Raw genomic sequence first — 96,486 nt, 5'->3', positions numbered from 1 at the left:
GGCTGGGGGCGCAGCCCCCAGGAGCCGAACCCTCCCACCCCTTGCACGGGCGGGAGGGCGGGCAAACCCCCCGGGGTCTGGGGCGCAGCCCCAGGGGCCCAGCCCGTTCAACGCTGAGCAACGGGCGGGCGGGTGGGCAAACGCCCCCGGCCCCGCCCCGCCCCCGCCCAGCCCCGGAAAATCAGAGGACCCGCCAACCCACCCCCGCTACGGTGAACCCCATGTACTCGTACTACTTCTTCCGCTGACCCGCACCGCGCCCAAGCGGCCCGCAGGGGTGCAAAAGACAAGCCCCGCCGCGCCGCGACCCCGCGCTGCCCTCCGCCAGGAAGAAGCCCCGAGTACCCCCAGGGAACAACCATGCGCTCCCGCGCCCAAAACCCCTCTCAGCTCACCCTCGCCGCCGTCTCCAAGGCATACGGAGACCGCCCAGTCCTCGAAGACGTATCCCTCACCGTCCGCCCCGGCGAGAAGACCGCCGTCATCGGCGAGAACGGCTCCGGCAAGTCGACCCTGCTGCGGCTGCTCGCCGGAGTCGAGCGACCGGACTCCGGCGAGGTCACCGCCGTCTTCCCCGGCGGCAGGGCCCATCTCGCCCAGACCCTCGACCTCGCCCCCGACCGCACCGTCCAGGACGCGGTGGACCTCGCGCTGAAGGAACTGCGCACCCTCGAAGCGGCCATCAGAGCCGCCGAGACGCGCCTCGCGGACGCCGACGAAGCCGAACTCGCGGCCTACGGCGACCTGTTGACAACGTACGAAGAACGCGACGGCTACCGCGCGGAAGCCCGCACCGACGCCGCCCTGCACGCCCTCGGCCTCGCCCACGTGACCCGGGACCGCGAACTCGGCTCGCTCTCCGGCGGCGAGCAGTCCCGTCTGGCGCTGGCCTGCGTCCTGGCCGCCGCCCCCGAACTGCTGCTGCTCGACGAGCCGACGAATCACCTGGACCGTCAGGCCACCGATTGGCTGGCGGAGCAACTCCGCGCACACCGGGGCACGTTGGTGGTGGTCACCCACGACCGCGCGTTCCTCGAACGCGTCTCGACGACGATCCTTGAGGTGGACCGGGACCTGCGTACGGTCGTCCGGTACGGCGACGGCTGGGCCGGATACCGTACGGCCCGGGCCGCCGCACGGCGCCGCCGCGAGCTCGCGTACCAGGAGTGGCGGGAGGAGCTGAACCGTACCCGGGGGCTGGTCGAGGCCGCCGGGCAGCGGCTCGCCGCCAGCGGAAAGGACCCCCGCCAGGGCTTCGGCAAGCACCGCCGTTCCTCGGAGGACAAGCTGTCCGCGCAGGTCAGGGCGGCCAGGACGCGCCTGGACCAGTTGGAGCGCGAGCCCGTCGCGGCCCCGCCGCCGCCCCTGCGTTTCAACGCCCGCCTCACCACGGCGGCGGCCACCCCCGAGGGCCCGCTCGTCGAGCTGACCGGGGTGAAGGTCGGCAGCCGCCTCGACGTACCCGGCCTGACCGTGAAGCCGGGCCGCCGCCTCCTCGTCTCCGGCCCCAACGGCGCGGGCAAGACCACCCTGCTCCGCGTCCTCGCCGGCGACCTCGTCCCGGAGGAGGGAGAGGTGCGCCGGACGAGCCGTCATATCGGTTATCTGGCACAGGAGTTGGACCACAATCCGAGCCGCCTCCCCCTCCTCGGTGCGTACGCGGCCGGGCGGCCCGGCCTCCCCGAGGAGTACGCCGACGAGTTGCTCGCGCTCGGCCTGTTCCGGGAGGAGGACCTGGCCGTGCCGGTCGCGGCGCTCTCCGTCGGGCAGCGGCGGCGGCTCGAACTGGCCCGCCTGGTGACCCGCCCCGCCGACCTCCTCGTACTGGACGAGCCGACGAACCACGTGTCGCTCGCTCTGGTCGAGGAGGTGGAGCAGGCCCTGGCCGGCTACCCCGGCGCGGTCGTCGTGGTCTCCCACGACCGCCGCTTCCGCTCCTCCTTCACGGGCGACGAGTTGGAGCTCCACGCCGGAGCAGCGGTGGGCTGACCCACGCCCGCCGAGCCACGACGCCCGTACATCGGGACGGGACGCCGTGGCCCAGCTATCGGGAGCGGCGGCAGTACTCCCCCCCCCCGTTTACGGGGGGGGAGTGGCCGCCTTTCCTGCGTAGCGGGGCAGGGAGAGATGAATCGCCGTCAGGGCGATTCGTCGTCTCGTTCCACGGCGGTGAGTGCGACCTCAAGCAGGTGCACGATCTCTGAGTTGAGGGACCGTCGGTCGTTCTCGGCCTGGGCGGTGAGCCGTGCGTGTACGTCGTCGGGGAGGCGAAGAGTCAACTGAACCATGACACCATTATAGGCCCACCTTGGTATCGTGGTCGTCGTGAAGCTCAGGTACCAGTTCCGCGTGTATCCGAGCGCCCCGCAGAAGATCGAGCTGGTGAAGGCGTTCGGGTGCGCCCGTGTCGTGTGGAATGACGCGCTGCGCATCCGTCAGGACGCCTACATGCAGAACAAGCCGCTCCCCTCGATTGTGGAGCTGGCGAAGCTGGTGATCACCGAGGCGAAGAAGACCACCGAGCGCGAATGGCTCGGCGAGGTCTCGGCGGTCATACTTCAGTCGTCCCTTCGGGATCTCCAAACGGCGTACAGCAACTTCTTCGCCTCGAAGAGAGGCACCCGCAAGGGACCAAAGATCGGACCGCCCCGCTTCAAGAAGAAGGCCAGCCGCCAGGCGGTGCGGTTCACTAAGGCCGCCCGCTTCTCCATCACCGAGGACAGCAAGCTCCGCCTTCCGAAGATCGGTGACGTTGAGGTCCGCTGGTCACGAGAGCTTCCCTGCGAACCGTCGTCTGTGACGGTCATCAAGGACGCGGCTGGTCGGTACTTCGCCTCGTTCGTTGTGGAGGTCGAGGACATGCCACTGCCCGAGCTGGACTGGGAAGAGACCGACACCGGTATCGACTTGGGCCTGTCCTCCTACGCCGTGCTGCGGGGTCGGAAGATCGCCTCGCCGAAGTTCTTCCGCCGTCAGGAGAAGAAGCTCCGACGCGCTCAGCGCAAGCTGAGCAGGTGCGCCAAGGGCAGCAACAACCGGCGCAAAGCCAAGCTCGCCGTAGCCAGGATCCATGCGCGCATCGCCGACCAGCGACGTGACTTCATCGAGCAGGAAACCACCAGGATCACGCGTGAGAGCCAAGCCGTGTATCTGGAGGATCTTGCGATGAAGGGCATGGCCAAGAGCTTCGGCAAGTCCGTGCACGACCAGAGCCTGGGCATGTTCGCCCGCACGTTGGAAGCCAAGTGCGCGAGGTACGGGCGAACCTTCGTCAAGGTCAGCAGGTGGTTCCCCTCCACCCAGTTGTGTTCCGCGTGCGGTGCGCTCACCGGGCCGAAAGGGAAAGCCGGACTGCGGATACGCACCTGGACGTGCGACTGCGGCACCACTCACGACAGAGATCAGAACGCCGAGTCCAACCTTCGCCTTGAGGGGCGGAGCCTCGTGGCCGAGGGACGCCCGGACACGTAAAACGCCTCGTGGAGCCCGCGTAAGACCCGGCAAGCCGGGCGGTGGGTGATGAAGCAGGAACCACCTACGACCGTCGCCCAACAACGGCGGCCCGGTGGGAATCCCCCCACGGTTTACTACCGCGGGGGAGCGTCAAAAACGAACACATGACCCTGCACTGGAAACTCGTCGTCGACGCCGCCGACCCGCACGCCCAGGCCGACTTCTGGGCCTCCGCCCTCGGTTACGAGGTCGAGGACAACAGCCTGCTGATCAACCGGCTCCGCTCGGCCGGCGCGATCGGCCCGGACGTCACCCTGGAACACGGCGGCCGGATCGCCTTTCGCGATCTGGTCGCCGTCCGGCATCCGGACGATTCCTACGACCCCGAGAGCGGTACGGGCCTCGGCCGGCGCATCCTGTTCCAGCGGGTTCCCGAGCCGAAGACGGTGAAGAACCGGCTGCACATCGACGTCCACTCGGCACCCGGCACCCGGGAGGCCGAGGTCAGCCGCCTCACTGGGCTCGGAGCGGACGTGCAGCGCCAAGTGAGGGAAGCTGGCGGCGAGTTCACGGTGATGTCCGACCCCGAGGGCAACGAGTTCTGCGTCCACTAGAACCAATCGGAGCCGGCAGGCCAGGCGTCAGGCCTCGCCCGCCATCCCCCCGTTACCCTCCGTTCGGCGCCAGTCGGGCTCGCCTTCAATTCCCGTCCGGCGCATCGTCGACCCTCCTTCGGCGTCCGAAATCCGAACCCTGCTGGCCGATTTACGTTCTTGACGCCTCCTGTACCTCTCCTTGACCATCGGGCTCACGTTTCCGTCCCATCCCCCCACACACACGGAACACGGAGCCCCCCCATGCACAGCTCCCACTCCCGGCGCGCCCCGGTCGCGGGCGCGGCGCTCGCCGCCGCCACTCTCGCCGTCGGTCTGCTCGCGCCGACCGCCCACGCGGCCCCGGCGCCACCGGCAACCTCCATACCCTCGGCCGTCTCCGCGCCCGACATACCCGTCGCCAACGTCAAGGCGCACCTCGCCCAGCTCCAGCAGATAGCCAACGCCAACGGCGGCAACCGCGCCCACGGCCGCTCCGGCTACAAGGCCTCGCTCGACTATGTGAAGGGCAAGCTGGACGCCGCCGGATTCACCACCTCCGTCCAGCAGTTCAGCTCGTCCGGCGCCACCGGCTACAACCTGATCGCCGACTGGCCGGGCGGCGACACCTCTCGGACCGTCATGGCGGGCGCGCACCTCGACTCGGTCACCGAGGGTCCCGGCATCAACGACAACGGGTCCGGTTCGGCCGGCATCCTGGAGACCGCGCTCGCCGTCTCGCGGGCCCAGCTCAAGCCCGACAAGCACCTGCGGTTCGCCTGGTGGGGCGCCGAGGAGCTGGGCATGGTCGGGTCCCGGCACTACGTCGACTCGCTTGCCACCGGCGACCGTTCGAAGATCTCCGGGTATCTGAACTTCGACATGATCGGTTCGCCGAACCCGGGTTACTTCGTCTACGACGACGACCCCGCCCTGGAGAAGGTCTTCAAGGACTACTTCGCCACCCTCTCCATCCCGACCGAGATCGAGACGGAGGGCGACGGCCGCTCCGACCACGCCCCGTTCAAGAACGCGGGCATCCCCGTGGGCGGCCTCTTCTCGGGCGCCGACTACACGAAGACGGCGGCCCAGGCGCAGAAGTGGGGCGGCTCGGCGGGCAAGGCGTTCGACGCCTGCTACCACGCCTCCTGCGACACGAGCGGCAACCTCGACGACACGGCGCTCGACCACAACAGCGACGCCATCGCCTACGCACTGTGGCAGCTGGCCGCCGGGACCTCGCCGGGGCGGGTCGCGACCTCCTCCTAGTTCACCGCCTCCGGCAGACCCCATGAGATGCATGCGTGTGCATAGAATGCACACGCATGCTTTCTTGGGTTACGTACGGAGGGGACCATGGCCCGCGACTTCCTTTTCCTGCTCGGCAGCACCCGTAACGGCGGCAATACCGAGGCGCTCGCCCGACAGGCCGCCGAACAGCTTCCGGCCGGCGACACCGCCCGCTGGCTGCGCCTCGCCGAGCTCGACCTTCCCGAGTTCCGCGACCTGCGCCACACCGAGGACCGCGTCCAGGCCGCCCCCACCGGAGACGCGGCGACGCTTCTGGAGGCGACGCTGGCCGCCACCGATCTGGTGATCGCCTCGCCGCTGTACTGGTACAGCGTCTCCACCCCGGTCAAGCACTACCTCGACCACTGGGTGACCTGGCTCTACAACCCCGAACTCGACTTCAAGCAGCGCATGTCGGGCCGCACCCTGTGGGGCGTGACCGCGCTCGCCGGCAGCGACCACGCGTGGGCGGACCCACTGGTGGGCACCCTGCGGAACTCGGCCGCGTACATGAACATGAACTGGGGCGGGGTGCTGCTCGGCTCCGCCACCCGGCCCGGCGAGATCGAGGCCGACACGGACGCGGCGGCCCGCGCCAAGACCTTCTTCAGCTCGGCGCCGGAGCCTGCATCGCGCGCATGACATGAGCCACCAGCGTCTCGATCCGCTGCTCGTCGGGGAGCGGCCGCCCCAGCGCGTGGCGGTAGTAGAGCGGGCCGTACATCATCTCCACGGCCAGCGGAAGGTCGGCATCCGGGGGCAGTTGGCCCTGCTCCTGGGCGCCCCGCATGCGCTGGTAGACCAGGCCGACGCGCGGGATGACGAGCTCGTCGTTGACCGCCCTGGCGAGCCGCTCGTCGTGCAGCAGCTCGGAGAGGATGCCGGTGTACGCGGGCCCCACCACCGGCGAGGTGAACAGCCGCACCAGGCTCCCGATGTGGGTCCGCAGATCGGCTTCGATGTCACCGGTGTCGGGGAGCGGGGAAGCGCTGACCACCAGCTCGGTCACCGCGTCGAGCAGGATCGCGCCCTTCGTCGACCACCAGCGGTAGATCGTCTTCTTGCTCACCCCCGCACGAGCCGCGATGGCCTCGATGGTGACCTTTCCGTATCCGCTCTCCGTGCACAGTTCGAGCGCGGCCGTGAGCGTCGCGCGGCGTGATTTCTCGCTGCGGCGCGTGGGGTCCGGGGCGGACGCGGACGGGGTGATCATGCCTTCACTCTACGAGCACACCCGGAACCGGATTGACAGTCGGGCGGATCGCTCCAACAATGACGCAGGAAACGGAACGTGTCGTGTCGAGCCGTCACGGGGGTCGGCTCGCACGACCGGTCCGTTCCGGACACTTCACGCCCCGGTTCGGGCGCTGCACCCGCCGTTTCCCACCTGCCACCCGCCCCTTCCGGGGTGTCACGCCGTGATGTCCTTCGTCGTGAAGCGGGCCCAGGCCGCCGAACCGAAGACCGCGACATACAGGGCCTGGAGCTCGAAGTTCTTCACCAGCTGGTCCCAGTAGACGGGCTCGCGCAGGACGTCCGCGAAGGACAGCCAGTAGTGCGTGAAGAGGTACGGCGCGATCGCGTGCAGCTGCGGTATCTGGCCCAGGATCTGGACCGTGATCAGCAGCCCGACGGTCGAGGCCATCGCCGCGATCCCGCTGTTGGTCAGCGTCGAGACGAACAGGCCGAGCGCCGCCATCCCGGACAGTGAGGCCGCCACCACCCCGGCGACCGCCACGGCCCGCAGCAGCCCGTCCACGAAGGAGATCTGCGTACCGGAGATCGTCGTGACGTCGCCGAGCGGGAAGAGCAGCGCGCCGACCGCGAGCGCGGACGCCGCCACCGCGAGCGTGGCTATCAGGCAGAACGCGAGCACCGAGGCGTACTTGGCGAAGAGGAGCCTGGTACGGCCCGCCGGGGCGACGAGCAGATAGCGCAGGGTGCCCGAGTTGGCCTCGCCCGCCACCGCGTCGCCCGCCACCACCCCGACCGCCATCGGCAGGAACACCGGCAGGGTGGCCGCGAGGGCCGCGAAGACGAGGAAGAGGCCGTTGTTGGTGATCTGCGCGAAGAAGGCGGGGCCACCGTCTCCCCCACCGCCGCCCTGGCCTCCCCCGCCGCCGCCCCGCGAATCGACCTTCAACGCGATGCCGATCAGGACGGGCACGGCGGCCAGTACCCCGAGCAGCGCGAGCGTGCGCCAGCGGCGCAGCACCGTGACCAGCTCGGAGCGGAACAGCCCCAGGGACCACAGGAGGCTCGGCTTCCGCTCGGGAGCGGGCTCCGGGTTCTCGTGCGCCACGTCCATGACCTCAGCCCGCGACATCGAATCCCTCCCCGGTCAGCGCGACGAAGGCGTCCTCAAGGGAGGGCCGCTCGGCCGCGAAGCCCCGCACCCGCACCCCGGCCCGCACCAGCTCGGCGTTGAGGTCCGCCAACTCCACATCCCTGGGCGGAAGTTCGGCGGTCACCCGGTCCTCGCCCACCACCGCCACATCGGCGATCCCCCGCTCCTTGAGGAGGCGGGCCGCAGCCCCGGTGTCCGGGGTGGTCACCGCGAGCCGGCCCCGCGCGTTCGCGGCGAGCTCGGCCACCTCGCCCTGGACCACCAGGCGGCCCTGGTTCATCACGGCGGCGTGCGAGCAGACCTGCTCGATCTCGTCGAGGAGGTGCGAGGAGAGGAAGACAGTCGTCCCGCCCTCGGCCAACTCCCTTATCAAGGCCCGGATTTCGCGCATGCCCTGCGGGTCGAGCCCGTTGGTCGGCTCGTCCAGGACGAGCAGCTCCCGGCGCTGGAGCAGTGCCGCCGCGAGGCCCAGGCGCTGCTTCATGCCCAGCGAGTAAGCCCGCGCCTTCTTGCCCGCGGCGGCCGTGAGGCCCACCCGGTCCAGGGCGGTCGTCACCCGGGCGGTGCGGGTGCGCGGGTCCGCGGTGGGGTCGGCGGCGTCGTACCGCAGCAGGTTGTCGCGGCCGGACAGGAAGCCGTACAGGGCGGGGCCCTCGATCAGGGCGCCCACCCTGGGGAGCACGGTGCGGGCGGCTCCGGGCATGGGGCTGCCGAGGACACTCGCGGTGCCGGAGGTCGGCTCCATGAGGCCCATCAGCATGCGGATGGTCGTGGTCTTGCCGGAGCCATTGGGGCCGAGGAACCCGAAGACGCTGCCGCGGGGGACTGTGAGGTCGAGCCGGTTCACGGCCAGCTGGCCGCCGCGGTACCGCTTGGTCAGGCCGTGCGTCTCGATGACCGCCGATTCGTTCCCCACCCCGCCCCTTCCCGAACCGGGGCTCCGCCCCAGACCCCGCTCCTCAAACTCCCCCAAGGCCTTAAGGGCCAGGGGGGACCCCCAGGAGGGGCTGGCTTTGTCCCCGAGCAGCATGAATTGGTGCGCAGGGCTGGGAAGAGGGCGGCCAGCCCTCTTCCCAACCCCCTTACTACTTGGCCGAGTTGGCCGCGTCGACCAGCGCGTCCTTCGTCACCGCACCCACGTACACCTTCCCGTTGTCCGTGATCAGGGCGTTCACCAGACGGGTCTTGAAGACCGTGCCCGTGCCGAACTTGCCGGAGACCTTGTCGCCGAGGGAGTCCAGGAACTTCTGGGCGTCGCCGCCGCCCTTGGCGCTGTCCGCCTTCGGCATGCCCTTGCCGCCGGTGTCGAGCTCGGCGATGGCGGTCCAGCCCTTGCCGATCACCTTGGTGTTCTTGGCGTTCTTGGCATCGCCGAAGTTGCCGAGGCCGCCGGGCAGGCTCTGCTCGGGCAGAGACGTCTGCTTCTGCTTGCCGTCGTCCTCGGTGACCTTCGCGCCCTTGGGCGGGCTGAACTTGAAGGTGTCCGCCGACGGCTTCGAGAAGTCGACCTTGGTGAAGCCCGCGTCGACCACGGCCTTGCCGCCCCCGCTCGGCGAGAGCGTGAACTTCAGCGGCACACCGGTCTTGGCGTCCACCGCTATGCGGACCGAGCCGATCGTCGAGCCGGACTGCTTCGGCTTGATCAGGAGCTGGTACGCATCACGCCCGGCCACCTGGGACGTGCCGTCGACCGACACCGCGGTGGTGGGGTCGACGTTCTTCAGGAACTGGTCGGCCAGCGCCTTCGGCGTGGTCGGAAGGCCCGCGTCCGGAGTCTTCTTGCCGTGCTCCTCGGACCTGCCGTGCTCGTCGGCCTTACCGTGCTCCTCGGCCGCGGGCTTCTTGGAGTGGAACGCCTGGTTCGAGCCGCTGTCGTACGCCCAGACGTCGTTGCCGTTGTGGATCAGGCTGTACTCGGCCGCGTCCTCCAGGATCGACACCTTCTGGCGGTCCGGGCCGTCGGCCGCGACGCGCAGGGTGTGCGTGCCCGAGGCCAGCTCGGTCAGCTTCGCGTCCGGGGAGGCGGACTTGTCCGAGCCGCCGCCCTTGGGGGCGAACGAGCCGAGGCTGCCGAGCCCGGGCAGGCCCAGGTCGGTGGTGATCTTCATCGTGCCGGAGAGCTGCTGGGTGTCCGACGCGGCCATCTTCTCGATGAGCTGCTGCGCGCTGATCTTCGGCAGACTGGGGTCACCGGCAGCGGCGAGCGCCGGGACCAGTCCGATGGTCGCCGCCGCGACCCCCGCCACCCCGACCGGGACGAGATAGCGCGCCGCCTTCCGGCGGCCCGCACCGAGGTCCCTGGCCTCGTCGGTGGCCTGTGCGCTGTCGTTCGGTGCCATGTGTGCCCTACCTCCGTGGTCGGCGGCGTCCGTCCGTCGTGCTCAGTTCCACCCCGCGCCGCCATTCTCACCCGAATTGGTCAGGAGTGGTGCTTCCAATCTGACCAAAATGACCGCCCCGGCGCGTCAGTCCCCGGGAGCAACCTCACATACCTCTCTGGGATGACAGAACCCCGAGTCGGCTAGCCCGTCCAGTAGGGGTCGGCGGCGCGCCCCCCGCCCCGGTCGAGTGGTCCAGGTCACAAATCCGTGGCTCGAAGTGAGTGCGGAGCAGGCCGGATCCGTACCTCTGGGTGAGAGCACACGGCACCATCAAGCCCTACTAAGGGGGATCGCCATGCTCAGGACTCAGCGCATCGCGGTCGGCGCGACAGCCGGGGCCTTCGCCCTCGCACTCGCCGTCAGCGGATGCGGCAGCGGTTCCGGCTCCGGATCGGCCTCCACCACCAGCCCCGGCACGAGCAGCAGCTCAGGCAGCGGTGCGGCCGAGCCCGCCGCCGGCACCCTCTCCACGGCCAAGGTCGACAAGGTCGGCACGGTGGTCGTCGACGGCAAGGGATTCGTGCTCTACCGCTTCGACAAGGACACCGCGAAGCCGACGCCCAGGTCGAACTGCTACGGCACCTGCGCCGCCCAGTGGCCACCCGCCCCCGCGACCGGCAACGTCACGGTGAAGGGCATCGACAAGTCCCTGGTCGGCACGGTCACCCGGAACGACGGCACCAAGCAGCTCACCCTCGCGGGCTGGCCGCTCTACCGGTACGCCAAGGACGACGAGCCGCACGAGGCGTACGGCCAGGGCGTCGGCGGCATCTGGTTCGCGGCGACGCCGACCGGCGCCAAGGCCACGACGAGCGACACCGGCGGCAGCTCGGGCGGCGGCTCCGGCTACTGACCGGCCGTCACTGATTCGGCCGCCCAGACACAGGCTCGCCGCCCAGACACAGGCTCTCAGCCCGCGCGGTGCACGACCGCGTCGCAGAGCTCTTCGAGCGCGGACTTCGCGTACCCGGAGGGCAGCGGCGCGAGCGTGGCCCGTGCCTCCTCCGCGTACCGGACGGTGTCCCTGCGCGCCTGCTCAAGGGCCGGGTGGACGCGCAGCCGGCGCAGCGCCTCCGCGTGCCGGGCGTCGTCGCTGAGGTCGCCGTCGAGCAGCGCCACGAGCTCCAGATCGTCCGGGCGGCCGTGCTGCGCCGCCTGCGCCCGCAGGTGCAGGACCGGCAGCGTGGGGATGCCCTCGCGCAGGTCGGTGCCCGGGGTCTTGCCGGACTCGTGCGAGTCGCTGGCGATGTCCAGGACGTCGTCGGCGAGCTGGAAGGCGGTGCCCAGGCGCTCGCCGTACTGCGTGAGGATGTCGACGACCGTCTCGTCCGCGCCGGACATCATCGCGCCGAACCGGCCCGAGACCGCGACGAGGGAGCCCGTCTTGCCGGACAGCACGTCGAGGTAGTGGTCGACCGGGTCGCGCCCGTCGCGGGGGCCCGCGGTCTCCAGGATCTGGCCGGTAACCAGCCGTTCGAACGCCTCGGCCTGAATGCGTACGGCCTCGGGGCCGAGGTCCGCCAGTATGTGCGAGGCGCGCGCGAAGAGAAAATCACCCGTGAGGACCGCGACGGAGTTGCCCCAGCGGGCGTTGGCGCTGTCCACGCCGCGCCGCACATCGGCCTCGTCCATCACGTCGTCGTGGTACAGCGTCGCGAGGTGCGTGAGCTCGACGACCACGGCGGAGGGCACGACGCCCGGAGCGTACGGATCCCCGAACTGCGCGGCCAGCATCACGATCAGCGGGCGGAATCGCTTGCCACCTGCGCGGATGAGGTGCTGCGCGGCCTCCGTGATGAACGGAACCTCGCTCTTGGTGGCATCGAGCAGTCCCGCCTCGACAGCCGCCAATCCGGTCTGGACATCGGCTTCAAGTGCCTGGTCCCGCACGCTCAGCCCGAACGGCCCGACGACGGTCACGAGGGGTACTCCTGTCTGCTGACGATCACACGGATTGTCGATGTGTCGCTGCCTTCACTCAAGTCAGCGTATCGGGTCGCTGTTCGATCACCGTGGGCGGCTTCCCGTCACCTCCCGCGCGCGGCCCCTTGGACCCCGGTATGTTCTTGATCAGCTCATACGATCAGGAGTAGGCCTTTTGTCCGAAACGGTGACCGACACCCCCGACGATCCGGCCGCGGAGCAGCCCCCTCCGCAGGACGACCACGCCTTTTTCGGTCAGCCTCGCGGTCTGCTCACCCTCTCCGGCCTGGAGGTCTGGGAGCGCTTCTCGTTCCTCGGGATGCAGGCGATCCTCGTCCTGTACTTCGCGGACTCCGTCGCGAACGACGGCATGGGCATGGCCGCGGGCACCGCCGCCTCCGTCTCTGCCGCGTACGGCACTCTCGTCTACCTGGTGTCGGTGGCCGGCGGCTGGCTCGCCGACCGCATCCTCGGCTCGTACCGCGCGGTCCTGTACGGCGGCGTCCTCATCGCCTGCGGCCACTACGCGATGGCCGTGCCCACCGCCGCGATGACCTGGGTCGGGCTCGGTCTGATCAGCGCCGGCACGGGCCTGCTCAAGCCCAATGTGGCCTCCATGGTCGGCAAGCTGTACCGCACCGACGACGAGCGGCGCGACGCCGGATTCGCGCTCTACTACATGGGCATCAACGTCGGCGCCTTCGCGGGCCCGCTGATCACCGGCTGGCTGGGCGACCACAAGGGCTGGCACTGGGGCTTCTCGGCGGCCGCGGTCGGCATGACGTTCGGCCTGATCCAGTACGTCCTCGGCCGGCGCCACCTGGCCGGACGCAAGCACGCCGCCGAATTCGCCCTGCCGCCCGAGGGCATGCGCCGCGCGGTCCGCCTCATGGTGCTCGGCACCGTCCTGGTCGCCGCCCTTGCCGTGCTGCTCGCGCTGGGCGGCTGGCTCACGATGAGCCGCTTCGTCGACCTGCTGACCCTGATCTCGGTGATCGCGCCGGTCGTCTACTTCGCGGTGATGTTCGCCAGCCCGCGCGTGAGCGCCGAGGAACGCGGCCGCCTGAGACCGTACGTGGTCCTGTTCCTGGCCTCGGTGGCGTTCAACTTCATCCTGTTCCAGGCGTACTCGACGATGATGCTGCTCGCCTCCACCAACGCCGAGACGACCATCCTCGGCTTCCACTTCCCGGCCGGCTGGTACGCCTCCGCGCTGGGCGCGTTCGAGGTGGCGCTCGCGCCGGTGGTGGCCGCCGTGTGGGCCCGCATGGGCCGGCGCCAGCCGCACGCCTCCAACAAGATCGCCTTCGGCGTGATCCTGGGCGGGCTCTCGTTCCTGCTGATGGTCCTGCCGACCTCCGGGAACTCCGGCGACACGTACAGGATGGCGGCCTGGTGGATCGTCGGCTCGTACCTGCTGCTCGGGCTTGGCGACATCCTGCTCGAAACCTCCGGCATGTCGGCCACCACCAAACTCGCCCCGAAGGCCTTCGCCAGCCAGACGATGTCGCTCTGGTTCCTCTCCCTCGCGCTCGCCAACGGCATCCAGGCACAGACCGTGAAGGTGTACGGAAAGGTCTCCAACCCGGCCTACTTCGGCGTGAACGGCGCCATCGCGGTGGCCGTCGGCGTCGCCGTGATCCTCGCCGCCCCCTGGCTCAAGCGCACCATGCACCCCGTCCACTGAGGTTGCCGCCATGCACATCCGCACCGAGTTCCCGTACGAGACGCAGCGCGAGGATGTCCGGATCCCGCTGCCCGACGGCACGCTGCTGTACGCGCGCGTCTGGCGCCCGGTCACCGAGGAGCCCGTCCCGGCGCTGCTCGAATACCTCCCGTACCGGCTCACCGACTGGACGGCGCCGCGCGACTGGCAGCGCCATCCCTGGTACGCGGGGCACGGCTACGCCTCGGTACGCGTCGACGTGCGCGGGCACGGCTGCTCCGAGGGCCTGCCGGGCGACGAGTACGACGCGACGGAGCTGGCCGACGGCGTCGCGGTCGTCAACTGGCTTGCCCAGCAGCCCTGGTGCACCGGCAAGGTCGGCATGTTCGGCATCTCGTGGGGCGGCTTCAACAGCCTCCAGATCGCGGCCCTCGCGCCCGAACCGCTCAAGGCGATCGTCACCGTCTGCTCGACCGACGACCGCTACGACAACGACGTGCACTACATGGGCGGCTCGGTGCTCGCCGTGGACATGCACGCCTGGGCGGCGACGATGCTCGCCTTCGTCTCACGCCCCCCGGACCCCGCGTTCGTCGGGGAAAAATGGCGAGAAATGTGGCTTGAACGCCTCGAAGCGGTGCAGCCGTTCATCCACACCTGGCTCGCCCACCAGACCCGGGACGACTACTGGAAGCACGGCAGCGTCTGCGAGGACTACACGGCGATCGACGCGGCCGTCCTCGCGGTGGGCGGCTGGCACGACCCGTACCGCGACACGGTGCTGAGACTGGTGGAACATCTGCCCGCCGACCGCGTACGAGGGCTGATCGGCCCGTGGTCGCACCAGTACCCGGACCGAGGACTCCCGCCCGGGCCCGCGATCGGCTTCCTCCAGGAGACCCTGCGCTGGTGGGACCACCACCTCAAGGGCGAGGAGACGGGCGTGATGAAGGAGCCGCTCCTACGGTCCTGGATCAGCGAGTCGCACCCGCCGGCCACGGTGTACGCGGAGCTCCCGGGCCGCTGGGTGGGCGATCCGGCCTGGCCGTCGCCCCACATCACACCCGTCTCGTACGCGCTCCGGGGCGACCCGGTGCGGGTGCGCTCGCCGCAGCACACGGGCCTGGACGCGGGCCGCTTCTTCCCCTTCGGCAACGACGCCGACCTGCCCCCGGACCAGCGCGCCGAGGACGCCCACTCGGCGGCCTTCGACTTCCCGGTACCGGCGGACTCCGGCCCGCTGGAAATCCTGGGCCGCCCGCGGGTGACCCTCCGCCTGCGCATGGACGTCCCGTTCGGCCAGGCGATCGCGCGCCTCTGCGACGTGGCGCCGGACGGCTCGTCGACGCTGGTGACGCGGGGGGTGCTGAACCTGTCCGCGCGGCACGGCCGCGACCGGGCCGACGCCTGGCCGCTGGGCGCGACGGAGGACGTCGCCTTCGATCTGAACGGCATCGGACATGCCTTCTCCCCGGGGCATCACATCCGTCTGGCGGTGTCCTCGGCGTACTGGCCATGGATCTGGCCCCAGGCCGACTCGGTGGGCTTCACCCTCGACCCGGCGGGCTCCTCCCTCCAACTCCCGCTCAGGAAGCGCACGTTGGACGACACGATCGCCTTCGCGGACCCCGAGCAGTCGGAACCGCTGGGCGTCTCCTACCCGGCCCCACTGGACGAGCCGCGCCCCGAGCGCCTGGTCGTACGCGACGTGGCGAAGGGCGAGTGGCGCCTGGAGGTGGACCCGCGGTACGGAGGCACTCGGGTGTACCCGGACGGCCTCGAATTCACGGAGGACGCGGCGGAGACGTACACGATCGACGAGTCCGATCCGCTGTCCGCGCGGACCCGCTCGGACTGGCATCTGCGGTTGCACCGGCCGGAGTTGGCGTGGGACGTGACGATCGACACGCGGTCGGAGATCGCGTGCGATGCGGCGGATTTCATCACGTCTGACGAGGTGGTGTGCCGGGAGGGGGGCGAGGTGGTGTTCCACCGGACGTGGGAGCGCCGCGTCCCACGGGTGGCGGGCTGAGCTTTCCTCCACCCCGCCCCTGGACAGGCTCAAGACGCCGGCACTGGCCAGCAACAACCCTGCCAGGGGCGCGGGGAACTGCGCGACCAGCCAGAGACGGCCCGCAGCCGAACGAACTCCCCCGCCGGGGTCCTGGGCGAAGCCCCGGCGGCGTCGCGGAGGGGCAGGGTCAGGCCGCCGCCACCGAGGCCGCCAGCCGCGGCGACGCGTACTCCGTGCCGCACACGAACCGCATCACCGGCCCGAACGACGACGCCGCCGGAAGCCCCGTGAAGTACAGCCCCGGCACCGTCGACTGGTACCCCGCATCCAGCACCGGCGCCCCACGCGAAGTGGAGAGCTGGGTGCGCAGCCCGTGCCCGAGGAAGTCGAGCGCCGCGACGTCCATGCGGTAGCCCGTCGCCGCCATGACGTGGTCCGCCGACAGCTCCCGCCCCGCCCCGCCGCTCAGGGTGAGCACGGGCCGGCTCCCCTCGACCCGGGCTCGTACGATCCGTCGCCCGTCCGTCACCGCGACCTGCCCGGTGAAGCGGTCCCGCAGCCACCACGCGCCCAGCGGGCCCAGCACGTTGCGGACCAGATAGTGGCGGGCCGGCGCGGGCAGGTGGCGGAAGTGGGTCGCGTGGTACGAGAAGGCGTGCAGCGACCACGCCTTGCCGAAGGGCGAGTTGGGGGTGAAGCGGGGCTGCTGGTCGGGGGCCGCCCCGAACCGCACGGCCCCCGCCTCGCGCGCGACGACCCGTACGCGAGCCCCCGCCTCGGCCATCAACACCGCGTTCTCCAGGGCGGATTGACCGGCCCCGACCACGAGCACCTCGCGCCCCGCGAAGCCGGACAGGTCGCGGTGCTGGGCGGCGTGCGAGACGGGGCCCGTCGCCGAGGGGCCGTCGGGGACCGCCGCGGCCAGTTCGCGCGGCAGCCGGGCCAGGCCCGAGAGCCCGGTCGCGACCACGACCGCCCGAGCCTCGAAGCTCTCGCCGGAGTCCAGCTTCAGCGCGAAGTGCCCGCCGGGCACCCGGTCCACCGAGACCACCCTGACCTGCTCAAGGTCGGGGAAGAGCTTCTCGGCGAACCACTGCCCGTACGCCGCGAAGGACTCCACCGGGATCAGGTCCCAGTCCGATTCGAGGCGCCGCGTGCCCGTGTCGGCGCAGAAGTCGAGCAGTCCGTGCCCCGGCTGCGGTGCGTCGATGCTGGAGGCGACCGGCGTCGACTTGAGGATCATGCCCGCCGGCATGTGCTCCCGCCAGCTCACCATGAGCGAGCCGAAGACGCGGACCGGTATGCCCCGGGCGCGCAGATGCGCGGCGGCGGACAGGCCGAACGGCCCCGCTCCGATGACCGCCACCGGACGTGTCGCTGTGCTCACTCGCAGTCCCCTCCCAGGAATATGACTCACCCTCCATCCAGCATCAACAACCGTGCCGGACAAGGGAGTTGAGCGCTGGATCTACTTCGTCACCGCGCGGCGGGAACTCCGCCAGAGCCGGTACAGATGCTGTGCACCGGGACGCACAAAGCGGGCCATCATCGTGAAGAAGGGTCTGAGATCGTCCCCGGCGACCCACGCGAGTTCGGTGCCGGTCGGGCGCTCGGGCGCGTGGGGCGTGGTGTAGCCGCTGCGCCGGTAGGCGAGCAGCGCCGGCGGGTCGATGTTCTCGACGACGTAGCGGCGCCCGGCCCGCTGTTCGCCCTCCGGGACCCGGCGGCCGGTGAGGTGGAGGTGCTGGGCGCGAATGACGTCGACGCCCGCCTCGTTCTCGAACAGCCGGAACTGGGCGCCCATGCGCGGGTTGAAGTCCAGAAGCTTGTAGCGGCCGTCGCGGCGGTCGAAGCGCAGGTCGAGATCGACGATGCCGGTGAAGCCGATCCGTTTGACGAACTGCTCGGCCAGCGCGGCCAGTTCGGGGTTGTCGACGACGTACGCGTTCGACGTCATCCCCGCGTGCGGGGGCCAGGACCGCACCTTCACGCCGGTGAACAGCGCGAGCGGGGCCGAGTTCTCGTCGAAGTACGCGTGCACGATCCAGTCCTCGGCCTGCTCGCGCGGCAGGTACTCCTGGAGGATCACCCCGGGCTGATCGCCCCAGCCGCGGGCCAGCGCGAGCAGGTGCGCGCGGTCCTCGATCCGGGTCGTGCCCGGCACGGCCGGGCTGCGCCGCCGCACGAAGGCCTCCCGGTTCTTGGCCACCACCGGAAAGCGGGCGTGCCGCGCGAAGTCCTCGACGTCGGCGTACGTTTCGGGAAAGGCGGCCGCCGGCGACGGCACCCCGTGCTCCACGCACAGTTCGTGCAGCCCCTGTTTGCTGGCGAGCCGCCGGGGTAATTCCGGCGCCACCGGCGGGAACAGAAAGAGCTCGGCGAGTTCCTTCTGGTGCTCGGCGATCAGCACCGCGGCCTCTTCGTCGGTGGGGATCAGCACGGTGGGGCGGCCGATCCGGCGGCCGATCCCGAGCAGCCCGTCCACCAGCGCGTCCGGCTCCTCGGCGCCGGTCGTCGGCCAGGCGAACGCGTGCTTGAGGTAACGGGAGTGGGCCGCGGGAGTCCAGCGGTCCTCGGTGATCGCGTACATCGGCACGCCGAGTCTGCCGAGACTGCGGATGGCGCCGACTCCTCCGTGATGCAACGGATAGTTCCCGAACTTCACGATCAGTCCCGGTACGTCCCGGTCCGCCCTGAACAGCACGCTACTGCCCGCCACCAGTCCCCCCTCGGGACAGAGAACGCCCACAGCCCCGCGGGACGCGCGGCCCCCTCGCCTGGCGTGCCCCGGACAGAGACGCTAAGGGGGAATGACCGCTTCCGGAGGCGGAATTTCCGGACATTGCTAACTCTTTAGGCACTGCCGCCCCGCGCACCGCCGACGTAACGTGTGACCCACACCCGTGGAAAGCGAGGCAGGCACCGATGTCCGAGCAGAGCCCGCTCGAACTGGCCGAGGGCGACCCCTTCGGCCCGCACAATCTCCCGTACGGCGTCTTCACCACGCCGGACCGTCCGACCGACCGGAGGGTCGGCGTCCGCATCGGCGACCACGTCCTGGACGCGGGGGCGGCGGCGCACGCGCTGGGCTCCCCGTACGCGGCGCTCCTCGCCAAGCCGAGCCTCAACCCGCTGCTCGCGGCGGGGCGCACGGCCTGGCGCGATGTGCGCCGGGCGCTCACCGCCTGGGTGACCGTGCCCGCCCACCGCCCGGTCGTGGAGCCCCTCCTTCACCCGCTCTCCGACGTCGAGCTGCATCTGCCGTACGAGGTCGCCGACTACGTCGACTTCTACGCGAGCGAGCACCACGCGACGAACGTGGGCCAGATCTTCCGCCCCGACGGCGCGGCCCTGACCCCCAACTGGAAGCATCTGCCGATCGGTTACCACGGCCGCTCCGGCACGATCGTGGTCTCCGGCACGGAGGTGACCCGCCCCCAGGGCCAGCGCAAGGCCCCGTCGGACCCGGCCCCGGTCTTCGGCCCCTCGACCAAGCTGGACATCGAGGCGGAGGTCGGCTTCGTGGTCGGCACCCCGTCGCGGCTGGGCGAGCGGGTGGAACTGGGCGCGTTCGACGACCACGTCTTCGGCCTGTTCCTCCTGAACGACTGGTCGGCGCGGGACATCCAGGCCTGGGAGTACGTGCCGCTCGGCCCGTTCCTCGGCAAGTCCTTCGCGACGTCGGTGTCGGCGTGGGTGACCCCGCTGGAAGCCCTGACGGCAGCCCGCGTCGCCCCGCCCGCCCGCGACTTCCCCCTCCTCCCCTACCTGGACGACTCGGCCGAGGAGGTCCCCGGCGGGTTCAACCTCCGGATCACGGTGTCGATCAACGGCACCGTCGTCGCCGAGCCGCCGTTCGGCTCGATGTACTGGACGGCCGCGCAGCAGCTGGCCCACATGACGGTGAACGGCGCGTCGCTGCGGACGGGGGACGTGTACGGCTCCGGGACGGTCAGCGGCCCCGAGCGCGGGCAGCGCGGATCCCTCCTCGAACTCACCTGGAACGGCACCGAGCCGCTGGAACTGCCTTCCGGCAAGCGGACGTTCCTGGAGGACGGCGACGAGGTCACCCTGACGGCCTGGGCGCCCGGGCCGCACGGGGTGCGGGTGGGCCTCGGCGAGGTACGCGGCCGGATCACTCCGTCGGCGTGAGCGCTCCCCGCCCCGCCCTTTCCCGCCGAGTGCCGCAGGGGGAAGGGGCGGGGCGGGGCTAGGTCAGGGTTTCGAGGACGCCCAGCACGCCCTCGCCCCATGTCGCGAGCTTCTTCTCACCCACCCCGCCGATCGTGCCCAGCTCCTCCATCGATCCGGGCCGGACCGTCGCGATCTCCCGCAGGGTCGCATCGTGGAAGATGACGTACGCCGGAACGCCCGCCTCCTTCGCCTGGGCCCCACGCCACGCCCGCAGCGCCTCGAAGACCGGAAGCGCCTCCGGCGGCAGGTCCACCGCTGCGGCGGGCTTCTTCGAAGAGCTCCGCGGCGCCCGCACCGGCTTCTCCGGCTCCGTCCGCATCCGGACCTCGCGCCGGCCGCCGAGCACCTCCGCGCTCACCTCGGTCAGGACCAGCGTCCCGTACTCCCCCTCGACCGCGAGCAGCCCCTGGGCGAGCAACTGCCGCACCACGCCCCGCCATTGGGGCTCGGACAGCTCTTCCCCGATGCCGAAGACGGACAGCGCGTCATGGTCGAACTGGATGATCTTCGCGGTCCTGCGGCCGAGCAGAATGTCGATGATCTGGCCCGCGCCGAACTTCTGACCCCGCTCCCGCTGAAGGCGCACGACGGTGGAGAGCACCTTCTGCGCGGCCACCGTGCCGTCCCACGTCTGCGGCGGGGTCAGGCAGGTGTCGCAGTTCCCGCAGTTCTCGGACGAGGCTTCCTGGCCGAAGTAGCCGAGGAGTTGGGCCCGCCGACACGAGGCGGTCTCGCAGAGCGCCAGCATCGCGTCGAGGTGGGCGGCCGCCCGGCGCCGGAACGCCTCGTCACCCTCACCGCCCTGGATCAACTTCCGCTGCTGGACGACGTCTTGGAGCCCGTACGCCATCCAGGCGGTCGAGGCCAGCCCGTCGCGCCCGGCGCGGCCGGTCTCCTGGTAGTAGCCCTCGACCGACTTGGGCAGGTCGAGGTGGGCGACGAAGCGCACGTCCGGCTTGTCGATGCCCATGCCGAAGGCGATGGTCGCCACCACGACCAGGCCGTCCTCCCTCAGGAAGCGCGACTGGTTGAGCGCGCGCGTCCCGGAGTCGAGACCCGCGTGGTACGGGACGGCCTGCACCCCGTTGTCGCTCAGGTACTGCGCGGTCTTCTCCACGGAGGCACGCGAGAGGCAGTAGACGATGCCCGCGTCGCCGTCGTGCTCCTCCTTGAGGAAGGTGAGGAGCTGCTTCTTCGGCTCGCTCTTGGGCACGATGCGGTACTGGATGTTCGGCCGGTCGAAGCTCGCCACGAAGTGCCGGGCGTCCGGCATGCCGAGGCGCTGGGTGATCTCACGGTGGGTGGCGTCCGTGGCGGTCGCGGTGAGCGCGATGCGCGGCACGTCCGGCCAGCGCTCGCCCAGCAGGGACAGGGCGAGGTAGTCGGGGCGGAAGTCGTGGCCCCACTGGGCGACGCAGTGCGCCTCGTCGATCGCGAAGACGGAGATCTTGGCGCGGGAGAGCAGGTCGAGGGTGGCCTCCACGCGGAGCCGCTCGGGCGCCAGGTACAGCAGGTCGAGCTCGCCGGCGAGCAGCTCGGCCTCGACGGTGCGGCGCTCGTCGAAGTCCTGCGTGGAATTGATGAACCCGGCGCGCACGCCGAGCGCGCGCAGCGCGTCCACCTGGTCCTGCATCAGGGCGATGAGGGGGGAGATCACGACGCCCGTACCGGGCCTGACCAGGGCGGGGATCTGGTAGCAGAGCGACTTTCCGCCGCCGGTGGGCATGAGCACGACGGCGTCGCCGCCCGCCACGACGTGCTCGATCACCTCGCCCTGGGCTCCGCGGAAGGCCTCGTATCCGAAGACCCGGTGCAGTGTCTGCAGGGCTTCGGTCTCCGCGGTCACCGTCTGTGTCCCGCCCGTTCCGCTCATCGGTCTGTCCCCCGCGTTGGTCCGTCTGCTGCCTCACCGTTCACCCTCGCAACGATAGGCGCCCCGGCCGACACCCCCGTGAGTTATCCACAGCCCCGCCCGGATTCCGCGAGCCGCGCCGCGAGGCCCTCCGGGGGTGGGAAGGGGGGCCGGGGCTTCGCCCCGGCCCCCGGCGGGGGAATTCGTTCGACTGCGAGCCGTCTCTGGCTGGTCGCGCAGTTCCCCGCGCCCCTGGCAGGGTTGTGCTGGCCAGTACCGGCGGCGAACGGGGTCTGGGGCAGAGCCCCAGGAAACGGTCTCAGCTAGCCCCATCCCCCGGACGGTCTCGGGAAGGGGCGGGGTGGGGAAGCAAAAGGGCCCCGCCGCCACCCACCCGCGCCGAGGCCCCGCCCACCCCCACCTCCTACCGCACAAACACCCCCGCACTGTGCGCAAGGTCAAGGAAGTACTGCGGCGCCACACCCAGCACCAGCGTCACAGCCACCCCTACCGCAATCGCCGTCATCGTCAGCGGCGACGGCACCGCCACCGTCGGCCCATCCGCCTTCGGCTCGCTGAAGAACATCAGCACGATCACCCGGATGTAGAAGAACGCGGCGACCGCCGAGGACACCACACCGACCACGACCAGCGCCCCGGCACCCCCCTCCGCCGCCGCCTTGAACACGGCGAACTTTCCGGAGAAGCCGGAGGTCAGCGGGATGCCCGCGAAGGCGAGCAGGAAGACCGCGAAGACCGCGGCGACCAGCGGCGAGCGCCGGCCGAGCCCCGCCCACTTGGACAGGTGCGTCGCCTCGCCGCCCGCGTCCCGCACCAGCGTGACCACCGCGAACGCGCCGATCGTCACGAAGGAGTACGCCCCGAGGTAGAAGAGGACCGACGAGATGCCGTCCGCGTTGGTCGCGATGACACCGGCCAGGATGAACCCGGCGTGGGCGATCGAGGAGTACGCGAGCAGCCGCTTGATGTCGGTCTGGGTGATCGCGACGACCGCGCCGCCCAGCATCGTGATGATCGCGACGCCCCACATCACCGGCCGCCAGTCCCAGCTCATGCCGGGCAGCACCACGTACAGGAGGCGGAGCAGGGCGCCGAAGGCCGCGACCTTCGTGGCCGCCGCCATGAAGCCGGTGACCGGCGTCGGCGCGCCCTGGTAGACGTCCGGCGTCCACATGTGGAAGGGCACCGCCCCGACCTTGAACAGCAGGCCCATCAGGAGCATCGCGCCGCCGATGAGCAGCAGCGCGTCGTTGCCCATGGTGCCGGCGAGCGCCGGGTCCACGTTCTGCACCGAGCCGCTGACGACGTCGGCGATCGTGGCGTACGAGACGGAGCCCGCGTAGCCGTACAGGAGCGCGATGCCGAAGAGCAGGAAGGCCGAGGAGAACGCGCCGAGCAGGAAGTACTTGACCGCCGCTTCCTGCGACATGAGCCGCTTGCGGCGGGCAAGCGCGCACAGCAGGTAGAGCGGGAGGGAGAAGACCTCAAGGGCCACGAACAGGGTCAGCAGGTCGTTCGCCGCCGGGAAGACCAGCATGCCGGAGACCGCGAACAGGGCCAGCGGGAAGACCTCGGTCGTGGTGAACCCGGCCTTGACCGCGGCCTTTTCGCTGTCGCTGCCCGGCACGGAGGCCGCCTGCGCGGCGAAGGAGTCGACCTTGTTGCCGTGCGCCACCGGGTCCAGGCGCCGCTCGGCGAAGGTGAAGACCGCAACGATCGAGGCCAGGAGAATGGTGCCTTGCAGGAAGAGCGCCGGGCCGTCCACCGCGATCGCGCCCATGGCCGCGATGTGGGCCTTGGTCGTGCCGTAGCCGCCGGCCGCGAGGCCGACCACCGCGGCGAACGCGGCGGCGAGCGCGACCACCGACAGGAACACCTGCACGTAGTAGCGGCTGCGGCGTGGGACGAAGGCCTCCACGAGGATGCCGAGGACCGCCGCGCCCACCACGATCAGCGTGGGTGCGAGCTGGGCGTACTCGATGTGCGGCGCGGGGATCTTGTCCAGCTTTCCCTCGGCCGCCGTGGTCCACAGGCTGTGGACAGCTGATGAGCTCACTTGGCCGCCTCCACCACCGGGTTGGGGTCCTTCTTCTGTACGTCCGACATGGTCTGGCGGACCGCCGGGTTGACGATGTCCGTCAGCGGCTTCGGGTAGACGCCGAGGAAGATCAGCAGCGCGATCAGCGGGGCCACCACGAGCAGTTCACGGACCTTGAGGTCCGGCATGCCCTGGACCTCGGCCTTGACCGGGCCGGTCATCGTCCGCTGGTAGAGGACGAGGACGTAGAGCGCGGCAAGGACGATGCCGAGGGTCGCGACCACTCCGGCGACCGGGTAGCGGCTGAACGTGCCCACCAGGACCAGGAATTCACTCACGAAGGGAGCGAGACCCGGCAGGGAGAGCGTGGCCAGACCGCCGATCAGGAACGTGCCGGCGAGCACCGGGGCGACCTTCTGCACGCCGCCGTAGTCCGAGATGAGCCGGGAGCCGCGGCGCGAGATCAGGAAGCCGGCCACCAGCATCAGCGCGGCCGTCGAGATCCCGTGGTTGATCATGTAGAGCGTGGCGCCGGACTGGCCCTGGCTGGTCATCGCGAAGATGCCCATGATGATGAAGCCGAAGTGCGAGATCGACGCGTACGCCACCAGGCGCTTGATGTCGCGCTGGCCGACCGCGAGCAGCGCCCCGTAGATGATGCTGATCACGGCGAGCACCACGATCACCGGCGTCGCCCACTTGCTGGCCTCCGGGAAGAGCTGGAGGCAGAAGCGCAGCATCGCGAACGTGCCGACCTTGTCGACGACCGCGGTGATCAGCACGGCGACCGGGGCGGTCGCCTCGCCCATCGCGTTGGGCAGCCAGGTGTGCAGCGGCCACAGCGGGGCCTTCACCGCGAAGGCGAAGAAGAAGCCGAGGAACAGCAGGCGCTCGGTGTTGGTCGCCATGTCGAGCGAGCCGCTCGCGCGGGCCTCGGCGATCTCGCTGAGCGAGAACGAGCCCGCCACCACGTACAGGCCGATGACGGCGGCCAGCATGATCAGGCCGCCGACCAGGTTGTAGAGCAGGAACTTGACGGCCGCGTACGAGCGTTGGGTCGCCGCCGCCTCGTCGCCCTGCGCGTGCGCCCGGTCGCCGAAGCCTCCGATGAGGAAGTACATCGGGATGAGCATGGCTTCGAACAGGATGTAGAAGAGGAAGACGTCGGTGGCCTCGAAGGAGAGCACCACCATCGCCTCGACGGCGAGGATCAGGGCGAAGAAGCCCTGGGTGGGCCGCCAGCGGCTGCTGTTCGTCTCCAGGGGGTCGGCGTCGTGCCAGCCCGCCGCGATGATGAACGGGATGAGCAGCGCGGTGAGCCCGATGAGGGCGACCCCGATGCCGTCGACGCCCAGTTCGTAGCGGACTCCGAAGTCCTTGATCCAGGAGTGGGACTCGGTCAACTGGTAGCGGGCGCCGCCCGGTTCGAACCGTACGAGCTGGATCGCGGCCAGCGCCAGGGTGCCGACAGAGACCAGCAGGGCCAGCCACTTGGCGGCGGTCCGCCGGGCCGCCGGGACGGCCGCGGTGGCGACCGCACCGAGCGCCGGGAGGGCCGCCGTCGCGGTGAGGAGGGGGAAGGACATTGCGTTACACCGCCCTCATCAGCAGAGTCGCGGCGATGATCACCACAGCACCTCCGAACATCGAGACCGCGTAGCTGCGGGCGAAGCCGTTCTGCAGCTTGCGCAGCCGGCCGGAGAGCCCGCCGACCGAGGCGGCGGTTCCATTGACGACTCCGTCGACCAGGCTGTGGTCGAGGTAGACGAGCGAGCGGGTGAGGTGTTCGCCGCCGCGGACCAGGACCACATGGTTGAAGTCGTCCTGGAGCAGGTCGCGGCGGGCGGCCCGGGTGAGCAGCGAGCCGCGCGGGGCGACGACCGGAACGGGTCCCCGGCCGTACTGGGCGATGGCGAGGCCCACGCCGATCAGCAGGCAGACGATGGTGGCGGCGGTGACCGTCCACTCCCCCACCGGGGAGTCGCCGTGGCTGAAGGACGTGATCGGCTCCAGCCACTTCACGAACCGGTCGCCGATGCCGAAGATGCCGCCCGCGAAGACCGAGCCGAAGGCGAGCACGATCATGGGGATCGTCATGGACTTCGGGGACTCGTGCGGGTGCGGCGCGTCGTGGGCGCCGTGCGTCTCGGCGGCGGGCTCCACGCTCGGCTGGTCCGGCGGGGGGGTCTTCGCGTGCTTCCAGCGCTCCTCGCCGAAGAAGGTCAGGATCATCACGCGCGTCATGTAGTACGCGGTGATCGCGGCGCCGAGCAGGGTGACCGCGCCGAGGATCCAGCCCTCGGTGCCGCCCTTGGCGAACGCCGCCTCGATGATCTTGTCCTTGGAGAAGAAGCCGGACAGGCCCGGGAAGCCGATGATGGCGAGGTAGCCGAGGCCGAAGGTGACGAAGGTGACCGGCATGTACTTGCGCAGGCCGCCGTACTTGCGCATGTCGACCTCGTCGTTCATGCCGTGCATGACCGAGCCGGCACCGAGGAAGAGCCCGGCCTTGAAGAAGCCGTGCGTGACCAGGTGCATGATCGCGAAGGCGTAGCCGATCGGGCCGAGGCCGGTGGCCAGGATCATGTAGCCGATCTGCGACATCGTCGAGCCGGCCAGGGCCTTCTTGATGTCGTCCTTGGCGCAACCGACGATCGCACCGAACAGGAGCGTGACCGCGCCCACGACCACGACCGCCGTCTGCACGTCGGGCACCGCGTTGAAGACCGCGCCGGAGCGGGTGATCAGGTAGACGCCCGCGGTCACCATGGTCGCCGCGTGGATCAGGGCCGAGACCGGGGTCGGGCCCTCCATCGCGTCGCCGAGCCAGGACTGCAGCGGCACCTGCGCCGACTTGCCGCAGGCGGCGAGCAGCAGCATCAGGCCGATGGCGGTGTTGCGCCCCGAGCTCGCGCCGTCCGCGCCGCCGAGGACGGCGGGGAAGGCGAACGAGCCGAACGTCGTGAACATCACCATGATGGCGATGGACAGGCCCATGTCGCCGACCCGGTTGACCAGGAAGGCCTTCTTGGCGGCGGTCGCCGCGCTGGGCTTGTGCTGCCAGAAGCCGATGAGCAGGTAGGACGCGAGGCCCACGCCCTCCCAACCGACGTACAGCAGAAGGTAGTTGTCGGCGAGGACCAGGAGCAGCATCGCCGCGAGGAACAGGTTGAGGTAGCCGAAGAAGCGGCGGCGGTTCTCGTCGTGCTCCATGTAGCCGATCGAGTAGATGTGGATCAGCGTGCCCACACCGGTGATCAGCAGGACGAAGGTCATCGAGAGCTGGTCGAGGTGGAAGCCGACGTCGGCCTGGAAGCCCTCGACCGGAACCCAGCTGAACAGGTGCTTGGTCACCGTGCGGTGGCCGGCCGAGCGGTCCAGCATGTCGACGAAGAGCACCGCGCCGAGGACGAAGGACGCGCCGGCGAGCAGCGTGCCCAGCCAGTGGCCGATCCCGTCCAGTCTCCGGCCGCCGCACAGCAGTACGGCCGCTCCGAGCAGAGGCGCCGCGATGAGCAGCGCAATGAGGTTGTCCACGATTCAGCGACCCCTTACAGCTTCATCAGGCTGGCGTCGTCGACCGAGGCCGAGTGGCGGGAACGGAAGAGCGACACGATGATCGCGAGCCCGACGACGACCTCCGCGGCGGCGACGACCATCGTGAAGAACGCGATGACCTGGCCGTCGAGGTTGCCGTGCAGCCGGGAGAAGCAGACGAACGCGAGGTTGCAGGCGTTGAGCATCAGCTCGACGCACATGAAGACCACGATCGCGTTCCGCCTGATGAGCACTCCGGCGGCGCCGATGGTGAACAACAGGGCTGCCAGATAGAGGTAGTTGACCGGATTCACTTGACCGCCTCCTCGTCCCGGCCGAGCCGCTCCTCGGAGCGCTGCTCCAGCGCCTTGAGGTCGGCGAGCGCCTCGCTGGACACGTCACGGATCTGGCCGCGGCCGCGCAGTGTCTGGTTGACGGTGAGCTCCGAGGGCGTGCCGTCGGGGAGCAGCCCCGCGATGTCCACCGCGTTGTGCCGGGCGTAGACGCCGGGGGCGGGCAGCGGGGGCAGGTGCTTGCCGCGTACGCGCTCCTCGGACATCTCCCGCTGGGTCTTGGCGCGTTCGGTGCGCTCCCGGTGGGTGAGCACCATCGCGCCGACCGCCGAGGTGATGAGCAGGGCGCCGGTGATTTCGAAGGCGAAGACGTACTTGGTGAAGATCAGGGTGGCAAGACCCTCGACGTTTCCGTTGGCGTTGGCCTGGCCGAGCCCGTTGAAGCTCTTCAATGAGGCGTTGCCGATGCCGGCGACGAGGAGCACCCCGAAGCCGAGCCCACAGGCCGCGGCCCACCAGCGCTGCCCCTTGATGGTCTCCCTCAGCGAGTCCGCGGCCGTGACGCCGACCAGCATGACGACGAAGAGGAACAGCATCATGATCGCGCCGGTGTAGACGACGATCTGGACGACGCCCAGGAAGTACGCCCCGTTGGCGAGGTAGAAGACCGCGAGGATGATCATGGTTCCGGCCAGGCAGAGCGCGCTGTGCACGGCCTTCTTCATGAGGATCGTGCACAGGGCGCCGATCACGGCGACCGTGCCGAGCACCCAGAACTGGAAGGCCTCACCGGTCGAGGTGTGCGAGGCGGCCGCGGCAAGCAGCTCGGCGGGCGCGCTCATGCCCCCACCACCTTGCCGGACGCGGGCTCGTCCTCACCGAAGGTGGAGGCCGCCTCCTGGGGCCGCTCCCCCTTGCTGAGCGCCACTTGGCGGACGGTGCCGGGCGCGGCCTCGGTGACCAGGCCCCGGTAGTAGTCCTGCTCGTCCATGCCCGGGTAGATCGCGTGCGGGGTGTCGACCATGGTGGTGTCGTCGAGCCCGGCGAGCAGCTGCTCCTTGGTGTAGATCAGGTTCTCGCGGGAGGAGTCGGCCAGTTCGAACTCGTTGGTCATCGTCAGCGCCCTGGTCGGGCAGGCTTCGATGCACAGGCCGCACAGGATGCAGCGGGCATAGTTGATCTGGTAGACGCGGCCGTAGCGCTCGCCCGGCGAGTAGCGCTCCTCGTCCGTGTTGTCCGCGCCTTCCACATAGATGGCGTCGGCGGGACAGGCCCAGGCGCACAGCTCGCAGCCGACGCACTTCTCCAGGCCGTCCGGATGCCGGTTGAGCTGATGGCGGCCGTGGAAGCGCGGCGCGGTGATCTTCTGCTGTTCCGGATACTGCTCGGTCAGCCGCTTCTTGAACATGGCCTTGAAGGTCACGCCGAAGCCGGCCACGGGATTGAGGAACTTCTCCCCCGACTCCCCGGGCTTCCCTGACTCCCCGGGCATCCCCGGCTCTCCAGGCTTCCCCGACTTACCGGTCGATGACTCAGACACCGTCGTCCTCCCTTCCTTCTCGGTCACTCTCAGTATCGACCCCACCACTGACAATCAACTCGCGCTCTTGGCGCGGCCGTCGGCGGGGTACGGGCGGAAGGGTCTGGCCGGGCAGCGGGGGCACCGGGAATCCGCCGGCCATCGGGTCGAACGCCGCGGGCGGCGCCGTCGCCTGCGCCTCCTCCTTCTTGCCGCGGAAGATGTCCGCGACGAAGGAGAGCAGCAGCACCGCGATCACCGCGCCGCCGACGTACAGCACGATCTTCGAGAAGTCGTAGCCCTCGTTGCGCAGCGCCCGTACGGTCGCGACCAGCATCAGCCAGACCACGGAGACCGGGATGAGGACCTTCCACCCGAGCTTCATCAGCTGGTCGTAGCGGACCCGGGGCAGGGTGCCGCGCAGCCAGATGAAGAAGAAGAGCAGCAGCTGGACCTTGATGACGAACCAGAGCATCGGCCACCAGCCGTGGTTCGCGCCCGCCCAGAAGGTGCTGATGGGCCAGGGGGCGCGCCAGCCGCCGAGGAAGAGGGTGACCGAGACGGCCGAGACGGTGACCATGTTGACGTACTCGGCGAGCATGAACATCGCGAACTTGATGGACGAGTACTCGGTGTTGAAGCCGCCGACCAGGTCGCCCTCGGACTCCGGCATGTCGAACGGCGCCCGGTTGGTCTCGCCGACCATCGTGACGATGTAGATGATGAAGGAGACCGGAAGCAGCACGATGTACCAGCGGTCACCCTGCGCCTCTACGATCTTCGAGGTCGACATCGACCCCGAGTAGAGGAACACCGAGGCGAAGGCCGCGCCCATGGCGATCTCGTACGAGATCATCTGCGCGCACGAGCGAAGTCCGCCGAGCAGCGGGTACGTCGAGCCGGACGACCAGCCGGCGAGCACGATGCCGTAGATGCCGACCGAGGCCACGGCCAAGACGTACAGCATGGCGATCGGCAGGTCGGTGAGCTGCATCGTGGTGCGGTGACCGAAGATCGACACCTCGTTGCCCGAGGGCCCGAACGGGATCACGGCGATCGCCATGAACGCCGGGATCGCGGCGATGATCGGGGCGAGGACGTAGACGACCTTGTCGGCCCGCTTGACGATGACGTCTTCCTTCAGCATCAGCTTGATGCCGTCGGCGAGCGACTGGAGCATGCCCCAGGGGCCGTGCCGGTTGGGGCCGATGCGCAGCTGCATCCAGGCGACGACCTTGCGCTCCCACACGATGGAGAACAGCACGGTCACCATCAGGAACGCGAAGCAGAAGACGGCCTTGACGACGACGAGCCACCAGGGGTCGCGGCCGAACAGGGAGAGGTCCTCCGCAGCGAGCGTGATCACGCCTCCACCACCTCCGAGGGGGCTTCCGTAACGGCCGGGCCGATGCGGACGACCTGGCCGGGGACCGCGCCGGTGTCGGCGGTGACGCCGCCTCCGACGGAGTTCAGCGGCAGCCACACCACCCGGTCGGGCATCTCGCTGACCTGGAGCGGGAGTTGGACGTGGCCGGCCGGTCCGGTGACCTCAAGGAGGTCGCCGTCCTTGACGCCGGACTCGGCCGCCGTGGTCGCGGAGAGCCTGGCGACGGCCGCGTGTCGGGTGCCGGCCAGCGCCTCGTCGCCCTGCTGGAGGCTGCCTTGGTCGAGCAGCATCCGGTGACCGGCGAGGACCGCCTCGCCCAGGGCGGGCCTCGGCAGCGCCTGCGCCGACTCCAGGGGCTCGCTCGCGCGCGGCCCGTCCCAGGTGCCGAGCCGCGTCATCTCGCCGCGTACGGCACGGACATCGGGCAGGGCGAAATGGACATCCAAGGCGTCGGCCAGCATGTGGAGCACCCGCGCGTCCGTGGGCGCCGGGGTGCGGGTCAGCTGCTCCGGCTTCAGCGCGGCCTCGAACAGGCGCGCCCTGCCTTCCCAGTTGAGGAAGGTGCCGGACTTCTCGGCGACGGCCGCGACCGGCAGGACCACGTCCGCGTGGGCGGTGACCTCGGTGGGCCGCAGCTCCAGGCTGACCACGAAGGCCTCTGCGAGGGCCTCGCGGGCGCGCGCCGGGTCCGGCAGATCGGCCGGGTCGACGCCCGCGACGAGCAGCGCGCCCAGTTCGCCGGTGGCCGCGGCCTCGACGATCTGGCCGGTGTCGCGCCCGTAGCGGTGCGGGAGTTCGCGTACGCCCCAGGCCGAGGCGACCTCTTCGCGGGCGCGCGGGTCGGTGGCCGGGCGGCCGCCGGGCAGCAGCGACGGGATCGCGCCCGCCTCGACCGCGCCGCGCTCCCCGGCCCGGCGCGGGATCCACACCAGTTCGGCGCCGGTCGCCGAGGCCGTGCGTACGGCGGCGGTCAGCGCGCCGGGCACCGCCGCGAGCCGTTCACCGACGACGAGGACGGCGCCCGGGGAGCGCAGTGCCTCGGCCGCCTTGGCGCCGTCGGCGTCCAGGCCGACGCCGCCCGCGAGCGCGTCCAGCCACTCGGTCTCGGTGCCGGGTGCGGCGGGCAGCAGCGTGCCGCCCGCCTTGTGCAGGCCGCGCGTCATGTGGGTGGCGAGCGAGAAGGTGCGCTGGCCGTGCTTGCGCCAGGCCTTGCGGAGCCGCAGGAAGACGCCGGGCGCCTCCTCCTCGGATTCGAACCCGGCGAGCAGGACGGCCGGCGCCTTCTCCAGGGAGGTGTAGGTGGCGCCCCGCCCGTCGAGGTCCCGGCCGTGTCCGGCGACCCGGGCCGCCAGGAAGTCGGCCTCCTCGGCGGAGTGCACGCGGGCCCGGAAGTCGACGTCGTTGGTGTCGAGGGCGATCCGCGCGAACTTGGCGTAGGCGTACGCGTCCTCGACGGTCAGCCGACCGCCGGCGAGCACCCCGGCCCGGCCGCGCGCGGCGGCGAGTCCGGCGGCGGCCGCCTCAAGCGCCTCGGGCCAGCTGGCCGGTTCGAGTTCACCGGTCTCCGAGTCGCGCACCAGGGGCGTGGTCAGACGGTCCGCCTTCTGCGCGTACCGGAATCCAAACCTGCCCTTGTCGCAGATCCACTCCTCGTTGACCTCGGGGTCGTCGGCCGCCAGGCGCCGCATGACCTTGCCGCGCCGGTGGTCGGTGCGGGTCGCGCAGCCGCCCGCGCAGTGCTCGCACACCGACGGCGACGACACGAGGTCGAAGGGCCGGGAGCGGAAGCGGTACGCCGCCGAGGTCAGCGCGCCGACGGGGCAGATCTGGATGGTGTTTCCGGAGAAGTACGACTCGAACGGGTCGCCCTGCCCCGTGCCGACCTGCTGGAGCGCGCCCCGCTCGATCAGCTCGATCATGGGGTCGCCGGCGATCTGGTTGGAGAACCGGGTGCAGCGGGCGCACAGCACGCAGCGCTCGCGGTCCAGGAGCACTTGGGTGGAGATCGGGACCGGCTTCTCATAGGTGCGTTTCTTGCCTTCGAAACGTGAATCCGTGTCACCGACCTGCATCGCCTGGTTCTGCAGCGGGCACTCGCCGCCCTTGTCGCAGACCGGGCAGTCCAACGGGTGGTTGATCAGGAGGAGTTCCATCACTCCGCGCTGGGCCTTCTCGGCGACCGGCGAGGAGAGCTGGGACTTGACCACCATGCCGTCGGTGCAGGTGATGGTGCAGGACGCCATCGGCTTGCGCTGGCCCTCGACCTCGACGATGCACTGGCGGCAGGCGCCGGCCGGGTCGAGCAGCGGGTGGTCGCAGAACCGCGGGATCTCGATGCCGAGCTGTTCGGCGGCGCGGATCACCAGCGTGCCCTTGGGGACGCTGATGTCGATGCCGTCGATGGTCAGCGAGACGAGATCCTCCGGCGGCACGGCCGCCTCGCCGCCCCCGGAGGAAGCGCTACTCGTCGTCACAGTCATGCGTTCACCTCCGTGCTGTCGTCCGCCCAGGCGGTGGACCTGGCGGGGTCGAAGGGGCAGCCCTTGCCCGTGATGTGCTGCTCGTACTCCTCGCGGAAGTACTTCAGCGAGGAGAAGATCGGCGAGGCGGCGCCGTCGCCGAGGGCGCAGAACGACTTGCCGTTGATGTTGTCGGCGATGTCGTTCAGCTTGTCGAGGTCGTCCATCGAGCCCTTGCCGGCCTCGATGTCGCGGAGCAACTGGACCAGCCAGTACGTCCCTTCCCGGCACGGCGTGCACTTGCCGCAGGACTCGTGGGCGTAGAACTCGGTCCAGCGGGTGACCGCCCGCACCACGCAGGTGGTCTCGTCGAAGCACTGGAGCGCCTTGGTGCCGAGCATCGAACCGGCCGCGCCCACGCCCTCGTAGTCCAGTGGCACATCGAGGTGCTCGTCGGTGAACATCGGGGTCGAAGAGCCGCCCGGCGTCCAGAACTTGAGCCGGTGGCCCTTGCGCATCCCGCCGCTCATGTCGAGCAGCTGGCGCAGCGTGATGCCGAGCGGCGCCTCGTACTGGCCGGGGCTGGTGACGTGCCCGCTGAGCGAATACAGCGTGAAGCCGGGCGACTTCTCGCTCCCCATCGACTTGAACCAGTCCTTGCCCCGGTTCAGGATCGCGGGAACCGACGCGATGGATTCCACGTTGTTGACGACAGTGGGGCACGCGTACAGACCGGCCACAGCGGGGAAGGGAGGACGCAGCCGGGGCTGGCCGCGACGGCCTTCGAGGGAGTCCAGGAGTGCGGTCTCCTCGCCACAGATGTACGCGCCCGCGCCCGCGTGCACTGTGAGTTCGAGGTCCAGACCACTGCCGAGGATGTTCCTGCCGAGGTAGCCCGCCGCGTAGGCCTCCTTCACGGCCTCGTGCAACCGCCGCAGTACGGGGACGACTTCGCCCCGCAGATAGATGAAGGCATGCGACGAACGGATCGCGTAGCAGGCGATCACGATCCCCTCGATGAGGGAATGCGGGTTGGCGAACAGGAGCGGGATGTCCTTGCAGGTCCCGGGCTCCGACTCGTCGGCGTTGACAACCAGATAATGCGGCTTGCCATCTCCCTGGGGAATGAACTGCCACTTCATCCCGGTGGGGAAGCCCGCGCCGCCACGGCCGCGCAGGCCCGAGTCCTTGACGTACGCGATGAGGTCGTCCGGCGTCATGGCGAGCGCCTTGCGCAGACCCTTGTAGCCGTCGTGGCGCCGGTAGGTCTCCAGGGTCCAGGATTCCGGCTGGTCCCAGAAGGCGGAGAGGACCGGTGACAGGAGCTTCTCAGGGCTGCTCCCGTTCCCGTTTCCTTCGATCTCGGTTGCCAAGGTCATCACTCCCCCTCCTCTGTGACCGGGCCCGCCGGGTGCTCGGGGTCGGACGCGGAGGTCTGCTGTGGTGCGTCGTGCGAGCTCAAGTGGCGGGCGCCTGGCTGGGGTTCGTCGTGGGGTTCCTCGCCGCGGGGGTGCACCACGCGCGCGCCCGGGGTCTCGCCCCTGGCGAGCCTGAGGCCGGCCAGCGAGGCCGGTCCCGCGCCGCCGGTCGCCGCGACCGCGCCGGGCCGCTCGTCGGGGAAGCCGGCCAGGATGCGCGCGGTCTCCTTGTACGTGCACAGGGGCGCGCCCCGGGTGGGCTCCACCTGGCGGCCCGCGCGCAGGTCGTCGACCAGGCGCTTGGCACTCTCGGGCGTCTGGTTGTCGAAGAACTCCCAGTTGACCATCACGACGGGTGCGAAGTCGCAGGCGGCATTGCACTCGATGTGTTCGAGGGTGACCTTGCCGTCGTCGGTCGTCTCGTTGTTGCCGACGCCCAGGTGCCGCTTGAGCTCGTCGAAGATGGCGTCGCCGCCCATCACCGCGCACAGCGTGTTGGTGCAGACGCCGACCTGGTACTCGCCCGACGGCTTGCGCCGGTACATGGAGTAGAAGGTGGCCACGGCCGTGACCTCGGCCGTGGTCAGCTCCAGGAGGTCCGCGCAGAAGGCCATGCCGGTGCGCGAGACGAAGCCTTCCTCCGCCTGGACGAGGTGGAGGAGCGGCAGCAGCGCGGAGCGGCTGTCGGGGTAGCGGGCGACGATCTCCTTGCCGTCCGCTTCGAGCCGGGCGCGTACGTCGGCCGGGTAGCCGGGCGCGGGCAGTTGAGGCATGCCCAATTGGATGTCTGTCACCGGTCGACGCCTCCCATCACGGGGTCGATGGACGCGACGGCGACGATGACGTCGGCGACCTGGCCGCCCTCGCACATGGCCGCCATGGCCTGCAGGTTGGTGAAGGACGGGTCGCGGAAGTGGACCCGGTAGGGGCGGGTGCCGCCGTCGGAGACGACGTGCACGCCGAGTTCGCCCTTGGGCGACTCGACGGCCACGTAGGCCTGTCCGGCGGGAACCCGGAAGCCCTCGGTCACCAGCTTGAAGTGGTGGATCAGGGACTCCATCGAGGTGCCCATGATCTTCTTGATGTGGTCGAGGGAGTTGCCGAGTCCGTCCGGGCCGAGCGCGAGCTGCGCGGGCCAGGCGATCTTCTTGTCCTCGACCATGACCGGGCCCGGCTGGAGCCGGTCCAGGCACTGCTCGACGATCCTGAGCGACTGGCGCATCTCCTCCAGGCGGACCAGGAAGCGGCCGTAGGCGTCGCAGGTGTCGGCGGTCGGGATGTCGAACTCGTAGTTCTCGTAGCCGCAGTACGGGTCGGTCTTGCGCAGGTCGTGCGGCAGACCGGCCGAGCGCAGGATCGGCCCGGTGGCGCCGAGCGCCATGCAGCCGGTCAGGTCGAGGTATCCGACGTCCTGCATGCGGGCCTTGAAGATGGGGTTGCCCGTGGCGAGCTTGTCGTACTCGGGCAGGTTCTTCTTCATGGTCTTCACGAACTCGCGGATCTGGTCCACCGCGCCCGGGGGCAGATCCTGGGCGAGTCCGCCGGGGCGGATGAACGCGTGGTTCATCCGCAGGCCGGTGATCAACTCGTAGAGGTCGAGAATGAGTTCACGATCCCGGAAGCCGTAGATCATGATCGTGGTCGCGCCGAGCTCCATGCCGCCGGTCGCGATGCACACCAGGTGCGAGGAGAGCCGGTTGAGTTCCATGAGCAGGACCCGGATGACCGTGGCCCGGTCGGGGATCTGGTCGGTGATGCCGAGAAGCTTCTCGACGCCGAGGCAGTACGCCGTCTCGTTGAAGAACGACGTCAGGTAGTCCATGCGCGTGACGAAGGTGGTGCCCTGCGTCCAGGTCCGGAATTCGAGGTTCTTCTCGATGCCGGTGTGCAGATAACCGATTCCGCAGCGGGCCTCGGTGACGGTCTCGCCGTCGATCTCCAGGATCAGCCGGAGCACGCCGTGCGTGGAGGGGTGCTGGGGACCCATGTTGACGACGATGCGCTCGTCGTCGGCCTTGGCCGCGGACTGGACGACCTCGTCCCAGTCGCCGCCGGTGACTGTATATACAGTCCCCTCGGTGGTCTCACGGGCAGACGCGTGGGACGTTCCGTTCGATGTGGACATCAGCTGTACGACCTCCGCTGGTCCGGAGCCGGGATCTGGGCGCCCTTGTACTCGACCGCGATGCCGCCGAGGGGGTAGTCCTTGCGCTGCGGGAAGCCCTGCCAGTCGTCCGGCATCATGATCCGGGTGAGGGCGGGGTGGCCGTCGAAGACGATGCCGAAGAAGTCGTACGTCTCGCGCTCGTGCCAGTCGTTGGTCGGGTAGACCTCGACGAGCGAGGGGATGTGCGGATCGCTGTCGGGGGCGCTGACTTCGAGCCGGATCAGCCGGCCGTGGGTCAGGGACCGCAGGTGGTAGACGGCGTGCAGTTCACGCCCTCTGTCCCCGAGGAAGTGGACCCCGCTGACGCCCGTACAGAGCTCGAAGCGCAGGGCGGGGTCGTCGCGCAGGGTGCGGGCGACCCGCGGGAGGTGCTCGCGCGCGATGTGGAAGGTGAGCTCACCGCGGTCGACGACCGTCTTCTCGATGGCGTTCCCGGGGAGCAGGTCCTGCTCCTCCAGGGCGCCTTCGAGTTCGTCGGCCACCTCGTCGAAGTAGCCGCCGTACGGCCGCGAGGAGGCGCCCGGCAGCGTCACGGTGCGGACGAGACCGCCGTAGCCGCTGGTGTCGCCGCCGTTCGCGGCGCCGAACATGCCCTTGCGTACGCCGATGACCTCGCCGGTGTCGTCGCGCTGGGCGGGCACGCCGTTCTGTTGGGGGGTGTCCGGAGTATCGGGAGAGCTCACCGCAGCAGCCCCTTCATCTCAATGGTGGGGAGCGCCTTGAGGGCCGCCTCCTCCGCCTCGCGGGCCGCCTCCTCCTGATTGACCCCGAGCTTGGAGCCCTGGATCTTCTGGTGGAGCTTGAGGATGGCGTCGAGCAGCATCTCGGGCCGGGGTGGGCAACCGGGCAGGTAGATATCTACCGGGACAATATGGTCAACACCTTGAACAATTGCGTAATTGTTAAACATTCCGCCCGAAGATGCGCAAACCCCCATGGAAATCACCCACTTGGGGTTGGGCATCTGGTCGTAGACCTGCCGAAGGACCGGCGCCATCTTCTGGCTGACCCGGCCGGCCACGATCATCAGGTCGGCCTGGCGCGGGGAGCCACGGAAGACCTCCATGCCGAAGCGGGCCAGGTCGTAGCGGCCCGCGCCCGTCGTCATCATCTCGATGGCACAGCAGGCCAGGCCGAAGGTGGCGGGGAAGACGGACGCCTTGCGCACCCAGCCCGCGGCCTGCTCAACAGTGGTCAGTACGAAGCCGCTAGGCAGTTTCTCTTCGAGTCCCATAGGTGCCCCTCAGCCCCTCAGTCCCATTCCAGGCCGCCGCGCCGCCACACATACGCGTAGGCGACGAAGACGGTGAGCACGAAGAGCAGCATCTCCACGAGCCCGAAAAGCCCCAGGGCGTCGAAGGTGACCGCCCAGGGGTAGAGGAAGACGATCTCGATGTCGAAGACGATGAAGAGCATCGCCGTCAGGTAGTACTTGATGGGGAAGCGGCCGCCGCCGGCCGGCGTGGGAGTGGGTTCGATGCCGCACTCGTACGCCTCAAGTTTCGCCCGGTTGTACCTTTTTGGGCCGATTAGCGTGGCCATGACCACGGAAAAGATCGCAAACCCTGCCCCGAGGGCGCCGAGCACGAGGATGGGCGCGTAGGCATTCACGCTCCTCGCTCCTTCCAGTCGTCCTTGACCGTTGGACCGCACAGCGGGTCTCGCGAAAACCTCACCGCCTCGCCGTTCCGCACGAAGATCGCGTACATGTGAGGCAGTTCACAAGCCCGACTGCCCCGCATCCTATGCCCGGCGGTCTGTGATCTGCGACACGGGGTGCGACAACGCCTTTGTGATCTCCACCACCTGACGAAGGATCATGAAGTCGGATGAGCGGTGATCTTCATACCCGAAGCGCCTGAGTGATCACGAGACGTGACATCCCGAGGTGTTACCGCTGGTCGGCGGCCGTCTGGCTTTATCAAGCGATGTGCGCTACAGGCAAATTGGCGGTGGACGGGCGTCCGGTGATAAGCGGGCGCCCGTCACCCCCGAGAGGGACTTCAGCACCCAAAGGTGGACGTGTGCACCCATTCACGAGAGCCACCCCCTCCTCCTGAGGGTCCACCCCCGCCCCCCGAGGGGCTCACCTCCGCGCACAGAGGGCCCACCTCCTCCCCCCGGCCGGCTGGATCAACCCGCGATGTGACCTGCGTCACTCGTCAACGGTCGTGGAATCAACGGGGCTTGGCCATCGACGTGAGGGGATGGTAAGCGCCGGGCAATTCGGGCGTTTCATGGAAAACACATGATCACAGCCCTGATCGCGCATGCCAGGTTTGTCCGTTACGGCGTCAATAAGTGCTGGCAAGAAGCGGATTCGGCTCTTCCGCCACCAACTGTGGCGCAGCACACGTTTCTTGAAGGGAACCCTGAACCCCTGATAGCGGTTGTACCCATGTCCCACACCGCTCACATACCCAGCCACCGGAAGCCCCGCCGCAGCGCCTCGAAGGTCTCGCTTCGGGCCGGAGTTGCCGGTGGCGTACTCAGCACCATCGCGCTGGCAGGCGCGGCCGCCCCGGCCATCGCCTCCCAGCCGGTGAACGAGACCATCGAGATGCCCACGCTGACCGGCGACCTCGCGACCACCGCGGCCGCCACGGCGCAGGCCACCAAGACGGTCGCCGCCGACCTCCAGCTCCAGGCCGCCCAGGACGCCGCCGCGTCCAGCGCCGCCAAGGACGCCAAGAAGGCGAAGGACGACGCGGAGCAGAAGGCCGCCGAGGCCAAGGCGAAGGCCGAAGCCGAGGCGAAGGCCAAGGCCGACGCCGCCGCCGAGCGCGCCTCCCGCTCGTCCGAGCGCAAGACGCTCAGCGCCTCCTCGGACAGCGGCTCCACCTCCACCGGCACGTCGTTCAAGGCCTCCAAGGCCACCGGTTCCGCCGCCGCCATCGTGAACTTCGCGCTGGCCCAGGTCGGCAAGGCGTACGTCTCCGGCGCCACCGGCTCCAGCGCGTACGACTGCTCCGGTCTCGTGCAGGCCGCCTACCGCCAGGTCGGCGTCGACCTGCCGCGCGTCTCGCAGGACCAGTCGGCCACCGGCACCCAGGTCTCGCTGTCCAACCTGCAGCCGGGCGACATCCTGTACTGGGGCAGCTCCGGCTCCGCGTACCACGTGGCGATCTACGTGGGCGGCGGCAAGTTCGTCGGCGCACAGAACCCGTCGTCCGGTGTCGTCGAGCGCAGCCTGGACTACGACCAGCCCACCGGCGCCGTCCGCGTTCTCTGAGGCGTACAGCGGCCTTCTGAGCCGTATCAGCACCGCCTGCAAGGGCCGTTGCTCCCCCGCTCGGGAGCGACGGCCCTTCGGCATGCCCGGAATGTGTTGAACTCTGCCTGTTCCGGGGCAGCATGCACATATCAGGGGGTGCGTGCATGGATGAGCAGGCGCGGGACTCGGAACCGCAGTCGTACGAGGTCTACGCCGACGGGCTCGGCATGTTCGCCGCGATCGGGACCGTGTTCGTGCTGCTCGGCCTGTGGATGCTGACCGGCATCCGGCCCTGGGACGGGCCCGTCGACTGGGCCAAACTCGCCTTCGGTTGGGGTTTCGCCCTGTTCGTCCTGAGCGCCGGCGCGTTCCTGGTCCTGGCGTGCGTGTACGGCGCGGTGCGCCCGGTCATCCGGGCGGACGCGGCGGGGATACACCTCGCCACGCGCTTCGACGCGCCCTGGGCGGAGGTCCGGGAGATCGAGGTCGGCACCGTGGCGATCTGGGAGCACGGCGACGAGAGCCACGCGGGCGGCTACGAGCACCATCGCGCGGTGTGGGTGACGCTGCACAGCGGCAAACGGCACGAATACATAGCCCGCCGCCAGGGCGGGGACCTCTCCGCGGACGAACTGCGCACCGGTCTGTCCCGGTTCGCCGGAGAAGTCCCCGTCCGGTGGACGGACGAGGTGGAGCGGCGCTTCTAGCGACGCGGCGAGGGCCCTGACTCAGGCCTTGGGAGCCACCTTGGAGAGGCCGTTGATGATGCGGTCCATCGCGTCGCCGCCCGTCGGGTCGGTCAGGTTGGCCAGCATCTTCAGCGTGAACTTCATCAGCATCGGGTGCGTGAGCCCGCGCTGGGTCGCGATCTTCATGACCTTCGGGTTGCCGATGAGCTTCACGAAGGCGCGGCCCAGCGTGTAATAGCCGCCGTAGGTGTCCTTGAGGATCTTCGGGTAGGCGTGCAGGGCCAGTTCGCGCTGGGACGGGGTCGCGCGGGCGTGCGCCTGGACGATGACGTCCGCGGCGATCTGCCCCGACTCCATGGCGTAGGCGATGCCTTCGCCGTTGAACGGGTTCACCAGACCGCCCGCGTCACCGACGAGCAGCAGGCCCTTGGTGTAGTGCGGCTGGCGGTTGAAGGCCATGGGGAGGGCGGCGCCGCGGATCGGGCCCGTCATGTTCTCCGGCGTGTAGCCCCAGTCCTCGGGCATGGACGCGCACCACGCCTTGAGGATCTCGCGCCAGTCGAGCTCCCGGAACGCGGAGGACGAATTCAGGATGCCGAGGCCGACGTTGGACGTGCCGTCGCCCATGCCGAAGATCCAGCCGTAGCCGGGGAGCAGCCGCTCCTGCGGGCCGCGCCGGTCCCAGAGTTCGAGCCAGGACTCCAGGTAGTCGTCGTCGTGCCGCGGCGAGGTGAAGTAGGTCCGCACGGCCACGCCCATCGGGCGGTCCTCGCGCCGGTGCAGGCCCATGGCGAGCGAGAGCCGGGTCGAGTTGCCGTCGGCGGCGACGACGAGCGGGGCGTGGAAGGTGACCGGGGTCTTCTCCTCGCCGAGCTTGGCGTGGACGCCGGTGATGCGGCCGTTGCGCTCGTCGACGATCGGCGCGCCGACGTTGCAGCGCTCGTACAGGCGCGCCCCGGCCTTCTGCGCCTGCCGGGCGAGCTGCTCGTCGAAGTCGTCGCGCTTGCGCACGAGTCCGTAGTCCGGGTACGAGGCGAGGTCAGGCCAGTCGAGCTGGAGGCGGACGCCGCCGCCGATGATCCGCAGGCCCTTGTTCCGCAGCCAGCCCGCCTCTTCGGAGATGTCGATCCCCATCGAGACGAGCTGCTTGGTGGCGCGCGGGGTCAGCCCGTCGCCGCACACCTTCTCGCGCGGGAACGCTGTCTTCTCCAGGAGCAGCACATCGAGTCCGGCCTTGGCCAGGTAGTACGCGGTCGTCGAACCGGCCGGACCGGCCCCGACGACGATCACGTCCGCGGTGTGTTCGGAGAGCGGCTCGGTCACAGCGGGATCTCCCGAAGACTCGAATTTGCGTGCCGAGAAGCACAGGACATGTGCAGTCTATGGGTGGCTGTTGATCGACATCGCGAAGGGTTGCCACGCCATGAGCTCCGAGTCCGCCGAGTCCTCCGTACCGTCCGCCATGCCCTCTTCCGTACCGTCCTCCACGCCGCCCTCCACGCCGGAGAAGTCCCTGCCCGTGGTGCGGCTGCGCGTGCCCACCGAGGAGGACGCGTACGCCTGGCACCGGGTGTTCGACGACCCGGAGGTGATGGAGTTCCACGGCGGCCGCTCCGCGGAGGTCTCCGTGTACGAGGAACTGACCGCCCGCCAGCGCAAGCACGACGCCGAACGCGGCTTCTGCTTCTGGACGATGCTGGACGAGAACGACGAGGTCGTCGGGTTCACCGGCGCCCAGCCCTGGCCCCTGGACGACTGGGGCCCGGCGGGCGAAGTGGAGATCGGCTGGCGCCTTGGCCGAGCGCACTGGGGCCGCGGCTATGCGACGGCGGCGGCGCGGGCCACGATCGACCGCGTCCGCGCGAAGGGCCTGGACCACGTGGTCGCGATGGTCCACCCCCAGAACACCCGCTCGCTGGCGGTGACGGAACGGCTGGGAATGACCCTGTCGAGAACGTACGAGTCGCAGAGGTCGGGCGTGCAGATCCCGTGCTTCCGACTGGAACTGGTTGAGGACTGATCAGGCCTTGAAACCCCGGTGCAGCGCCACGATCCCGCCCGTCAGGTTCCGCCACGCCACCTTGGACCAGCCCGCCCCCTGGAGCCGCGCGGCGAGCGCGTCCTGGGCGGGCCAGGCCCGGATCGACTCCGCGAGGTAGACGTACGCCTCCGGGTTGGAGGACACGGCCGTGGCCACCGGCGGCAGCGCCCGCATCAGGTACTCCGTGTACACCGTCCGGAACGGCTTCCACGTCGGCTGGGAGAACTCGCAGATCACGACCCGCCCGCCGGGCTTGGTCACCCGGTACATCTCCCGCAGCGCGGCGTCCGTGTCCTGGACGTTGCGCAGCCCGAAGGAGATCGTCACCGCGTCGAACGTGTCGTCGCGGAAGGGCAGCTTCGTCGCGTCGCCCGCCGTGAACGGCATGTGGGGCTGGCGCTCCTTGCCGACCTTGAGCATCCCGAGCGAGAAGTCGCAGGGCACGGTGTAGGCGCCCGCCGCGGCGAAGGGCCGCGAGGAGGTGGCCGTGCCGGCCGCGAGGTCGAGCACCTTCTGCGCGGGCCGCGCGTCGACCGCCTTCGCGACCTCCTTGCGCCAGAGCCGGGCCTGGCCGAGGGAGAGCACGTCGTTGGTCAGGTCGTAGTGCGCGGCGACGTCGTCGAACATCGAGGCGACTTCGTGCGGCTGCTTGTCCAGGGATGCGCGGGTCACGCTTCCCATTCAAGCAGTACGTGATCCCCGGCCGGTGGCCCGGCCCTCACCCGCTCGGCCGGGCCACGTACATTCTGCTTTCCGTGCCACGGGGGCGCGGAACCACGAGAGCGGGTGCACACGACATGCGGAGTTTCCTGAGGGTGCCGGTCGCGGGGCTCGGCGCCTTGGCCGCGCTGGTGTGCGCGGGCTGCTCCTCGGCCCCGGACGCGGCCCCGAAGGCCCCGGCCGGGCCCGCCGCCGCGAACGGCCCTCTGAACAGCGCGTACTCCCCCTATGTCAGCGCGACGACGGCCTCGCCGACCGACGCCGTGGGCTCCCCGGCCGTCTACAACCTGGCGTTCGCCGTCGCCCACGGCAACACGTGCCGGGCGGTGTGGGACGACGACACGGCCATCGTGGACAGGGACGTCAAGGACCGAGCCGCCGGGCTGAAGAAGTCGGGCGCCGCGGTACGGGTGTCCTTCGGCGGGCAGGCCGGCAAGGAGCTGGCGCTCACCTGCAAGACCCCGGCCCAGCTGGCCGCCGCCTACGGCTCGGCGCTGGACGCGGTCGGGGCCGGCGAGGCCGACTTCGACATCGAGGGCGCGGCCCTCGCCGACTCCGCCGCGCTCACCCGGCGCGCGGAGGCGATAGCCCTGCTCCAGAAGCAGCGCGCCCTCAGGGTGACGTTCACGCTCGCGGTGATGCCGACGGGGCTCACGTCCCAGGGAACGGCGCTGCTCAAGTCGGCCAAGGACCACGGCGTGCAGGTCTCGGCCGTCAACGTGATGACGATGAACTACGGCACCTCCTTCGGAGGCGACATGGGCGACTACGCGGTGCGGGCCGCGACCGCCGCGCACGGCCAGCTCCAGCAGGTCCTGGGCCTCTCCGACGCGGCGGCCTGGCAGGGGCTCGGGGTCACGGCGATGATCGGCGTCAACGACGTGAAGGGCGAGACGTTCACCCTGGACGACGCCGCGAAGGTACGGAAGTTCGCCCAGGACAAGGGCGTCGGACGGCTGTCCATGTGGGTGACGTACCGGGACCAGAAGTGCGGATCCGGCGTCAACTCGGCTGTGGCGCAAGCGAGTTGCAGCGGCATCGCCCAGGAGCCGGGCGCCTTCGCGAAGGCGCTGTCGGGAAGCTGACCGGGCTCAGGGCGCGTGTCAGCCCTGACCCGCGTGTCGGGCCCTGACGGGGTTCAGGCGCAGGCCCTCACCCTCTCACCGGCGCCGGTGCACCAGCCGACCGCCGATGACGGTGGCGATGCAGGTCCCGGCGCCCTGCGCGGCCAGCGCCTCCTCGTCCGGCACGGAGAAGACCGCGAACCGGCCCGGGCCGCCCACGGCGAGCGGAGCCCGGAAGGCCTCGCTCGGCTTGGCCCCGGCGAACGGATCGAGGTCCGCCGCCCCCTCGACGGCGCCACTCGGCAGCATCTCAAGTCCCGCCCGCTGTACGGCAGTTCGTACCGCCGGGGTGACGATGGGCCCGGTCACCGCCACCACGCCGTGCGCGAGGAGCTTCTGGGTGCAGCGGCGGGCGCTGTTGCCCCGGCGGGACTCGCTCGGCGCGAGGGCGGCGAGGGCTGCGCCGGTGAGCGGTTCGGTGCCGAGCTCGTCGGCCTCGAAGGGGTCGTCCGGGAAATAGGTGCGTTCGAGCAGGGCCGCGCCGTGCCGGTTGACGAGGCCGGGCGTCAGCAAGCCGGGCCAGCGGCGGACGCGGGCGGCGGGGTGCTCGGCCGCGACGTCCTCGTAAGGCCCGATCGCGGCGATCCGGTCACCGTCGACGAGCACCGCACCGCCCGGGACCGGCTCGCGGTTCCCGGGCAGCACCAGACCGGCGGCGTGGATCGTCAGCACGTCAGGAACACGGCCTCAGTTGGAGGCGAGGAGCTTCAGCTCCGGGTGGGCGGTGCCGCCCTCGATCGCGGTCGAGGAGATGTGCGACTGGACCCGGGTGTCGACCGGGTCGTTCGCCGGGTCCTCGTGCACGACGAGGTGCTCGTAGGTGGTGGCGCGCTGGGCGGGCACCCGGTCCGCCCTGCGGATCATGTCGATCATCTCGATGAGGTTGGAGCGGTGCTTGGCCCCGGCCGACGAGACGACGTTCTCCTCCAGCATGACCGAGCCGAGGTCGTCTGCGCCGTAGTGCAGCGACAGCTGGCCGACCTCCTTGCCGGTGGTGAGCCAGGAGCCCTGGATGTGGGCGATGTTGTCGAAGAACAGCCGCGCGATGGCGATCATGCGCAGGTACTCGAAGAGCGTCGCCTGGGTGCGGCCCTTGAGGTGGTTGTTCTCCGGCTGGTACGTGTACGGGATGAACGCGCGGAAGCCGCCGGTACGGTCCTGTACGTCGCGGATCATGCGCAGGTGCTCGATGCGCTCGGCGTTGGTCTCACCCGTACCCATGAGCATGGTGGAGGTGGACTCGACGCCCAGGCCGTGCGCCGTCTCCATGATCTCCAGCCAGCGCTCGCCGGACTCCTTGAGCGGCGCGATCGCCTTGCGCGGCCGCTCGGGCAGCAGCTCGGCGCCGGCCCCGGCGAAGGAATCGAGCCCGGCGGCGTGGATGCGCGAGATGGCCTCCTCGACGGAGACCTTGGAGATGCGGGCCATGTGCTCGACCTCGGAGGCGCCGAGGGAGTGGATGACCAGCTGCGGGTAGGCCTTCTTGATCGCGGCGAAGTGCTCTTCGTAGTACTCGACGCCGAAGTCGGGGTGGTGCCCGCCCTGGAACATGATCTGGGTGCCGCCGAGCTCGACGGTCTCCGCGCAGCGGCGCAGGATGTCGTCGAGGTCGCGGGTCCAGCCCTTGGCGGTGTCCTTGGGCGCGGCGTAGAACGCGCAGAACTTGCACGCCGTCACGCAGACGTTCGTGTAGTTGATGTTCCGCTCGATGATGTACGTCGCGATGTGCTCGGTACCGGCGTAGCGGCGGCGGCGCACCGCGTCGGCGGCGGCGCCGAGCGCGTGCAGCGGCGCGGACCGGTACAGGTCGAGCGCTTCCTCCGGGGTGATCCGCCCACCCTCAGCGGCACGGTCGAGAACGGACTGAAGATCGGCCTTCTCAGTCACCGGGTGTCCCTTTCGGAGGGGTTACGGACGGGCGGATCCAGCGTACGCCAGCGGGCTTGCGCTGCTGAGCGGGGGCCAGCGGGGCTCGTTCAGCCGCCGAGCCCATGCCCGGCGAGGAGCAGCCCGCCGAACGCCCCGGCGATCATGAAGGGGCCGAGCGGGAACGCGGTCGTGCGGCTCGCCCGGCGGAACACGACGAGCCCGATGCCGTACACCGCCCCCAGGACGAGACCGAGGAGCGCCCCGGCCATCAGGACCGCCCAGCCGTACCACCCGAGCGCGAGGCCGAGCCCGAGCGCGAGTTTGACGTCGCCGAAGCCCATGCCGGCCGGGTTGATGAGGAACAGCACGAAGTACCCGCCGCCGAGCGCGAGCCCGCCGAGGAGCGCGGTGGTCCAGGACCCGGCGTGCCCGGGCAGCAGGGCCGCGAGGCCGAGCAGCACGGCGGCGGCCCCGGCCAGCGGCAGGGTGAGGACGTCGGGGAGCCTGCGTACGGTCAGGTCGACGAGGGAGAGCAGCACCGCGAACGGGGCGAGCAGCAGCCAGGCCGCGAGTTCGGGGCGGGGCCCGGTGACGGCGGCGAGGGCGGCGCAGACGAGCGCGGTGACGAGCACTGCGGTCAGCGGCGAGCCATGGTCCGGCGCCCCGCCGCAGGCCCGGCACCGGGCGGCCCCCGGCCACCCGCCGAACGGATGCCCGGACGGGCAGGCGGTGCGCCAGGGTTGGCCGGGTTCGACGGAGAGCCGGTACCGGGGGCGGCCCAGCAGGAACCCGGCGCCGGCGCCCCAGGCGGCCGCGGCGATGGTCAGCGCTGTGTTCACCGTTGTGTTCACCGGACCAGGGTGCCTGTCAGCCCGCCGACGCGGCCGCGCGGCCCGCGTCACCGCGCCAGGACGGCAGCAGCTCGTCGAGCAGGGCGACGGTCCGCGGGGGCAGGCCGCGGGGTCCGCTGCGCGTGGTGAGTTCGGAGGCCAGCGCGAGCAGGCCGCTCTGGTCGCCTGTGTCGTGGGTGGCCCGCAGGAGCTCGTTCCACAGCCGCTCGTCCGAGGGGGAGCTCGCGAGCGCGGTGCGGAGTGCCCCGATGGCCTTCCGCGGCCGGTCCTGCTCGCGGTGGTGGGCGCAGAGCGCGAGCGCCACATCGGCCACCAGGAGGGGTAGTTGGGTGTCGATGATCTCGTGGCCGAGCCAGCCGTAGCGGCCCTCGGCACGGTCGGCGAGGAGCGGGCCGCGCACCAGGCCGAGGGCGTCGGTGAGCAGCCGCTCGCGCACCGAGGCGCGGCGGGCGCCGGTCCCCTCGGTGGCCTCGTAGTGCAGCGAGCGCAGCACGTCGAGGTCGGAGACGACGGACGGGGCGAGAGTGAGCCGCCCGCCGGCGTCCGTACGCAGCCGGGGCGAGCCGTCCTCGTCGGCGCCGAGCCAGTCCCGGAGGCGGCCGATCAGCGCGTCGCGCACCTCGTCGGTGACCCCGCGCGGCCACATCGCGGACGCGAGGACCAGCGGGTGGACGCCCTCGCGGTGCAGGAGCAGCAGGGCGAGCGCCTCGTGGAGCAGGGCGCTGCGCTCGTCGTCCGGCGCTTCGAGGCCGATGATCTCGTACGTGCCGACCAGCCGGGCGTAGACGGCGGGGCGCCCCTGTTCGGTGATGTCCACCAGGAAGGCGTGGGGCGCGGGCGTCGGGTCGTCGCCGTCCGGGCCCGACATCGCGTCGGCGGAGGCGAAGAGGCGTACGACCGCGTCGTGGACGGCGGCGGGCAGCAGCTGGGCGGCGAGTTCCAGGCCGAGCAGCGGGGCGGACAGCCGGCCCTCTGCCGTGACCTCCAAGTCCCAGGCCGCGCCCAGCCGCTGGGCGTCACCCTCGACGCCGACCAGGCAGCCGATGCCCAACTTCCCCGCCCCTGCGGTCAGTTCGGCCAGGGCCGCGGCCTCGGCCTCCGTCGGGGTGTCGGCGATCATCACCAGGTGCGGGGCCCAGCGGGTGTGCTCGACCGGGCCGGTGCGCCCGGTGAGGACCGAGTCGTGACCGGCCGCGTCGAGCGCGGACCGGCGCCGCTGGATCTCGGCGCCGAGGTCTTCGAGGAGCACCTCCACGGAGTCGAGGTGGCGCAGCCGGGTCGGGGCGAGGGCGCCCAGTTCGCGGCCGAAGCCCACGACGGTGACGGTCATCCGGTCGGACCAGCCGTTGGTGGCGAGTTCCGCGGCGACCGAGGAGAGCACGGCGGCGCGCGCCCCGCCGGGGCCGCTGAGCGCGACCAGGCCGGGGGCGGCTTCGAGGTTGAGGAGCAGTCGTGCGCCGTCCAGCGTGCCGAGGCTGACCAGGCCCGGGTACGGGGCCGCCACCTCGGCGAGGTCCGGCCGCGAGTCCGCAGGCGCGGCGCCGCGCTCCAGCCGCCACAGCGTCGCGTCGCCGCCCTGCTCCCACGGAGCGGGGGGCTGACCGGAGGGCTGGGCCAGCTGGAGGTGCAGGTCGGTGGCCGTGAACCAGGCCGCGTACACGACGGGCAGCGGCCGGTTCGCGGCGTCGAGCGCGGCGGACAGGCCGCGCAGCGCCTGGTCGAGGAACCGTACGGCCTCCGGGTCGGCGCCGATCAGCAGGGCGTCGTGGACATCGGCGTCGGCTCCGGTGGGCACCGGGGGCTCCATGCCGCGACGCCCGGCGACGGCCGTCATCGCGGACTGCCACAGCGCCATCCGGCGCCTGCGGCCGAGCGCTCCCAGCACACCGGCGGCGAGCAGCGGCGCCCCGATGAGCGCCTCGGGGAGCCCGAACCCGCTCTCGGAGGACGCCGACGTGGCGGCCTGCGGGGTCTGCTCCTGTGCGGGGGTGGAGGTGGACGGGGCCCTCTGCTCCGGTACGGAGCTGGGGGCGGCCGGCGTCTCGGCCCGTGCCCCGCCGCCCTGTTGGGCGGGCTGGGCGTGGTCGCCGGACTTGGCGTACTCGGCGATCTGCTGCTGAAGCGTGGGCGAGACCTCGGGCGCCGGGGTGGGCATCTCGACGAGATCGCCGCCGTGGGCGTCGGCGGGCATCTCCATGATCCAGCCGGGCCGGATCAGGCTGGCCTCGGACAGCTTGGAGCCGTCCGGCTGCACCCGGTCCTTGTTGAGCTGGTAGATCTCGTGGTAGCGCCGCCCGTCCCCGAGGTGCCGCTCGGCGACCTCCCACAGCGAGTCGTGGTGACGTCCCTCGGGCGGGTTGATCCGGTAGAACTTGGTGGCTCCCACCTCCGTCCCGTCCTGCTCTTCCTGCGCGTGGTGCGCCTGCGCCGCCGCCTGCCGCTGCATCGCCTCTGCGACCGTGGCGGCCTGCTGCTGGCCCGGCAGTTGCTGGGCGGCGGCGACGGTCGGCTTGTGCGTGTTCTCGATCTGCTGGCCGTGCTGGCCGAGCCCCGGCGCGAAGCTCGCCGCCGTGGCAGTGATGAGCAGCACCGCAGCGATCAGCTGACGCGCCAGCAGCTGGCTCGGGCCGGCGCCGGGCACCCGCGAGGGCAGCCCGACGCCGGACACGGCGGCCTTGACCTCCACGAGCACGCAGGCCGTGAACTGCGCCCAGGCCAGCCACACGACCAGCGTGAGGATCTTCACGAACACGTTCACGGAGATCTGCTGCTGCACCATGTCCAGCGAAGGCATCCGGTGCGGCAACGGCCACCCGACGCTCATCGCGAGCGCCGCGGGCACCCCCACCACGAGCCCGAGCAGCGCGACGAACGCGAGGAACGCCTTGGCGAAGTCGCCGGGCGTACGACGACGCGGCAACGGCTGCGGCGTCCGGTTCACCGGACCCGTCGTACGGGAGGGGGTGCGTGCCATGGCGGGGTTCCTGGGGTTGAGATAGGCGGCCCTGCGGGCCGGGCGGGGGTGGGCTGGGGACCTCATGGCCCCCAACCCCCTTTATTCGACTAGCGGTTGATGGACTGGATTTCCTGGACGGTTACGTTCTGGGGCGGGGTGGTGAAGATGCTGTCGGGGAGCGGGGCACCCGGGTCGTTAGTGGCGGACCACTTGATCTTCCACGTGACGCTGGCTTTCAGGGCATACGTGCCGGCCCGCTGATACGTGACCGCGCAGGACGGCGTCTGACCGGCCATCCCAGTCGCGAATGGAGTGCCGATGCTGCCGTCGGCATTGATCGGGCAGGTTCCCGAGGCGGGGAACAGGGTGGCGTCCGCTGTTCCGGGGTCGATATGAAGGGCGACAGGAGTGGCGGTGGCGATGGCGGTGACACCCGCTACGGACGCGGATGCGTGCTTTTCCTTGAAACCCTTGCTGGGCGTCCAGATCCACGTCGGCAGGTTCACGGTGGAAGTGGCGCTCGGCGCCATGGCGATTTCAGTGGGAGTCAGATCGACGGTGCCCGCCGCAGCCTCGCCGAGGACCCTCGGGCTCACGGCCAAGGGCTCGTTCGGTGTTTGGCCGTTGTCCACCCAGAAGGGCGGCTTGTCGCACAGGTTCGCCTCGGGTTCGTCCTTGCGATCGGGGTTCTTCACCGCCGCCCAGAACATCCCCTTGCCTTGCTTGTCGAGGTTGTAGTCCTTGTATCCGCCGTCCTTCACGTCGCCGCTCTTGTACTTGCGGTCGTAGATGTCACCGATGAGGTCGCCGATGCCGAGGAACTTGATGTCCCGCCATCCCTTGACCATGGCCTCCATCTCCTGCGGAGAGTACGTGGGCTCGTACCAGCAGGCGGGCGGCGTCCAAGTCCCGTCAGTCGACTTGAGGTCGCCGGTCGACTGCGTACCGCTGCGCTTCGTGTCACCGGAGTACTGAACCTTGGAGACCCCTACGGTCACCTGCTTGCCGTTAGTCGCAGCGTTGGCTTCGGCACCCTGCCCCTTCGCCCCCGGCACCACCACCGCGGCCTGTGCCGGAACCGCGAGGAGGGCTACCGCCGCTCCGGCCACGACCAGGACCGTCGCACTCTTCCAGTCGTTCACCGCTGGCACTTCTTGTCCCCCCGTACTGAAGACAGTTTGGTGACCTGCCACACGCCCTTGTCGTTCTTGCGCAGGACCAGGGCATACGAAATGTACGAATCGCTGTCGGCCGGAGTGACGTTGACCTTGCCTGTCTTCCGGTCCTTGGTGAATCCCTTGGTCTCGTCGCCGCAGTAGGTGAGCGTCGCCGCGCCGTCCTGCCGGATGGAGACCTGCCGGTCGAAGTAGCGGATCGTCCCCGCGATGGAGACGTCCTGCTTCGTCACCGCGGCAATCCACTGCATGGCGCCCACCAAGGCGTCGTCCTTGGCGTAGAAGGCCACACTCGGCGCCTTGGCATCCTGATTGGCGATGGCCTCGTCGACGGCACGCACGTACTCCGCATTGTCGCCGAGTACCGCGTCCTTGATCGGATCGCCGGTCTTCTCCGGGTCGAAGGACAGCTCCTCCCCCGTCGGCAACGTCACCTTCGGCCGGTTCGCGGCATCGGGGGCAGGCGCCAATGCCGACGGCGCAGCAGACGCAGAAGCCCCGCTGTCCGCCCCCGCGATCTTCTTCGAGTCGCCCCCCTTCGAACCCCCACCGCACCCGGTGAGCAGAAGCGCGCCCGCGGCCGCCAGGGCAGCCGCGGCCGTCGTGGCCTTGTGGTTACGCATCAGGGGGTCCTACCTCCGTATGGGAACGTAAGGGAAAGGGGGTCCATCTCAGCCCACCTCGTTCTTCGCCACGGACCGGCCGTGCACCACGACCTCGCCGCCGTAGAAGAACCCGGTGAACACGGGCTTGTACGTCAACTGGATCTCGACCTCGACCTGTTGGGCGTTGCCCCCCAGACAGCGGGACGCCGCGATGTCCGGGCCGGAGAGGCCTGATGCCCGGGCGAAGGCCTTCACGCGGGCGCCGCAGTTCTCGTAGCGGATGGGCGCCCCGGCACCGGAGCCGTCGTACAGGGCTTCCTTGTCGATGTCCTGGGCCGCATAGCGCGCGGCCTGTTCCGCTATGTCCGCGGCGCGCTCCCGCTTGGAGATGGACAGGCCGCCGTCGATGACGAACGCGGCGAGGCCGAGGAAGAGGATCGCGAAGATGATCACCGCTGCGGCGCCCGACCCACGGTCGTCGAGACGGGTGCGCCGGGCCCGTATCCAGGCATACGGGGGCCACAGCCCGGCGGTGTCGAGCGGCCCGCTCATGATGTCTTCCTCTTGAACGGGTCGAGCGGCGAGGTCGAGGTGCCGGTCAGGGTCGTGGGGACGTCCAGGCCGAGCATCGCCAGGCCCCGGATCCGGCAGCTGACCTCGACGGTGAAGAACTCGGCGTCCGCCCAGCCCGCGCTGGTCTGGCGGACGCTCACCGGGCCCGAGCAAACGTCGGCCAGGTCGGCCTCCGCCGCCGCCTTCGCCTCGGTCAGCGCCGTGCCGTGATCCTTCTGGATGGAGCCGGCCCGCGCCGCGTCGCGCGCCGCGCTGTCCACCGCGCCCCGCCCGTCGACGAGTTGGCCGAACGCCACCAGGACCAGGAGGAACAGGATCATCACCGGCGCGAGGATGACCACCTCGATGGTGGACAGGCCTCGGTCCGAGGCGGCCGCGTACCTGCGGCGCGCCGCGTCGGCGACCCGGGCCGCGACGGCGCGTACCGGCTGCGCGCTCATCGGTTCGCCCCCTCGCGTACGAATCGTTCGACCGGGCCCTGCGACCGCGCGTGCACGGTCAGGTGCAGGCCGGGGAAGACCGTCGGCACCTTGGCCTTGATCTCCACGCCGACCGTGTTCGCCTTGGGCTCGATCGCCTGGACGTCCGGGGCGAGCACGAGCTTCGGGCCGAGCTGCGCGATGTAGCTGGAGGCCTGGTCGCGGGCCTCGCCGCGCCAGGCGCCGGGCTGCTCGTCGGCCATGGCCCGCGCCTTGCGGGCGCCCGCCTGGGCCGCGGCCTGCGCGACGTGATCCGCGAAGAAGTACAGGCCGAACTGCACGGTCGCGAAGATCATGAAGAACAGCACCGGGGTCAGCAGCACGAACTCGATCGCGGTCATGCCGGAGTCGCCGCGGGCGGAGGCTGCCTCCACCCGGCGGCGTACAAGAGCCCGGAGTCCGTCGCGCAAGGTACGGCGCCTCAGCAGGTCTTGTCGGCGCTCGCGCCCTCGATGCACTTGCCGACCTTGTCGGCGCCGCCCTTGAGGGCCTGGTTGATGATCGCGGCCACCACGCCGACGATCGCCACGACGACCGCGGAGATGATGACCCACTCGACCGCGGACGCGCCGCGGTCGAGCTCGCCGGAGCGGGCGCGCTGGACGCGGCCCTTCAGGAAGGTGACCAGGAAGTCGACGGCCGGGTGGCTGATCTTCGGGAACTGCGGGCGGTTCATGGGGTGTTCGTTTCCTCTCGACAGAAGTGGGGGGAGTGCGCGCTCAGACCTGGAAGACGCGCATCGCGGCGGGGAAGATCAGGAAGACCAGGAAGCCCGCGCAGAGCAGCAGTTGGGCGACGAGCATCGACTGGGACTTCTCACCCGCCGCTCCCTCGATCTCGGCCATCTCGCGGTGCCGCATCGTTTCGGCTCGGGACGCGAGGGACTCGCGTACCTTCGCGCCGTCGTCCGCCACCAGGGCGAGCGAGGAGGACAGGTCCTTCAGTTCCTCGACGCCGAGTTCCTCGCCGAGCCGGCCGAGCGCCAGCCACTGGCTGGTGCCGGTGATCCGGGCGTCCGCGAGGGTGTTGCGGAGTCTTCGCAGCGCCCAGCCGTCGCTGACCTCGGCGGCGGCCATCAGCGCCTCGGGCAGCCCGCGTCCGCCGGCCAGGTTCATGGCGACCAGGTCGAGGTAGGCCCCGATGACCCGGCGCAGGTCGCGGCGCTTGTCCGCGGCGTCCCGGCGGATTTCGAGGTCCGGCAGGAAGAAGAAGACCGCCCCGCACAGCAGCGCCAGCCAGACCGGGATGATCGGGCTGCTGCCGAAACCGAGCGTCGCGACGATGACGAAGACCAACGGGCCGAAGACAAGGCCGGCGACGCCGAGCAGCACCTTGGTCGCCAGGAACCGTTCCCAGCCCCGGTCGAGCACGGCGAGGTCGGCGCGGATCGAGCGCTGCTCCCAGCCCTGCTTGACGTACAGCTCGGCGACCCGCGCGCCGATCCCGGACCGCAGGCCCGAGAACCGGCCGGAGCCCTGCGCCTCCGGCCGCGGGGTGTACACACTGCCGGACGAGCGCATCGCGTCGATCCGCGCGACCTGCGACACCGCCGAACGCTTCGTCCGCGTCAGCGCCCTGATCAGGACGTAGATGCCGAGGCCGAGGACCGCGCCGATCAGCACCGGCCCAGTGATGGTGTCAATCACCGCACTCCCTCCCCAGCAGTAACAGGACGCTGCCCGCCCCCGTCCCGGTTCCCGGGCGTGCCCTCGGGGGCGTCGGGGCGCACGAAGCGGGTCTCGGGCTCGGCCCGTACCAGGAAGCGGTCCGGGGTCTCGATCACCGACAGCTTGCGCAGCCACCAGAAGCCGAGCGCGAACAGGCCGCACACACAGGCGAGTACGAGCTGGCCGACCGTCGAGTTGTAGGGCTCCACGAAGTCACGGTTGAAGACGGCGAGCCCGAGCACGAACGCGATCGACACGCCGACCACGATCTGCACACTGCGCCGGGTGGACGAGCGCTGCGCCATCACCCGGTGCCGCATGTCGATCTCCTCGCGGGCCGACTTGGCGAGCGCCCCGAGCACCTGGCGCAGACCGGGGCCGCGCAGCCGGGCGTTGAGGATCAGCGCCGCGACGATGATGTCGGCGGACGCGTCGTCGATCTCGTCGGCGAGCAGCTGGAGCGCGTCGGGCAGCGGCGTACGGGCCCGCAACCGGTCGACCAGGGCGTCGAGATGAGGCCGCAACGCGGGTGCGGCCGCACGGGCCGAGGCGGGGATGGCCTGTTCGAGGCCGACCGCGCCGGCGATGGTGTCGCGCAGCGACTCGGTCCAGGCGGCCAGCGCCTCGACCCGCTTCATCGCGGCCTTCTCCTGTGCGGCGCCGCCGAAGAGCTTGTCCCAGAAGAAGACGAGCAGTCCGGTGGCGACGCCCGCCACCGTCCAGCGGGTGAGCAGCAGCACGAGCAGTCCGACGCCGACCGCGATCGAACCCCGCTTGCCCACGAACTGCAGCAGCTCGCCAGCTCGTTGACCCCGGCTGTTCCTTCCGCCGGGCTTCGCCTCGACACCGCGGATCGCGACGACGAGCAGAGCGAGCCCGCCGCCGACCGCGAGGCCCGCGGCCAGCGCGTACAGCGTCTGAGCCTCGAAGAGACCTCCCATGGAGGGAATGCTGTTCATATGGCCCCGCTCACCCCCAGGCCCCGGAGGGCCGGTAGCCGTGTACGGCGAGTTCCTCGATGCACGAGACGGGGGCGTGCGGCACGACCCGGCCGTCCGGCGTCTCGGCGAAGACCTCGCTGGACAGGACGCGCCCGTCGCAGCCGTTCACCTCACGGACCGAGGTGACCATGCGCTGCAGTCGGCCGCCGCTCTCGTAGTTGTTGCGCCGCTCCACGAAGACGACGAAGTTCACGGCACCCGCGATCAGCATCTGGCTCGCCTCGATGGGCAGCCGCTCGGTCGCCTGGAGGGCGTACGTCGAAATGCGGTTGAAGACCTCGGCCGAGCTGTTGGCGTGAATGGTCGAGAGGGAGCCGTCGTTGCCCTGGGACATCGCGTTCAGCATGGTCACGATCTCGTCGCCGAGCACCTCGCCGACGATGACCCGCGAGGGGTTCATACGCAGCGACCGGCGCACCAGGTCCGCCATCGGGATCATGCCGAGGCCCTCGGAGTTGGGCAGCCGCTCCTCGAACGCGACGACGTTCGGATGGAGTTCGGGGAACTGGTCGAGCCCGAGCTCCAGGGCCCGCTCGACGGTGATCAGTCGCTCCTGCATCGGGATCTCGTTGGCGAGCGCCCGCAGCAGTGTGGTCTTTCCGGCGTTGGTCGCGCCCGCGATCATGATGTTCTTGCGGGCCCGGACGGCGCAGGCCAGGAAGTGCGCCAACTCCGGTGTGAGGGTGCCGTTTCCGACCAGGTCGGCCATGAAGACCTTGCCCATGCGGGCCCGGCGGATGGACAGCGCGGGCCGCCGGGCGACCTCCATGACGGCCGACAGTCGCGAACCGTCCGGCAGCCGCAGGTCGAGCTGCGGATTGGCGGAGTCGAAGGGACGCGAGGAAAGTCCGGAGTAGGCACCGAGCACCTGGATCAGCTCGATGAGCTCCTCGTCGGTCTCGGCGACCGGGTCGGCGCGGACCTCACGGCCGTCCGCGTACCCGACGAAGACCTGGTCGCACCCGTTGATGTCGATGTTCTCGACCTCGGGGTCGTCGAGCAGCGGCTGGAGCCGGCCGACGCCGAAGAGCGCCGCGTGGACGGCGGCGGCGTACTGCTCCTCGGTCTCCGCATCGAGGGGAGTACGCCCGGAGTTGATCTCGGTACGGGCGTACTCCTCCAGTATCTGGGCGATCACGGCGCGCGCGTACTGGCGCTCGTCCTCGCCCGACATGGCGGCCACGCCGCGCACCTGGTCGACGCGCCGCTGCTCGGCGATCCGGTCACCGGCCTCCTGGCGGAACCGCTTGACCAGCGCGTGGTCGACCGCGCTCACCGGCCGACCCCGGCTCCGGCCCAGGCGGCGCCGAACTGCTGGTACAAGTCCGCCGAGACCTTCCGCGCGCTGCGGATGAGCAGTGACTTGTCGAGCCGACCGCGGCCGCGTCCGGCGAGCAGAGCCGCGCCCGACGGGTCGTGCGCGAGGGTGCCGACGACACGGGCGCCGGTCTGCCCGGCCACCAGCATGTCGTTGACCTGGTGCGCGAGTTTGACGGACGCCCCGGCCTCGGCGACCAGGATCACGCCGATGAACGGGGTGGCGAGCGCGTTGCCGCGCGGGCCGCCGTGGAGCTGGGCGGACAGCGCCGCGGCCCGGTCCCGTACGCGGGCCAGGTGCTCGGGTTCGGTACGCGACACCAGCAGGGCGAGCGCGGCGTGCGGCAGCAGATCGATCGCCGGCGAGCCGCCGCTGATCCGGCCGAGGTCGGCGATCACGTCGGCGGGGGCGTGCGGGGACTCACCGAGCGAGGCGAAGGCCCGGCCGAGCGTCGGCCAGCTGCCGGCGAGGCCGGCGGCCTGCTCGGCCGCGCCGAGTCCCACGAGGAGTTCGAGCCCGCCGGCCATCGGCTGGGCGTGGTCCCAGAGCTGGTCGGCGGCGAGCCCGCGACGGGCGGCCGCGGCCAGCGACAGGAGTCCGGTGTTCGGGTTGAGGGGACCGCCATTGGTGGCCATGCAGCGGTACACGAGGTCCCCGCCGGCCGGGTCCGTCTCGGCGAGCAGCACGCGACGGGGCCATACGGCGGCCAGGGCAAGGGCCGCGGTGGTGACACCGGGAGAGCCCTTGTCGGAGGCGAGTGCGATGAGCGCCATGTCTTCTTGGGTCTCTGTCTCTTCTACGTCTACGTCGCCGCGCGACTCAGCCGTTGTCCGGCGCGACCCGCACCACGGCGACTTCACCGGCGGACGCGGCCTGGGCCAGGGCGGCCGCCTCGGCGGTGTTGACGGTGAGAGTGACGGCGAGGTTGCCGCTGCCGAAGGACTTGTCCTGGGTGCCGGTGGCGCTGACGACGGCACGCTGGACGAGCGGTGAACTGCCCCCCGTGGAACCGGAGTTGCCGGTCCCGGAGGACCCGTTCCCTTTGCCCGCGCCGGCGGAGGTGCCGACCCGGTAGACGGCGACCGTCTCGCCGTCCTTGAGGTTGGTCGGGTACTGCCCTTCCTTGAGCGAGACCCCGACGGCGGCCTTGCCGGCCGGGGTGCCGCCGTCCGCCGCGAACATCTCGCCGACGAGGAGGGAGCCTGAGTAGAGGTTGGACTTGGCCCGCAGCTTGCCCAGGGCGGCCTTCTGCTCGGGAGTGATGTAGTGGACGCCGGTGTCCGCGGCGACCATCACCGTGGTGAGGTCCCCGTCCTGGACGGCATGCCCGGCGGCCACGTCGCCCTTGAGCTTGTAGACCTCGATCCGGTCACCGGCCCGCAGCACCAGAACGGTCGCCCCGAGGGCGCCGATCAGGATGAGCAGTACGGCGAGGGCGGCGAGGGCCGGCTTGCGCTCGCGCGGCGGCGCCGGAAGCCGCTCCCCCACCGGCTGCCCGGGCGCCGCCCCCCGGTGCGTCCCCGCCCCGCCGCGCTCCTGGACCTTCACGTCGCTTCTCCCCGTGGTAATTCTTTTGCGACAGCGTCGAGGGCGAACAAAAACGAACCACGACGTCTGCCTGAACCTGAATCAAGCCATCTCATGCCGCCAGGACTGGGACTCGACCGGTTGCTTCGGGCTTGCCGAAGACTTCCGCGAGGCCATCGACACGCTGCCAGATCATGTGATCGCACCGTAGCAGCCGCCCCTCAGCACCCTCAAGGCGAGTTAAAGATCGCGAACACCACGCAACCCTCCAGCACCGAGACAATGTCTCCCAGTTGGCTTGATTCCCCTCACCTCACCGCTCACTCCGTTACCACTGTGCAATCCACGCGGAGCCGGTGCGCCCCGGTCCCTCCACCCTCACGAAGCTTCACCGTGAAGTCGTGAGTACGCGTACTCATTCGCTCACGCCGCATGGGCGGAACACTGATGCGGTCCGCTTCGCCATCGAGTGCCGGCTGAGCAGAACGTGGCGTTCCGGAAGGGGAGATCCCTGAACTGTTGCCTGCCGATAGCTCCGCAATGCACCGGATTGCCGCGAACTTTGCCCTGGCGAACCACGCCCCGCCTCGGTAGCGTCCCTCACCCGCGACCCCACCCGTCCCACCTGGAGCACCTGTGAACCGCCGCACCCTGACGCCAGCCGTCGCCGCACTCACGGCGGTGCTCACCTTCACCCTCAGTGCGTGCAGCAGCGATGGCGAGCACTCCAAGGACTCGGACAAGATCGCCGGAGCCGGGCAGGCCGGCCCGACGTCGGCACCGCCGTCCCCCTCGTCCGCTCCGCCCGCCGCCGACCGGCCGGCGATCGAGTTGCCGGCGGACGTGAAGGACTCGTTCGACCCCGTCACAGCGGGCGACCCGGTGCAGGACACCGTCCTTGCCGACAACGCGGAGTTCGTACGAGCCCTCGACGCTGCCATCGCGGCCGGGAATCCCCGCCTGCCCGCCCTTGAGTACTACACCGAGGGCCCGGGAGCGGTGGCCGCCAACAAGTGGGTCAAGCAGTTCAGCGACGCCGGGTGGACCATCACCGGATCCACTCGGTACTTCCACCGCACCGTCACAGTCCGGTCGCCGAAGACCGCCTCCCTCAGCTACTGCGGGGACGAGAGCCAGGCGTTCAGCAAGGTCGTCAAAACGGGCGAGGTCAAGAAGACCCCTACGACGAAGGACAGTTACGTCGCCTATGGGATCCAGGTCACCAAGAACGGCAAGGGAGTCTGGGAAGTGACCGACATCAAGTCCACCCGGGGCGCTGCGTCATGCCAGCCGTGAAGCGGGCGACGCACGCCTTCGTCCTCATATCCCTGACGGGCGTGGCCTGCCTGCTGTCACCAGCGGTGGCCTACGCGGACAAGACCCCGCCAGGCGGTGGCGGGATAGGCGCCAGCGGCAATTCCACGCCCGGCGGAACCCTCTCCGCCACGGCCGGCGGCGTGGTCTACGACCACTCCAAGAATGGCTCCGGCAGCGCCGTGGGCCCGCTCACTCCCGTCGGCAACTGGACGCCCCCGGCCTGCTGGTACGCCCCCAAGTACAGCCCCGCGGAGTTCAAGGCGTACGTCGAGCCGATCTGGAACGCCGACTCCACCGGCTCCTCCTGGGATGCCTCGCAGCGCGACAGATACGTCAACGGAAAGCCCTACACCAACTTCAACCTGAACAAGGCCGACAAAGGCTACTGGTGGGACTCGTACGTCGACAAGAGCTTCCCTCCGGGCTGGGACGCCTGCAACAAGCCCTACTTCTGGGTCGACAAGGGCGCGCCCCCGCCGGCCGACGTGCCCGAGGCCATCACTCCCGAGATCCTCGCCAAGCTGGCGTACGCGGAGATCCGCGTGCCGGCCACCCAAGTGACCCTGAAGCCCGATGGCGCCACCAAGGTGAATCTGCCGACCTGGGCATGGCTGGACAAGAGCGACTTCCACCCAGTCTCGGTCACCGCGTCCGTCCCGGCGCTCAACATCTCGGCGACCACGACCGCCACCCCGGCCTCCCTCAAACTGGACCCCGGCACCGCGGACGCCACCCTCTTCCCCGCCTCCGGCGAGTGCCCCATCAACGCGGACGGCTCCATCGGCACCCCGTACGAGGCGGGCAGCGCCGACAAGACCCCACCCTGCGGCGTGACCTACCGCCGCGCCACCAACGGCACTCCGTACACCCTCAAGGCCACCGTCACCTGGAAGATCAGGTGGACCGGAACCGGAAACGGCGGCGATGATCTGCCCGACGGCACCTTCGGCCAGAACCAGCAGGTGACCGTCCAGGAGATCCAAGCGGTCAACCGCTGACGATCCGCTCGCTGACCCTCAAGTAGCCTCAACCACACTTCCACCACCAGACAGAGGACGATCAGATGGGCACCCGCAGCCTCCGGAAGATCTCCATGGCCGTCCTGATCGCGCTGGCCGCCTGCGGCTGCTCGGCGATTTCAGGGAGCCCCGGCTCGGGCAAGAAGACCAGCAGCAAGAGCCAGGCGGGGCCCACTTATCAGCAGGCCATGGAAGCCCTGTATCCGGACGTGTTGAGCGCCATGAAAGCCACGATGCCAGGGATCCGGCCTGATGAGTATTCGGGTGGCACGGAGAACTGCGGCGGGCCCGACTGGATCGACAGCAAGGACGCCAGCAAGCGCACCTCGTCGTCATATATTTCGTTGCCCGGTGCCCCGTCGGACAAGCGGACGCCTGTCGCTCTGGTCGATGGCGTTCTCCAGCACCTGCGCGGTCAGGGGTGGACGGAGGATACCCAGCGACCGTCGAACGTCGCCGGTAGCGAGGTGACTAAATATGCGAAGAAACAGGGCGGAAATGGCTTTGTGATCATATCCACCTCTCCCTTCAAACTGGCATCGGGAGAGATGATCCAGACACTCGTCGCCCAGGTGGTCACCGACTGTCTACGGAACCCGGACTACAACAAGAGCTGAGCCAGAGACGATCCGACCTCTGGATCATCCGAAGTGTCAGCCCAGGCGGCTCAATTGGGGCCCTTCTTGCCGCCTTCAGGGTCCTTCCGATTGGCCGCCTCTTTGTCGATCGCGTCGGCCATGATGCCCAACTTCGTCTTGCGCCCGGAGAGCTCGCCGCGGATCCGTTCCGCATTCGGCCCTGCCCATCGATCCTCCGTCGGGACGTTCTGGTCCGCCGCGATGGCGATGGGCTCGTCGAGCAACTTCCGGATGTCGTCGGCCAACCTCCGCAGATCGGCGGCGTCGCGTGATGCCATCCCTAATACCCCCGCTTCGACAGAACATCTGGTCAACCGTGTACCGCAATCGAGCCTCAGGCGCTACGGTACTCGATCATGGGGTTGGTTTACGCGGATCCGAACATGCTTGAGCGCCTGGCAAAGTCATTCGACGGCAGGGCCGGGGTGATCCCACAACTGAAGAGCCGGGCCACAGCGCTGAACGTTGGCGACGAGGTGTCGCAATTGCCCACGATTGCGCGCTGGCTTGAGGACGAGGCACGTGACCTGCGACATCGGGCGGGCATCCTCAGGACGCCTTCGGAATCGCCCTTCGCTTCACTCAGCAAGTTCGGCCTCCCCACTCTGACAGACGCGGACGCCGAGGCCGGGAAGAAGGTCGAAGCCGAACTCAAGGCCGTTCTGGCGGCTCACAAGAACGGAACTCCGCAGGAGCAGGCCGCAGCGGTCAAGAACTACTTCGCCTCGCTCTCCCCCACGCAGCAGGCCGAAGTCGCCGCAGCAGACCCGTCGTTCATCGGAAATTTGGACGGAGTTCCCGTCAACGTCCGCTTCGCGGCGAACCGAATATCCATCCAGAAGGAATTCAACGAGGAGAACGCCTACTTCGAAGGACTGGCTCCCAACGATCCCGCCTACAAGCGCACCAAAGATCGTGTCGAGACACTCCGAAGTTTCCTCAACCCTCGCCTCAAGAAAGCAATGGATGGGAACGGCAGGATCGTGGACGTTGAAGTCGCGCGACAATTCCTGGTGTTCGACGCACATTTCGGTTCGACCGCCGATCCCAAGGCATCCCCCTTCCCGGACGGAAGGGTGGCAGAAGTCGTAGGCGACTTGGAAAACGCCAAGAATGTCGCATTCCGGGTGCCGGGCATCACCAACCGCCTTGACAACTTCAATGACTTCACCAAAGGCGGATACAACCTGATCCAGGACGCCAAGAGAATTGAGCAGCCGGAGACGGCGGTAGTGAGCTGGCTCGGATACGACACTCCGGAGGTCGGCGACTCCGTCGACCCGGCCAAGGCGGTCGTGGGCGGACATCAGCTCAATTCCTTCCGGCAGGGCATATCTGTCAACCTCCGGCAGGACGCGAAGACTTCCATATTCGCGCATAGCTACGGGACTCTGGTCACCAGCAAAGCCCTCCAGAGCGGACTCACGAATATCAACAACGTCACGTTCATGGGTAGCCCCGGCCTCGGTCCGAACATTCACTCGGTCGCCGACTTCCATATGCCGAATACCAAGTTCTTCGCGATGCGGGCAGTCGGGGATCCGGTCTCCTATACCCAGGGGCACGGCGATGACCCGGCCGACTTCGCCGACATCAAACGACTGGGCACCGACGGCGCCAAGGGACACTCGGATTACTACAAGGCCGGCACTGGATCGCTGGCGAACATGCAGCAGATCCTCTTCGGAGACACGAAGCAGCTCACCTTCACGCACACCACACTGGACCAGGAGATGCCGGGCGCCGCTGAAGCCCGTGAGCTGGTCAAGTTCCTGCACGATCGAGTGGACCCGGAAGTCGTCAACAGGATGGGCGGAGACCTCGACCCCATCGTCCAAGGGCTCCTCAACGGCCGAAGCTCGTTCAAGGACGTCATCCGGCCGATCAACTCAGTGCTGAACAAATACAACATGCTGGACCGGGTCAAGCCTGATGAACTGTTCGGCGAGATCAACAAGTTGGCGGGTGACGTCGCGTACAAGCAGGCATTCAAAGCAGCAAAGGACCGCGGAGCACCGGATTTCGTCGCAAAGATCGCGGCCAACACCGCGGCAACAGGCTCCCGCGGCCTGCTTGGCCTAGTGAGCTGGCCAGTTGTCAAACTGCTGGAGTTCGACCGGCTGCAGAACAATACGCGCCAACTCCTCCGTGGCCTCCGGTCGGGAGGCAAGAAAATGCTGGAGGACGGCCATGAAATGGCCACCGAAGTCGCGCAGGATGGCAGGAGGATCACTTCTGACGGAGTGCAAGTGGCCGGCAGCCTCTTCAAGGATGGTGGAAGCGTCGCACTCGACGTCGGCGATACCTTCATCCACCCTGGCCACGTTATCGACAATGCGGGCGACGCCCTGAAGTCGATGGACCACGCCAAGAGCGAGTTCCTTACCAAGGGGGGCGACGCCGTGGCCGCGTTCAGTCACGCGACGAATACCGTGGTCGACAAGGGCGGCGACATTATCCACACTGGGATCGACACCGGGAGCAAGGCCCTGCACAAGGGGAAGGACGTCCTCGATTCGGCCCTCAACTTCGCCGGGTTCTAAGCTGTCGCAACCAAACACTGGAGGGAATCAGCATGGGGCACGGGCCGGACCAGGCGCGGGCGCGCTTCATCGAGGAAGTCACCGCCGTCATGCATGCGGTACTCAAGGACGCAACGGTGATGAATCTTCCGTCGCCCATCGCTGCGGAGGCCGTCGCCATCACCGCCTTCGACGAGTCGGAGACCCGACCGGTACAGGAGCTCGTCGACGCGCTCATCGACGCGCTGCGTACTGCGGGCTGGTCGGTGGACGCGCGGCAGCGCGGCGAGGCCGAGCCTTCTCTGTACGCCGCCAAACTCGATGTCGGCGGCGGCTCCTTCGCCGTGCAATCACCCGCCATCTCCTTCAGCGGAGTGGTGGACGGGGTCTGAGCATCCAGAGAGACGGAGGCCCGACGATGAGCGAGAACAGCGACAACACGGCAAGAGGCAAGGCGGACGGTATGACAGACAGCGCGGCATCGCCCTCCGAGCAGGCGCGCCGGCAGGTATCCGCCGAGATCCGCGACGCGATCAAGGACGCGACCCCCCGCGCCGTGTACCCCGACGATGAGTTCGACGGACGTTCCGTGCGAGTTGCCGGGTGGGACCCGGAGGAGACACGGTCCAACGAGGTACTGCTGAGGCGCAGCACGGCCCGGCTGATGGCCCGCGGATGGCAGGTCTTCCCGGAAACCACCGACAGCGACGACCGGTCCGCGCTTGTCTTCAAGGAGGGTCTGGTCAACGGACGTCTGTACGCGTCGAACCAGTCCCTGACCTTCACCGGTGACCTCGAACCCGATGCCGGTCCGCCGACGGCTCAGGCCGCCCGCTGACGCGGGGCCATCGCGTCCAGCGCTGCCCGTGGCCAGTGAGACATACACGCCTCGGCGTGGCATGAGTCCCGCGTGACAGGCCAGGACGAGGCCGCAATCCGCGCCGTGGCGAACGGGCATACCTCAGGAAGATCGCCTGGGTTTCATCCGCCGCCAGGACACGCGATGGAGAGCGCTGCGGTTGATATCCGCACGGCCATCAAGAACGTCGCGGCTGAGCCCCGGTGTCGTCGCCAAGGGCTACTGGTGGGCCTCGTACGTCATCGAGAGCTTCCCGTCCGACTTCAGCCGTGTCGGCGGCGCAGACGCCCGTACAGGATCACCGCCTCCATCGCGGCGAGCAGGCTGCCGCAGGTCCACAGCATGGCCGCGGAGACACCGTCGACGTCGGTACTCAACCGGGAGTCGAGCCAGCCGTCCGGGTCCGCGACGAGAGTGACTGACTGTCCCGGTTCCATGGCCTTCTCGCAGCCCTTGGTGTCTTCCACGATGTACGTCGGCGAAGTGGCGAGGTCAGTGCGGACCACCGAGCAGGTGTGGCCTTCACCGTGCTTGAGGTCGTACGTCTCGACGTACGAGATCGTCGCGGGGTGCCGCTCGCCCCGCTGGTCCAGCACGTAATCGTTCATGGCAGGCCCGACGAACAGCGCGAAGGCGAACCCGAACGCCGCGACACCGGCACCAGGCCCCGGGCCGCACAGTGCCCAGGCCACGCACAGCACGATCAGCAGCGGCACGATGGACAGCGTCAGGACCAGCGTCCCCGGATGCTGCCCGAGCCATCCGCACCCGGCCAGGAGCAGTGGGGTGAGCACCAACGTCAAGACCGTGACGGGCCAGCGCCGACGGCCCTTGCCAGGCTGCGCCACCGCCGTGGGCCATGCCGCTGCGGTGCCGTTCAGGGCTTCCGTCGCAGGATTCCCCGTCCCCACTACGCCATTCCCTCGTCCCGGGAACGGCCGAAGAGGACGTTCATGGGAGCGGCGAAGAGGGCGCCGCTGAGCGACAGGGCAGACCTGTCCACCTTCTCAAGCACGAGCGCGATCGCCAGGTCCGTGGTGTCCGCGTCGCCTTCGACCTTCACCATCCGGGACCCGGAGGTCATGGGTACTGGTCGGCCACGAGTCGTCGTGATAGTGACACCGTCGCCGCTGAGTCGCGCGTCCCCGGAGCTACCCGTAACGGTGTACGCGTAGGGGCGGTCGCGGAGGGTCAACTCCAGCCATCGGGACCCCTTTCGGATCCCTTTGATCTTCAGGTCCATGTCGACGACGGTCCCGTCCACCCGCAGCCAGCCCCCGTCCAAAGACGGCAGCACGCCCGCGCCTCCGCTGAACATGGCTTCCGGAAAATGGGCTCCGTCAAGAATCACCTGACGGCTGGGAGTCTGCCCCGGTGCGCCGAGAACCCTGGTGACCTCGACGCTGCCGAACGGCCCGGCCACGCCACGATAGCCCCTGACCCGATCTTCACGCAGCGGCTCGAATTCGAACTCGAAGTCGCCCATACAGACGTCTCCCTCTCCTGTATCCATGTGCTCAGCAGGTTCCGCGGTCAGAACCAGTTCATCGGGTTGGCCTTCTTCGCCAGGTTCTTCGCCCCGCTCGCGAGCCCCTTGGCCTTGTCACCGACCCAGTCGGCAGCCTTTCCGGCCCCGTCCTTGATGTCGTCCCAGTGCTCGACCACCTTCGCACCGGCCCAGACTGCTCCAGTGACGGCGACTGCCCCGAGCGTGAAGGGGTTAGGGGCGACCGTCGCCGCGGTGAGGGAGGCATTGAAGCCGACCTCGGCGACGTCGGCGACGTACTTGGCGCCGTGCTCGCGGTCCGTGAAGTGCGAGGCCGGGTTTCCCTGTGCCCAGACGTTGGCCCCGCTGTAGACGGTGGAGAAGACACCGCCCACGACACCGGCGCCGCGGAGGAAACCGCCTGCCTTACCAGCCGTGTTGAGCCCCTTTCCGAGCGCAGCCCACCGCCCGTTGCCGAACAGCCGGGCATCGGCTGCGGCGTTCCTGGTCACCTTCCACAGGCTGGCATTGGCAGCACGCCCGGGAATCTGCCCCGAGTGCGTGAGGCCGCCGTACATCTTGGCGAGCCGGTCGGATCCGACCAGGAAGTCGATGGCCGAGTTTCCTGAGATGCCGAACAGCCGGGGCGCGGTCATGAGGCCACTGCGCCGCACCCAGTCCATTCCCATGCCTATTCGGGTGCCCAGGTAGCCGCTGACCGTGGGAATCTGAGAGGCGTCCTGGTAGGCGGCACTTCCCGAAGCCAGCGCGCCCAGCTTGCTGGGCAACCAGGTCCCGGGCGCGGCGAGCGAGCGAATGGGTGGCGTCCATGTTTCCAGCCTCTGCCCCCATTCGGCCATCTTCGCCGAGGCGTAGGGAATGCCTCCCGGTACCGATTGAAGCCTCCCGGCGAAATACATCTTCGCCCCGTTCGCCCACCCGCCCTCAGCGATCGAGTTCCCCACCAGAATCCTGGTGAGATTGCCGGCGTGGAATGTCGCCGACCCTCCATGCGACATGAAACCCGTAACGTCCCCGTACGTACCGAGAAATTTCTCGATGTCCTTCTCGTACGGCTTGAGCGCCGGGATCGAGGCGAAGGCGTGGGCGCGCAGGCGGTCGACCCAGTCGTCGAGGGACTCCCGTGACTTGCGCTGGAACGCCGGGTCCGGGTTGTCACTGCTGGCGACGGCGTTGGCCAGCAGCAGGACGTCCGGCGCCTTGTAGATGAGCACGCCCTTGGCCAGGTCCTTGGCGTCGAACCCCGCCCACTTTGCCCCGGCCTCCGGGTCACCATCTTCCAGGCGCCCGATCGCGGCGCGCCTGCGCAGGTCCGGTGCCGTGGTCGTCACCCAGGACCGCATCGGCTTCAGCGCAGAGACCTTGCTGCTCACACCCAGGTTCGACGCCCTGGTGAAGGCTTCGTCGATCTTGTCCTGGACGCCGCCCCTGCCGTCGAGCAACTTCGCCAACTGGTCCAGATCACCCGGGTTTAGGGTCCTCTGGTCCCCAGCGTTCCCGGTGCTCCCCGCCCTTCCCATGAACTCCCGCCCCTACGCCTCGTCGATCAGGTCGTCCCTGTCCGGGAGCAGGTCCGCGACCTTGTCCCAGATGTCACCGGGCGTCGTCCACGCCAGGGCCAGGGGGCTTTCCGGGCTCACCTGGCCCGGCATGATGGGCTCTTCGGGCTTTTCGCGGACCCAGTAGCCGTGCGGGCCGCAGTCCCAGGCGGCGAGGGCCCGGATCATGGCGGAGCGCTCACCCTCGTGCTTGCCGTCCCAGGCGGTGGTGATGCGCCAGGTGGCGTTGAGGGCGATGACCAGCTCCAGGAACTGGTCCAGTTCGGGAGAGCTCAGGCCGCTGGTCTCGACCAGGGCCTTGCGGGTCAGGTCGCGGGCCGCGGCCTCGTCACCGGCCGCCTCACCGAGGGCGACGAACGCCGCGTCGAGGGCGCCCATCGTCGTCTCGATGCGAGCGGTCGCCGGCGCCTCCACCGGCTCCCCTCGGTGGAGATTGACCTTGCGGGCGAGCTCCCAGACCAGGGTGCTCGGCTCGATGGAGACGTACTCGGACTCCTCGTCTCCGGGCCAGCCGTCGTGCGAGACGACGGCTTCCTGGCCGACGACCACCCCGTGGTTCACCGGGCCGTGCTCGCCGGTGATCTCCACCTGGATCAGGACCATGGGGTCGGCCAGCGCGCCGAGCAGGTCGCGGAGCAGCGGTGCGAGTTCGCCCTCCTCGCCGACCAGGCCGATCTGCTGCAGTTCGAGCAGGCTCTCCCACAGCTCTTCGGGCGGCGTCGCACCGTCCACCAGGTGGGCGAAGACGGCGATGTGGCGATCCGCCAACCGGAAGCGGGCGCGGGAACTGTCGTACGACGGCATGACTCTCGATTCCTCCCCAGGGGCCGCGGCCGCCCGGCTCACTTCTTGGGGTTCTGCAAATCCTTGGCGTCCTGGCTGGCCTGCCGGGCTTCGGAACGCAGCGACTCGGCCACCGTGGAACACGTGGTGCGCCAACTGTTCAACTTGCCCCGGACTTCAGTGGCATTGGGTCCGGCCCACGCCTTCATGGTGGTGGTGCTGTGGGTGCGGGGCGCGTCCATCAGGGACTCGACATGATCGGCCAGCGATCGCAACGCCGATGCACGGTTGTTGAGTTCTTGAATGTCCGGATTTGCCATAGCAGCCTCCCCCGCTGTCACATGGGCGCCCCAGCATACCCTCAAGGTTCGGCAAAGCACGGGGCCGCTGCCCCATTCCCTCACTGCCAGACAGGGAGGAGCGGTTCGCGTACGAGACGGTGCAATCTCGCGAGGGACCAGCCTGTGCGGGAACCGCGCGTGGTGCGATAGCGTCGCCTGGTACCAGAGTGATTTTCTGTTTGGCCAGTGAGAAGTGACACGGGGAGGAATTCGATGGAGCGCGGCGCATCTCTCAAGGAACTCAGGGACCTGGCAAAGCTCTTCGGCAAGAGCGCAGGTGACCTGCAGACGCTCATCAACCACCTGAACTCGTCGACGTCGGGCAGCCACGGCTACTGGAAGGGCCCCAAGTCGGACCAGTTCCGTAAGGACTGGGAGGACGCCCGGGGCACCTTCTCGAAGTGGGTCGACACGCTGCACGACGCGCAGAAGTCCGCGTCCACCAGCGCCGACAACATCGAGCGCGCCACCTGATCCGCACCGCTACAGCCGGATCGTGCAACATCGCGGGGGCGTCCACCATCGGTGGACGCCCCCGCGGCTTTCCTGGCCTTCCGCTCGGAGGACCCCGCACTCCCGTGACGAAGACGGCCAATCCCCATGAGCCGGTTCTGAAGGGGTCACTAAGACGGATCCCTGTGAATGAATCCGACCTTGACGTGCACAAGTTCTCCAAAAGGGGCGGCATGGAAAACGTTGACAACATGAGCGACGCGGATCTGCTCCGCCTACAGCGTGAACCGTACGAGGTCCACTTCACCCGCACTCCGATCCAGCTCATCGCCGGCTACGGCTGGCAGCGCCTGGTCGCGTTCCGCGTCGACGCCGAAGGCGTGCTCCTGGGCGGCACCCCCGTCCGACACAAGGCCCACACCGCGTTCGTGCCCTGGACCGACATCGAGGCGCTGGTCATCTGGCGACTGCACACAGCGGGCCAGGGGATTAACCACATCGGTGCACGCCGCCGGGCGGGTGCGCCCGCGCTGCCGGGCCCGAACACCGGCCTGACCCCGGAGAAGTCCGCCTCGCTGGCACCCCACGTCGAGTACGACCTCATGCTGTCCAGCCGTGCCATCTCCCTCTGGAGGCTTCACCCTGGGCGGCTCCAGATCGCCGTCGACACCTTCGCCCCACAGGTCAAGGTCCTGGTGTACGGATCGAAGTAAAGGACGTCGCAGGGCCCTTCAGCCCCGTCGCACGATCCGCACCCCACGACGGGGTGGCGGCGGGCCTACGCGGTGGCCGGCAGCGGGGCGGCCCCGGCGGACGGGGCTCACCCCCGCATAACCCCCTGAACCGGCCGGAACGCCCCGCCGGACACCAGCAGTCCGCTGCCGGGCTGGCCGCTGCCGGTGTTCGAGGGGAGCCGGATGCTGAACAGATCACCCTCCTGGGAGTTCTGGGGGTTGAGAAGCAGGCCGTTGCGTGACTTTCGGGCCGCGGTGACGAAGCCGCGGTACTGGGAGGCCAGGCTGTCCGACGTACCGGCCGCTATGAGGCCGAGGCCGCCGTCGGCGCCCTTGCGGATGAGGGCCTCCAAGGCCTCGTCGAGCCGGGTGTCGTAGAGCAGTTCGGCGTCGTCCGCCAGGACCACGTACGGGCGGCCGTCCGCCTTCTCCAAGAGCTCCTCAAGGTCGTCCTCCCTCGCCTCCGCGTCGAGGACGCCGAGCACACCCTCACGACCCTCTAGGTCCCGAAGGGGAGAGCGGCGTGGTGTGACCAGGACCACCGGGGTACCCCGGGCCAACAGTGACTCCGCCGCGCACATCAGGGTCATGGAGCGGCCGGACTTGGGCGGGCCGCCGATGACGAAGCCGGGGCCCGACTCCTCCAAGTCGATGCCGACCGGTGCGAGTTCGTCGCCCCCGACCGCCAGCAGCGCCCACAACTTCGAGGGCACCACGAAGTCGGGGTCCAGCGCCATCGCCTGATCGGCCGTGATCCGGGCCGGAAGCGCGTCCACCCGCATCGGGCGGAAGCGGGCGGGCGGGCGGCCGTGGGTCGCCTGCGCCTGCTCGGCGATCTCGCGGAGCATCCGCACCTGCGCCTGCCCGCCCGGGTCCTCGTCGAGGAGGGCGATCTGGGTCTCCTCGACGCCGGTGTCGGTGATCCGCAGGGCGCGTCCGGGCGGCATGTTCTTGGGCACCTCGCGCGGCTGCAGCCCCGCCATGGAGTAGTCGTTGGGGTCGGCGAACCGCATGACCAGTCGGTCCTGGAAGGCGGAGGCGACCATGCCGCTGAAGCCCGTGCGGTCGGCGGTCATGACCACCTTCAGGCCGACGGCCGAACCCTCCCGGAAGATCCGCTGGGCCATTTCGAGAAGTTGGCCGTAGTTGTAGTTCTCGAAGGTGGAGACGAACCCCTCCCAGCTGTCGAGGAGAAGCACCATCCAGGGCAACCGTTCGTCCGGCGCGGCCGAGGATCGCTGCTCGGCGGTGCTGGACGCGCCTTCCATGGCGAGGAGTTGCTGGCGCCTGCTGATCTCGGCGAGCAGCCGGTCGAGGAGACGGCGTAGGCGATCGGGTTCGTCGCGGTTGACCACCGCTCCGACATGCGGCAGCCGCACCAGGGGCAGCAGCGCGTTGGAGCCGCAGTCGATCGCGTAGACGTGTACGTCACGCGGGGAGGCGGTCCTGGCCAGCGAGCCGGCGAGGGTGCGCAGAGCCGTCGAGCGTCCGGAGCGGGCGCCGCCGGCCAGCATGGTGTGTTCACCTTCGACGAGGTCGAGGGCAAAGCTCTTGCGGGCCTGCTGTGCGGGCAGGTCGGTCAGGGCGTACCCGATGGGCGGGACATCGCCGTGGGCGGGCGCGGGGCCGGTCACGGAGGCGAGTGTTTCGAGGGTGACGTGCTCCGGCAGCGGCGGCAGCCATGGGCTGCGGGGTGAGGGGAAGCCCATCTTCTCCGAGCCGTTGCGGATGGCGTCGACAAGCACGGCGAGGTCGGTGGCCATCGTGCCGTCGTCGTCCGCCTCCGCCGATTTCGGCAGGGGGCGGCTGAACGACGCCCAGGGCAGAGGCGAGAGCGTCGCCTTCGGGCCGCTCTTTCCCGTCGCCGGGCGGCGGCCACCGATGCGCGCGGACTGCACGCCGACCAGGGACTGGGCGCCGGAGCGGACATAGGCGCGGCCGGGGGTGGACTTGGCGATGGCGCCGGCGTCCGCGGCGTCGATGACGTCCATGGACTCGGTGCCGTCGGTCACGCGCAGCGCGATGCGCAGGTTGGTGTTGGCCCGGATGTCGGCGCTGACCACACCGGCCGGACGCTGGGTCGCGAGCACCAGGTGAACGCCGAGCGAGCGGCCTCGGCGGGCGATGTCGACGAGTCCCGCGATGAAGTCGGGGAGCTCGGCGACAAGCGAGGCGAACTCGTCGATGACCAGGACGAGTCGTGGCATCGGCTCAAGATCGGGCCGGAACTTGCGGGTGTCGTTGTAGTCCTCGATGTCCTTGGTGCCGGTGTTGAAGAGGATCGTTTCGCGGTGGTGCAGCTCGGCGGCGAGCGAGGCGAGGGCCCGCTCGGTGAGGTGCGCGTCGAGGTCGCTGACCATGCCGACGGTGTGCGGGAGCCGGGCGCAGTCCATGAAGGCGCTGCCGCCCTTGTAGTCGATGAGTACGAAGTTGAGGGCGTCCGGGCGATTGGCGACGGCCAGCGAAGCAATGATCGTCTGAAGGAGTTCAGACTTGCCGGCCCCGGTGGTGCCTGCGACCAGCGCGTGCGGGCCGTCTCTGCGGATGTCCAGGGTGAAGGTGCCGTCGGCTGCGATGCCGATGGGGGCCTCGGTGGTCGAGCCGCCGGCCCGCCAGACCCGCTCGATGTCGGCGCCCGTCGGGTCCGGCATCCCCAACAGGCTGAGCAGCCGGGCCGCCGTGGGCAGAGCACCACCGGCGTCGTCGCGGCTGACGTCGCGTACAGGGGCGAGGGAGCGGGCAAGCAACTCGCACCAGTCGGAGCCGACTTGGTCCGCGAGGACCTCGCCGAGGGCTTCGAGACCCGAGCCTCGCAGCCGAACGTGACCGGGCGACTGCGGAGTCCAGCACACGACTGCCTTGCACTCCTCGGGAAGCAGCCGGTCGTCCTCGTCGAGGCAGAGAGCGAAGATCCCGTACTGCGGCCCCTCCTGTAGGAGTTGGGGGACGCCGGGCATGCGGCGGAGCAGCCGCGCCCCGTCGAGGACGAGCAGAACGTGCGGCTCGCCGCCGGGGGAGCCGCTCATCATGGTGCCCGAGCTCTCCTTGGCGGCCTTGCGCCGGGCCAGCTCGTTGAGGAGCTCGTTCACGCGGCGAGCGACGGTTTCGTTGTCGGAGCCGACCAGAGCGACACAGTCCTGGCCCTGCTGCGGCACGGCGTGCGGAAGCCAGTGCGCCCAGCCCCAGTCCGCTCCGGATTGCAGCGAGGCCGACAGAAGTACGAGTGAGAGGTCGCGGGGGCTGTGCAGCACGGCGGCCTGGACCGTGAGCCAGTGAGCGGTGGCAAGCGCGCGCGGCCGGTCGCCGGAGACGCCGATGACGCCGAGTTCGGGGAACGACAGAATGACCGGCACGTCGGTCAGGGTCGGCGGGGCGGGCTTTTCCTCGCCGTAGGCCGCGCCTTGGCCATGGGCGAGTTCGATGTCTGCGGGCAGACTTCCGACGCCCACCCGCAGCCGCATGACGTCGATGTCGGTGCGCCGGCGCTCCCACAGCCGACGCCGGGGCCCAGTAGCGAAGAGCAGCACCTCGGCCGGGTCGGGATTGTCGGCCCGGCGGTTGCGCTGATCCTCCTTGGCGAGGCGGACCAACTCCGCTTCGTACTCGGCGAGATCCTGTTTGTACTGCTTGAGGGACTTCTTGTTCCGCTGCTTGCCGTCGCGGTTGTCGCTGACCCACTGGCCCAGCATCATCAACGGGGTCATCGCGCAGAACAGCAGCATGTAGACCTGTTTGGTGATGAAGTACATGGCCAGGCCGAAGACCATCGGGGTGATCGCCGCGATCATCTGGAAGCGGGCGCGTTCGGACTTGGACGGCAGTACCGGCACGAAGAGCCGCGGCCGCGCCCGCACCGGCGAAAGGCGGGGCGGCCGGTTGTAGGCGAGTCCGCCCTCGCCGGTCGCGGACAGGTGTGCGTCCGGTTCGCTGACCCGGTCGAGGACGAACAGCGAGTCCCCGGCGCGTACGACACCGCCAAGTGGCCAGTCCTGCGCACGCTCCACCGATTCGTCGTCGAGCAGCACTGCAAGCCCGTCCTGCGGAGTGAGTGTGGCTCGGCCCTGGACATCGACAGTGACCTGGGCGGCGATAGGCGGTAGTACGGGGTCGGGGACCGCCAGGCTGCAGGTCGCGGCGGAGCCGAAGGTCGCAGTGCCGACTGCGAGCCGAACGACCCGCCCCGCGCCTGGGCCTCCGGTAACTCGCAACTCGAACCAGCCCATGGGCTCGCCCTTGCGCAGCAGTGGGCCTACGGAGTCGTCGACCGAGATCCGCATGCCGTCCCGCAGGACGTGGCCGGCCCGGGCATTCGGCTCGCAGCGGTGGCCGTCGGCCCACAGAGTCGGCTCGGCGCCATGGCCGCCGTATCTGGCGTCGAGGACGGTGCCGGGCAGGCTCACCACGACGCGATGCGGCTGCCCGGCCTGCCCGGGTCCGCCGCCCGGATCCGCTGCCAGGGCCTGCGCGACATCCCGTGCGGTCGCGTCGTCGTCGGCGTTGACCATGACGTCGTACGGGGGCACCCCCTCCTGCACGACAGTCACCAGGACTCGCATGGTCGTCTTCCTCCCCGTAGGCCCCGTTCGGCCCGTCACTACGCACCGGCCCACCGAGGCTAATGGCTGCCCCGGCCCGGGGAGAACGAGGGTAGGGGGAAGATCCGCAGCGCTTCGGCAGGCTTCGGTGCGGTCCTCAGCCACCCTCCTTGCTCAACGTCGCCGTAGGCCGCCCCGCCGCCGCTTCCTGTGACTCGAAGCGGAGTTTGCCGTCGGGCTGCAGGGTGTACGTCATCGTCGCCGTGGCGCCGGTGCAGCCGATGGTTCCCGGCTTCGAGGGGTCGGTGCGTTCGGTGATGTGCAGCACGCTCGCGGTGGCCGAGTCGAGGGCGCCGATGCCGTGGCACTGGAGCGGGCCGAGGGTGGTGGTCGTGCGCACCACGTCCGTGCCCTTCGCGCCCTTGGTGATCACTGCGGTGTATTCGTACCCCGAGGTGCCGTTGTCCTGGGTGAGCACCCCCTTCCAGGTTCCGATGAACTCGCTTGGTACATCGGCGAGTTGACCACCCTCGGACGGCGATGCCGTCGGCTGCCGCGAGCCGGGGGACTCGGCGCTGCCCGTCGCCGGGCTGGAAACCGGCGGCTTCGCGCCCGTGTTGCTCGCGTCGCTGCCGCCGCCCGGGAGCATGTCGAAGAGGAAGGCCGCGCCGACCGTGACGGCGGCCAGCGCGCCCGCCACCGCGAGGGCCACCGTGCAGCTGACCTTGCGGCCCTGGCCGCGTTCGCCCGGCTCGGCGGCGGTCGCGACGGAGAGGGCCATGCGCGGGCCCCGGTCGGCGGGGCGCGGCGGGGCGGTGGGCGGCGGAGGTGTGCGCGGGCCGGGATACGGGGCCGCGTCCCCGCCGTACGAAGCGTCCGCCGGAGCCGCATCCCTGCCGTACGAGGCGTCCGCCGGGCCGAAGGCGCCGGCTGCCGAACCCGCGCCGGCCCCGGGTCCGCTGACTCCCGCCGGACCGAAAGCACCTGCCGGTGAGCCGGAGCCGGGCCCCGACGCCGGGCTCGCGGAATCCCCCGGGCCGGAACCGGGGCCGCCGCCGGAACCGGGGCCGCCGCCTCCCCCCGGCCCGGCACCCACCCCCGCCGCGCCCCCGACCGCCGGGCTGCTGAACGGGATCGGGCCCGAGCCGCTCACCGGCTCGCCGGGTTCCAGGTCGAGCAGGCGCACCGCGGACCGGCTGACCTCCTCCACCAGCGGGCCCGGCAGCCAGCCGTCCCGTACCAGCGCGGCCGCTCCCGCCGGGGCGAGGCGGGCCGCGAGGGCGGCGGGGGCCGGGCGGTCGGCCGGGTCCTTGGCGAGGCAGGCTCCGACCGCGTCGCGCAGCTCGCCGGTGAGGCCCGCGCCCAGTTCGGGCGACTCGTGCACCACCTTGTAGAGGAGGGCCGCCGAGGAGTCGCCGGGGAAGGGCGGCTCGCCGGTCGCCGCGTACGCGAGGACCGCGCCCAGCGAGAAGACGTCGGCCGCGCCGGTCACGCCCCGGCCGAGGATCTGCTCGGGCGACATGTAGCCGGGCGAGCCGATGGAGACGCCGGTCGCGGTGAGCGAGGCGGTGCCGTCGGTGGCGCGGGCGATGCCGAAGTCGATGAGGCGGGGCCCGTCGAGGGTGAGCAGCACGTTCGACGGCTTCACATCGCGGTGGACCAGGCCGAGCGCGTGCACGGCGGCAAGCGCCTCCGCGAGGCCCGCACCCAGGACGCGTACCGAATGATCGGGCAGCGGGCCGCGGTCCAGGACGGCCTGGGTCAGCGAGGGGCCCGCGACATAGCCCGTCGCCACCCACGGAACCGGCGCTTCCGGGTCCGCGTCGAGGACCGGCGCGGTCCAGTCGCCGCCCACCCGCCGAGCCGCCTCGACCTCGTGCCTGAAGCGCGCCCGGAACTGTTCGTCGAGGGCGAAGTGCGGGTGCACGACCTTGACGGCGACCGTGCGGCCGCCCGCACTGCGGCCCAGGTACACCCGGCCCATGCCGCCCGCCCCGAGCCGGCCGAGCAGCCGATAGGCACCGATCGTCTGCGGTTCGCCCGCTTCCAGCGGCTGCAAAGACTGCATCGCGGTGCTCCCCCAACGCCCACCTGGTCAAGCCGGTCGGACAGCAGCGTAGAGCCGTACGTGCGCGGGATCACCCTCAACCGAGACTGATCCGATGCTTACGCGAGCGAACCGAATGGCGGGTTCCGCCCTCTTGATTGGCGTAGTTCATGCTTAATCGCCCATAACGTCACGCAAATTCGCCGTGACCCCCACAATCACGGAGCCTTCGAATGAACCGTCGCCGCCCTGCCGCTCTGATAGCAGCCGCCGTCATCGGCTCGGCCGTGCTGGTCTCCGGCTGCTCCGAAGAGGGCAAGCCGGTCAGCTTCGACTCGGGGCCGACCAGCCCTTCGTCGGGCGGTCCGTCGTCGGGCGCCTCGGCGCAGGGCGGGAAGAAGGACGACGACGCCTCCGAGAAGAACGGCGCGGCCGCGCAGACGCTCCTGCCGACCGGCCCCAAGGCCGAGTTCACCACGCAGAGCTCCCTCGACGACGGCACCAAGATCGGCGTGACCACGCTCAAGGGCGCCAAGTCCGGGTTCACGGGCAAGGTATGGGTGTGGGCACCGAAGCAGTACTTCGACGAGAAGTACAAGAACAGCGGCTTCCCGGTGCTCATCGCGCTGCCCGGAGGGAACGGCTACCCCAAGAACTACTGGATGGGCACCGACCTCAAACTGCAGAGCAGCATCAGCGAGTGGTCCAAGACCGGCAAGAGCCTGCCGTTCATCGTCGTCATGCCGGTACTCAACCCGGACGCCAAGCACTACTACGACGGCAGCGACATCCCGGGCCAGCCGAAGATGGGCACCTGGATGACCGAGGACGTGCCGGACCTGGTGCGGGCCAACTTCCGTACCTTCAAGTCCCGTGACGGCTGGGCCTTCATGGGCTCCTCGTCGGGCGGCTTCGTCGGCCTGAAGTCGGTGCTCAAGCGGCCCGACCTGTTCAAGGCCGCGATCGCCTCGGGCCCGGACACCGTGCCGGACTCCCCGCTGTGGGCCGGCCACGAGGCCGAGAAGCAGGCGAACAACCCGGAGAAGCTGGCCCAGGAGCTGATCGACAAGAAGGGCCCCGAGGTCGCCCTCGCCTTCCAGGTGGGCACGAAGGAGGGCGTCGTCGTGACGAACGTGAAGAAGTTCATCGACACGTACGGCAAGGGCCCGGTGAAGACCCGCCTCCAGCTGATCGAGGGCGGCACCCACAACGCCCACACCTACGTGAAGGGCATGGGCGAGGGCACCATGGAGTGGATCAGCAAGCAGATGCTGGCCCCGGTCCCCTCCTCCTGAACGCTCCGAAGCCCTGAGCGCACTGAAGCCCTGAACGATCTGAAGTTCTTCGCGTCCTGGCGTTCTTTGCGTTCTGCCGTTCTTTGCGTTCTGCCGTTCCTTACGGAGCCAGCAGCTCCACATTCACATCTGCGGGGAAGCCGGTGGTAGGACCCGTCCGCCGGGCGAACTCCCGCACGCCTTCGAGCTGTTGGGCCCCGAAGCGGAAGTCGAGCGTCGTGAAGTAGCGCTCCAGGAGTTCCGCGTCGAACACCTCCCAGCGCGCGGCCTGCTCCGCCACCTTGCCGACCTCCTCCAGGGAGAGGTCCCGGGACGCGAGGAACGCCTCGTGCACCTGCTGTACGAGGTGGGGCTCGCGGGCCAGGTAGTCCTTGCGGGCCGCCCACACGGCGAAGACGAACGGCAGCCCCGTCCACTCCTTCCACATCGCACCCAGGTCGTGGACCTGGAGCCCGAGCCGCGGGGCGTCGTGCAGCGAGGCCCGCAGCGCGGCGTCCCCGATCAGCACGGCCGCGTCCGCCTCGCGCATCATCAGGCCGAGGTCGGGCGGGCACGTGTAGTAGTCGGGGGTCACCCGGTACCGCTCGGCGAGCAGCAGCTGCGCCAGGCGTACGGAGGTCCGCGAGGTGGACCCGAGCGCGACCCGCGCCCGGTCCAGGTCCTCCAGGGGACGCTGCGAGACGATCACGCAGGACATGACCGGCCCGTCGCAGCCGACCGCGATGTCGGGGAAGGCGACCAGGTCGTCGGCGTTGCGCAGGAACTCCACGAGGGTGATCGGCGCGATGTCCAGGTCACCGTTCACCAGCTGCTCGCTGAGCTTCTCGGGGCTGTCCTTGGTCAGCTCCAGGTCGAGCAGCGTCCCCGTCCGTGCCAGGCCCCAGTACAGGGGCAGGCAGTTGAGGAACTGGATGTGACCGACGCGCGGCCGGCCGCCGTGGTGCTGGGGGCTGGTTGAATTGTCCACATGCCGAGGCTAGCCCCGTCCCAATCCGTGGACTGCGCCGGGCCCTCGGCAGGCTCTGCCCGGCCCTGCCGGGGGTGCAGCGGGAGTGCTGCGGGGGGGTGTGCCGGCCGGGCCGTACGGGACGCCTCGGGAGCGTCGCTCGTGGTGCCTGGCGGGGACGCTTGATCAGCTGCTCAGGCCCCGGTCAAACGTCCGGACGGGGTGATCTTTCCCTCTACCGCAGCACCTGAGCTGCGTGCTACGCTCAGCGCAAGTTGCAGTTTGGTTTCCCTTGCAGTACAGAGCCTGCGGAGCATGTAACCCGCAGGCTTTTGTAGTTTTCAGACTTGTTTGCAGGTTCTGGAGCAGGGCAACCCTTTGGCCCAAGGAGGGCTTATGGCTACCGGAACCGTGAAGTGGTTCAACGCTGAAAAGGGCTTCGGCTTCATCGCCCAGGACGGCGGCGGCCCGGATGTCTTCGTCCACTACTCCGCGATCAACGCGTCTGGTTTCCGCTCCCTGGAGGAGAACCAGGTCGTGAACTTCGACGTCACTCAGGGCCCGAAGGGCCCGCAGGCGGAGAACGTCACCCCGGCCTAACTTGCCCGGGTTGGCGATCGCTGACTTAGCAGTACCCAAGGAGCCCCGTCCACATGGACGGGGCTCCTGCCTTTGCCCTCAGGTGCTCCCGCGCAGGGCGTTCTGAGCAAGCCCGGCATTGCTTCCAGGGGCGCGGGGCTGTGACATCGTGCGGCTCCGCCGCGACGGGGGTACCCCCGAAAGAGAACCACCCCGCACCCTGCCCGGCACCGCCCCGCACCCCGCTCAGCCGTAAAGCTCCTCGATCTCAGCCGCGTACCGCTCAAGAATCGTCTTCCGGCGCACCTTGAGGGTCGGGGTCAGCTCGCCCCGCTCCACCGTGAAGTCCCGCGGCAGCACCGCGAACCCCCGGATCCGCGCAGGCCGGGACACCTGCGCATTGGCCGCCTCAACGGCAGCCCGAACCATCTCGCGAACCTCGGCCTCACTCCGCCCCGCCGTCTCCTCCGCATCGACCGTGATCAACGCAACCGGATACGGCCGCCGGTCCCCCACCATGACCGCATGCGAGACGACCCGGGCCCGCTCGATGGCCAACTCCACGTGCGAGGGGGTCAGGTTCTTCCCGGCGGACGTGATGATCAGGTCCTTCTTGCGGCCGGTGATCGTCAGGTAACCGTCCGCGTCCAGCGCCCCCAGATCCCCCGTGTGCAGCCACCCGTCCGCGTCCAGCGCCTCCGCCGTGCCCAGGGCGTTCTCGTGGTACCCGGGGAAGATCATCGGCCCCCGGGCCAGCACCTCGTCGTCGTGCGCGATCTTCACCTCGCACCCCGAGATCGGCCGCCCCACCGTCCCGTACCGCACCGCCCCCGGGTGGTTGAGCGAGATCACGCCCGCGGACTCGGTCATCCCGTACCCCTCGAAGACCCGGATCCCGCAGGCCCGCAGGAAGTCCAGGACCGCCGGGTCGATCGGGGCGCCGCCGGTGAGCGCCCAGCGCAGTCGGCCGCCGAAGGCCGCCCTGACCAGGCTGAACAGCGAGGCGTCGGCGGCCTCGTACTCCCCCTGCCGCTCGGGCGGAAGCGACCCGTCCGCCGCGAGGACACCGATCGCGACCGCCGCGTCGAACCGGTCCCCGCCGCCCTCCGACGCCTCGGCGAGCGAGCGCACCACCGAGTAGACTTTCTCGAACAGCCGCGGTACGGACGGGAGATGGGTCGGCTGCGCCTCGGAGAGCTCGCCGACCACGTCCTCGATCCGGCCGCCGAAGTAGCAGAGCTCGCCGCCGTAGAGCAGCGTCGAGAACTGGATCAGCTGGGCGAGCAGGTGCGCGAGCGGCAGGTAGAGGTACGTGCGGTCGCCGGGGCCGCCCTCGATGAGGTGCAGGGTCGCGTCCTGCACAGCACCCATGTTGCCGTGGGTGAGCCGGCAGCCCTTGGGCAGGCCGGTGGTCCCGGAGGTGTAGACGAGTTCGGCGTCGTCACCGGGCCGGACCGCCGCGGACCGGGCCAGCAGGTCATCGAGCGCAACGGACTCGGCCCGAGCTGCAAGCTCCGCGAGCGGCACGACGGCCCCATCCGGCAGTCCCTCCGCCGTCAGCGCGGCCCCCTCCGGCAGCCCCTTCCCCGTCATCACGGCCCGATCCGGCGGCCCCTCCCCGGTCATCAGGGACCCGCCGGACGCCCCTTCCTCCGTCCTCACGCCCTCACCGAGCGCCCCCTCCCCCGTCATCAGCAGCACATGGTGAAGCTCGGGCAGCTTCTCCCTCAGCTTCTCCACCCGGGCCGCCTCCTGTGGCCCCTCGCAGATGACCGCCTTCGCCGCGGAGTCGGCGAGCACCCACGTGGCCTCCTCGTCGCCCGCCGTCGGATACACCGGCACCACCACCGCGCCCGCCGCCAGGCAGGCGAAGTGCGCGTATGTCCACTCGGGGCGGGTCTCGGCGAGGATCGCGACCCGGTCGCCGGCCTCGATGCCGAGCGCGAGGAGCCCGCGTGCGGTGCGGCGTACGGTCTCCCGCAGTTCGGCGTACGTGACCGAGGCCCAGCCCCCGCCCGCGTCGCGGAACCTGAGGGCCGGCTGGTCCGGGTGGCGCGCGGCCGCCCACTCGGTGAACACGGCGAGCGTCTCGGGGCGCGGCCGCTGGTCCTGGCTCTGCGGGCTCTGGGGGCTCATGACCCGACGGTAAGTACGGCCTCCGGCCACGCGGGATGACGGGAAACGTCACCCCGGCTGACCTCAACGCTCAACCCGGCTAACGTCGTTGACCATGGCGAAGCCGACGATCACCGTGCACCACGTGCGGGCCGTGCTGCGCGGCGCCGAGCGGCACGGCATCGACACCGTGCCGCTGCTCCAGGCGTCCGGCATCCCCCCGCTGCTGCTCGGGGACGACCGGGCGCGGGTCACCCCGGCCCAGTTCGCGCAGCTCTTCCGGGCCCTGTACCGGGCGACCGGGGACGAGTTCCTCGGGCTCGGCGGCGCCCCGAGCCGCCCGGGCACCTTCGCGATGATGTGTCACGCGGTGCTCGGCTGCCGTGACCTCGGCGAGGCGATGCGGCGCGGCACCACCTTCTACGGCCTGTTCGCGCACGGCCCCGACCTCACCCTCGACATCACCGGTCCCGACGCGGTGTTCGCGGTACGCAACGACCTCGCGAGCCAGGACGAGGACCGGTTCCTGACCGAGTGCCTGGTGATCATCTGGCACCGCCTGTGCAGCTGGCTGGTGGGCCGCCGCATCCCGCTGACCCGCGCGGCCTTCGGCTATCCGCCGCCCCCGCACAAGGACGAGTACGAGTCCCTCTTCGGCTGCCCGGTCCGGTTCGGGGACACCCGCACGGAGGCGGTGTTCGACGCGCACTGGCTGACCGCCCCGCTCGTACGCGACGAGGCGGCCCTCGGCCAGATGCTGCGCCGCTCCCCCTTCGAACTCCTCAGCCGGCGCGCGTACGGGACGACGGTGGGCGAGCAGGTGGGCCGGGCGCTCGCGGGCGCCCTGCGCGCCTCGCCCCGGCTGCCCACCCTCGACGAGACGGCCGCCCGCCTCGCCATGTCCCCGGCGACCCTGCGCCGCCGCCTCGCGCAGGAGGGCACGTCGTTCCAGCAGCTCAAGGACGCGGTACGGCGCGATGCGGCGATCGCGGGCCTGGCGGAGGGCCGCGAGCCGATCGCGGAGATCGCGGCCCGCCTCGGCTTCTCGGAGGACACCAGCTTCCACCGCGCGTTCCGCCGCTGGACGGGCACGACCCCGGGGGCGTACCGGCTGAGCCGCTGAAGGCGAGCAGAAGCTCACCCAGTCCTATCGACCGGGTCAGTGAAGGTGAGCGGTACGGTCAGCTCCGTACCTACCGGTCAGTCACTACCTTCTCCTCAACTGCCCGCGCCCCATAGGACCGTTGGGAGAGCCGCATGCACGTCCGTACCAGAGTGGCCGGTGCCATCACCGCCGCACTCCTCCTGTCGGCAGCCACCCCCACCGCGTTCGCCGACGACACGGCGACCGCCTCGCCCGGGGACATCGTCACCCAGTCCCCCACCGAGTTCCATCCGCTGCCCGGCCAGTGGACCAATACCAAGGCCTGGCATGTCACGTACCGCTCCACCACCGCCAAGGGCGGCCCGAACGTCGTGTCCGGGACGGTCATCGTGCCCAACGACGGCCGCACCGGACCGCGCCCGGTCGTGACGTACGCCGTCGGCACGGTCGGGCTCGGCGACTCGTGTGCGCCGAGCGCCAACTTCCCGTACGGGACGGCCGTCGAGGCCACCCTGATCAACCAGGTCGTGCAGAAGGGCTGGGCGGTCGCGGTCACCGACTACGAGGGCCTGGGCACCCCCGGCGACCACACCTATACGGTCGGCCGCGCCGAGGGCACCGCCATGCTGGACGCGGCCCGCGCCGCCGAACGCCTCGGCATCCCCGGCGTCGACGCCAACTCGCCCGTGGGGATCATGGGTTACTCGCAGGGCGGCCAGGCCAGCAGCTGGGCGGCCGAGCTGCACGATTCGTACGCCCCCGAGCTGAAGGTGAAGGGCACCGCGACCGGCGGCGTCCCGGCCGACCTCATGAAGGTCGCGGCGTCCAACGACGGCGGCCTCGGCTCCGGCCTCATCTTCATGGCGGCGGCCGGCCAGGACGCGGCCTTCCCCGAGCTGAAGCTGGACTCCTACCTGAACCCGGCGGGCAAGGCGCTGGTCGACTACTTCAAGAACAACTGCGTGGCGATCGACACGACAGTCGGCTCGTTCAAGCACATCACCGACCTGACCGTGAAGAACCCGCTCCAACAGCCGGACTGGCAGGCCAGGTTGGGCGAGTCGAGGCTCGGCACCCACCGCCCGGACGCGCCGGTGTACCTCTACCACGGCACGATCGACGAGCTGATCCCGTACGCGGTGGGCCAGCAGCTCCGCTCCGACTGGTGCGCCAAGGGCGCGAACGTGGAGTGGCACGCGCTGCCGCTGCTCGGCCACATCGGAGGGGTGACGGTGGGCGGAGTCCCGGCGGCGAACTGGCTGGCGGACCGGTTCGCGGACAAGCCGAGTCAATCCAACTGCCAGTAGCAGCAGCCTGGTTGGGCCCGCCCCTCGGACCCCGGGGCGGGCTCAACGCACGTCGGACGCGGGTTACGTCCCACACCCGCGGGCGGGACTACAGCCCGTACCTGCGCGCGGACTCCTCCTGTTGGGCGAGGCGGTGGAGGGCGCACAGGATCGGGTCGACGAGGATGGTGGCGGCGACGGCGACCTCGACCTTCTCGGCCTCGGAGGGATGGGTCTCGACGAAGTCGAGATCGCGGACGGCCGCCTGGTGCATGAGCCGGGCGTACGGGGCCATCAGCTCGGCGTCCCAGGAATAGCCGAGCCGTCGGAGGGTGGCGACGGCGACGATCAAAGCCCGGTGATCGGGGGAGAGTTCACCGAGCTCCCGGGCGGTCGACCACCCGACCATTTCGAGCAGCCGGTCCACTTCGCCCCGGGCGGCGACCACGGACTCGTCGCTCTCGTCGGGGTCGGGCCCGTGCGGCAGGGCCCACAGGGCGGCGCCGAGGCGCATGGTGCGGTCGAGGGAGTCGTCGTCGACGTACCCGATGACCTCCTTGGCGGTGGCCACCGGAAGCCGGCCGATCTCGATCAGGGCGCGCACGAGGCGGAGGCGGCGCAGGTGGCTCTCGTCGTAGTCGGCGGTGGTCGCACCGACCTTGCGGCCCGGCGCGAGCATCCCCTGCCGCAGGTAGTACTTGATCATCGCGACGGAGACCCCGCTCCGCTCGCTCAGCTCTGCCAGCCGCATCTCTTGCGCCCTTCATCGGATAACGCCATTATCCAAGATGTAGACCCTGGGTAACTCCGTTATCCCACAGGGGAGTTGTCCGCCGGGGAAGTCATCCGCCGAGGAGAGCTGGGGGCACCATGTTCGCCAAGCCGAGCCCGAACCGCACGACCGCCGCCGCCGAGGGCGACGTGGTGGTGCTGCTCATCGGGATGCGCGTCAACCACTTCTGGGCGGTGCACCAGTGGGTCCCGGTGGGCGCGGCCATGTTCCGCATGCTCGGCGAACTCAAGAAGGACAAGGCCCGCGGACTGCTCAGCCACGTCATGCTCACCGCGTCACCGCGCACGTACTACGTGGTCCAGTACTGGGAGTCCAAGGAGAAGCTGTACGCCTACGCGCACTCGCCGGAGATGTTCCACCACCGGGCGTGGGCGATCCTGAACCGCAAGGAACGCAAGGGCAAGCTGCGCGGGCACGTGGGGCTGTGGCACGAGACGTACATCGTGCCCGCGGGTTCGTACGAGTCGATCTACGCGGACATGCCACCGTTCGGCCTCGCGGCGGCGACGGGGGTGCTGCCGCTTGAGGCGCGGGGGCGGAGCGCGGCGGAGCGGCTCGGGCGCCGGGCAAAAGGGGGGTCTGCCCAGCAGCCCGCCCGCGCGGGGGTTGGGGAGCACTGACCCCTGGGGCTCCGCCCCGGACCGCCCTGGGCGCATGACCCACCCCACCTGCCCGCGATGGGGGCCGGGAGCAGCGGTGCGGGGTGCCCTACAGGGGCGCGGGGAACTGCGCGACCAGCCACGCACGGCCCGAGGCCGACATCGGACCCCTTAAGGGGCGCGGGGAACTGCGCGAGCAACCACGCACGGCCCGAGCCCGAAAGAGGGGGTTGGGCGCGGGGCCGTGACACGTGCGGCAGCCCCCAGCCGAACCCCGCCCCCCTCAGCAGAGCGCCTACTCGGCAGCGCGGCGGCGACGCGTGGCCACCAAGATCCCCGCACCGCCCGCAAGGGCAACAGCGGTACCCCCAGCAGCCCAAGGCAGCGCCGAACCCGCTCCGGTGGAGGCGAGGGAGGCGCCGGTGGAGGCGGGTGCCGGGTGGTTCTTGGCGGCGGCGGTCATGGGCGTACCACCCTTGCCGGTGGTGGCGGCGCCGGCGCCCTGGTCGGCCTCCTTGGAGGCGTCGGGCTTGGGCTTCTCCGTGCCGTCGCCCTTCTTCCCCTCGTCCTTCTTCCCCTCCTCCTTCTTGCCCTTGCCCTTGTCCTTCGCGGCGGCGGCGTCGGCCTCGTCCTTCTTGCGGGCCTCGTACTGGCCCTTGTCGAGGAAGGCCTGGACGTCTTCGGGGGTGCCGAGGAGGGCCTTCTTCGCGGCCGCCTTCACGGCGGGGCCGCCCTTGCTGGAAATCTGATGAGCCAGCACCCGGTTGTCGATGATGCGGGCCTCCTACCAAAGCCCCTCCGGACCATTCAAGATGCATTATTACTACAACCCCGTGACCAAAAAGGTCAGCTATGACATAGACTACAAAGTAGTCTTCAACGCCCGAGGGAAGAAGTAGTGAAGGTTCGATGCCTGAGAATCATCAACCCCACCACCGGGGAAGAAGAGAAAACCAGCCCGTGGATTAATGTCCAGAATGAGTACGTAGTTCTGGAGCTCCGCATGTCCCCGGGCCGGCGAATCTCGGTCAGGGTAGAGAGCGAAGAGGACGGCACACCAGTTCTGTTCGATTCAGAGATGTTCACAACTACATCTCCAGAGATTCCTCCTCACTGGGTCATGCGAATCCAAGAGGACGGATTGGTCGAAGTCGGCCCCCGCCTCTGGCTCGCTCCGGGTTTCTGGGAGGGATATTTCAACCAGGTCCCGGAAGCCGTGCAGCAGTACGAGAGCGAATTGAGAAAGACTCATCAGTATGAATCGATGAGCCAGTAACGCATCGCGAAGATTGGCGGCGCCATTAGGCGTCGCCAATCTTTCATACCCCGCCCAGTCGATCTAAGACCTCAAGAGATAGGCGTTCGCCCTCGTTTGATCACTGGATTCCGTAGTCCGTAGAGGGTGGGGACGGCGACGGGCCGGATGGGGCGAAGTGGCAGCGGTCATGGCTCAAGCCTCACCGACGAACGCGCCTTTGGATCAGCGTGCGGTGGCTCCTGGTCGGTGCCGCCAGTTGCGCCGCGCGAACGCGACCTGGATGACACGACAACGCGGCCGCACCCCCTTCGGGAAGAGGTGCGACCGCGCGGTCGGCTCGGCTCAGGCCTGTTCGAAGGTCCACTTCTGGAAGCGGAGGCCCTCGAAGGGCTGGATGGTGAGCTGTGTGCCCTTCTGGCCGTCGGGCAGCGTCACGACGCCGTCCATGTACGGGAAGGCGATGCGGAACAGGTGCTCGCCGACGGGCTCGATCGACCAGCGCTCCGGGAACGGCTGCACCGCGATGCGCGGCGGGAAGATACGCAGGGCGCTGAGCGCGAAGAACGGCTCACCGGTGCTGAGCGAGCTCTTGATGTGGTACTCGTTGATGCCGTTGATGCAGGTCAGCCGCCACTTCTGGTTGGGCTCCTTGCTGAGCGGCCAGCCGATGACGGGCGTGTTGGGGTGCGGGCTCCCGCCGGAGACGTCGATGTACAGGTCTTCGGCCGCGTTCTTGATCAGGTACTCGCCATCGGGCAGGATCGGCATGAAAGCCTCCAGGTCAGGACGGTGTACGGGTCTGATCGAGCTCCCTCACCCTAGGCATGGAGCGGTCGGGGCGTAACGGATGCGTCCAGTCGATCTGGAACAATTCAACTCGGCCTGGATATACGGGACTTGATGGCGCGTATGCGCCCCGGCAAGCGTGCGGCGCGGCGGGGATCCGGCCCGTCCGCGTTCCGCTTACCGTGCCGCTCCCTTCCGGACCAGCCCGCTCGGGCGGGGCAAGTGGGCTCCGCGCCAGGGCACGCCGGAGCGGTCGGGACCGGCCACCGCGGCGCCTGAGCATCCGCCCGGAAAGGGCTTGTCCGGGGAGCAGGCCCACGGACGACCGCCGGATGTCCACGGCCACCGCACACACACCAACGCCCGCGCCCCAGTGAGCAAGTTGGGGCGCGGGCGCTTCAGGAGCGAGGTGGTGCTCAGGCGGCGGCCGAAACCGTCGCCTTCTGCTCCGCCTCTCGGACGTCGTAGTCGTCGCCGACCGGAGAAACGTGCACCGAGTCGAACGCCTTCCGGTCCAGGATGTTCTCCCGGGCCGACACGATGACCGGTACCAGCGCCTGACCGGCCACGTTCGTAGCCGTACGCATCATGTCCAGGACCGGGTCGATCGCCATCAGCAGGCCGACGCCTTCCAGGGGCAGGCCCAGCGTGGAGAGGGTCAGGGTCAGCATGACCGTGGCGCCGGTCAGGCCCGCCGTGGCCGCCGAGCCGATGACGGAGACGAAGGCGATCAGGACGTAGTCGCCGACACCCAGGTGCACGTCGAAGATCTGGGCGATGAAGATCGCGGCAAGGGCCGGGTAGATCGCGGCGCAGCCGTCCATCTTGGTGGTCGAGCCGAACGGCACCGCGAAGGACGCGTACTCCTTGGGCACGCCGAGCCGTTCGGTGACCTTCTGCGTCAGCGGCATCGTGCCCACCGAGGAGCGGGAGACGAAGGCGAGCTGGATCGCGGGCCAGGCGCCCTTGAAGAACTGGAGCGGGTTGACCTTGGCGACGGTGGCGAGCAGCAGCGGGTACACCCCGAACATCACCAGCGCGCAGCCGATGTAGACGTCGGCGGTGAAGGTGGCGTATTTGCCGATGAGGTCCCAGCCGTAGTCGGCGATGGCGAAGCCGATCAGGCCGAGCGTGCCGAGCGGGGCGAGCCGGATGACCCACCACAGGGCCTTCTGGAGGAGTTCGAGCACGGCCTCGCTGAGAGTGAGGATCGGCTTGGCCTTCTCGCCGAGCTGGAGGAGGGCGATGCCGGCGACGGCGGCCATGAAGACGATCTGCAGGACGTTCAGCTCGGTGAAGGGCGTGATGACATCCGTCGGGATGATTCCCGTGAGGAAGTCCAGCCAGGAGCCCGTGTGCTTGGGGAGCTTGCCGTCCTTCGGGGTCAGGCCCGTGCCCGAGCCCGGGTTGGTGAGCAGTCCGATGACCAGGCCTATCGCCACCGCGATCAGCGACGTGATCATGAACCAGAGCAGTGTGCGCGAGGCGAGCCGGGCGGCGTTGTTGACCTTGCGCAGGTTGGTTATCGACACCAGGATCGCGAAGAAGACGAGCGGCGCGACGGCCAGCTTCAGGAGCTGGACGAAGATGCTGCCTATCTGCTCAAGCGTGTCCTTGAGCCAGCTGATGTCCTGGCTGCGGGCGAGCCAGCCGAGCAGGCCACCGAGCACCAGACCCGCGATGATCTGGGCCCAGAAGGGGAACTTGGACGATATGGAGAAGCCCCGCTTGGGCTTCTCCTCGACTGTCGCGGAGGACGCGGAGGACACGAAAACACTCCCGGGTGAGCGGTGACGGGGACGTTCAGGGGGATGAGCGCGGCGCCCGTTCACAAGGGACTGGTCAGCGTGGACCGGTCACGTAACGCTGGGGACACCGCCGCATGATGCCGGGGTCAGACGTCGCGGCAACAGACCGCGGACATGCAGCGGCAGAGGTCGACATGCAGACGCGCCACGAGCGGAACGGCTCCGCCGGTGGGGTGCTGGTGCACAGCTGCTGTCGTCATGTCGAACACGTTAACACTTGAACTTTGAGAACCTCAAAGCAGTTCTTTTACCCCGGGATGACTCCGGGATGACCAGCGACAACTCCAACTGGGCCTGAAAACAACGACGGCCCGGCCCCGAAGCGGTGAGCTTCGGAACCGGGCCGTCCCAGCGTGTGAACTACCTGACGCGGGGGGGGCCTACTGGACGAGGCCGTCCTCCTGCGTGCGGTTCGCCTCCAGCTTCGCCTTGGCGTTCTCCACCTTGGTGACGAGCTGGGCGGACATCGCGTCGCGCTGCTTGCGCAGGAGTACGAAGCTCAGCGGCGCGGAGATCACGAGGGCGAGCAGGATCACCCAGATGAAGTTGGAGTTGCCGAGTCCCTTCGGCAGCACGCCGAACTGGACCAGCAGGCCGACGAAGACCAGGCTGCCGATGAAGATCCCCACGCGCAGCATGGTGTACCAGATGGTGGCGCTCGGCTTGGCGGCGTTCACGACTGACCTTCTCTCTACGGTGGCCCCTGCCCGACTAGTGAAGCACGCCCACAATTGGATCTATTCAGCGGGCACGGAGCTCGGCTCGGCGGGCACGGAGCTCAGTACAACCGGAGCGAACTCGGCTCAGTTCAGCGGCAGCAGCATGATGATGTCGTCCCGGTCGTCCCCGTCGGCGACCCGGATCGCGCCGGGCACCCGGCCGACCTCCTTGTAGCCGCACGAGCCGTAGAACCGGTCGACGCCGGTGCCGCCCCGGCAGGTGAGGCGGATGGCCTCGATGCCGCCGAGGCCCCGTATCGCACCGGCGGTCGCCTCCATCAGGTCACGGCCGTATCCCTTGCCCTGATGGGCCGGGTGCACCATGACCGTGTACAGCCACACCCAGTGGGTCATGAGGCGGTGCGTGTTGTACGCGATGAACGCGGTGGCGGCGACCCGCCCGTCCTCGTCGAACCCGACGAGCAGCCGCATCCGCCCCTCGGCCATGGCCACGAAGTGCTTGACCAGTTCGGGCCGTACGTCCTCGACGGAGACCGGCGGGACGAAGCCGACGGCCCCGTCCCCGTTGGACACCTCGGTCCACAGGTCGAGCAGCCCGTCGCGCAGCGCGGGCGTGACCGGCGGGTCGAGTTCGAAGGTGAGCGCCATACCGAAAGACCGCCTCAGAAGCGCATGGCCTGCGGCGTTTCGCGCAGCCCAGCGTCCGGGCCCGGGTACTCGCGGATGATCTCGTACCGCGTGTTGCGCTCGACGGGGCGGAAGCCGGCCTCGCGGATGAGGTCGAGCAGGTCGTCCCGGGTGAGCTTGTTCGGGGTGCCGTAGTTGTCGGCGTCGTGCGTGATCTTGTACTCGACGACCGAGCCGTCCATGTCGTCCGCGCCGTGCTGGAGCGCGAGCTGGGTGGTCTGCAGGCCGTGCATGACCCAGAAGCACTTCACGTGCGGCACGTTGTCGAACAGGAGGCGGGAGACCGCGAAGGTCTTGAGCGCCTCGGCGCCCGTCGCCATCGTCGTACGCGCCTGGAGCTTGTTGCGGACCTTGCCGTCCTGCATGTCCACGAAGTCGTGCTGGTAGCGCAGCGGGATGAAGACCTGGAAGCCGCCGGTCTCGTCCTGGAGCTCGCGCAGGCGCAGCACGTGGTCGACGCGGTGACGCGGCTCCTCGATGTGCCCGTACAGCATGGTCGAAGGGGTCTTGAGGCCCTTCTCGTGGGCGAGGCGGTGGATGCGCGACCAGTCTTCCCAGTGCGTGCGGTGGTCCACGATGTGCTGGCGGACCTCCCAGTCGAAGATCTCGGCGCCGCCGCCGGTCAGCGATTCCAGGCCCGCGTCGATCAGCTCGTCGAGGATCTCGGAGGCGGTGAGCCCGGAGATCGTCTCGAAGTGGTGGATCTCGGTCGCCGTGAACGCCTTGAGCCCGACGTTCGGCAGCGCCTCCTTGAGGGCCTTGAGCGAGCGCGGGTAGTAGCGCCAAGGGAGCGTCGGGTGGAGCCCGTTGACGATGTGCAGCTCGGTGAGGTTGTCGTTCTCCATCGCCTTGGCGAGGCGGACGGCCTCCTCGATGCGCATCGTGTACGCGTCCTTCTCGCCCGGCTTGCGCTGGAACGAGCAGTACGCGCACGACGCCGTGCACACGTTGGTCATGTTGAGGTGACGGTTCACGTTGAAGTGGACGACGTCGCCGTTCTTGCGTGTGCGCACCTCGTGGGCGAGCCCGCCGAGCCAGGCCAGATCGTCCGACGCGTAGAGCGCGATGCCGTCCTCGCGGCTGAGCCGCTCACCGGCCCGGACCTTCTGCTCCAGCTCGCGCTTGAGTCCCGCGTCCATCAAGGCCGCCTCCCATACGTGTGTCTTTCAGGCTCCACCAAAGGTACGCCCCGCCCTACTCGGGAAGTTCCCCGACCCGGTTCTCCCACTTCGTGGAGAGCACGATCGTGGTGCGGGTGCGCGAGACGCCCTTGGTCGAGCCGAGGCGGCGGATCGTCTTCTCCAGGCCGTCCACGTCACCGGCCCGGATCTTGAGCATGTACGAGTCGTCGCCCGCGATGAACCAGCAGTCCTCGATCTCGGCGAGGTCGCGCAGGCGCCGGGCCACGTCCTCGTGGTCGGCGGCGTCGGACAGCGAGATGCCGATCAGCGCGGTGACACCGAGGCCGAGCGAGGCCGCGTCCACGGTGGCGCGGTATCCGGTGATGACACCGGCGGCCTCCAGACGGTTGATGCGGTCGGTGACGCTCGGGCCGGAGAGCCCGACGAGCCGGCCCAGCTCCGCGTACGAGGCCCTGCCGTTCTCGCGCAGTGCCTGGATGAGCTGCCTATCGACGGCGTCCATATGCCTGAAGCCTTCCATTGTTCAGCGATACCGCGAGTTTAAGTGTAGAATCTAAGGCATGCAGGGCCAACGCCCTGCGAATCATTCAGCTGCTTGCATAATTTTCCAGCAGATCAAAGACGATCTTTCAGGAGTTGTCACCGTGTACACGATCGAGATGGCCTACGCCCGGATGCGCGAGCTTCAGGACCTGGCCAACCGGTCCCGTGCCCACCAGCCGTCCGCGACGAAGCTCCGCGCCACCAAGCGCGCCGCCAAGAAGCGCTAGTTCTCGCGAGAGCCTCCCCCCAGGTCCCGGCTTGGCTCGACCAGCGGGGACCCCGATCCGAGCTCTCCCTCCCAACGGCGGTACAGGCCGTGCGGCACCCCTGCCGCGTCCAGTACGCGCCCCGCGACGAAGTCCACCAGATCCTGGATGTGCGTCGCCCCCGCGTAGAACGCCGGAGAGGCGGGCAGCACCACCGCGCCCGCCTCGTCCAGTGTCACCAGGTGCTTGAGCGTCTGTCCGTTCAGCGGCGTCTCGCGCACCGCCACCACCAGCTTCCGCCGCTCCTTGAGCGTCACGCTCGCGGCCCGCTGCAACAGGTCCTTCGAAAGCCCCAGCGCGACCCCGGCCACACAGGCCGTCGACGCCGGCACGATCAGCATCCCCTTCACGGGGTACGAGCCCGACGAGGGCCCTGCCGCCAGATCCCCGGCCGCCCAGTGCCGTACGTCCGACACGTCGAGCGCCCCGAAGGTGTCCGGCTTTCCGTCCGCGCCCCGCGCCAGCCATGCCCGCAGATCGTCCCGCCAGTGCGCGTCGCGGAACGCGATGCCGGTCTCGTCGAGCAGCGTCAGGCGCGAGGCGCGCGACACCACCAGGTCCACGCTCTCCCCGGCCGCGAGCAGCGCGCGCAGCACCGCCGCCGCGTACGGCGTCCCCGAGGCACCCGACACGCCGACGACCCACGGCGTGCGCTGCTGACTGTGTACGTTCACGTGCTCCACGTGTCCGAGCCTATCCGGCGGCCCGCCCGCAGGTCTGGGCCAGGTGTCAGACCGTCAGGCCCCGCACCAGCAGATCGAGCAGCGCGCAGACGAAGAGGGCAATCCCGATGAAGCCGTTGACCTGGAAGAACGCCCGGTTGAGGCGGGACAGGTCGTGCGGCTTGACCAGGGTGTGCTCGTAGAGGAACGCCGCGAGCACGATGAGCAGACCCAGCCAGAAGAAGAACCCGGCGCCGGTGGCGAGGGCGTACCAGACGAGCAGGGCCATCGTCACGGCGTGGCAGCCGCGCGCACCGTAGATCGCGGCCGGAATGCCGAAGCGGGCCGGGACCGACTTCACGCCGTGGCCTCGGTCGGCCTCGACGTCCTGGCAGGCGTAGATCAGGTCGAAGCCGCCGATCCAGATGCCGATGGCGAGACCCAGGATCACCGCGTCCCACGACCACGAGCCGGTGATCGCGATCCAGGCGCCGACCGGGCCCATCGCCTGCGCGAGGCCGAGGATGGCCTGCGGGAAGTTGGTGAACCGCTTCCCGTACGGATAGACCACCATCGGGATCACCGCGACCGGGGCGAGCGCCAGGCACAGCGGGTTCAGCGCGGCGGCCGCGCCGAGGAACACGACGAGGGCGATGAGCGCGCCCGTCCACGCGGAGCGCACCGACACCGCGCCGGTGACCAGCTCGCGGCCCGCGGTGCGCGGGTTACGGGCGTCGATCTCGCGGTCGATGATCCGGTTGCAGGCCATCGCGAACGTACGCAGACCCACCATGGCGACGGTGACCAGGAGCAGCCGTCCCCAGTGGATGTTCTTGTCGAGCTGGAACATCGCGGTCAGCGCGGCGGTGTAGGCGAAGGGCAGCGCGAAGACCGAGTGCTCGATCATGACGAGGCGGAGGAACGCTTTGGTGCGGCCCGGTTGGGGAACCGCTGCGGCGGAGGCGCTCATCTCTAGAACCCGTACTCCTTCCAGCGGCGGTCGACCTTCGCCGCCGTATCCGCGTCCGACTCGACCATCGCCGGCCAGCCGCCGTCGCGCGTGTAGCCCTCCTCGGGCCACTTCGCGGTCGCGTCGATGCCCGCCTTGCCGCCCCAGAACTGCTGGTAGGAGGCGTGGTCGAGGTGGTCGACCGGGCCTTCGACGACGGTGAGGTCGCGGGCGTAGTCGGTGTTCCCGAAGGCCCGCCAGGACACTTCGTGCAGGTTGTGGACGTCGCAGTCGGCGTCCACGATCACGATCAGTTTGGTGAGCGACATCATGTGCGCGCCCCAGATGGCGTGCATCACCTTCTGGGCGTGCTTGGGGTACTTCTTGTCGATCGAGACGATCGCGCAGTTGTGGAAGCCGCCCGACTCGGGCAGGTGGTAGTCCACGATGTCCGGCACGATGATCTTGAGGAGCGGGAGGAAGAACCGCTCGGTGGCTCGGCCGAGGGGGCCGTCCTCCGTGGGCGGGCGGCCGACCACGATGGACTGGAGCAGCGGACGCCTGCGCATCGTCACGCAGTCGATCGTGAGCGCGGGGAACGGTTCCTGCGGCGTGTAGAACCCGGTGTGGTCGCCGAACGGACCCTCCGGCAGCATCTCGCCCGGCTCCAGCCAGCCCTCGATGACGACCTCGGCATTGGCCGGGACCTGCAGCGGCACCGTCTTGCAGTCGACCATCTCGATCCGCTTGCCCTGGATGAATCCGGCGAAGAGGTACTCGTCGATGTCCCCGGGCAGCGGCGCGGTCGAGGCGTAGGTGACGGCGGGCGGGCAGCCGAAGGCGATCGCGACCGGCAGCCGCTCGCCGCGCTTGGCGGCGACGGCGTAGTGGTTGCGGCTGTCCTTGTGGATCTGCCAGTGCATCCCGATCGTGCGCTTGTCGTGGCGCTGGAGCCGGTAGAGCCCGAGGTTGCGGACGCCCGTCTCGGGGTGCTTGGTGTGCGTGAGGCCCAGGTTGAAGAACGAGCCGCCGTCCTCGGGCCAGGTGAACAGCGCGGGCAGCTGGTCGAGGTCCACGTCGTCGCCGGTCAGGACGACTTCCTGGACGGGCGCGGCCTCCTGCTTCACCTTCCTCGGCGGCACGTGCACCATCGAGCCGAGCTTGCCGAACGCCTCGCGGATCCCGACGAAGCCCTGCGGCAGCTCCGGCTTGAGCAGCCCGCCGATCTTGTCGCTGATGTCCTCGTACGACTTGAGGCCGAGCGCCTTGAGCAGGCGGCGGTCGGTGCCGTACACGTTCATGGCCAGGGGCATGGAGGCGCCCTTGACGTTCTCGAAGAGGAGGGCGGGGCCGCCGGCCTTGTTGACCCGGTCGACGATCTCGCCGACTTCGAGATACGGGTCGACCTCGGCCTTGATGCGCTTGAGGTCGCCCTCGCGCTCCAGCGCCCTGAGCAGCGATCGGAGATCGTCGTAAGCCATGGGGTCAAGTATCGGGCACCCGATACCCTGGGCCGGTCACCGGGGCCGAGGCACGGCCCGCAACCGTTCCCGGGGGGACCCTCCAACCATGCTCAGGTATCTGCCGTTCCTGCTGGTCCTGGCGCTGTGGATCTACGCGTTCATCGACTGCCTCAACACCCCGGAGGAAGAGGTCAAGGGCCTCCCCAAGGTGGTGTGGATCATCATCATCCTGCTCTTCGGCGAGGTGCTGATCGGGCCGGTCGCGTGGCTCGCCGCGGGCAAGGTGCGGGGCGTGGGCCCTGGGGGGCGTTGGACCGCGCCGGACGACAACCCCGCCTTCCTCGCGTCCCTCGGGGAGCCCGCGAAGGACGAGGCGCTGCTGAAGGACTGGGAGGCGGATCTGCGGCGCCGCGAGGAAGAGTTGAAGCGGCGGGAGCGGGGCGAGGAGGCCTGACTCCGGGTGCGCTGGGGCTCCGCCCCAGACCTCGCTTTGGCCCCGCCCCTTCCCTAGCCCCTCCCGGGGGGGGTGGTTCGTCGGCTGCGGACCATGCGTGGCTGGGCGCGCGGTTCCCCGCGCCCCTGGCAGGGTCGGTGCCGGCCCGCACCGACATCCTCAGCCCGTCATGGGGGTCCCCCCTGGCCCTTAAGGCCTTGGGGGAGTTTGAGGACGAGCGCCGTTCAGGCGCGAACGGGGTCTGGGGCAGAGCCCCAGGAAAACGGGCCTCCCCCTGCCCTTTCGCCCCCGGCGGGTTTCGGGAAGGGGCGGGGTGGGGTCCCCCGGGGTGGGGGGGGGGGGGGGCGCGGGCCGCCCGCCGCCCGGCCGCCCGGCCGGCCCCCGGACCGCGAGGG

General features: G+C 69.6%; 90 protein-coding genes. 29 read left to right on the top strand and 61 right to left on the bottom strand.

Going from position 1 to position 96,486, the window contains the following annotated elements; translation table 11 throughout:
- The first annotated feature begins 360 nt into the window (after positions 1-360).
- On the top strand, positions 361-1,989 hold the full coding sequence (gene abc-f / locus ACWC2B_RS29635; RefSeq protein WP_450721897.1) for a ribosomal protection-like ABC-F family protein: 1,629 nt from the start codon (positions 361-363) through the stop codon (positions 1,987-1,989).
- Positions 1,990-2,138: 149 nt separating this feature from the next.
- On the opposite strand, the gene ACWC2B_RS29630 is transcribed toward abc-f, so the two are convergent.
- Positions 2,139-2,288: an Arc family DNA-binding protein gene (locus tag ACWC2B_RS29630; RefSeq protein ID WP_450721895.1), complete on the bottom strand. Its 150-nt coding sequence runs from the start codon at positions 2,286-2,288 to the stop codon at positions 2,139-2,141.
- 37 nt (positions 2,289-2,325) lie between these two features.
- Here ACWC2B_RS29630 and ACWC2B_RS29625 point away from each other — a divergent pair, with 37 nt between their 5' ends.
- The 4 genes from ACWC2B_RS29625 (at position 2,326) to ACWC2B_RS29610 (ending at position 5,978) form a co-directional block, all read left to right on the top strand.
- A complete protein-coding gene (locus tag ACWC2B_RS29625; protein ID WP_450721893.1) occupies positions 2,326-3,471 on the top strand; it encodes an RNA-guided endonuclease InsQ/TnpB family protein in 1,146 nt (381 codons plus the stop codon).
- Positions 3,472-3,617: 146 nt separating this feature from the next.
- Positions 3,618-4,067, top strand: a complete 450-nt coding sequence (locus ACWC2B_RS29620; RefSeq protein ID WP_450721891.1) for a VOC family protein — start codon at positions 3,618-3,620, stop codon at positions 4,065-4,067.
- 243 nt (positions 4,068-4,310) lie between these two features.
- The gene (locus tag ACWC2B_RS29615) at positions 4,311-5,315 is read left to right on the top strand and encodes a M28 family metallopeptidase (RefSeq protein WP_450721889.1); all 1,005 of its coding nucleotides are present in this window, start codon (positions 4,311-4,313) and stop codon (positions 5,313-5,315) included.
- 87 nt (positions 5,316-5,402) lie between these two features.
- Positions 5,403-5,978, top strand: coding sequence for a flavodoxin family protein (locus ACWC2B_RS29610; protein WP_450721887.1), 576 nt, complete (start codon positions 5,403-5,405; stop codon positions 5,976-5,978).
- On the opposite strand, the gene ACWC2B_RS29605 is transcribed toward ACWC2B_RS29610, so the two are convergent.
- The 4 genes from ACWC2B_RS29605 to ACWC2B_RS29590 form a co-directional block, all read right to left on the bottom strand.
- Positions 5,944-6,549 (bottom strand): TetR/AcrR family transcriptional regulator, encoded by a 606-nt coding sequence (locus ACWC2B_RS29605; RefSeq protein ID WP_450721885.1) that lies wholly within the window; start codon positions 6,547-6,549, stop codon positions 5,944-5,946. The two genes, ACWC2B_RS29610 and ACWC2B_RS29605, sit on opposite strands and share 35 nt — an antisense overlap.
- A 198-nt stretch (positions 6,550-6,747) precedes the next feature.
- Complete coding sequence (locus ACWC2B_RS29600) at positions 6,748-7,662, bottom strand: ABC transporter permease (protein WP_450721883.1); 915 nt, start codon at positions 7,660-7,662, stop codon at positions 6,748-6,750.
- On the bottom strand, positions 7,649-8,599 hold the full coding sequence (locus ACWC2B_RS29595; protein ID WP_450721881.1) for an ATP-binding cassette domain-containing protein: 951 nt from the start codon (positions 8,597-8,599) through the stop codon (positions 7,649-7,651). The genes ACWC2B_RS29600 and ACWC2B_RS29595 overlap by 14 nt, the downstream gene beginning before the upstream one ends.
- A 169-nt stretch (positions 8,600-8,768) precedes the next feature.
- On the bottom strand, positions 8,769-10,022 hold the full coding sequence (locus ACWC2B_RS29590) for a LolA family protein (RefSeq protein WP_450721879.1): 1,254 nt from the start codon (positions 10,020-10,022) through the stop codon (positions 8,769-8,771).
- A 337-nt stretch (positions 10,023-10,359) separates the two neighbouring features.
- Here ACWC2B_RS29590 and ACWC2B_RS29585 point away from each other — a divergent pair, with 337 nt between their 5' ends.
- Entirely contained in the window at positions 10,360-10,917 is a 558-nt protein-coding gene (locus tag ACWC2B_RS29585) for a hypothetical protein (protein ID WP_450721877.1), read from the top strand.
- A gap of 56 nt (positions 10,918-10,973) precedes the next feature.
- On the opposite strand, the gene ACWC2B_RS29580 is transcribed toward ACWC2B_RS29585, so the two are convergent.
- A complete protein-coding gene (locus ACWC2B_RS29580; protein WP_450721875.1) occupies positions 10,974-11,984 on the bottom strand; it encodes a polyprenyl synthetase family protein in 1,011 nt (336 codons plus the stop codon).
- Between the two features lie 178 nt (positions 11,985-12,162).
- Here ACWC2B_RS29580 and ACWC2B_RS29575 point away from each other — a divergent pair, with 178 nt between their 5' ends.
- The gene (locus tag ACWC2B_RS29575) at positions 12,163-13,674 is read left to right on the top strand and encodes a peptide MFS transporter (protein ID WP_450721873.1); all 1,512 of its coding nucleotides are present in this window, start codon (positions 12,163-12,165) and stop codon (positions 13,672-13,674) included.
- Between the two features lie 10 nt (positions 13,675-13,684).
- On the top strand, positions 13,685-15,685 hold the full coding sequence (locus ACWC2B_RS29570) for a CocE/NonD family hydrolase (RefSeq protein WP_450721871.1): 2,001 nt from the start codon (positions 13,685-13,687) through the stop codon (positions 15,683-15,685).
- Positions 15,686-15,854: 169 nt separating this feature from the next.
- On the opposite strand, the gene ACWC2B_RS29565 is transcribed toward ACWC2B_RS29570, so the two are convergent.
- Entirely contained in the window at positions 15,855-17,054 is a 1,200-nt protein-coding gene (locus tag ACWC2B_RS29565) for an FAD-dependent oxidoreductase (protein WP_450721869.1), read from the bottom strand.
- Positions 17,055-17,135: 81 nt separating this feature from the next.
- Positions 17,136-18,371 carry a carboxylate--amine ligase gene (locus tag ACWC2B_RS29560; RefSeq protein ID WP_450721909.1) on the bottom strand — a complete coding sequence of 412 codons (1,236 nt, stop codon included), beginning with the start codon at positions 18,369-18,371 and terminating at the stop codon, positions 17,136-17,138.
- Positions 18,372-18,592: 221 nt separating this feature from the next.
- On the opposite strand from ACWC2B_RS29560, the gene fahA reads away from it, so the two are divergent.
- Entirely contained in the window at positions 18,593-19,819 is a 1,227-nt protein-coding gene (fahA, locus tag ACWC2B_RS29555; protein WP_450721867.1) for a fumarylacetoacetase, read from the top strand.
- Between the two features lie 58 nt (positions 19,820-19,877).
- Here fahA and recQ read toward each other — a convergent pair whose 3' ends face one another.
- From recQ to ACWC2B_RS29480, 15 genes are all read right to left on the bottom strand, one after another.
- On the bottom strand, positions 19,878-21,734 hold the full coding sequence (recQ, locus tag ACWC2B_RS29550) for a DNA helicase RecQ (protein ID WP_450721865.1): 1,857 nt from the start codon (positions 21,732-21,734) through the stop codon (positions 19,878-19,880).
- A gap of 403 nt (positions 21,735-22,137) precedes the next feature.
- On the bottom strand, positions 22,138-23,790 hold the full coding sequence (nuoN, locus tag ACWC2B_RS29545) for an NADH-quinone oxidoreductase subunit NuoN (protein ID WP_450721863.1): 1,653 nt from the start codon (positions 23,788-23,790) through the stop codon (positions 22,138-22,140).
- The gene (locus tag ACWC2B_RS29540) at positions 23,787-25,358 is read right to left on the bottom strand and encodes an NADH-quinone oxidoreductase subunit M (RefSeq protein WP_450721861.1); all 1,572 of its coding nucleotides are present in this window, start codon (positions 25,356-25,358) and stop codon (positions 23,787-23,789) included. Before ACWC2B_RS29540 ends, nuoN begins: the two co-directional genes overlap by 4 nt.
- Before the next feature lie 4 nt (positions 25,359-25,362).
- Complete coding sequence (nuoL, locus tag ACWC2B_RS29535; protein ID WP_450721859.1) at positions 25,363-27,309, bottom strand: NADH-quinone oxidoreductase subunit L; 1,947 nt, start codon at positions 27,307-27,309, stop codon at positions 25,363-25,365.
- Between the two features lie 14 nt (positions 27,310-27,323).
- Positions 27,324-27,623, bottom strand: a complete 300-nt coding sequence (nuoK, locus tag ACWC2B_RS29530) for an NADH-quinone oxidoreductase subunit NuoK (protein ID WP_053728780.1) — start codon at positions 27,621-27,623, stop codon at positions 27,324-27,326.
- Positions 27,620-28,444: an NADH-quinone oxidoreductase subunit J gene (locus tag ACWC2B_RS29525; RefSeq protein WP_450721857.1), complete on the bottom strand. Its 825-nt coding sequence runs from the start codon at positions 28,442-28,444 to the stop codon at positions 27,620-27,622. The genes nuoK and ACWC2B_RS29525 overlap by 4 nt, the downstream gene beginning before the upstream one ends.
- Entirely contained in the window at positions 28,441-29,094 is a 654-nt protein-coding gene (nuoI, locus tag ACWC2B_RS29520; protein ID WP_450721855.1) for an NADH-quinone oxidoreductase subunit NuoI, read from the bottom strand. The genes ACWC2B_RS29525 and nuoI overlap by 4 nt, the downstream gene beginning before the upstream one ends.
- Before the next feature lie 40 nt (positions 29,095-29,134).
- On the bottom strand, positions 29,135-30,487 hold the full coding sequence (gene nuoH / locus ACWC2B_RS29515; protein ID WP_450721853.1) for an NADH-quinone oxidoreductase subunit NuoH: 1,353 nt from the start codon (positions 30,485-30,487) through the stop codon (positions 29,135-29,137).
- Complete coding sequence (locus tag ACWC2B_RS29510) at positions 30,484-32,988, bottom strand: NADH-quinone oxidoreductase subunit G (protein WP_450721851.1); 2,505 nt, start codon at positions 32,986-32,988, stop codon at positions 30,484-30,486. The genes nuoH and ACWC2B_RS29510 overlap by 4 nt, the downstream gene beginning before the upstream one ends.
- Positions 32,985-34,346: an NADH-quinone oxidoreductase subunit NuoF gene (gene nuoF / locus ACWC2B_RS29505; RefSeq protein ID WP_450721849.1), complete on the bottom strand. Its 1,362-nt coding sequence runs from the start codon at positions 34,344-34,346 to the stop codon at positions 32,985-32,987. Before nuoF ends, ACWC2B_RS29510 begins: the two co-directional genes overlap by 4 nt.
- Positions 34,346-35,158, bottom strand: coding sequence for an NADH-quinone oxidoreductase subunit NuoE (gene nuoE / locus ACWC2B_RS29500; RefSeq protein ID WP_450721907.1), 813 nt, complete (start codon positions 35,156-35,158; stop codon positions 34,346-34,348). Before nuoE ends, nuoF begins: the two co-directional genes overlap by 1 nt.
- Before the next feature lie 17 nt (positions 35,159-35,175).
- On the bottom strand, positions 35,176-36,510 hold the full coding sequence (locus ACWC2B_RS29495; protein ID WP_450721847.1) for an NADH-quinone oxidoreductase subunit D: 1,335 nt from the start codon (positions 36,508-36,510) through the stop codon (positions 35,176-35,178).
- Entirely contained in the window at positions 36,510-37,235 is a 726-nt protein-coding gene (locus ACWC2B_RS29490) for an NADH-quinone oxidoreductase subunit C (RefSeq protein WP_450721845.1), read from the bottom strand. The genes ACWC2B_RS29495 and ACWC2B_RS29490 overlap by 1 nt, the downstream gene beginning before the upstream one ends.
- Positions 37,232-37,786 (bottom strand): NuoB/complex I 20 kDa subunit family protein, encoded by a 555-nt coding sequence (locus ACWC2B_RS29485; RefSeq protein ID WP_100578785.1) that lies wholly within the window; start codon positions 37,784-37,786, stop codon positions 37,232-37,234. The genes ACWC2B_RS29490 and ACWC2B_RS29485 overlap by 4 nt, the downstream gene beginning before the upstream one ends.
- A gap of 17 nt (positions 37,787-37,803) precedes the next feature.
- Positions 37,804-38,163 (bottom strand): NADH-quinone oxidoreductase subunit A, encoded by a 360-nt coding sequence (locus tag ACWC2B_RS29480; RefSeq protein ID WP_030494815.1) that lies wholly within the window; start codon positions 38,161-38,163, stop codon positions 37,804-37,806.
- A 787-nt stretch (positions 38,164-38,950) separates the two neighbouring features.
- On the opposite strand from ACWC2B_RS29480, the gene ACWC2B_RS29475 reads away from it, so the two are divergent.
- Both ACWC2B_RS29475 and ACWC2B_RS29470 read left to right on the top strand, forming a co-directional pair.
- Complete coding sequence (locus ACWC2B_RS29475; RefSeq protein ID WP_450721842.1) at positions 38,951-39,784, top strand: C40 family peptidase; 834 nt, start codon at positions 38,951-38,953, stop codon at positions 39,782-39,784.
- A 146-nt stretch (positions 39,785-39,930) separates the two neighbouring features.
- Positions 39,931-40,473: a hypothetical protein gene (locus tag ACWC2B_RS29470; RefSeq protein WP_450721840.1), complete on the top strand. Its 543-nt coding sequence runs from the start codon at positions 39,931-39,933 to the stop codon at positions 40,471-40,473.
- A gap of 21 nt (positions 40,474-40,494) precedes the next feature.
- Here ACWC2B_RS29470 and ACWC2B_RS29465 read toward each other — a convergent pair whose 3' ends face one another.
- Positions 40,495-41,778, bottom strand: a complete 1,284-nt coding sequence (locus ACWC2B_RS29465; protein WP_450721838.1) for a geranylgeranyl reductase family protein — start codon at positions 41,776-41,778, stop codon at positions 40,495-40,497.
- 139 nt (positions 41,779-41,917) lie between these two features.
- Here ACWC2B_RS29465 and ACWC2B_RS29460 point away from each other — a divergent pair, with 139 nt between their 5' ends.
- On the top strand, positions 41,918-42,475 hold the full coding sequence (locus ACWC2B_RS29460; RefSeq protein WP_450721905.1) for a GNAT family N-acetyltransferase: 558 nt from the start codon (positions 41,918-41,920) through the stop codon (positions 42,473-42,475).
- On the opposite strand, the gene ACWC2B_RS29455 is transcribed toward ACWC2B_RS29460, so the two are convergent.
- Complete coding sequence (locus tag ACWC2B_RS29455) at positions 42,476-43,168, bottom strand: demethylmenaquinone methyltransferase (protein ID WP_450721836.1); 693 nt, start codon at positions 43,166-43,168, stop codon at positions 42,476-42,478.
- Between the two features lie 125 nt (positions 43,169-43,293).
- Here ACWC2B_RS29455 and ACWC2B_RS29450 point away from each other — a divergent pair, with 125 nt between their 5' ends.
- A complete protein-coding gene (locus tag ACWC2B_RS29450; RefSeq protein ID WP_450721834.1) occupies positions 43,294-44,301 on the top strand; it encodes a chitinase in 1,008 nt (335 codons plus the stop codon).
- 75 nt (positions 44,302-44,376) lie between these two features.
- On the opposite strand, the gene ACWC2B_RS29445 is transcribed toward ACWC2B_RS29450, so the two are convergent.
- From ACWC2B_RS29445 to ACWC2B_RS29375, 15 genes are all read right to left on the bottom strand, one after another.
- Positions 44,377-45,012, bottom strand: coding sequence for an amidohydrolase family protein (locus tag ACWC2B_RS29445; RefSeq protein ID WP_450721832.1), 636 nt, complete (start codon positions 45,010-45,012; stop codon positions 44,377-44,379).
- 15 nt (positions 45,013-45,027) lie between these two features.
- On the bottom strand, positions 45,028-46,227 hold the full coding sequence (gene mqnC / locus ACWC2B_RS29440; RefSeq protein ID WP_450721830.1) for a cyclic dehypoxanthinyl futalosine synthase: 1,200 nt from the start codon (positions 46,225-46,227) through the stop codon (positions 45,028-45,030).
- Positions 46,228-46,316: 89 nt separating this feature from the next.
- Entirely contained in the window at positions 46,317-47,060 is a 744-nt protein-coding gene (locus ACWC2B_RS29435; RefSeq protein WP_450721828.1) for a prepilin peptidase, read from the bottom strand.
- 16 nt (positions 47,061-47,076) lie between these two features.
- Positions 47,077-50,034, bottom strand: coding sequence for a BTAD domain-containing putative transcriptional regulator (locus tag ACWC2B_RS29430; protein ID WP_450721826.1), 2,958 nt, complete (start codon positions 50,032-50,034; stop codon positions 47,077-47,079).
- 89 nt (positions 50,035-50,123) lie between these two features.
- A complete protein-coding gene (locus ACWC2B_RS29425; RefSeq protein WP_450721824.1) occupies positions 50,124-51,158 on the bottom strand; it encodes a hypothetical protein in 1,035 nt (344 codons plus the stop codon).
- On the bottom strand, positions 51,155-51,814 hold the full coding sequence (locus ACWC2B_RS29420) for a hypothetical protein (RefSeq protein ID WP_450721822.1): 660 nt from the start codon (positions 51,812-51,814) through the stop codon (positions 51,155-51,157). Before ACWC2B_RS29420 ends, ACWC2B_RS29425 begins: the two co-directional genes overlap by 4 nt.
- Positions 51,815-51,862: 48 nt before the next feature.
- Positions 51,863-52,348, bottom strand: a complete 486-nt coding sequence (locus tag ACWC2B_RS29415; RefSeq protein ID WP_450721820.1) for a TadE/TadG family type IV pilus assembly protein — start codon at positions 52,346-52,348, stop codon at positions 51,863-51,865.
- Positions 52,345-52,809, bottom strand: a complete 465-nt coding sequence (locus tag ACWC2B_RS29410) for a TadE/TadG family type IV pilus assembly protein (protein WP_450721818.1) — start codon at positions 52,807-52,809, stop codon at positions 52,345-52,347. The genes ACWC2B_RS29415 and ACWC2B_RS29410 overlap by 4 nt, the downstream gene beginning before the upstream one ends.
- Positions 52,806-53,189, bottom strand: coding sequence for a TadE family protein (locus ACWC2B_RS29405; RefSeq protein ID WP_450721903.1), 384 nt, complete (start codon positions 53,187-53,189; stop codon positions 52,806-52,808). The genes ACWC2B_RS29410 and ACWC2B_RS29405 overlap by 4 nt, the downstream gene beginning before the upstream one ends.
- Positions 53,190-53,269: 80 nt before the next feature.
- Positions 53,270-53,524 (bottom strand): hypothetical protein, encoded by a 255-nt coding sequence (locus ACWC2B_RS29400; RefSeq protein WP_450721816.1) that lies wholly within the window; start codon positions 53,522-53,524, stop codon positions 53,270-53,272.
- Between the two features lie 43 nt (positions 53,525-53,567).
- On the bottom strand, positions 53,568-54,494 hold the full coding sequence (locus ACWC2B_RS29395; RefSeq protein ID WP_450721814.1) for a type II secretion system F family protein: 927 nt from the start codon (positions 54,492-54,494) through the stop codon (positions 53,568-53,570).
- Positions 54,491-55,456 carry a type II secretion system F family protein gene (locus ACWC2B_RS29390; protein WP_450721812.1) on the bottom strand — a complete coding sequence of 322 codons (966 nt, stop codon included), beginning with the start codon at positions 55,454-55,456 and terminating at the stop codon, positions 54,491-54,493. The genes ACWC2B_RS29395 and ACWC2B_RS29390 overlap by 4 nt, the downstream gene beginning before the upstream one ends.
- 28 nt (positions 55,457-55,484) lie before the next feature.
- Complete coding sequence (locus ACWC2B_RS29385; protein WP_450721810.1) at positions 55,485-56,792, bottom strand: CpaF family protein; 1,308 nt, start codon at positions 56,790-56,792, stop codon at positions 55,485-55,487.
- Positions 56,789-57,607 (bottom strand): hypothetical protein, encoded by an 819-nt coding sequence (locus ACWC2B_RS29380; RefSeq protein ID WP_450721808.1) that lies wholly within the window; start codon positions 57,605-57,607, stop codon positions 56,789-56,791. Before ACWC2B_RS29380 ends, ACWC2B_RS29385 begins: the two co-directional genes overlap by 4 nt.
- A 46-nt stretch (positions 57,608-57,653) precedes the next feature.
- Positions 57,654-58,382: a hypothetical protein gene (locus tag ACWC2B_RS29375; RefSeq protein WP_450721806.1), complete on the bottom strand. Its 729-nt coding sequence runs from the start codon at positions 58,380-58,382 to the stop codon at positions 57,654-57,656.
- 615 nt (positions 58,383-58,997) lie between these two features.
- On the opposite strand from ACWC2B_RS29375, the gene ACWC2B_RS29370 reads away from it, so the two are divergent.
- The 3 genes from ACWC2B_RS29370 to ACWC2B_RS29360 all read left to right on the top strand — a co-directional run bounded on the left by ACWC2B_RS29370 (position 58,998) and on the right by ACWC2B_RS29360 (position 61,314).
- The gene (locus tag ACWC2B_RS29370) at positions 58,998-59,657 is read left to right on the top strand and encodes a hypothetical protein (protein WP_450721804.1); all 660 of its coding nucleotides are present in this window, start codon (positions 58,998-59,000) and stop codon (positions 59,655-59,657) included.
- A complete protein-coding gene (locus tag ACWC2B_RS29365; RefSeq protein WP_450721802.1) occupies positions 59,645-60,676 on the top strand; it encodes a hypothetical protein in 1,032 nt (343 codons plus the stop codon). Before ACWC2B_RS29370 ends, ACWC2B_RS29365 begins: the two co-directional genes overlap by 13 nt.
- Before the next feature lie 65 nt (positions 60,677-60,741).
- Positions 60,742-61,314, top strand: a complete 573-nt coding sequence (locus ACWC2B_RS29360; RefSeq protein WP_450721800.1) for a hypothetical protein — start codon at positions 60,742-60,744, stop codon at positions 61,312-61,314.
- A gap of 50 nt (positions 61,315-61,364) precedes the next feature.
- Here the strand turns inward: ACWC2B_RS29360 and ACWC2B_RS29355 are convergent, their stop codons facing one another.
- Complete coding sequence (locus ACWC2B_RS29355) at positions 61,365-61,613, bottom strand: hypothetical protein (RefSeq protein WP_450721798.1); 249 nt, start codon at positions 61,611-61,613, stop codon at positions 61,365-61,367.
- A gap of 78 nt (positions 61,614-61,691) precedes the next feature.
- On the opposite strand from ACWC2B_RS29355, the gene ACWC2B_RS29350 reads away from it, so the two are divergent.
- Genes ACWC2B_RS29350 through ACWC2B_RS29340 form a run of 3 tightly spaced genes read left to right on the top strand, consistent with a single transcriptional unit; the run spans position 61,692 to position 64,695 of the window.
- Positions 61,692-63,878, top strand: a complete 2,187-nt coding sequence (locus tag ACWC2B_RS29350; RefSeq protein WP_450721796.1) for an alpha/beta hydrolase — start codon at positions 61,692-61,694, stop codon at positions 63,876-63,878.
- Positions 63,879-63,910: 32 nt separating this feature from the next.
- Entirely contained in the window at positions 63,911-64,249 is a 339-nt protein-coding gene (locus tag ACWC2B_RS29345) for a hypothetical protein (protein ID WP_450721794.1), read from the top strand.
- Positions 64,250-64,275: 26 nt separating this feature from the next.
- Positions 64,276-64,695: a hypothetical protein gene (locus ACWC2B_RS29340; protein WP_450721792.1), complete on the top strand. Its 420-nt coding sequence runs from the start codon at positions 64,276-64,278 to the stop codon at positions 64,693-64,695.
- Positions 64,696-64,979: 284 nt separating this feature from the next.
- Here ACWC2B_RS29340 and ACWC2B_RS29335 read toward each other — a convergent pair whose 3' ends face one another.
- The 5 genes from ACWC2B_RS29335 to ACWC2B_RS29315 all read right to left on the bottom strand — a co-directional run bounded on the left by ACWC2B_RS29335 (position 64,980) and on the right by ACWC2B_RS29315 (position 68,885).
- The gene (locus tag ACWC2B_RS29335; protein ID WP_450721790.1) at positions 64,980-65,513 is read right to left on the bottom strand and encodes a hypothetical protein; all 534 of its coding nucleotides are present in this window, start codon (positions 65,511-65,513) and stop codon (positions 64,980-64,982) included.
- 113 nt (positions 65,514-65,626) lie between these two features.
- Complete coding sequence (locus ACWC2B_RS29330) at positions 65,627-66,202, bottom strand: hypothetical protein (RefSeq protein WP_450721788.1); 576 nt, start codon at positions 66,200-66,202, stop codon at positions 65,627-65,629.
- Positions 66,203-66,249: 47 nt separating this feature from the next.
- Positions 66,250-67,743, bottom strand: a complete 1,494-nt coding sequence (locus tag ACWC2B_RS29325; protein ID WP_450721786.1) for a PE-PGRS family protein — start codon at positions 67,741-67,743, stop codon at positions 66,250-66,252.
- Between the two features lie 12 nt (positions 67,744-67,755).
- A complete protein-coding gene (locus ACWC2B_RS29320; RefSeq protein WP_450721784.1) occupies positions 67,756-68,586 on the bottom strand; it encodes a hypothetical protein in 831 nt (276 codons plus the stop codon).
- Positions 68,587-68,624: 38 nt separating this feature from the next.
- Entirely contained in the window at positions 68,625-68,885 is a 261-nt protein-coding gene (locus ACWC2B_RS29315; protein ID WP_450721782.1) for a hypothetical protein, read from the bottom strand.
- A 234-nt stretch (positions 68,886-69,119) separates the two neighbouring features.
- Between ACWC2B_RS29315 and ACWC2B_RS29310 the strand changes: the two genes are divergently transcribed.
- Positions 69,120-69,380, top strand: coding sequence for a WXG100 family type VII secretion target (locus ACWC2B_RS29310; RefSeq protein ID WP_450721780.1), 261 nt, complete (start codon positions 69,120-69,122; stop codon positions 69,378-69,380).
- Positions 69,381-69,592: 212 nt separating this feature from the next.
- Positions 69,593-70,072 (top strand): hypothetical protein, encoded by a 480-nt coding sequence (locus ACWC2B_RS29305; RefSeq protein WP_450721778.1) that lies wholly within the window; start codon positions 69,593-69,595, stop codon positions 70,070-70,072.
- A 107-nt stretch (positions 70,073-70,179) separates the two neighbouring features.
- Here ACWC2B_RS29305 and ACWC2B_RS29300 read toward each other — a convergent pair whose 3' ends face one another.
- Together ACWC2B_RS29300 and ACWC2B_RS29295 are read right to left on the bottom strand one after the other, a co-directional pair.
- Positions 70,180-74,649, bottom strand: coding sequence for an FtsK/SpoIIIE domain-containing protein (locus ACWC2B_RS29300; protein WP_450721776.1), 4,470 nt, complete (start codon positions 74,647-74,649; stop codon positions 70,180-70,182).
- Between the two features lie 136 nt (positions 74,650-74,785).
- Positions 74,786-76,687 carry a serine/threonine-protein kinase gene (locus ACWC2B_RS29295; RefSeq protein ID WP_450721901.1) on the bottom strand — a complete coding sequence of 634 codons (1,902 nt, stop codon included), beginning with the start codon at positions 76,685-76,687 and terminating at the stop codon, positions 74,786-74,788.
- A gap of 221 nt (positions 76,688-76,908) precedes the next feature.
- On the opposite strand from ACWC2B_RS29295, the gene ACWC2B_RS29290 reads away from it, so the two are divergent.
- Positions 76,909-77,970 carry an alpha/beta hydrolase gene (locus tag ACWC2B_RS29290; RefSeq protein WP_450721774.1) on the top strand — a complete coding sequence of 354 codons (1,062 nt, stop codon included), beginning with the start codon at positions 76,909-76,911 and terminating at the stop codon, positions 77,968-77,970.
- A 100-nt stretch (positions 77,971-78,070) separates the two neighbouring features.
- Here ACWC2B_RS29290 and ACWC2B_RS29285 read toward each other — a convergent pair whose 3' ends face one another.
- Complete coding sequence (locus ACWC2B_RS29285) at positions 78,071-78,937, bottom strand: menaquinone biosynthetic enzyme MqnA/MqnD family protein (RefSeq protein ID WP_450721772.1); 867 nt, start codon at positions 78,935-78,937, stop codon at positions 78,071-78,073.
- Between the two features lie 375 nt (positions 78,938-79,312).
- On the opposite strand from ACWC2B_RS29285, the gene ACWC2B_RS29280 reads away from it, so the two are divergent.
- Positions 79,313-79,516, top strand: coding sequence for a cold-shock protein (locus ACWC2B_RS29280; protein WP_003967102.1), 204 nt, complete (start codon positions 79,313-79,315; stop codon positions 79,514-79,516).
- A 225-nt stretch (positions 79,517-79,741) separates the two neighbouring features.
- Here ACWC2B_RS29280 and ACWC2B_RS29275 read toward each other — a convergent pair whose 3' ends face one another.
- Positions 79,742-81,631, bottom strand: a complete 1,890-nt coding sequence (locus ACWC2B_RS29275; protein WP_450721770.1) for an AMP-dependent synthetase/ligase — start codon at positions 81,629-81,631, stop codon at positions 79,742-79,744.
- 94 nt (positions 81,632-81,725) lie between these two features.
- On the opposite strand from ACWC2B_RS29275, the gene ACWC2B_RS29270 reads away from it, so the two are divergent.
- Together ACWC2B_RS29270 and ACWC2B_RS29265 are read left to right on the top strand one after the other, a co-directional pair.
- On the top strand, positions 81,726-82,733 hold the full coding sequence (locus ACWC2B_RS29270; RefSeq protein WP_450721768.1) for an AraC family transcriptional regulator: 1,008 nt from the start codon (positions 81,726-81,728) through the stop codon (positions 82,731-82,733).
- Between the two features lie 134 nt (positions 82,734-82,867).
- Positions 82,868-84,022, top strand: a complete 1,155-nt coding sequence (locus ACWC2B_RS29265; protein ID WP_450721766.1) for a lipase family protein — start codon at positions 82,868-82,870, stop codon at positions 84,020-84,022.
- 88 nt (positions 84,023-84,110) lie between these two features.
- Here the strand turns inward: ACWC2B_RS29265 and ACWC2B_RS29260 are convergent, their stop codons facing one another.
- Positions 84,111-84,752: a MerR family transcriptional regulator gene (locus ACWC2B_RS29260; protein ID WP_450721764.1), complete on the bottom strand. Its 642-nt coding sequence runs from the start codon at positions 84,750-84,752 to the stop codon at positions 84,111-84,113.
- Between the two features lie 119 nt (positions 84,753-84,871).
- On the opposite strand from ACWC2B_RS29260, the gene ACWC2B_RS29255 reads away from it, so the two are divergent.
- On the top strand, positions 84,872-85,414 hold the full coding sequence (locus tag ACWC2B_RS29255) for a DUF4188 domain-containing protein (protein ID WP_450721762.1): 543 nt from the start codon (positions 84,872-84,874) through the stop codon (positions 85,412-85,414).
- Between the two features lie 274 nt (positions 85,415-85,688).
- Here the strand turns inward: ACWC2B_RS29255 and ACWC2B_RS29250 are convergent, their stop codons facing one another.
- The gene (locus ACWC2B_RS29250) at positions 85,689-86,153 is read right to left on the bottom strand and encodes a hypothetical protein (protein ID WP_450721760.1); all 465 of its coding nucleotides are present in this window, start codon (positions 86,151-86,153) and stop codon (positions 85,689-85,691) included.
- Positions 86,154-86,291: 138 nt separating this feature from the next.
- Here ACWC2B_RS29250 and ACWC2B_RS29245 point away from each other — a divergent pair, with 138 nt between their 5' ends.
- Positions 86,292-86,669, top strand: a complete 378-nt coding sequence (locus ACWC2B_RS29245; protein WP_450721758.1) for a hypothetical protein — start codon at positions 86,292-86,294, stop codon at positions 86,667-86,669.
- Between the two features lie 324 nt (positions 86,670-86,993).
- Here the strand turns inward: ACWC2B_RS29245 and ACWC2B_RS29240 are convergent, their stop codons facing one another.
- The 6 genes from ACWC2B_RS29240 to ACWC2B_RS29215 form a co-directional block, all read right to left on the bottom strand.
- Entirely contained in the window at positions 86,994-87,419 is a 426-nt protein-coding gene (locus ACWC2B_RS29240) for an RICIN domain-containing protein (RefSeq protein WP_450721756.1), read from the bottom strand.
- A 434-nt stretch (positions 87,420-87,853) separates the two neighbouring features.
- Positions 87,854-89,206, bottom strand: a complete 1,353-nt coding sequence (locus tag ACWC2B_RS29235; RefSeq protein WP_450721754.1) for a dicarboxylate/amino acid:cation symporter — start codon at positions 89,204-89,206, stop codon at positions 87,854-87,856.
- Positions 89,207-89,625: 419 nt separating this feature from the next.
- The gene (locus ACWC2B_RS29230; protein WP_450721752.1) at positions 89,626-89,922 is read right to left on the bottom strand and encodes a DUF4229 domain-containing protein; all 297 of its coding nucleotides are present in this window, start codon (positions 89,920-89,922) and stop codon (positions 89,626-89,628) included.
- A 126-nt stretch (positions 89,923-90,048) separates the two neighbouring features.
- Positions 90,049-90,573: an N-acetyltransferase family protein gene (locus tag ACWC2B_RS29225; protein ID WP_450721751.1), complete on the bottom strand. Its 525-nt coding sequence runs from the start codon at positions 90,571-90,573 to the stop codon at positions 90,049-90,051.
- A gap of 14 nt (positions 90,574-90,587) precedes the next feature.
- Positions 90,588-91,751 (bottom strand): aminofutalosine synthase MqnE, encoded by a 1,164-nt coding sequence (gene mqnE / locus ACWC2B_RS29220; RefSeq protein ID WP_450721749.1) that lies wholly within the window; start codon positions 91,749-91,751, stop codon positions 90,588-90,590.
- Between the two features lie 55 nt (positions 91,752-91,806).
- Entirely contained in the window at positions 91,807-92,256 is a 450-nt protein-coding gene (locus ACWC2B_RS29215) for an Lrp/AsnC family transcriptional regulator (RefSeq protein WP_053728817.1), read from the bottom strand.
- Positions 92,257-92,398: 142 nt separating this feature from the next.
- Here ACWC2B_RS29215 and ACWC2B_RS29210 point away from each other — a divergent pair, with 142 nt between their 5' ends.
- Entirely contained in the window at positions 92,399-92,524 is a 126-nt protein-coding gene (locus ACWC2B_RS29210) for a hypothetical protein (RefSeq protein WP_450721911.1), read from the top strand.
- On the opposite strand, the gene ACWC2B_RS29205 is transcribed toward ACWC2B_RS29210, so the two are convergent.
- From ACWC2B_RS29205 to ACWC2B_RS29195, 3 genes are read right to left on the bottom strand one after another with little or no spacing between them, the layout of a single operon-like run.
- Entirely contained in the window at positions 92,521-93,237 is a 717-nt protein-coding gene (locus tag ACWC2B_RS29205) for a UbiX family flavin prenyltransferase (protein WP_450721899.1), read from the bottom strand. The genes ACWC2B_RS29210 and ACWC2B_RS29205 overlap by 4 nt on opposite strands.
- 55 nt (positions 93,238-93,292) lie before the next feature.
- On the bottom strand, positions 93,293-94,195 hold the full coding sequence (mqnP, locus tag ACWC2B_RS29200; protein ID WP_450721747.1) for a menaquinone biosynthesis prenyltransferase MqnP: 903 nt from the start codon (positions 94,193-94,195) through the stop codon (positions 93,293-93,295).
- A 2-nt stretch (positions 94,196-94,197) separates the two neighbouring features.
- Positions 94,198-95,655 (bottom strand): menaquinone biosynthesis decarboxylase, encoded by a 1,458-nt coding sequence (locus ACWC2B_RS29195; RefSeq protein ID WP_450721745.1) that lies wholly within the window; start codon positions 95,653-95,655, stop codon positions 94,198-94,200.
- 88 nt (positions 95,656-95,743) lie between these two features.
- On the opposite strand from ACWC2B_RS29195, the gene ACWC2B_RS29190 reads away from it, so the two are divergent.
- Positions 95,744-96,091: a PLD nuclease N-terminal domain-containing protein gene (locus ACWC2B_RS29190; RefSeq protein WP_450721743.1), complete on the top strand. Its 348-nt coding sequence runs from the start codon at positions 95,744-95,746 to the stop codon at positions 96,089-96,091.
- Positions 96,092-96,486 lie beyond the last annotated feature (395 nt).

This window comes from Streptomyces sp. NPDC001415 (assembly GCF_053597395.1).
The sequence above is the reverse complement of the archived record's forward strand: the minus strand, read 5'-3'. Positions and strand labels throughout refer to the sequence as shown.

Excerpts from the sequence above, each read along its gene's own strand:
- abc-f (WP_450721897.1), top strand. The coding sequence starts at position 361 with ATGCGCTCCCGCGCCCAAAACCCCTCTCAGCTCACCCTCGCCGCCGTC.
- ACWC2B_RS29630 (WP_450721895.1), bottom strand. The coding sequence starts at position 2,288 with ATGGTTCAGTTGACTCTTCGCCTCCCCGACGACGTACACGCACGGCTC.
- ACWC2B_RS29620 (WP_450721891.1), top strand. The coding sequence starts at position 3,618 with ATGACCCTGCACTGGAAACTCGTCGTCGACGCCGCCGACCCGCACGCC.
- ACWC2B_RS29615 (WP_450721889.1), top strand. The coding sequence starts at position 4,311 with ATGCACAGCTCCCACTCCCGGCGCGCCCCGGTCGCGGGCGCGGCGCTC.
- ACWC2B_RS29610 (WP_450721887.1), top strand. The coding sequence starts at position 5,403 with ATGGCCCGCGACTTCCTTTTCCTGCTCGGCAGCACCCGTAACGGCGGC.
- ACWC2B_RS29605 (WP_450721885.1), bottom strand. The coding sequence starts at position 6,549 with ATGATCACCCCGTCCGCGTCCGCCCCGGACCCCACGCGCCGCAGCGAG.
- ACWC2B_RS29600 (WP_450721883.1), bottom strand. The coding sequence starts at position 7,662 with ATGTCGCGGGCTGAGGTCATGGACGTGGCGCACGAGAACCCGGAGCCC.
- ACWC2B_RS29590 (WP_450721879.1), bottom strand. The coding sequence starts at position 10,022 with ATGGCACCGAACGACAGCGCACAGGCCACCGACGAGGCCAGGGACCTC.
- ACWC2B_RS29585 (WP_450721877.1), top strand. The coding sequence starts at position 10,360 with ATGCTCAGGACTCAGCGCATCGCGGTCGGCGCGACAGCCGGGGCCTTC.
- ACWC2B_RS29570 (WP_450721871.1), top strand. The coding sequence starts at position 13,685 with ATGCACATCCGCACCGAGTTCCCGTACGAGACGCAGCGCGAGGATGTC.
- fahA (WP_450721867.1), top strand. The coding sequence starts at position 18,593 with ATGTCCGAGCAGAGCCCGCTCGAACTGGCCGAGGGCGACCCCTTCGGC.
- recQ (WP_450721865.1), bottom strand. The coding sequence starts at position 21,734 with ATGAGCGGAACGGGCGGGACACAGACGGTGACCGCGGAGACCGAAGCC.
- ACWC2B_RS29540 (WP_450721861.1), bottom strand. The coding sequence starts at position 25,358 with ATGTCCTTCCCCCTCCTCACCGCGACGGCGGCCCTCCCGGCGCTCGGT.
- ACWC2B_RS29525 (WP_450721857.1), bottom strand. The coding sequence starts at position 28,444 with ATGAGCGCGCCCGCCGAGCTGCTTGCCGCGGCCGCCTCGCACACCTCG.
- nuoI (WP_450721855.1), bottom strand. The coding sequence starts at position 29,094 with ATGCCCGGGGAGTCAGGGAAGCCCGGGGAGTCGGGGGAGAAGTTCCTC.
- ACWC2B_RS29510 (WP_450721851.1), bottom strand. The coding sequence starts at position 32,988 with ATGACTGTGACGACGAGTAGCGCTTCCTCCGGGGGCGGCGAGGCGGCC.
- nuoF (WP_450721849.1), bottom strand. The coding sequence starts at position 34,346 with ATGACCTTGGCAACCGAGATCGAAGGAAACGGGAACGGGAGCAGCCCT.
- nuoE (WP_450721907.1), bottom strand. The coding sequence starts at position 35,158 with ATGCCTCAACTGCCCGCGCCCGGCTACCCGGCCGACGTACGCGCCCGG.
- ACWC2B_RS29495 (WP_450721847.1), bottom strand. The coding sequence starts at position 36,510 with ATGTCCACATCGAACGGAACGTCCCACGCGTCTGCCCGTGAGACCACC.
- ACWC2B_RS29485 (WP_100578785.1), bottom strand. The coding sequence starts at position 37,786 with ATGGGACTCGAAGAGAAACTGCCTAGCGGCTTCGTACTGACCACTGTT.
- ACWC2B_RS29475 (WP_450721842.1), top strand. The coding sequence starts at position 38,951 with ATGTCCCACACCGCTCACATACCCAGCCACCGGAAGCCCCGCCGCAGC.
- ACWC2B_RS29470 (WP_450721840.1), top strand. The coding sequence starts at position 39,931 with ATGGATGAGCAGGCGCGGGACTCGGAACCGCAGTCGTACGAGGTCTAC.
- ACWC2B_RS29460 (WP_450721905.1), top strand. The coding sequence starts at position 41,918 with ATGCCCTCTTCCGTACCGTCCTCCACGCCGCCCTCCACGCCGGAGAAG.
- ACWC2B_RS29450 (WP_450721834.1), top strand. The coding sequence starts at position 43,294 with ATGCGGAGTTTCCTGAGGGTGCCGGTCGCGGGGCTCGGCGCCTTGGCC.
- ACWC2B_RS29430 (WP_450721826.1), bottom strand. The coding sequence starts at position 50,034 with ATGGCACGCACCCCCTCCCGTACGACGGGTCCGGTGAACCGGACGCCG.
- ACWC2B_RS29420 (WP_450721822.1), bottom strand. The coding sequence starts at position 51,814 with ATGCGTAACCACAAGGCCACGACGGCCGCGGCTGCCCTGGCGGCCGCG.
- ACWC2B_RS29415 (WP_450721820.1), bottom strand. The coding sequence starts at position 52,348 with ATGAGCGGGCCGCTCGACACCGCCGGGCTGTGGCCCCCGTATGCCTGG.
- ACWC2B_RS29410 (WP_450721818.1), bottom strand. The coding sequence starts at position 52,809 with ATGAGCGCGCAGCCGGTACGCGCCGTCGCGGCCCGGGTCGCCGACGCG.
- ACWC2B_RS29405 (WP_450721903.1), bottom strand. The coding sequence starts at position 53,189 with ATGACCGCGATCGAGTTCGTGCTGCTGACCCCGGTGCTGTTCTTCATG.
- ACWC2B_RS29400 (WP_450721816.1), bottom strand. The coding sequence starts at position 53,524 with ATGAACCGCCCGCAGTTCCCGAAGATCAGCCACCCGGCCGTCGACTTC.
- ACWC2B_RS29390 (WP_450721812.1), bottom strand. The coding sequence starts at position 55,456 with ATGGGAGGTCTCTTCGAGGCTCAGACGCTGTACGCGCTGGCCGCGGGC.
- ACWC2B_RS29380 (WP_450721808.1), bottom strand. The coding sequence starts at position 57,607 with ATGGCGCTCATCGCACTCGCCTCCGACAAGGGCTCTCCCGGTGTCACC.
- ACWC2B_RS29365 (WP_450721802.1), top strand. The coding sequence starts at position 59,645 with ATGCCAGCCGTGAAGCGGGCGACGCACGCCTTCGTCCTCATATCCCTG.
- ACWC2B_RS29360 (WP_450721800.1), top strand. The coding sequence starts at position 60,742 with ATGGGCACCCGCAGCCTCCGGAAGATCTCCATGGCCGTCCTGATCGCG.
- ACWC2B_RS29355 (WP_450721798.1), bottom strand. The coding sequence starts at position 61,613 with ATGGCATCACGCGACGCCGCCGATCTGCGGAGGTTGGCCGACGACATC.
- ACWC2B_RS29350 (WP_450721796.1), top strand. The coding sequence starts at position 61,692 with ATGGGGTTGGTTTACGCGGATCCGAACATGCTTGAGCGCCTGGCAAAG.
- ACWC2B_RS29345 (WP_450721794.1), top strand. The coding sequence starts at position 63,911 with ATGGGGCACGGGCCGGACCAGGCGCGGGCGCGCTTCATCGAGGAAGTC.
- ACWC2B_RS29340 (WP_450721792.1), top strand. The coding sequence starts at position 64,276 with ATGAGCGAGAACAGCGACAACACGGCAAGAGGCAAGGCGGACGGTATG.
- ACWC2B_RS29330 (WP_450721788.1), bottom strand. The coding sequence starts at position 66,202 with ATGGGCGACTTCGAGTTCGAATTCGAGCCGCTGCGTGAAGATCGGGTC.
- ACWC2B_RS29325 (WP_450721786.1), bottom strand. The coding sequence starts at position 67,743 with ATGGGAAGGGCGGGGAGCACCGGGAACGCTGGGGACCAGAGGACCCTA.
- ACWC2B_RS29320 (WP_450721784.1), bottom strand. The coding sequence starts at position 68,586 with ATGCCGTCGTACGACAGTTCCCGCGCCCGCTTCCGGTTGGCGGATCGC.
- ACWC2B_RS29315 (WP_450721782.1), bottom strand. The coding sequence starts at position 68,885 with ATGGCAAATCCGGACATTCAAGAACTCAACAACCGTGCATCGGCGTTG.
- ACWC2B_RS29310 (WP_450721780.1), top strand. The coding sequence starts at position 69,120 with ATGGAGCGCGGCGCATCTCTCAAGGAACTCAGGGACCTGGCAAAGCTC.
- ACWC2B_RS29305 (WP_450721778.1), top strand. The coding sequence starts at position 69,593 with ATGGAAAACGTTGACAACATGAGCGACGCGGATCTGCTCCGCCTACAG.
- ACWC2B_RS29300 (WP_450721776.1), bottom strand. The coding sequence starts at position 74,649 with ATGCGAGTCCTGGTGACTGTCGTGCAGGAGGGGGTGCCCCCGTACGAC.
- ACWC2B_RS29290 (WP_450721774.1), top strand. The coding sequence starts at position 76,909 with ATGAACCGTCGCCGCCCTGCCGCTCTGATAGCAGCCGCCGTCATCGGC.
- ACWC2B_RS29280 (WP_003967102.1), top strand. The coding sequence starts at position 79,313 with ATGGCTACCGGAACCGTGAAGTGGTTCAACGCTGAAAAGGGCTTCGGC.
- ACWC2B_RS29275 (WP_450721770.1), bottom strand. The coding sequence starts at position 81,631 with ATGAGCCCCCAGAGCCCGCAGAGCCAGGACCAGCGGCCGCGCCCCGAG.
- ACWC2B_RS29270 (WP_450721768.1), top strand. The coding sequence starts at position 81,726 with ATGGCGAAGCCGACGATCACCGTGCACCACGTGCGGGCCGTGCTGCGC.
- ACWC2B_RS29265 (WP_450721766.1), top strand. The coding sequence starts at position 82,868 with ATGCACGTCCGTACCAGAGTGGCCGGTGCCATCACCGCCGCACTCCTC.
- ACWC2B_RS29260 (WP_450721764.1), bottom strand. The coding sequence starts at position 84,752 with ATGCGGCTGGCAGAGCTGAGCGAGCGGAGCGGGGTCTCCGTCGCGATG.
- ACWC2B_RS29255 (WP_450721762.1), top strand. The coding sequence starts at position 84,872 with ATGTTCGCCAAGCCGAGCCCGAACCGCACGACCGCCGCCGCCGAGGGC.
- ACWC2B_RS29240 (WP_450721756.1), bottom strand. The coding sequence starts at position 87,419 with ATGCCGATCCTGCCCGATGGCGAGTACCTGATCAAGAACGCGGCCGAA.
- ACWC2B_RS29225 (WP_450721751.1), bottom strand. The coding sequence starts at position 90,573 with ATGGCGCTCACCTTCGAACTCGACCCGCCGGTCACGCCCGCGCTGCGC.
- mqnE (WP_450721749.1), bottom strand. The coding sequence starts at position 91,751 with ATGGACGCGGGACTCAAGCGCGAGCTGGAGCAGAAGGTCCGGGCCGGT.
- ACWC2B_RS29215 (WP_053728817.1), bottom strand. The coding sequence starts at position 92,256 with ATGGACGCCGTCGATAGGCAGCTCATCCAGGCACTGCGCGAGAACGGC.
- mqnP (WP_450721747.1), bottom strand. The coding sequence starts at position 94,195 with ATGAGCGCCTCCGCCGCAGCGGTTCCCCAACCGGGCCGCACCAAAGCG.
- ACWC2B_RS29195 (WP_450721745.1), bottom strand. The coding sequence starts at position 95,655 with ATGGCTTACGACGATCTCCGATCGCTGCTCAGGGCGCTGGAGCGCGAG.
- ACWC2B_RS29190 (WP_450721743.1), top strand. The coding sequence starts at position 95,744 with ATGCTCAGGTATCTGCCGTTCCTGCTGGTCCTGGCGCTGTGGATCTAC.